79 protein-coding genes, 2 tRNA genes and 1 pseudogene (2 of these 82 cut by a window edge) are annotated in these 115,343 nt (G+C 57.4%); 58 read left to right on the forward strand and 24 right to left on the reverse strand.

Translation table 11 applies throughout. The annotated features are described in order from the left end of the window. Both CFT68_RS01965 and CFT68_RS01970 read right to left on the reverse strand, forming a co-directional pair. Nucleotides 1-1,806: the 5' portion of a gliding motility-associated C-terminal domain-containing protein gene (locus CFT68_RS01965; protein WP_170934672.1), read on the reverse strand. 42 nt of this gene lie to the left of the window's left edge; 1,806 of the gene's 1,848 nt are visible here — the first part of the coding sequence; the start codon lies at nucleotides 1,804-1,806; the stop codon falls past the left edge of the window. Between the two features lie 524 nt (nucleotides 1,807-2,330). After that, entirely contained in the window at nucleotides 2,331-3,509 is a 1,179-nt protein-coding gene (locus tag CFT68_RS01970) for a substrate-binding domain-containing protein (protein WP_088841746.1), read from the reverse strand. A gap of 331 nt (nucleotides 3,510-3,840) precedes the next feature. Here CFT68_RS01970 and uxuA point away from each other — a divergent pair, with 331 nt between their 5' ends. The 22 genes from uxuA (at nucleotide 3,841) to CFT68_RS02080 (ending at nucleotide 44,772) form a co-directional block, all read left to right on the forward strand. Beyond that, on the forward strand, nucleotides 3,841-5,088 hold the full coding sequence (gene uxuA, locus CFT68_RS01975; protein WP_088841747.1) for a mannonate dehydratase: 1,248 nt from the start codon (nucleotides 3,841-3,843) through the stop codon (nucleotides 5,086-5,088). A 15-nt stretch (nucleotides 5,089-5,103) separates the two neighbouring features. Next, the gene (locus tag CFT68_RS01980; protein WP_088841748.1) at nucleotides 5,104-7,209 is read left to right on the forward strand and encodes an alpha-glucuronidase family glycosyl hydrolase; all 2,106 of its coding nucleotides are present in this window, start codon (nucleotides 5,104-5,106) and stop codon (nucleotides 7,207-7,209) included. Between the two features lie 36 nt (nucleotides 7,210-7,245). Then, the gene (locus CFT68_RS01985) at nucleotides 7,246-8,052 is read left to right on the forward strand and encodes an SDR family NAD(P)-dependent oxidoreductase (RefSeq protein WP_088841749.1); all 807 of its coding nucleotides are present in this window, start codon (nucleotides 7,246-7,248) and stop codon (nucleotides 8,050-8,052) included. Between the two features lie 75 nt (nucleotides 8,053-8,127). Beyond that, a complete protein-coding gene (locus CFT68_RS01990) occupies nucleotides 8,128-11,226 on the forward strand; it encodes a SusC/RagA family TonB-linked outer membrane protein (protein WP_088841750.1) in 3,099 nt (1,032 codons plus the stop codon). 176 nt (nucleotides 11,227-11,402) lie between these two features. Then, nucleotides 11,403-13,190 (forward strand): RagB/SusD family nutrient uptake outer membrane protein, encoded by a 1,788-nt coding sequence (locus CFT68_RS01995; RefSeq protein WP_394340103.1) that lies wholly within the window; start codon nucleotides 11,403-11,405, stop codon nucleotides 13,188-13,190. 347 nt (nucleotides 13,191-13,537) lie between these two features. Further along, complete coding sequence (locus CFT68_RS02000; protein ID WP_088841752.1) at nucleotides 13,538-15,223, forward strand: glycoside hydrolase family 43 protein; 1,686 nt, start codon at nucleotides 13,538-13,540, stop codon at nucleotides 15,221-15,223. Between the two features lie 53 nt (nucleotides 15,224-15,276). Further along, complete coding sequence (locus tag CFT68_RS02005; protein WP_212590356.1) at nucleotides 15,277-17,178, forward strand: glycoside hydrolase family 97 protein; 1,902 nt, start codon at nucleotides 15,277-15,279, stop codon at nucleotides 17,176-17,178. 86 nt (nucleotides 17,179-17,264) lie between these two features. Further along, complete coding sequence (locus CFT68_RS02010; RefSeq protein ID WP_245815249.1) at nucleotides 17,265-18,572, forward strand: glycosyl hydrolase family 8; 1,308 nt, start codon at nucleotides 17,265-17,267, stop codon at nucleotides 18,570-18,572. Between the two features lie 41 nt (nucleotides 18,573-18,613). After that, complete coding sequence (locus tag CFT68_RS02015) at nucleotides 18,614-20,194, forward strand: glycoside hydrolase family 43 protein (RefSeq protein ID WP_088841754.1); 1,581 nt, start codon at nucleotides 18,614-18,616, stop codon at nucleotides 20,192-20,194. 66 nt (nucleotides 20,195-20,260) lie between these two features. Then, entirely contained in the window at nucleotides 20,261-21,607 is a 1,347-nt protein-coding gene (locus CFT68_RS02020) for a family 43 glycosylhydrolase (protein WP_088841755.1), read from the forward strand. A gap of 79 nt (nucleotides 21,608-21,686) precedes the next feature. After that, complete coding sequence (locus tag CFT68_RS02025) at nucleotides 21,687-23,615, forward strand: alpha/beta hydrolase-fold protein (protein WP_088841756.1); 1,929 nt, start codon at nucleotides 21,687-21,689, stop codon at nucleotides 23,613-23,615. A 233-nt stretch (nucleotides 23,616-23,848) separates the two neighbouring features. Then, on the forward strand, nucleotides 23,849-26,338 hold the full coding sequence (locus CFT68_RS02030) for a glycoside hydrolase family 95 protein (RefSeq protein WP_088841757.1): 2,490 nt from the start codon (nucleotides 23,849-23,851) through the stop codon (nucleotides 26,336-26,338). A 51-nt stretch (nucleotides 26,339-26,389) separates the two neighbouring features. After that, a complete protein-coding gene (locus CFT68_RS02035) occupies nucleotides 26,390-27,346 on the forward strand; it encodes a glycoside hydrolase family 43 protein (RefSeq protein ID WP_088841758.1) in 957 nt (318 codons plus the stop codon). Between the two features lie 138 nt (nucleotides 27,347-27,484). Continuing rightward, nucleotides 27,485-29,551: an alpha-glucuronidase gene (locus CFT68_RS02040; protein ID WP_088841759.1), complete on the forward strand. Its 2,067-nt coding sequence runs from the start codon at nucleotides 27,485-27,487 to the stop codon at nucleotides 29,549-29,551. A gap of 271 nt (nucleotides 29,552-29,822) precedes the next feature. Beyond that, a complete protein-coding gene (locus CFT68_RS02045; protein WP_088841760.1) occupies nucleotides 29,823-31,811 on the forward strand; it encodes a sialate O-acetylesterase in 1,989 nt (662 codons plus the stop codon). Nucleotides 31,812-31,892: 81 nt separating this feature from the next. Next, nucleotides 31,893-33,032 carry an endo-1,4-beta-xylanase gene (locus CFT68_RS02050; RefSeq protein WP_088841761.1) on the forward strand — a complete coding sequence of 380 codons (1,140 nt, stop codon included), beginning with the start codon at nucleotides 31,893-31,895 and terminating at the stop codon, nucleotides 33,030-33,032. Between the two features lie 506 nt (nucleotides 33,033-33,538). After that, nucleotides 33,539-35,062, forward strand: a complete 1,524-nt coding sequence (locus tag CFT68_RS02055; RefSeq protein WP_088841762.1) for a xylulokinase — start codon at nucleotides 33,539-33,541, stop codon at nucleotides 35,060-35,062. Next, nucleotides 35,040-36,371, forward strand: coding sequence for a xylose isomerase (gene xylA, locus CFT68_RS02060; RefSeq protein WP_088841763.1), 1,332 nt, complete (start codon nucleotides 35,040-35,042; stop codon nucleotides 36,369-36,371). Before CFT68_RS02055 ends, xylA begins: the two co-directional genes overlap by 23 nt. Nucleotides 36,372-36,605: 234 nt before the next feature. Then, nucleotides 36,606-38,204 (forward strand): alpha-N-arabinofuranosidase, encoded by a 1,599-nt coding sequence (locus CFT68_RS02065; protein WP_088841764.1) that lies wholly within the window; start codon nucleotides 36,606-36,608, stop codon nucleotides 38,202-38,204. A gap of 247 nt (nucleotides 38,205-38,451) precedes the next feature. Continuing rightward, nucleotides 38,452-39,525 carry an endo-1,4-beta-xylanase gene (locus CFT68_RS02070; protein ID WP_245815250.1) on the forward strand — a complete coding sequence of 358 codons (1,074 nt, stop codon included), beginning with the start codon at nucleotides 38,452-38,454 and terminating at the stop codon, nucleotides 39,523-39,525. 102 nt (nucleotides 39,526-39,627) lie between these two features. Further along, complete coding sequence (locus CFT68_RS02075) at nucleotides 39,628-42,282, forward strand: glycosyl hydrolase 115 family protein (protein ID WP_088841766.1); 2,655 nt, start codon at nucleotides 39,628-39,630, stop codon at nucleotides 42,280-42,282. 123 nt (nucleotides 42,283-42,405) lie between these two features. Then, nucleotides 42,406-44,772 (forward strand): glycoside hydrolase family 127 protein, encoded by a 2,367-nt coding sequence (locus CFT68_RS02080; protein ID WP_088841767.1) that lies wholly within the window; start codon nucleotides 42,406-42,408, stop codon nucleotides 44,770-44,772. A 195-nt stretch (nucleotides 44,773-44,967) separates the two neighbouring features. On the opposite strand, the gene CFT68_RS02085 is transcribed toward CFT68_RS02080, so the two are convergent. Next, the gene (locus CFT68_RS02085; protein ID WP_088841768.1) at nucleotides 44,968-47,781 is read right to left on the reverse strand and encodes a bifunctional transaldolase/phosoglucose isomerase; all 2,814 of its coding nucleotides are present in this window, start codon (nucleotides 47,779-47,781) and stop codon (nucleotides 44,968-44,970) included. A 437-nt stretch (nucleotides 47,782-48,218) separates the two neighbouring features. Here CFT68_RS02085 and CFT68_RS02090 point away from each other — a divergent pair, with 437 nt between their 5' ends. Continuing rightward, entirely contained in the window at nucleotides 48,219-48,911 is a 693-nt protein-coding gene (locus CFT68_RS02090; RefSeq protein ID WP_170934673.1) for a 3'-5' exonuclease, read from the forward strand. Further along, nucleotides 48,904-50,805 (forward strand): DUF294 nucleotidyltransferase-like domain-containing protein, encoded by a 1,902-nt coding sequence (locus CFT68_RS02095; protein WP_088841770.1) that lies wholly within the window; start codon nucleotides 48,904-48,906, stop codon nucleotides 50,803-50,805. Before CFT68_RS02090 ends, CFT68_RS02095 begins: the two co-directional genes overlap by 8 nt. 76 nt (nucleotides 50,806-50,881) lie before the next feature. Here the strand turns inward: CFT68_RS02095 and CFT68_RS02100 are convergent, their stop codons facing one another. The 4 genes from CFT68_RS02100 to CFT68_RS02115 all read right to left on the reverse strand — a co-directional run bounded on the left by CFT68_RS02100 (nucleotide 50,882) and on the right by CFT68_RS02115 (nucleotide 54,472). After that, a complete protein-coding gene (locus CFT68_RS02100; RefSeq protein ID WP_088841771.1) occupies nucleotides 50,882-51,391 on the reverse strand; it encodes a DUF5004 domain-containing protein in 510 nt (169 codons plus the stop codon). A 307-nt stretch (nucleotides 51,392-51,698) separates the two neighbouring features. Then, nucleotides 51,699-52,523, reverse strand: a complete 825-nt coding sequence (gene mutM, locus CFT68_RS02105) for a DNA-formamidopyrimidine glycosylase (protein ID WP_088841772.1) — start codon at nucleotides 52,521-52,523, stop codon at nucleotides 51,699-51,701. A 41-nt stretch (nucleotides 52,524-52,564) separates the two neighbouring features. Further along, entirely contained in the window at nucleotides 52,565-53,473 is a 909-nt protein-coding gene (locus CFT68_RS02110) for a PhzF family phenazine biosynthesis protein (RefSeq protein WP_088841773.1), read from the reverse strand. A 114-nt stretch (nucleotides 53,474-53,587) separates the two neighbouring features. Next, complete coding sequence (locus CFT68_RS02115) at nucleotides 53,588-54,472, reverse strand: M48 family metalloprotease (protein ID WP_141106400.1); 885 nt, start codon at nucleotides 54,470-54,472, stop codon at nucleotides 53,588-53,590. Nucleotides 54,473-55,059: 587 nt separating this feature from the next. Between CFT68_RS02115 and CFT68_RS02120 the strand changes: the two genes are divergently transcribed. Further along, nucleotides 55,060-55,527: a MaoC family dehydratase gene (locus CFT68_RS02120; protein WP_088841775.1), complete on the forward strand. Its 468-nt coding sequence runs from the start codon at nucleotides 55,060-55,062 to the stop codon at nucleotides 55,525-55,527. Between the two features lie 104 nt (nucleotides 55,528-55,631). Here CFT68_RS02120 and CFT68_RS02125 read toward each other — a convergent pair whose 3' ends face one another. From CFT68_RS02125 to CFT68_RS02135, 3 genes are all read right to left on the reverse strand, one after another. After that, nucleotides 55,632-57,431 carry an ABC transporter ATP-binding protein gene (locus tag CFT68_RS02125; protein ID WP_088841776.1) on the reverse strand — a complete coding sequence of 600 codons (1,800 nt, stop codon included), beginning with the start codon at nucleotides 57,429-57,431 and terminating at the stop codon, nucleotides 55,632-55,634. Between the two features lie 91 nt (nucleotides 57,432-57,522). After that, a complete protein-coding gene (locus CFT68_RS02130) occupies nucleotides 57,523-59,217 on the reverse strand; it encodes an MFS transporter (RefSeq protein WP_088841777.1) in 1,695 nt (564 codons plus the stop codon). Between the two features lie 203 nt (nucleotides 59,218-59,420). Then, nucleotides 59,421-61,586, reverse strand: a complete 2,166-nt coding sequence (locus tag CFT68_RS02135; RefSeq protein WP_141106401.1) for a hypothetical protein — start codon at nucleotides 61,584-61,586, stop codon at nucleotides 59,421-59,423. A gap of 581 nt (nucleotides 61,587-62,167) precedes the next feature. On the opposite strand from CFT68_RS02135, the gene CFT68_RS02140 reads away from it, so the two are divergent. The 9 genes and pseudogenes from CFT68_RS02140 to CFT68_RS02165 all read left to right on the forward strand — a co-directional run bounded on the left by CFT68_RS02140 (nucleotide 62,168) and on the right by CFT68_RS02165 (nucleotide 68,112). Further along, nucleotides 62,168-62,647 (forward strand): cupin domain-containing protein, encoded by a 480-nt coding sequence (locus CFT68_RS02140; protein ID WP_245815251.1) that lies wholly within the window; start codon nucleotides 62,168-62,170, stop codon nucleotides 62,645-62,647. A 37-nt stretch (nucleotides 62,648-62,684) separates the two neighbouring features. Next, nucleotides 62,685-62,816 carry a hypothetical protein gene (locus CFT68_RS22240; protein ID WP_262490703.1) on the forward strand — a complete coding sequence of 44 codons (132 nt, stop codon included), beginning with the start codon at nucleotides 62,685-62,687 and terminating at the stop codon, nucleotides 62,814-62,816. 70 nt (nucleotides 62,817-62,886) lie between these two features. Further along, entirely contained in the window at nucleotides 62,887-63,879 is a 993-nt protein-coding gene (locus CFT68_RS02145) for an aldo/keto reductase (protein ID WP_088841780.1), read from the forward strand. A gap of 210 nt (nucleotides 63,880-64,089) precedes the next feature. Then, nucleotides 64,090-64,662 (forward strand): sugar O-acetyltransferase, encoded by a 573-nt coding sequence (locus CFT68_RS02150; protein WP_088841781.1) that lies wholly within the window; start codon nucleotides 64,090-64,092, stop codon nucleotides 64,660-64,662. 48 nt (nucleotides 64,663-64,710) lie between these two features. After that, nucleotides 64,711-65,196 carry a (R)-mandelonitrile lyase gene (locus tag CFT68_RS02155; RefSeq protein ID WP_088841782.1) on the forward strand — a complete coding sequence of 162 codons (486 nt, stop codon included), beginning with the start codon at nucleotides 64,711-64,713 and terminating at the stop codon, nucleotides 65,194-65,196. A 199-nt stretch (nucleotides 65,197-65,395) separates the two neighbouring features. Continuing rightward, a pseudogene (locus CFT68_RS22025) lies at nucleotides 65,396-66,055 on the forward strand (carboxylesterase family protein); the annotation flags it as partial. 218 nt (nucleotides 66,056-66,273) lie between these two features. Then, nucleotides 66,274-66,558, forward strand: coding sequence for a carboxylesterase family protein (locus tag CFT68_RS22030; protein WP_245815252.1), 285 nt, complete (start codon nucleotides 66,274-66,276; stop codon nucleotides 66,556-66,558). Between the two features lie 2 nt (nucleotides 66,559-66,560). Beyond that, nucleotides 66,561-67,004, forward strand: coding sequence for a carboxylesterase family protein (locus tag CFT68_RS22035; protein ID WP_245815253.1), 444 nt, complete (start codon nucleotides 66,561-66,563; stop codon nucleotides 67,002-67,004). Between the two features lie 130 nt (nucleotides 67,005-67,134). Then, a complete protein-coding gene (locus CFT68_RS02165) occupies nucleotides 67,135-68,112 on the forward strand; it encodes a helix-turn-helix domain-containing protein (RefSeq protein ID WP_088841783.1) in 978 nt (325 codons plus the stop codon). Between the two features lie 94 nt (nucleotides 68,113-68,206). On the opposite strand, the gene CFT68_RS02170 is transcribed toward CFT68_RS02165, so the two are convergent. Both CFT68_RS02170 and CFT68_RS02175 read right to left on the reverse strand, forming a co-directional pair. Continuing rightward, entirely contained in the window at nucleotides 68,207-68,572 is a 366-nt protein-coding gene (locus CFT68_RS02170) for a DUF4260 domain-containing protein (protein WP_088841784.1), read from the reverse strand. Between the two features lie 124 nt (nucleotides 68,573-68,696). Next, a complete protein-coding gene (locus tag CFT68_RS02175; RefSeq protein ID WP_088841785.1) occupies nucleotides 68,697-69,293 on the reverse strand; it encodes a Crp/Fnr family transcriptional regulator in 597 nt (198 codons plus the stop codon). Between the two features lie 332 nt (nucleotides 69,294-69,625). Here CFT68_RS02175 and CFT68_RS02180 point away from each other — a divergent pair, with 332 nt between their 5' ends. The 5 genes from CFT68_RS02180 to CFT68_RS02200 all read left to right on the forward strand — a co-directional run bounded on the left by CFT68_RS02180 (nucleotide 69,626) and on the right by CFT68_RS02200 (nucleotide 75,561). Continuing rightward, nucleotides 69,626-70,255 (forward strand): (2Fe-2S)-binding protein, encoded by a 630-nt coding sequence (locus CFT68_RS02180; protein ID WP_088841786.1) that lies wholly within the window; start codon nucleotides 69,626-69,628, stop codon nucleotides 70,253-70,255. A gap of 110 nt (nucleotides 70,256-70,365) precedes the next feature. Continuing rightward, on the forward strand, nucleotides 70,366-71,352 hold the full coding sequence (locus CFT68_RS02185; protein WP_088841787.1) for an FAD binding domain-containing protein: 987 nt from the start codon (nucleotides 70,366-70,368) through the stop codon (nucleotides 71,350-71,352). 80 nt (nucleotides 71,353-71,432) lie between these two features. After that, nucleotides 71,433-73,784 (forward strand): xanthine dehydrogenase family protein molybdopterin-binding subunit, encoded by a 2,352-nt coding sequence (locus CFT68_RS02190; RefSeq protein WP_088841788.1) that lies wholly within the window; start codon nucleotides 71,433-71,435, stop codon nucleotides 73,782-73,784. A gap of 262 nt (nucleotides 73,785-74,046) precedes the next feature. Then, entirely contained in the window at nucleotides 74,047-75,087 is a 1,041-nt protein-coding gene (locus CFT68_RS02195; RefSeq protein ID WP_088841789.1) for an NAD(P)-dependent alcohol dehydrogenase, read from the forward strand. Nucleotides 75,088-75,105: 18 nt separating this feature from the next. After that, a complete protein-coding gene (locus tag CFT68_RS02200) occupies nucleotides 75,106-75,561 on the forward strand; it encodes a cyclophilin-like fold protein (RefSeq protein ID WP_088841790.1) in 456 nt (151 codons plus the stop codon). 509 nt (nucleotides 75,562-76,070) lie between these two features. Here the strand turns inward: CFT68_RS02200 and CFT68_RS02205 are convergent. Beyond that, nucleotides 76,071-76,142: transfer RNA gene (locus CFT68_RS02205), tRNA-Glu, on the reverse strand. 329 nt (nucleotides 76,143-76,471) lie between these two features. Here CFT68_RS02205 and CFT68_RS02210 point away from each other — a divergent pair. Further along, a complete protein-coding gene (locus tag CFT68_RS02210) occupies nucleotides 76,472-78,253 on the forward strand; it encodes a glycoside hydrolase family 15 protein (protein ID WP_088841791.1) in 1,782 nt (593 codons plus the stop codon). Nucleotides 78,254-78,333: 80 nt separating this feature from the next. On the opposite strand, the gene CFT68_RS02215 is transcribed toward CFT68_RS02210, so the two are convergent. From CFT68_RS02215 to CFT68_RS02225, 3 genes are all read right to left on the reverse strand, one after another. Beyond that, nucleotides 78,334-80,508 carry a bifunctional alpha,alpha-trehalose-phosphate synthase (UDP-forming)/trehalose-phosphatase gene (locus CFT68_RS02215; protein ID WP_088841792.1) on the reverse strand — a complete coding sequence of 725 codons (2,175 nt, stop codon included), beginning with the start codon at nucleotides 80,506-80,508 and terminating at the stop codon, nucleotides 78,334-78,336. Between the two features lie 199 nt (nucleotides 80,509-80,707). Next, complete coding sequence (locus CFT68_RS02220; protein WP_088841793.1) at nucleotides 80,708-82,057, reverse strand: dicarboxylate/amino acid:cation symporter; 1,350 nt, start codon at nucleotides 82,055-82,057, stop codon at nucleotides 80,708-80,710. Between the two features lie 291 nt (nucleotides 82,058-82,348). After that, nucleotides 82,349-82,420, reverse strand: a tRNA-Glu gene (locus tag CFT68_RS02225). 252 nt (nucleotides 82,421-82,672) lie between these two features. Between CFT68_RS02225 and gap the strand changes: the two genes are divergently transcribed. From gap to CFT68_RS02245, 4 genes are all read left to right on the forward strand, one after another. Continuing rightward, on the forward strand, nucleotides 82,673-83,680 hold the full coding sequence (gene gap, locus CFT68_RS02230) for a type I glyceraldehyde-3-phosphate dehydrogenase (RefSeq protein ID WP_088841794.1): 1,008 nt from the start codon (nucleotides 82,673-82,675) through the stop codon (nucleotides 83,678-83,680). Between the two features lie 168 nt (nucleotides 83,681-83,848). Then, on the forward strand, nucleotides 83,849-84,715 hold the full coding sequence (locus CFT68_RS02235; RefSeq protein WP_170934674.1) for a diacylglycerol/lipid kinase family protein: 867 nt from the start codon (nucleotides 83,849-83,851) through the stop codon (nucleotides 84,713-84,715). Nucleotides 84,716-84,815: 100 nt separating this feature from the next. Next, nucleotides 84,816-85,160 carry a translation initiation factor gene (locus tag CFT68_RS02240; protein WP_088841796.1) on the forward strand — a complete coding sequence of 115 codons (345 nt, stop codon included), beginning with the start codon at nucleotides 84,816-84,818 and terminating at the stop codon, nucleotides 85,158-85,160. A gap of 89 nt (nucleotides 85,161-85,249) precedes the next feature. Further along, nucleotides 85,250-85,663 carry a DUF1622 domain-containing protein gene (locus CFT68_RS02245; RefSeq protein WP_088841797.1) on the forward strand — a complete coding sequence of 138 codons (414 nt, stop codon included), beginning with the start codon at nucleotides 85,250-85,252 and terminating at the stop codon, nucleotides 85,661-85,663. Nucleotides 85,664-85,686: 23 nt separating this feature from the next. Here the strand turns inward: CFT68_RS02245 and kdsB are convergent, their stop codons facing one another. Next, entirely contained in the window at nucleotides 85,687-86,445 is a 759-nt protein-coding gene (gene kdsB, locus CFT68_RS02250; protein ID WP_088841798.1) for a 3-deoxy-manno-octulosonate cytidylyltransferase, read from the reverse strand. Between the two features lie 260 nt (nucleotides 86,446-86,705). On the opposite strand from kdsB, the gene CFT68_RS02255 reads away from it, so the two are divergent. The 4 genes from CFT68_RS02255 to rlmF all read left to right on the forward strand — a co-directional run bounded on the left by CFT68_RS02255 (nucleotide 86,706) and on the right by rlmF (nucleotide 92,316). Next, the gene (locus tag CFT68_RS02255; protein ID WP_088841799.1) at nucleotides 86,706-87,737 is read left to right on the forward strand and encodes a LysM peptidoglycan-binding domain-containing protein; all 1,032 of its coding nucleotides are present in this window, start codon (nucleotides 86,706-86,708) and stop codon (nucleotides 87,735-87,737) included. A gap of 115 nt (nucleotides 87,738-87,852) precedes the next feature. Continuing rightward, nucleotides 87,853-88,611, forward strand: a complete 759-nt coding sequence (locus tag CFT68_RS02260) for a TIGR02757 family protein (RefSeq protein ID WP_088841800.1) — start codon at nucleotides 87,853-87,855, stop codon at nucleotides 88,609-88,611. A gap of 183 nt (nucleotides 88,612-88,794) precedes the next feature. Next, entirely contained in the window at nucleotides 88,795-91,212 is a 2,418-nt protein-coding gene (locus CFT68_RS02265) for an endonuclease MutS2 (RefSeq protein ID WP_088841801.1), read from the forward strand. A 165-nt stretch (nucleotides 91,213-91,377) separates the two neighbouring features. Beyond that, nucleotides 91,378-92,316 (forward strand): 23S rRNA (adenine(1618)-N(6))-methyltransferase RlmF, encoded by a 939-nt coding sequence (rlmF, locus tag CFT68_RS02270; RefSeq protein ID WP_088841802.1) that lies wholly within the window; start codon nucleotides 91,378-91,380, stop codon nucleotides 92,314-92,316. Nucleotides 92,317-92,421: 105 nt separating this feature from the next. Here rlmF and murB read toward each other — a convergent pair whose 3' ends face one another. The 4 genes from murB to CFT68_RS02290 form a co-directional block, all read right to left on the reverse strand. Further along, nucleotides 92,422-93,450 carry a UDP-N-acetylmuramate dehydrogenase gene (gene murB, locus CFT68_RS02275; protein WP_088841803.1) on the reverse strand — a complete coding sequence of 343 codons (1,029 nt, stop codon included), beginning with the start codon at nucleotides 93,448-93,450 and terminating at the stop codon, nucleotides 92,422-92,424. Between the two features lie 208 nt (nucleotides 93,451-93,658). Then, nucleotides 93,659-95,059: a sugar MFS transporter gene (locus tag CFT68_RS02280; RefSeq protein WP_088841804.1), complete on the reverse strand. Its 1,401-nt coding sequence runs from the start codon at nucleotides 95,057-95,059 to the stop codon at nucleotides 93,659-93,661. Nucleotides 95,060-95,224: 165 nt separating this feature from the next. Beyond that, nucleotides 95,225-95,884 carry an aquaporin gene (locus tag CFT68_RS02285; protein WP_088841805.1) on the reverse strand — a complete coding sequence of 220 codons (660 nt, stop codon included), beginning with the start codon at nucleotides 95,882-95,884 and terminating at the stop codon, nucleotides 95,225-95,227. A gap of 78 nt (nucleotides 95,885-95,962) precedes the next feature. Continuing rightward, a complete protein-coding gene (locus CFT68_RS02290) occupies nucleotides 95,963-96,985 on the reverse strand; it encodes a hypothetical protein (protein ID WP_088841806.1) in 1,023 nt (340 codons plus the stop codon). A 171-nt stretch (nucleotides 96,986-97,156) separates the two neighbouring features. Between CFT68_RS02290 and CFT68_RS02295 the strand changes: the two genes are divergently transcribed. Beyond that, nucleotides 97,157-98,344 (forward strand): THUMP domain-containing class I SAM-dependent RNA methyltransferase, encoded by a 1,188-nt coding sequence (locus CFT68_RS02295; RefSeq protein WP_088841807.1) that lies wholly within the window; start codon nucleotides 97,157-97,159, stop codon nucleotides 98,342-98,344. A gap of 301 nt (nucleotides 98,345-98,645) precedes the next feature. After that, nucleotides 98,646-100,529 (forward strand): glycoside hydrolase family 13 protein, encoded by a 1,884-nt coding sequence (locus CFT68_RS02300; RefSeq protein ID WP_088841808.1) that lies wholly within the window; start codon nucleotides 98,646-98,648, stop codon nucleotides 100,527-100,529. A gap of 185 nt (nucleotides 100,530-100,714) precedes the next feature. Here the strand turns inward: CFT68_RS02300 and CFT68_RS02305 are convergent, their stop codons facing one another. Continuing rightward, entirely contained in the window at nucleotides 100,715-101,059 is a 345-nt protein-coding gene (locus CFT68_RS02305) for a four-helix bundle copper-binding protein (RefSeq protein ID WP_088841809.1), read from the reverse strand. A gap of 153 nt (nucleotides 101,060-101,212) precedes the next feature. On the opposite strand from CFT68_RS02305, the gene recQ reads away from it, so the two are divergent. From recQ to CFT68_RS02320, 3 genes are all read left to right on the forward strand, one after another. Then, complete coding sequence (recQ, locus tag CFT68_RS02310) at nucleotides 101,213-103,495, forward strand: DNA helicase RecQ (RefSeq protein WP_088841810.1); 2,283 nt, start codon at nucleotides 101,213-101,215, stop codon at nucleotides 103,493-103,495. 372 nt (nucleotides 103,496-103,867) lie between these two features. Continuing rightward, entirely contained in the window at nucleotides 103,868-104,677 is an 810-nt protein-coding gene (locus CFT68_RS02315) for a helix-turn-helix domain-containing protein (RefSeq protein WP_088841811.1), read from the forward strand. A 244-nt stretch (nucleotides 104,678-104,921) separates the two neighbouring features. Then, nucleotides 104,922-105,641 (forward strand): pirin family protein, encoded by a 720-nt coding sequence (locus CFT68_RS02320; protein ID WP_088841812.1) that lies wholly within the window; start codon nucleotides 104,922-104,924, stop codon nucleotides 105,639-105,641. 86 nt (nucleotides 105,642-105,727) lie between these two features. Here CFT68_RS02320 and CFT68_RS02325 read toward each other — a convergent pair whose 3' ends face one another. Further along, on the reverse strand, nucleotides 105,728-107,578 hold the full coding sequence (locus tag CFT68_RS02325; RefSeq protein WP_088841813.1) for a M2 family metallopeptidase: 1,851 nt from the start codon (nucleotides 107,576-107,578) through the stop codon (nucleotides 105,728-105,730). A gap of 102 nt (nucleotides 107,579-107,680) precedes the next feature. Here CFT68_RS02325 and CFT68_RS02330 point away from each other — a divergent pair, with 102 nt between their 5' ends. Further along, complete coding sequence (locus CFT68_RS02330) at nucleotides 107,681-108,481, forward strand: sterol desaturase family protein (protein ID WP_088841814.1); 801 nt, start codon at nucleotides 107,681-107,683, stop codon at nucleotides 108,479-108,481. On the opposite strand, the gene CFT68_RS02335 is transcribed toward CFT68_RS02330, so the two are convergent. After that, nucleotides 108,478-109,422 carry a M90 family metallopeptidase gene (locus CFT68_RS02335; protein WP_088841815.1) on the reverse strand — a complete coding sequence of 315 codons (945 nt, stop codon included), beginning with the start codon at nucleotides 109,420-109,422 and terminating at the stop codon, nucleotides 108,478-108,480. The genes CFT68_RS02330 and CFT68_RS02335 overlap by 4 nt on opposite strands. Before the next feature lie 234 nt (nucleotides 109,423-109,656). Here CFT68_RS02335 and CFT68_RS02340 point away from each other — a divergent pair, with 234 nt between their 5' ends. The 4 genes from CFT68_RS02340 to CFT68_RS02355 form a co-directional block, all read left to right on the forward strand. Then, the gene (locus CFT68_RS02340) at nucleotides 109,657-110,268 is read left to right on the forward strand and encodes an RNA polymerase sigma-70 factor (protein ID WP_088841816.1); all 612 of its coding nucleotides are present in this window, start codon (nucleotides 109,657-109,659) and stop codon (nucleotides 110,266-110,268) included. A 140-nt stretch (nucleotides 110,269-110,408) separates the two neighbouring features. Further along, complete coding sequence (locus CFT68_RS02345) at nucleotides 110,409-111,461, forward strand: FecR family protein (protein ID WP_088841817.1); 1,053 nt, start codon at nucleotides 110,409-110,411, stop codon at nucleotides 111,459-111,461. Nucleotides 111,462-111,637: 176 nt separating this feature from the next. Next, on the forward strand, nucleotides 111,638-114,910 hold the full coding sequence (locus tag CFT68_RS02350) for a SusC/RagA family TonB-linked outer membrane protein (RefSeq protein ID WP_088841818.1): 3,273 nt from the start codon (nucleotides 111,638-111,640) through the stop codon (nucleotides 114,908-114,910). Between the two features lie 12 nt (nucleotides 114,911-114,922). After that, on the forward strand, nucleotides 114,923-115,343 hold the beginning of the coding sequence (locus tag CFT68_RS02355) for a RagB/SusD family nutrient uptake outer membrane protein (RefSeq protein WP_088841819.1). It continues 1,121 nt past the right edge of the window; the window shows 421 of its 1,542 coding nt (coding positions 1-421); its start codon is at nucleotides 114,923-114,925; the stop codon falls past the right edge of the window.

Genomic DNA, 115,343 nt, shown 5'->3' on the forward strand with positions numbered 1-115,343 from the left:
AGTGAAGGTGATGAGGTAGTAGTACACGCCGGCGCTGCCTGAGCCGTTCCAGCGGAAGGTGCGGGCCGGGGAATGAAATACCTCATTGCCCCAGCGGGAGAAGATCTTGATGCCCCCAAAGCGCCCATCGCACAGGTCGGGCGGGAGCTGAGTTAACTCAAAAGCGTCGTTTTTGCCGTCGCCATTCGGTGTGATGATGTTGGGGGGGAGAAAGTTCGTGGTATCGGGGGCCGGCACCACCATAAATTGCACCGTTCGGGTCTGAGGTTTGGGCGTGCATCGCACCGTTTCCTGTAACTGGAAGGTCACCGTCAGGTTATCCTGCAGTTGGGCCGCCTCGCAGGAAGCCAGCCAGGTGAACGTGCCATTGGCGCGCCCCGTGCCGTTCTGGGCTGTAAAGCGCATACCCGCCGCGGCCAGATCAAACCGCTGGCCTACAGCCGTCATCGTCAATGGGTTTCCATCGGCATCGGTGCCGGTCAGGTCGGCGGTATAGGTTGCCCCAACAGGAATCCGCACAATAATAGGGGTGGTAGCTGGAGTGGCTTCAGATGGAAAAGTGGAGGTGAGGACGGGCGGCGTGTTGGCCGGCGGTATGGCCGTAAAAGCCACCCGTATCGTGTCCTTTTTAGGCAGACTACAGCCGTTATCCGCCACAATCACATCCAGTAGATAAACCTTGCCCTGCGTGTCCTGGCACTCCGGAAAGCATAGCGTGGCCGATAGCGTATCGGGGGCGCCGGGCGCATGTACCGTGCCGGTAGTGGTGGTGGTAAACGTAGGAGCCAGGCCCGAGAAGTTAACCGGTAGCGTGGTGAGCGTAAGGCGGGAGCCGGCATCAGGGTCAGTGAAGCGCATGGTTATGCACCGGTTGCCGCCCGGTATCAGGCGCAGCGTATCGAGCTTGGGCTGATAGGCACGGCCTCCCACCTGGTTGAACACCTGCAAACTGGGTTTCGTATTGCGAGGGCAGTCTAGCGTGTACAACTGAAAGTCGCGGCGCGTTTCGCCTATTTTTACTTTGTTCCGATACTCAGTGCAGCGCACGCCAAACACGAACAGGCCTAGCTGCGAAGGCCTCACCATCAGGCGGCCGGTGCGCGCATCAATGGTAAGGGTGGGGGCGCCCGGAATCTGGTTGGTTGTACTGAGGCCCGGCTTCCAGTTGATGAGTCGGTAAGGAGCCGGCGATGCCTGGAACGGTGCAGGATCAAAGTCGGAAGCGGAGCCGTTCAGGGGCGTTACCAGGTCGTAGGCCAGGGAGTCGCCATCCGCGTCCTGGCCGCTGAAGTCGTAGTAGAACATTTCGCCCTTGCAGGCATAGTCGCCCAGAGGCGGAAAAATGCGCGGGGTAGAATCGATGAAGCGCTGCCGGTTGCGCACTACGGCCGGGAACTCCAGGTAGAAGGTTTGCGCGGCCGCTCCCGGGCTAACTATGTTGCTGATGCCATTATTGCGGCAGCAGCGCTCAATGGCGGCATAGTAGCCGGCAGTGCTGGTATAGAGGTCGGCATCCAGAATAATTTCGCGGCTGTACACCAGCTTGCGGGTGCTCAGAGAAGCGCTAGTGCAGGCCGGGTTGGTGTACTGTACAAACGTGTTGCCAACCAGTGGCAACGACACGTTCTGCATCCGCCGATTGTTCACCTTGTCGAAGATGCTGGCCGTCAGCTGCTGATCCAGGGCGCCCGGATTGCCATTGATGGCGTCGAAGTACAGATTTAAGGTTAAGGTGTAGGTGCTGCCGCTACGATATTGCAGCTCCATCTCGCCCCCTACAATATGGGTAGCGAAAGCTGCAGGCATCCCCCAGCACAAACCTGCCAGTACAAGTACCAGATGTAGCCCAGCACGCCGTAGAAATAGAGGTATATACGTATCCATAAGCGCGACGCCACCGAAGGCACTAAGTAAAAGTTCTGTAGGCCACCTCCCAGCTAATCAGGTAATTGCCCGCGAAGTGGCAGAATATACAGAGGCTATAGCACACAGGCAAGTTTCTGCCGGTTTAGCGCATCATCAGGCTCACGATGAAGAATAGGCCGGGGCGCCCTCAGCAACGTTCAGCTTTCCCTATTCCTGCTGAAATAAGTGTAGGCTTAAGATGAAGAATAGGCCTAGCCGCCTCAAGTGGCAAGTGTATGATTGGGCTTGCCACCAGAGGCAGGCGGCATCACGAAAGTGAGTTATCACTTATATAGTATAAACTCATGATACACAGGCTGCGGCAGCGAAGGGGATGGCCACTACTCTGGCTTTAAGAAAACTTCCCTAGGTGGCCTAGAGTCGGGAGAACCCACAGTGGCTCTCCCAGCCAGAAATCATATCAGCTATATCTCCAGCTTGAAGAAGTTGCCTTTGCCCAGCAACGACGACTGCCGAATAACCAGGTCGCCGGTGATGACGAAGGTGCGGGGCTGGAAATTCTCCTTCTGACCCACTTGCTCCAGGAACAACCGGGCAGCCTGCTGCCCGATGCGGTAGGGGTGGAGGTTCACGGTGGTTAGGCCGGGCTCAATCATGGAGGCCATAAACTCGTCGCCGAAGCCTACTACGGCTATATCGTCGGGCACACGGATGCCGCGCTTCTTAAGTGCCACCAGCAAATCGAAGGCGTTGGTGTAGTTGATGGCAAAAATAGCATCGGGCGGCTCCGGCAGGGCCAGCCACGCATCTAGGGCCGCTACTGCCGCCTCCGGCCGGAAGTTAATGTGCGTTTCGTACTCGGGCCGGAGTGGCAGATGGTGCCGTTTCATGGCGTTCTGGTAGCCTGCCAACCGGTTGCGGCTGATCAGCAACGACTCGGGGCCAGCCAGAATAGCAATGCGTTGGGCACCCTGCTCTATCAGGTGTTCCGTGAGGTTAAAGGCCCCGTTCCAGTCGTCTAGAATCACCTTGGCGCTGTCCACCTCGTTGCTCACCCGATCAAAATGAATGACAGGCACGCCGCGGCAGGCGTCTGGCTTTACATGGTCGAAGTTCTCGGTTTCGCGGGAGTGGCAAATCAGCAGGCCATCTACGCGGCTGGCAATAAGCGCCTGTACATTGCTGACTTCTATATCATAGGATTCCTTGGATTGGCAGATCATTACGCGGTAGCCGGCCTCGCCCACCACCTGCTGAATACCACTGACAGCCGTAGCGAAAAAAGGCCGCTCAATGTCTGGAATGACCACCCCAATGGTTTTTGTTTCGCTGCTCTTCAGGCTCTGTGCCAGTAGGTTAGGCTGATAATCGAGCTGACGCGCTACGTCTAGAATGGCCTGGCGCGTGTTGGCGTTGATATCAGAATGCCCGTTGAGTGCCCGCGAAACGGTAGAGGGTGCCACGCCCAGCACTTTGGCCACGTCGCTGATGGTAGTTTGGCGCCGCTTGGTTTCCGGAATCTGCAGGGTCTTATCATCGGTGAAATGATAATTGCAGGCTTTGCACAGGTAGCGTTGCCGCCCCCGGATGAACCCGGCTCGCATTACGGCATCGGCCGAATAGCACTTTGTGCACTTCATCATATCGAAATAGAATTATTCCAGAGGCGAAACAAGAAACCTGCAAAGCCAAGGCATGGGCTCTGTTTTATTATTTGAAGGTAATCTACAAAAAAAATATTTTAGGATGAGGTTTGGAAATTACCTATCGGAACCGTTTTCGGTAACGTTTTCGGTATTTTTATTTAGAAATCAGCGCGTTAGGAGGGTTTTTGAAATGCATGTGGATTCAATTCTTGCTCTATATTCGAAAGCGAGTTCTCACTCACCCCTACTAGACCACAGGCAGTGGCCTACCACACCGGAAGGAAGAGGAGGCACGTAATGATTGGATTTTTCTAACAAAAATACTGGCATGCAGCATACCATGCGTTGGTTCGGGCCTCAAGACCCGGTTTCTTTAATGACTCTGCGGCAAGCCGGGTGCACCGGCGTCGTTACGGCGCTGCACCAGTTGCCCGTAGGCCAGGTGTGGCCCGTGGAAGAAATCCGAGCTCGACAGCAACTGATTGAAGCCGGTAACGACCAGTATTCGCCGTTGCAGTGGGCGGTAGTAGAAAGCCTGCCAGTGCACGAGGCTATCAAGAAAGGGCTGCCCGCACGCACTCAGTATATAGAGGCCTATAAGGAGTCGTTACGCAATCTGGCGGCCTGCGGCATCCGCACGGTGTGCTACAACTTCATGCCCATGCTGGATTGGTCGCGCACCAGTCTTAACTACGAGATGCCTGACGGTTCGCGGGCTCTGCGCTTTGTGTGGCAGGACTTCGCTGTGTTCGACTTATACATTCTCAAGCGCCCCGGCGCCGAAAACGATTACGAGCCCGAAGTTGCCGCCGCCGCCCAGGAGCAGCTGGCCGCTATGTCGCCCGAAGACGTAGCCACGCTGACCAACACGGTGCTGTTAGGCCTGCCCGGCTCTGAGGAAGCCTTTGAGCTGGCGGGCTTCCAAAGCTTACTAGATGAATACGCCAACATCTCGCCCGATACGCTGCGCGAAAACCTGTACTTCTTCCTGCGGGAGGTGGGCCCGGTGGCTGAGGAAGTAGGCATCGGCCTCTGCATTCACCCCGATGACCCACCGTTTCCGCTGCTTGGCCTGCCCCGCGTGGTGAGCACCGAAGCGGACCTGCTAGGCCTGATACAGGCCTACGACTCGCCCGCCAATGGCATCACCTTCTGCACTGGCTCCCTGGGCGTGCGGCCCGATAACGATCTGCCCGGTATCGTGCGGCGCCTGGGGCACCGCATTCATTTCGTGCACCTGCGCGCCACCAAGCGCGAGGACAACCCCCGCAACTTCCATGAGGCTGACCACCTCACCGGCGACGTGGACATGTACGCCGTGGTGCGTGAGTTGGTGCGCGAGGAAATCCGCCGCAGTCAGGAGAACAGCATCAGTTTCCAGCTGCCCATGCGCCCCGACCACGGCCACCAGATGCTCGACGACCTCGAAAAACGCACCTACCCCGGCTACTCGGCCATCGGGCGACTGCGGGGCTTGGCCGAGTTGCGCGGCTTGGAACTGGGTATCCGCCGCAGCCTTGAGGAGCAGGCTTCCGCTGATCTGACGACCTCCACTGCTCACCATTTCGCTCAATAAGTTCTTCTGCTTCGCATGTCTTTCCGCTCGCTATTCTTCTTCGTACTGTTCTGCACCCTGGCGCATCGCGGCCTTGCTGATGATGGCTACCGGCTGTGGCTGAAGTACGACCAGGTGCGCGATGCCGGGCAGCGGAAAGCGTATCAGAAACAGGCTAATTTCATTGCTGTGCCTAGTGGTTCGCCTGTACTCCAGGCCGCCGGGCGGGAGCTGCAGAACGGCCTACAGGGCCTGCTAGGCCAGTCGGTGCCGATGGTGGGAGAGGGGAAAGGCAGTAAAGGAGGCATTGTGCTGTCGGTAGCAGCCAACCCCGAGCTAGGCCAGGAAGGCTACCGCGTGAGCACGCAAGGCGGCAATGTAGTTGTGATGGGCGCTACAGATAAAGGTGTGCTGTACGGCGCATTTGCACTGCTGCGCCACCTGCAAACCGGACAGTCCATTTCAGCTGTCAATCTCAACAGCAAGCCGCGAATTGAGTACCGCTTTCTCAACCACTGGGACAACCCCAATGGTACCGTGGAGCGTGGCTACGCGGGCTCCTCTATCTGGAAGTGGCAGGAACTGCCCGAAGTGATTGATCCGCGCTACCAGGATTATGCCCGCGCCAATGCCTCTATCGGTATTAATGGCGTGGTATTCAACAACGTAAACGCCAGTGCCCGCTTTCTGACAGCTGAATATCTGCAGAAGGTAGCGGCCCTAGCCAACGTGATGCGACCTTATGGGATTAGGGTGTATATGTCGGTGCTGTGGGCGGCACCCAAGGTGATTGGAGGGCTGCAAACCTCTGATCCCTTGGACCCCCAGGTGCGCCGCTGGTGGACCGCTAAAACCGACGAGATATACAAAGTCATTCCAGACTTCGGCGGCTTTCTGGTGAAGGCCAACTCCGAAGGCGAGCCCGGCCCCCAGGACTACGGCCGCAACCACGCCGACGGCGCCAATATGTTGGCCGAAGCCCTAGGCCAGCACGATGGTATTGTGATATGGCGCGCCTTCGTGTACAAAGCCAACTCCAACGGCGACCGGTTCAAGGAGGCCTTCCAGGAGTTTCAGCCCCTAGATGGCAAGTTTGCCAAGAAGGTGCTAGTGCAGGTGAAAAACGGCCCCATCGACTTTCAGGCCCGCGAGCCATTTCACCCGCTGTTCGGGGCCATGCCCAAAACGCCATTGGTGCTAGAAGTGCAGCTCACGCAGGAGTACCTTGGGTTTGCTACGCACCTCGTGTACCTGGCGCCGCTTATAAAAGAGTGCCTGGAGGCTGACACCTACGCAAAAGGTCCCGGTTCAACAGTGGCTAAAGTAGTAGATGGCACAATCGATAATCATGCTATCAGCGGCATTGCAGGCGTGGCCAACATCGGCTCCGACCGCAACTGGACCGGCCACCCCGTAAGCCAGGCCAACTGGTACTCCTACGGCCGTCTGGCTTGGGACCATACGCTCACCTCGCAGGCGCTGGCCGAAGAGTGGACGAAAATGACGCTGACTCAGGAGCCAAAAGCAGTAAGCACTATCACAGACCTGCTCACAAAATCGCGCGACATTTATGTGCGCTATACCACGCCGCTAGGCCTGCACCACATCATGGGCCAGAGCATCCACTACGGCCCCGAGCCCTGGCTGGAAAAAAGCGCCCGTCCCGACTGGACCTCCATCTACTACCACAAAGCCGACGCCGTAGGTCTGGGCTTTAACCGAACCGCTACTGGTAGCAACGCGCTAGGCCTGTATGCGCCGCAAGTACAGAAGCAGTGGGGTGACCCCGCCACTTGCCCGCCCAATTACCTCCTGTGGTTCCACCACGTGCCTTGGACCCAAACGCTCAGCACCGGCCAAACCCTCTGGAACGAACTGACGACCCGCTACTACACCGGCGCCGACTCGGTGCTCTGGATGCAGCAGCAATGGGCCCAGGTGCAGCCCGCCCTAGATGCTGAGCTGCACGCCGATGTAGCCTCCCGCCTACGCATTCAGTACCGCGAGGCCCTGTGGTGGCGCGATGCCTGTGTGCTCTACTTCCAGCAGTACGCCAAGCAGCCGCTGCCGCCCACGCTCACGCCGCCCTCACGCCCGCTGGCTGAAATCAAACAGCTGGTCGATATCTACCAGCTCCGCTAATCCCTGTCAACGCTGTTGACGACAATCTCTTTTCGAATGGAAAACCTGAACCCCGTTCTCTCTACTCTTACGCACGCCAGCGGCCAGCCAAACCCGTTTTCGCTGGAAGGTCGCCTAGCCCTTATTACCGGCGGCGGCACCGGCATCGGCCTGGAAATAGCGCGTTGCATGGCAGTGGCTGGCGCAACCGTCATTATTACGGGCCGCCGCGAGAGTGTGCTGCAGGAGGCAGTGGCAGAACTCGGCCCCTCGGCCCATTACCTCACCAACGATGTCTGCGACCTGGCTTCACTTGATGGCCTGGTAGATCATATTGAAGCTACCTATGGCGAACTGGATATTGTGGTGAACAACGCCGGCATAAACATGAAAAAGCCTGCGCTGGAAGTAACCGATGAAGATTTCAGCCGCATCATTCACACCAACCTCAACTCAGTGTTTGCACTCACCCGGGCCTGTGCCAAACGCATGGTGCCCCGCAAGCGCGGTGTAATTCTGATGATTTCCTCCATGGCCGCCTACTACGGCATTGACCGGGTAGTGGCCTACGCGGCTTCCAAATCGGCAGTGGAGGGCATGGTGAAGGTGCTGGCCTCCGAATTCTCCAAAGACAATGTGCGCGTGAATGCCATTGCTCCCGGCTTCATCGAAACAGAGATGAGCCGCACCGCCATGAACTCCGACCCCGACCGCCGCGACCGGGCCATGCGCCGCACGCCCATGGGCAAGTTCGGCCAGCCCGAGGATATTGGCCACGCCGCCGTGTTCCTCGCTTCTGATGCGGCGCGCTACATCACCGGGGCTTCCCTACCCGTGGATGGCGGCAACTCCATCGGCTTCTAATACTTCTCGCTTTACACATCCACTTCCCACACCGGATACTTGCAGTTAATCCCACACTTAAACATCCCACATTCCATGCACTTCCCTTTACGCAAGACGGCTTTGGGCCTAAGCTGGCCGCTACTGGCCGCAACCGGGCTCTCCATGGCTGGCGGTCTGCTGGCCCCCTCTGCGGTGCAGGCCCAGGCCACCGCACAATCAGTTTCCGGCCGCGTTGTTGGCACGGATGGTGCCGGGCTGCCCGGCGTAAACGTGGTCGTGAAAGGCTCTACCACGGGTACTGTAACAAATGACGAAGGTCAGTTTACAGTGGCGGCTCCGGCTGGCTCTACCCTGGTGTTCTCATTCATAGGGTTTACTCCAAAGGAAGTTGCCGTTGGCAACCAGTCAACGCTTAATGTAACGTTGGGTGAAGATGCCAAGGCCTTGGATGAGGTAGTGGTAGTAGGCTACGGTGTACAGCGAGCAGAAGCGGTGACTGGTTCAGTTGCTTCTATCGGGGGGGAGGCCTTGCGTGAAGTACCGTCTGCTAACATCTCACAGGCCTTGCAAGGCCGTTTGCCAGGCGTGCAGTTTTCGCAATCATCCTCCCAGCCAGGCGCCAGCACGCAAATCCGGATACGCGGCACCCGTTCACTTTCTGCCAGTAATGATCCATTGGTAGTTTTGGACGGTATTCCTTTCCCCGGATCAATTGGTGATATTAACCCCAACGACATTCAGAGTGTAGACATACTGAAAGATGCGTCTGCAACAGCTATTTACGGGTCGCGTGGAGCGAATGGAGTTGTCCTGATAACCACTAAAAAGGGTAAAGCAGGTCAAAAACCGCAAATAACGTATGATGGGTTTGTTGGCGCAAAAACACTTTTCGCCAAATACCCCATGATGGACGGGCCTGAATTTGTTGCGCTACGCAAAGCGGCGGGTATATATACCAATGCTTTAGATGAAGCCGATGATGTGAATACCGATTGGCAGGACTTGTTGTACAGAACCGGTATCCAATCAAACCACAACTTAGGTGTTTCCGGCGGTACTGAAAACGGGCGTTATAATTTCAACGCGGGTTACTATCAGGAAGAAGGCGTAATTCCTACCCAGCAGTACACCCGTTATTCTATTCGCGGTACCCTTGACCAAGGAGTTGGTAAGTATATCCGATTAGGGTTTACCACAAACAACACCTACAGCTTGTCCGAGGGGTCTAATGTAGGCATATATGGTATCCTGAATTCATCACCAATTGCTAATCCTTACAATCCGGATGGTACTCTGAAAAGGACCATCAGAATGCCCTTGGATGAGCAGTGGGTGTATACCAGAAAGATTGTAGAAGACTTGAGCGACCGGTGGTTAAGTGAAACCAAAGCGCTGGCCACGTACAACACCATATTCGCGGAAGCTAAAATTCCTGGTGTTGAGGGCTTAAAGTATCGAGTTAACCTGGGCGTAAACTATCGGCAGAGCCAAGGTGGTTCTTACACAGGGCAGGGTATTACCGCTGTTAACCCCACTACACCATCAACGGCATCTGTTAGCAATCAGGTTACTACAGACTGGACAGTTGAAAACATATTGTCCTATGATCGCACGTTTGCTGAGAAGCATAACATAAATGCTATAGCCCTATACTCTGCCTCCCAAAACAATTTCAACCAGTCTCGGATTGCAGCCCGGGATATCCCTTCAGACGCCTTCCAGTACTATAACCTGGGTTTGGCCGCAGGCGAAATCACCGTATCTCCTGGTGACCAACAGTACCGGAAATATGGTCTGCTGTCCTACATGGGACGCGTAATGTACTCCTATGATGACCGGTATTTGTTATCCGCTACTGTTCGCTCAGATGGTGCCTCAGTACTGGCCGAAGGACATAAGTGGAATACGTACCCTGCTGTGTCGGTAGGCTGGAATATAGCCAAAGAGTCCTTTATGCAGGATATCACGGCTATAAACATGCTGAAACTGCGAGCTGGCTATGGTATAACGTCAAACCAGTCTATTGCCCCATATGCTACGCTAGGCCGCTTAACTACCCGGCCTTACAACTTCGGCCCTACCAATTACCAGACGGGTCTATTCGTAAGCCAATTGCCAAACCCTCTCTTGGGTTGGGAGTACTCCAAAACTTATAACTACGGGTTGGACTTCGCTGTCCTGAAAAACCGTCTTTCTGGTACTATTGAGTATTACGTCACCAACACCGAGGATATTCTGCTTGGTTTGCCATTGCCTCCTACTTCTGGCGTGGATAGCTATACTGCCAATATTGGAGCTACTCAAAACAAAGGGGTAGAGCTTTCCTTAAATGGAGTGATATTGGAAAATGTCAACGGCTGGACTTGGGAGGCTGGGTTCAACCTATATGCTAACCGTAACAAGATTACGTCACTGGCCGGTGAACAGCAGAGAGATGAAGGAAACTGGTGGTTTGTTGGCAAGCCTATCAACGTAATATATGATTACGAAAAAATAGGCTTGTGGCAAGAAGAAGACCCCTACAGGAATATTTTTGAGCCAGGTGGAAATGCGGGTATGATCAAGGTGAAATACACCGGCGATTATAATGCAGATGGTACCCCTACCAGAGCCATTGGCCCACAAGACCGTCAGATTCTGGACGTAAACCCGAACTTTCTTGGCGGTTTCAATACCCGGGTGGCCTATAAAGGATTTGATTTAAGTGCCGTTGGTGCCTTCCAAAACGGCGGTATCGTTAACAGCACCCTGTATGGCTCATCGGGCTATCTTAACCTGATGAACGGTCGTCGGGGTAATGTGAAAGTAGATTACTGGACTCCCGAGAATACGGACGCCAAGTACCCCAAACCAGGTGGTCTCACGAGCGGCGACAACCCAAAGTATGGCAGCACGCTGGGGTATTTTGATGCCTCTTACCTGAAGGTGCGTACCATTTCGCTGGGCTATAACTTTGAGAGCAACGCGTGGCTGAAAAACGCCGGAGTTAGCCGACTACGGCTGTACGCGACAGCCCAGAACCCCTTTGTATTCTTTTCTCCTTACAAAAAAGAGTCGGGAATGGACCCCGAAACCAACTCGTACGCCGACCAGAACGTGGCAGTCGCTAATGGTCCGGCCCGTCTGTTGACAATAGGCACTAATGCACCTGCAACCCGGACCTACCTATTGGGTCTGAACCTTACCTTCTAAGAAAGAGAACAATGAAAACCTTTAACATAAAATTCTGTATTGGGGCGGCCATAATCTCTATGTCCGCAGTTGGGTGCTCGGATATCTTGGATGAAGATCCTAGGAGTATCTATACGCCTGGTTTCTTTCAGACAGAAAGAGGCGTAAATGGAGGATTGACCTCCATGTACTCTCACTTGCGCTATATCTTCGGTGACGCTTACTTCTATAACACCACCCTCACGGGAACAGACGAAGTAACCTACGGTAGAGATGCTGACGAGAACTTCCTAGCCATGGACTTCTCAGGCAGAGCGGCTCTTAATTCCAATAACAGCCGGGCCGATAGATTGTGGACAGCTGCTTTTCCTAATATCAACACAGCTAGTGGTGTTATCAAGAATGCTACTGCAGTAGGAACCATTTCCCCAGCCCTTGTTGCCGAAGCAAGATTTTTCCGCGCCTTCGATTACTTCATGCTGGTCCAAACCTTTGGCGGGGTACCACTAGATTTGGGTGCGGGAGAACTGGAGTTCAATACCAATGCTATTAGAACCTCGGTCCGTAATACGGTACCTGAAGTTTATACCAAAGCGGTTTTTCCTGATCTGCTGCAAGCCATTACTGATTTGCCAGCGACTCCACGGGTAATAGGGGGCGCAACTAAAACGCTTGCCCGCCTTTATCTGGCGAAAGCCTACCTAACCTATGCCTGGTGGCTTGAAAACCCCAACAATATTCCAACCTATCCAGCAGCTCAGCGAGTAGATCCTGCAGGTAAGAACGCCCAGTATTATTATCAGCAGGCGTATGATGTAGCCATCGCCGGTATTGAGAACCCAGGGCCCTTCCGTTTGCAGCCAACGTACTATGATGTACACTTGGCAACAAATGACCGCAATGCCGAGATGATGCTGTACGCTGACCATACGGAGAGCAGCGAGCTTTATAATGGAGGTAGTCTTACCTTTGGTAGTGGTGGTGCCCCTGACAACTTTGCCGGTTGGATGATGACCTGGAACTATACCAACATCAGAAGCGCCACTAATCCGAATGGAACGGGTGCTGTATCTTCTGTGCAGCGGGAAGCAGTTCAGCAGTTAGGCCGCCCCTGGAACCGTATGGCCCCTACCATTAATGCCCTTGAGAACACCTTTGCTGACAAGACAAATGACTCTCGCTACGATGGTACCTTCACCACAGTTTATCGTGGTAACTGGCCTAAAGGAGGAGTAGCTGCAGCAACCTTGTATAATGCCAACAATCTACCGGTGACCCCAGGTCAGCCAATCCTGACTTTCTTGAACGAAGAACCGACTACGGCTATTACGTATCCTAGCGGAGCAGGGACAAGTAACATTGGAGCCGGAACGCAGCCCGGCAGAGCAGATTACGTGGTTTCGCTGCGTGGTGTTAGCCGCATTGTTTATCCCGGCCTTTGGAAGCTTGGCCCTTACCGTACCGACAATGGTACTGGCCTAGGACAGCCTAACGCCGGCAGCACCCGTCCGTTTAACATTGCCAAATTCTCCGAACTGTACTTTGTAGCGGCAGAAGCAGTTGTAAAAGGAGCAACTCCTAAAGCTGGTCAAGGTGCCAGAGAATTAATTAACGTTATTCGCGCTCGGGCTGGTAAGTGGCGGTTTGACAATAACGGAAACGTGGCCAAACCGCAGGATAACAGTACTGCTATGGTTGAGGCTACTCCGGCTACTATAGACATCAACTACATTCTGGCAGAACGTTCGCGCGAATACTATGGTGAAGGCTACCGCTGGTATGATTTGGTTCGTACCCAGAAATGGACAGAGCTGGCTTCTACCTACCGTATCGGGGGAACCAACTACGGAGATCATACGCCTCTAACAGTTACGCGCACCATTCAGCCGTATCACTACCTGCGTCCTATTCCGCAGGTTCAACTTGACCGTCTGGATGTGTCCGCAGATGTAAAAGCTTCTTATCAAAACCCAGGCTATAACTAGCCTAATGAAAAAAGGAGTAAAAAGATCGGCTGCTCATGTTGAGCAACCGATCTTTTTACTCCTTTTTCTTTATTGCAGTATCCACCTAAATGGTCATGTTAACGCTGCTAGGTTACGGCTTTGCAAGCCATTTGAGCATGTGAATAAATGCCTGCTCTCCTTTGTAGTGCCAAAACTATGAACCTCTTCTAGTAGCATAGGGAGCTACAGCTCAAATGTAGCTAAGAGGCATCATCCCCCGACTTTCACTAGCTGTTGTCTGCTTCGCAAAGGTCTAGATGTGGGTAGTACGCTGCTGGATTAACTTGGGCATTAGCTCAGGTATCCGTGAATCTTCACCAAACAGTATGAAACGAACGAAACTAAAAGCACTACTCGTTGCCACCATGGCTTTGTCGCTGCAAAGCCATGGCCTATTTGCACAATCGATTGAGTTAGTTAATCCCATTCTAACAGGTTTCTATCCGGACCCAAGTATTACCAAAGTCGGCAAGGATTACTATCTGGTTAATTCTACGTTCTCTTACTTCCCTGGTATTCCGGTGATGCATAGCAAAGACCTGAAAAACTGGAAGCAGATTGGCAACGTCATTGACCGTCCCTCGCAAATGACGTTTATGGGCGACCGGATGACGCGTGGATTATTTGCACCAGCCATTGAGTACCACAACGGCAACTACTACGTCACCTGCACTCAGATTGACCACAAAGGCAACTTTGTAGTAACGGCCAAAAACCCCGCCGGCCCTTGGAGCGACCCAACTTTTCTGCCGGAGGTGCGGGGTATCGACCCCTCCCTGTATTTCGAGGGCGACAAGGCCTACGTGATCTATAACAGCGACCCGCCCGAGAATAAGCCTCTCTACGACGGGCACCGGTCCATCAAGATAATCGAGCTGAATCCGCAGACGCTGCAAACCGTAGGCGAGGCCAAGATTGTGGTGAATGGCGGCGTAGACCTGAGCAAAAAGCCTGTCTGGATTGAAGGGCCGCACCTGATGAAGCGCGGCGACTGGTATTACCTGTACGCGGCAGAAGGAGGGACCTCCGTCAACCACACCGAGGTGGTATTCCGCAGCAAGGCGGCGCTAGGCCCCTTTGTGCCTTACGATAAGAACCCCATTCTCTCGCAGCGTGAGCTGCCTAAGGACCGCAAAGACCCCATCACCTCGGCGGGGCACGCGCAGTTTGTGGAGGGCCCCGATGGCAAGACCTACGCCATTTTCTTGGCCGTGCGGCCTTATGAAGGCAATTTCTACAACACGGGCCGCGAGACGTTTATCGTGCCGGTGGTGTGGAAAGACGAGTGGCCTGTAATGGACCCTGGGCCAAATGGCGTGCAGTATAGCTATAAAGCCAACTTCCCCGAAGTGAAGCAACCTGGCGCCCGCCCCCAGAGTGGCAACTTCAGCTACACGCTCACCTTCGAGAAGCAACTCGACCCCGCGCTACTGTTTATGCGCACGGTTGATAGCACCAATTTCTCGCTGAGTAAGGCCAAGGGCCTCACCCTGAAACTGAAGCCCGAAACAGTGGCCGAAACTGGCAACCCAGCCTTCATCGGCAAGCGGCAACAGCACATGTATGGCAGCACCGAAACCGAGCTGACCTTTGCGGCCAAGGCGGCCAACGAAACGGCAGGCCTAGTGGCGTTCCAAGACGAAAAGCACTTCTATTATCTCTGCAAATCGGTCGAGAATGGCAAGCCCGTCGTGCAACTGCTCAAGAGCACGACCGACACCAAGAACACCGAGCTACTGGCCAAAGCACCGCTGAAAGCAGCGGCCGGCAAGGTGCAGCTGCGCATCAACGCTGACGGCGACACTTACAGCTTCCGGTTTTCGGAGGATGGCAAAAACTACACGCTGCTGAAAGATAAAGTGGACGCGCGCTTCCTGAGCACGCAGGTGGCGGGCGGCTTCATCGGCTGCTTGTACGGCATGTATGGCACCTCCGCCGGCCAGCCGACCACCAACACGGCCTCCTTCAAGTGGCTGAAATACGAAGGGCACGACCCCGTGTACAAGAAATAATCTGCCGTCTGCTACGCTTGCTTTCTATGCGCTTTTACTTGTTTTTGAGTCTATTGGCCCTTCCATTCGCGGCAGCACAGGCCGCTAGGCCTATCCAGATCACTAGTCCCGACGGTGCCGTGCTGGTGACGGTAGATGTAACGCCTCAGGGGCAGCCTACTTACGCCGTGCGCTACCGCCAGGCCGAGCTGTTACGCCCCTCGCACCTAGGCCTCCGCCTCGCCAGCGCCGACCTCACGCAAGGCCTCAAACTGACGAAAGCCGACAAGCAAACTATCGTAGCTGACGACTACCAGCTCGCCACCGACAAGCGCGCCAACTGCCACTACCGGGCCAACCGGCGCGTGTTGCACTTTACCGGAGCAGCTGGGGCGCCGCAGCTCAGCGTGGTATTTCAGGTATCGAACGATGGGGTGGCGTTTCAGTATTTGGTGGAAGGCACGAGCCAGGAGGTGCAACGCATCACGGCCGAGAGCACCACGTTTCATTTGCCCGCCGGCGCCAAAGGGTGGCTGCACCCGCACGCCAAGGCTCAGACTGGCTTCGCCAACACGCAGCCCTCATATGAGGAAAACTACCAGCGTGGCATTGCAGCCGGCACGCCTTCTACTATTGGGCAGGGGTGGTCGTTTCCGGCCTTGTTTCAAACCGCTGGTCATTGGGTGTTGCTGACGGAGGCCGGTATGGGCCGCAATTACGCTGGCACCCACCTGGCCCACGAGTCGCCCGATGCCGAGTACGCCGTGGCCTTCCCGCAGCTGCCCGAAAAAACGACACCCGACGCGGCCTTGCTGCCCGAAAGCCGCCTGCCGTGGCGCACGCCTTGGCGCGTGGTAGTAGTGGGTAATTCGTTGGCACCTATTGTGGAATCGACGCTGACGACGGACCTGAGCGCGCCCGCCCAAACGGCCGCGTTGCCTTATGCACCTGGCAATTCGTCGTGGTCGTGGGTGCTGATGGGGGACCAGAACACCACCTACGATGTACAGCGCCGCTTCATCGACTACGCCGCCAACATGGGGTGGCGCTACTGCCTAGTGGACGCCCTCTGGGACAAGCAAATCGGCTACGACAAAACCCAGGAGCTGGCCCAGTATGCCCGCTCCAAGAACGTAGGCCTATTGGTGTGGTACAACTCGAACGGTCACTGGAACGAGGCCCCGCAAACGCCCACCAACGTGCTGTTTGAGCCCGAAAGTAGGCGCCGGGAGTTTGCCCGCATTAAGCAAATGGGCGTAGCTGGCGTGAAAATCGACTTCTTCGGCGGCGACGGACAGTCGTTCATGAACTACTATCAGGACTTGCTCGTCGATGCTGCTCAGGCGGGTCTGCTGGTCAACTTTCACGGCGCCACTATCCCGAGGGGTTGGAACCGCACCTATCCCAACCTGATGACGATGGAAGCGGTGAAAGGATTTGAGTTCCTGACCTTCGACCAGCGTAACACCGACCAGGAGGCCACGCACTGCGCCACGCTGCCCTTCACCCGCAACGCCGTGGGGCCGATGGACTTCACGCCCATGGCCTTCTCCGAAATCCGGGGCAAACAGCGCCGCACGTCCAATGCGTTTGAGCTGGCGTTGTCGGTGCTGTTTCAGTCCGGCATTCAGCACTACGCCGAGGTGCCGGAGGGCATGGCCGCGCAACCAGCCTACGTGCAGGACTTCGTGAAGAAACTACCCCCGCGCTGGGCCGACGTGAAGCTGCTCGATGGCTTCCCCGGCGAGTACGCGGTGCTGGCCCGCCAAGCGCCCGGCGGCGGGTGGTACGTGGCCGGCATCAACGCTACTGACGCGCCCAAAACCATTCAAGTTGATCTGGGAAAGCTAGGCCTCAAAAGTGGTACGCTCATTACTGATGGGGACACCAACCGCAGCTTCAGCACACAGGCTGTGGCGGGCAACACCGTCAGCGTAACGCTGCCCGCACGGGGCGGCTTCGTGGTGCAACCCTAGCTCCTCGTTCGCCAATGCTTCCTACCCATCTACCAAACGGGCAGCCCAAGCGAAGCTCCACACCGCCGCCCATTTGCCTAGACTCTATGAAAACAAGTTCCTCTTTTCTTCACCGCAGCCGGGCTGGGTTGCTAGCGCTAGGCCTGTTGTACGCTGGCCTAGGCCTAGGTAGCGCGGCCGCTCAGCGCGCCCCAAAGCCGGCTCCCGCCATGCGGAAAGGGGCTTTTTACACGGGCAAGTACCCTAGCCTGCTGCGGGAGGCCGGCTACAATCAGGCCGCCATCGACCAGAAAGTAACCCAGGCCTACCACGATGTATTCGAGGGGCCCAACAAGGTGTACTTCGAAGTGGGTGATTCAATGGCCTACGTGTCGGACGTGAAAAACCACGATGCCCGGACCGAAGGCATGTCGTATGGGATGATGGTAGCCGTACAGCTCGACAAAAAGCAGGTGTTTGACCGCCTTTGGCGCTGGTCGAAGAAGTATTTGCAACACCAAAGCGGCCCGCTGGAAGGCTATTTTGCCTGGAGCATCAACACCGCCACGATGAAGCGCAACTCGGAGGGCCCTGCCTCCGATGGAGAGCTGTACTTCGTTACGAGCCTGCTGTTTGCCTCCAACCGCTGGGGCAATGCTACCGGCATCAATTACTACCAAGAGGCTCGCCGCATTCTGGATGCTTCCTGGAAAAAAGACGGCACCGGTGGCGTGTACAACCTGATCAACACCCAGCAAAAGCAGATATCCTTTGTGCCGGTGGGGGATATGTATACCTGGACCGACCCCTCGTACCATGTGCCGGCTTTTATGGAGGTATGGGCCGCCTACGCTAAAGACGGACACGAGCAGTTTTACCGGGCCTGCGCCGATACGTCGCGGGCGTTTCTGCACCGAGCATGTGCCGCGCCCACCGGCCTCAACTACGACTACACCGAGTTCAGCGGCAAGCCCCACGCGACCAAGTGGGCACCGCCCGCCTTCCGCTACGATTCGTGGCGGGTGCCTATGAACATTGCCATGGACTATGTGTGGTTTGGCAAGGACAAGGCCTGGCAGGAGCAATACGCGCGTCGCTTTCAGGGATTCCTGCGTGGCAAGGGGCTGAACACGTTCGAAGACCAGTTCAATGTGGACGGCTCACGGCCCGACTTCATCTTGCCCGCCGGCGACGTCAAGAAGTTGCGGCACTCCCTAGGCCTAGTGGCTACCAGCGCGTCGGCCTCGCTCATGCACCAAGACCGGGACTTAGCCTTCGTGCATGCGATCTGGAACGCCAAGCTAGCGCCTTATGAGGATGGCTATTTCGACCCCTATTACGACGGCCTCTTATACCTGTTTAGCCTAATGCATTTGAGCGGCAAGTATCAGGCTATCAAGCCTGCACAGCACTAATTCTACGCTTGCTCAATACTCCCTCGCCCATACCTTGCCCGATGAAGCACAGTATTTTACTCGCCGGCCTTCTTCTAGCATCTGCCATTGCTTCGCCGCTTCGTGCGCAGGTGAAGCAGGCGCAAAACCCCATCATTTACGCCGACGTGCCGGACCTCTCGATGATACGGGCGGGGCAGACATACTACATGAGCAGCACCACCATGCACATGAGCCCCGGCGTGCCCATCATGAAGTCGAAGGACTTGGTGAACTGGCAGCTGGTGGGCTATGCCTCCGATACGCTGGGTGGCCAGGACGAGCTGACCCTGAATAACGGCAAAAGCACCTACGGCCGGGGCTCCTGGGCGAGCAGCCTACGGTTCAATAAGGGCACGTACTACCTTTCGACTTTCGCCCAGACCACCGGCAAAACCTACGTGTATTCCACCCAGAATATCGAGAAAGGCCCCTGGAAAGTGTCGTCATTCAAACCCAGCTACCACGACCATTCCCTGTTTTTTGACGACGATGGGCGCGTGTATCTGGTGTACGGTGCCGGCAAGCTGCGCCTGATAGAACTCACGGCCGACGCTTCTGGCGTAAAGCCCGGCGCTACGGAGCAGGTGCTCATTGAAAACGCCAGTGCCCCGGCCGGCCCCAACCTAGGCCTGCCCGCCGAAGGCTCGCAGCTGTTCAAAATCAAGGGCAAGTATTACCTCTTCAACATCACCTGGCCTAAAGGCGGCATGCGTACCGTGGTGGTGCACCGGGCCGATAAGCTAACGGGCCCCTACGAAGGTCGGGTGGCGCTGCAAGACCTGGGCGTGGCGCAAGGCGGCCTCATTGATACGCCCGATGGCCGCTGGTTTTCCTATTTGTTCCGCGATTATGGCGCCGTAGGCCGCATTCCGTACCTGGTACCCGTGACCTGGGCCGATGGGTGGCCCGTGCTAGGCAGTCCGGCCGGTAAGGTGCCACAAACGCTGCCTCTGCCTCCCAGCAAGGGCCTGATTCCGAGCTTGCTTGCCTCAGATGACTTTAGCCGGCGCAAGGGCGAGCCGGCGCTGCCGCTGGTATGGCAGTGGAATCACAACCCCGAAAACTCCCTCTGGTCGCTGACGGACCGCCCCGGCTACCTGCGCCTCAAAACCGGCCGCGCCGACACCACCTTCCTGCTGGCTCGCAATACCCTCACCCAGCGCACCATCGGGCCAACCTGCGCTGGCTCTACGGCCCTGGATGTGTCGCACCTGAAGGATGGGGATTTTGCTGGCCTAGCCCTGTTGCAAAAGCGGTATGGCCTAGTGGGCGTAGATAGTCGCAACGGCGTGAAATCCATTGTGATGGTAAGCGCCGAAACGGAAAAGCCCGTGGAGCTGCAGCGCCTGCCCTTGGCCCAGAATACCGTCTATTTCAAGGCGGAGTGTGATTTTACGGAGCGCAAGGACGTGGCCACTTTCTACTACAGCCTCGATGGCAAAGCGTGGAAAGCCATTGGCACTCCACTCAAGATGGCCTACACGCTGCCCCACTTCATGGGCTACCGGTTCGGGTTGTTCAACTATGCCACCAAGAGCGGCGGGGGCTACGCCGATTTCGATTATCTCCGGGTGGCCGACACTCTTTCTGGGGCTAAATAAGTGCGTGCCTGATCAAGCATGATGCCCTTTTGCCTCCTCAAACCTATTCGAAATTCCTACCCACTCATGCTCAAACAAAGACTATCCTATATCCTAGTGGTGCTGGGCTGCCTGATGGGCGGCGCGGCCGAGGCGCAAAACCCGTTTATTACCAATCAGTTCACTGCCGACCCAACGGCGCGCGCGTTCAACGGGCGGGTGTACGTGTATCCGTCGCATGACATACCTGCCGCTCCGGGGCGGGGGCGGGCGGGCTGGTTTGTGATGGAGGACTACCACGTGTTTTCCTCCGCCAACCTCACCGATTGGACCGACCACGGCGTCATCGTCACGCAAAACAAGGTACCCTGGGTGAAGCCCGACAGCTATAGCATGTGGGCGCCCGACTGCATTGAGCGCAACGGCAAGTACTACTTCTATTTCCCCACCACCCCGAAGGACACCACCAACGGGAAAGGCTTCACAATTGGGGTGGCCGTAGCCGATAGGCCCACCGGCCCCTTCGTGCCGCAGCCGCTGCCCATCAAGGGCGTGCACGGCATCGACCCCAACGTGCTGATTGACAAAGACGGGCAGGCCTACCTCTACTGGTCGCAGGACAATATTTACGGGGCCAAGCTGAAGGAAAACATGCTGGAGCTGGCCGCTGAGCCCGTTACGCTGGGTGAGCTGCCCACCAAGGGCCTAAAAGAAGGACCGTATGTTTTTGAGCGCAAAGGCACGTATTACCTCACGTATCCGCACGTAGCCAACAAGACGGAGCGCCTGGAATACGCCACCAGCAAGAGCCCCCTGGGCCCATTCACCGTGAAGGGTGTGCTCATGGACGAGTCGCCGACGGGTTGCTGGACCAACCACCACTCCCTGCTGGAGCTTAACAACCAGTGGTACCTGTTCTACCACCACAACGACCTGTCGCCCAACTTCGACAAAAACCGGTCGGTTCGCATTGATAGCTTGTTTTTTGAGCCCGACGGTTCCATCCGAAAAGTGGTGCCCACCCTGCGCGGCGTAGGCCTGTCCAGCGCCAAACAGAAGATACAGCTGGACCGCTATAGCCGCCTAAGCGCGAGTGGCACGTCCATCGCCTTCCTGGATACCGCCAACAAGTTTCAGGGCTGGAAAACGGTATTCGCCAACAAGCAAGGGTGGGTGCAATACAACGGCGTGGCGTTCGGCAAGCAACCTCTCAAAACGGTCACGCTCCGGGCAACTGCGGCGGCCGGTGCCACGGTGCTTATTCGGCTGGATGGCGCCACTGGGCCAGTGCTAGGCCAGGTATCGGTGCCGAAGGGAGGGAAGTGGCAGGAGGTGAAAGCCCCGCTGTCGGCCTTCCGGCCCGGCACCCACTCGCTGTTCGTTGCCTCCAAAACAGATTCGCCCGTGGAGATTGATTGGGTGAGGTTTGAGTGATACACGAAGAATGGCTTAAGCTGGCAATTCGCACGATTTTCCCACCGGCCACCTGGCCTAGCAGGCCAACTCCTGAACTATGAGAAATCTATTCCCTATCGTGTTGAGTATTGCGCTGCTGAGCGTAAACAGTGCTGGTGCCCAAAAAATGCTGATGGAAGCGCCCAAGGGCTTCGACCAGCCTACCGCTGGTATTGCCACGGGCCGAATCGACAGCATCAGCTACGCTTCCAAAACCGTGGGTACGGTGCGCAAGGCGCTGGTGTACACGCCGCCGGGCTATTCCAAACAGAAAAAGTACCCGGTTCTCTACCTGCTGCACGGCATCGGGGGCGACGAAAAGGAGTGGCTCAAGGGCGGGCGTCCGCAGGTGATTCTGGACAATCTCTACGCGGCGGGCAAGCTTAAGCCCATGCTAGTGGTGATGCCCAACGGCCGCGCCATGCCCGACGACCGGCCCATCGGCAATATCTACGGTCCCGACAAGGTGGCTGCTTTCGCCAACTTCGAAAAAGACCTGCTCACCGACCTCATCCCGTTCATTGAAAAGAAATACCGGGTGCTCACCAACCGCGAGAACCGGGCCATTGCCGGCCTCTCGATGGGTGGGGGGCAGTCGTTGAACTTTGGCCTGGGCAACCTAGATAAATTTGCCTGGGTCGGCGGCTTTTCCTCGGCCCCCAATACCAAGCAGCCCGAGCAGCTGGTGCCTGACCCAGCCAAAGCCACAAAGCAGCTGAAGCTCCTCTGGATTTCGTGCGGCGACCAGGACGGTTTGCTTTCCATCAGCCAGCGCACCCACGACTACCTCTACGAGCACCGCGTGCCGCACGTGTACTATCTGGAAGCGGGCGGGCACGATTTCAAGGTCTGGAAAAACGGGCTGTACATGTTCTCACAGCAGTTGTTCAAGCCCGTGGATGTGGCGGCACTGCCTACCTACACCGTGCTGGGCGCGCCGGCGGCCACCAACGTGCGCAACGCCAAATACCCCCAGATTCTGCCCGATAACCGCGCCGTATTTCGCCTGAAAGCTCCCGGCGTGCAGCAGGCGCAACTAGACCTGGGCCGCAAATACGACATGGTGAAAGACAGCAGCGGCACCTGGACCGTAACCACCGACACCTTGAGCCAGGGCCTGCACTACTACTCCCTAGTACTCGATGGCCTGCCCATTGCCGACCCCGCCAGCGACACCTTCTACGGTATGGGGCGCATGGCCAGTGGCATTGAAATGCCCGGCCGGGGTACCAGCTTCTACGCCCTGCGCGACGTGCCCCACGGCGAGGTGCGAGAGCGGCGTTTCTTCTCCAAAGTCACCAATTCTTGGAGGCGGTTTTTCGTGTACACACCGGCCGGCTACGACGCCAACACCGCGGCTAAGTACCCGGTTCTGTACCTTCTACACGGCGGCGGCGAGGACGAAACTGGCTGGGCCAAGCAAGGCAAAACCAACGTAATCTTGGATAACCTGATTGCCGACAAAAAAGCCAAACCCATGCTCGTGGTGATGCTGGATGGCAATATGGGTGGCCCCGGTGGCCTAGCGGGTTTCGGTGAGCAAACGCTGAAGCGGTTTGAAGATGAGCTAAAGCAAACTGTGCTGCCAGTGGTGGAAAGCAACTACCGCGTTGCGCCAGGAGCGCAGAATCGGGCGCTGGCGGGCCTATCAATGGGTGGCCTACAGACGCTCTACGCCGGCATGAAGAACACCGATATGTTCTCTTATCTGGGCGTGTTTAGCTCGGGCTTCTTTGCGAACAACGCCACGTTATCGGATCCGCAATATGCCTTCATGAAGGCCAATGCCGGCACCATCAATACCAACCTGAAACAGCTGTGGCTCTCCATGGGCGGCCCCGAAGATATTGCCCACGCCAACAACAAAGTGATGCGCGCTAAGATGGACGAGCTAGGCATCAAGTACGTGTACAGCGAGTACCCCGGCGGCCACACCTGGCCCGTCTGGCGCCATGATTTGTACCTGTTTGCCCAGAAGCTGTTCTAGGCCACTGTTGATTAATGATGAATAAAAGGCCGTCCTGTTTGAACGGTCATGCTGAGCATGTGGCGCATCAAGCCAGGGTGCGCAGCCTCAGTCGAAGCATCTCTACCTCTGACTAATTACTGGCCTAGGTCTCTAGCAACGAAGCAGTAGAGATGTTTCGACTGCGCGGACGCCAGATCAAGCATGACGTTCCTATAAATCCCTGAATATCTAAACGCCCATTTCTCCCACCGATGAGGAACCTTCACTGGCCAGTCCAGGCCTGTTTGCTGCTGCTTTGCTGGGTAACTGGCCTAGGGGGTGTGGCGGCTAAGCCGAAGCCTACCCCCCTGCGGCTGTGGTATGATAAGCCGGCCGCTAATTGGAATGAGGCCTTGCCGCTCGGCAATGGTCGCCTGGGGGCTATGGTGTTTGGTGCGCCGCAGCGCGAACGGCTCCAGCTGAATGAGGAAACCATCTGGGCCGGCGGCCCCAACAACAACGTGAAGGCCGATGCGCTGCCCGTGGTGCGGCAGCTCCGGGAGCAGCTCCTGGCAGGGCAGCTAGTAGAAGCGCAGGCCCTGGCGCAAGCCAAAATGCAGCCCGCCGGCAACAGCGGCATGCCCTACCAGATGGCCTCAAACGTGTACCTCGACTTTCCGGGCCACGACAACGCCACCCACTACCAGCGCGACCTGGACATCAGTCGGGCCGTGGCCTCGGTGAGCTACGAGGTGGGCGGCGTGATGTACCGCCGCGACATGTTCAGCTCCCTGCCCGACCAGGTAGTGGTGGTGCAGCTCACGGCCAGCAAGCCGGGCCAGATCAGCTGCCAGCTGAGCGAGGAAAGCCTGATGCAGTACACCTGCCACGTCGAAAAAGACCAGCTGGTGCTGGATGGGCGCGGCAGTGAGCACGAAGGCCAGGAAGGCAAAATTCGCTTTCAGACGCGCATACAGACAGTGGCCGATGGCGGCACCGTGCAAACCACCGACGCGGGCATCAGAATTGAGCGCGCCAACAGCGCCACGCTGTATATTTCCATCGGCACCAATTTCAACAACTACCACGACGTAAGCGGCGACCCAAACGCGCGGGCCACGGCCTACCTCGCCGCTGCTGTGCGTAAGCCCTACAAGCAGGCCCTGGCCGACCACGTAGTGGCCTATCAGCGCTACTTCAACCGCGTGACGCTGAACCTAGGCGTGACGCCCGCCGCGCAGCTGCCTACCCCCGAACGAATTGCTGGCTTTGCGCAGGGCCACGACCCGGCGCTTGCGGCCTTGTATTTTCAGTACGGCCGTTACCTGCTTATCAGCTCGTCGCAGCCGGGTGGGCAGCCGGCCAACCTGCAAGGAATCTGGAACGACCAGCTCAGGGGCCCCTGGGACAGCAAGTACACGGTGAACATCAACACCGAAATGAACTACTGGCCGGCTGAGGTCACCAACCTGACGGAGCTGCACGAGCCCCTGTTCAGCATGATAAAGGACCTGAGTGTGACCGGGCAGCAAAGTGCCCGACAGATGTACGGCGCCCGCGGCTGGGCCCTGCACCACAACACCGATATCTGGCGCATCACGGGGCAAGTCGACCCGCCGCAGTACGGCCTCTGGCCCATGGGCGGCGTCTGGCTCTCGCAGCACCTCTGGGACCATTACCAGTTCACTGGCGACCTGGCTTTTCTGCGCGAATATTACCCCGTGCTTAAGGGCGCGGCAACTTACTTAGTCGATGCTTTGCAGGAAGAGCCCACCCGCCACTGGCTGGTAGTAGCGCCCTCGGTATCGCCTGAAAACAACTACCAACTTCAGGGCAAGCAGATTGCGTTGGTGGCCGGCACTACCATGGACAACCAGCTGGTGTTCGACCTGTTCTCCAAAACTATCCGGGCCGCCGAGCTGCTCCAGCTTGATCAACCCTTTGCTGATAGCCTGCGCCGACTGCGTGAGCGGCTGCCCCCCATGCAAATTGGCCAGTATGGGCAGGTGCAGGAGTGGCTGCAGGACGTAGACAACCCCCAGGATCAGCACCGCCACATTTCCCACCTCTATGGGCTATATCCCAGCGGGCAGATTTCGCCCTACCGCACGCCCGCGCTGTTCGAGGCCGCCCGCACCACCCTCACCCAGCGCGGCGACGCATCTACGGGCTGGTCGATGGGGTGGAAGGTAAACTTCTGGGCGCGCATGCAAGATGGCAACCATGCCTACAAATTACTTACGGAGCAGTTGCGGCTGCGCTCCGGCGCGGGCGGCAACTCGGGCGAGGGGGGAGGTACCTACCCCAACCTGCTCGATGCGCACCCTCCGTTCCAAATTGACGGCAACTTCGGCTGCACCGCCGGTCTGGCCGAGCTGTTCGTGCAGAGCCACGACGGCACGCTCGACCTGCTGCCCGCCCTGCCCGACGCCTGGCCCAGGGGCGAAGTAACTGGCCTAGTGGCTCGCGGCGGCTACGTGGTAGACCTGGCCTGGGACAAGGGCCAGATTACCCGCGTGCGCATCACCTCGAAGCTAGGGGGCAACTGCCGCGTGCGGGTGCATAGCCCCGTAGCCACTTCGGGCGGGCTAAAACTGCGGGAAGCGCAGGGCGAAAACCCCAACCCATTCTACCAGACGCTGCCGGTTAAGCCTCCGCTGATTTCTAGTAAAGCCACGCCTGGGCAGCCCACGCTGGTGCCGTCTTTCGTGTATGATTTTCCCACCGAAGCAGGCAAGTCCTATTCCCTAAAAGCCCGCTAACCCTCAGAGTCTTATCGGCTCGTCTCTCCCTGGTCCTTCCATCCCAGTCCTATGAAAAAATCCTTGCTCGCCGCTCTGCTGACTATCGGTGTTTACCTGCCTTCGCAGGCGCAGAATCCGATTATCAAAGACGTATTTACGGCCGATCCGGCGCCGCTGGTGTACCGCGACACGCTGTTTTTGTATACCAGCCACGACACGGCCTCGGTGCAGGAAACTAACTACAAAATGCCCGACTGGCGCATCTACTCCACCACCGACATGGTGCACTGGAAGGACTACGGTAAGCGTCTCTCGCCCCGGACCTTTGCTTGGGCCACCGGCGACGCCTACGCGGCGCAGTGCGTGTACCACAACGGCAAGTTCTACTGGTTTGTATCCACGTTCCATAAGAAGGACGACAACAGCCAAGGCGGTGCGGCCATTGGTGTGGCCGTATCGGATAGGCCTACGGGGCCGTTTAAGGATGCTATTGGCAAGGCGCTCATCGTAAATGAGATGACCAAAGACAAGCCCCACGCCTGGGACGACATCGACCCTACGGTTTTCGTCGACGACGACAAGCAGGTGTACATGTACTGGGGCAACTTAAGCTGCCGGTGGGTGAAGCTCAAGGATAACATGACCGAGCTGGCTGGCCCCATCAACGTGATTACGCCCAAAAACTACATCGAAGGCCCCTGGGTGTACAAACGCAAAAAGCTGTATTACCTCGTGTACGCCAGTGCCGGCACCAAGCCCGAAATGATTGAGTACTGCACGGCTCCCAGCGCCACCGGCCCCTGGACCTACCGCGGCATCATCCAGGAAAATGTGCCCAACAGCTTTACCACCCACCCCGGCATCATCGACTACAAGGGTAAGAGCTACTTCCTCTACCACAATGGTTCCTTGCCGACCGGTGGCAGCTACCGCCGCTCCATTTGCGTGGATGAGCTGCACTATAACAAGGATGGCTCCATCCAGAAAATAGTGCAGACAACTGCGGGAGTTGCGTCGGTGAAGTAACGCGTGGAGCGTACGTGCTAGGCCAGTTCCGTGGCTAACGGCCGTGAGAGCAGCCAGTGGCCTAGACCCGCCGGATTCAGCTGCGGAGGTAAAATCGGCCTGCAGAGCTGGTAGAAATTAAACGACGAAAGCATCCAGATGAAACGAATTATTTTCAGTGTTCTACTACTGAGCGCGAGCCTTTTGGCCAAGGCCGAGGATGGCCACCAGCTATGGTTACGCTCACATCAGGCTGCGCCGGTTAAGGTGGTGACGACTGCCAAAAACTCGGCAGTTTTGGCAACGGCCCGGCAGGAATTGCAGCAAGGCTGGCAAGGCAATCCAGGCGCTACCGTAACGCTGACGCTTAGAAAGGATAAAGCCATTAAATACGACGGTTACCGCATCAGTCCCACTGGCGTGCAGGCCAGTACGGAGGCAGGGCTGCTATACGGTGTGTTTGAGCTGTTGCGGCGCCAGCAAACGGGCCAAACTGCGCAAGCTGACCTTTCCAACCCGTCGTACGAGTACCGCCTGCTCAACCACTGGGATAACCCCGATGGCTCCGTGGAGCGCGGCTACGCGGGGCAGTCCATCTTCTGGCGCAAAGACAGCTCGTTCGTAACCACCAACCGCGACAAAGTCCGGTGGCGGGAGTACGCCCGCGCCAACGCTTCGGTGGGTATCAACGGCGCTGTTATCAATAATGTGAATGCCTCGCCGAAAATCTTGTCGGCGGAGTATCTGGCCCGCGTGAAAGCCGTGGCTGATGAGCTGCGGCCGTATGGTGTGAAAACCTACTTGGCAGTGAAGTTTTCGTCGCCAGCCTTGTTGGGTGGCCTAAAGACCTCCGACCCGCTGGACCCCGCCGTGGTGAAATGGTGGCAAAGCAAGGCCAAGGAGATTTACCGGCAGATTCCGGATTTCGGCGGCTTCTTGGTGAAAGCCAGCAGTGAAGGGCAGCCCGGCCCGCAGGACTACGGCCGCACCCACGCCGATGGCGCCAACATGCTAGCCGATGCCCTCAAGCCCTACCACGGCCTGGTGATGTGGCGGGCCTTCGTGTACAGCCCCACGGATAAGGACCGCGCCAAACAGGCCTACAATGAGTTTGTGCCGCTCGATGGCAAATTTCGCGACAACGTGATTGTGCAGGTGAAAAATGGGCCCGTCGATTTTCAGCCCCGTGAGCCATTCAGCCCGCTGTTCGGGGCCATGAAAAAGACCTCCGTGATGCCGGAGTTTCAGATAACGCAGGAGTACCTGGGCCACTCCACCGACCTCGCTTTCCTCTCGACCATGTGGGAAGAGTGCCTGCAAAGCGACACCTACCAGGCCGGCCCTGGCAGCACGGTGGCCCGCTGCACCGATGGCAGCGTGTACCCGCAAAAGCACACGGCCATGGCCGGCGTTGCCAACACTGGCCTAGACCGGAACTGGACGGGCCATGATTTCGCCCAGGCCAACTGGTACGCCTTTGGTCGGCTGGCCTGGAATAACCAGATGAAAAGCGCCCAGATTGCCGATGAGTGGCTGAAACTGACGTTTGCCGGAGCTACTGGCTCAGCGGCCAGCGCCACCACAGACTCTAACTGGAATACCAACTTTCTAGCGCCGGTAAAGCAGATGATGCTGGATAGCCGGGAGGCCGTCTTGAACTATTCCATGCCCCTAGGCCTGCACCACATTATGTCGGCTACGCGCGGGCATTATGGCCCCGGCCCGTGGTGGGCGCCACCCAAAATGCGCGCCGACTGGACACCCGGCTACTACCACCAGGCCAGTGAGAACGGGGTGGGCTTCGACCGCACTAAAGCGGGGAGTGATGCGGTGAGCCAGTACCACGAGCCGCTGGCCTCGCAGCTAAATAACCCCAATACCTGCCCCGATGAGTACCTGCTATGGTTCAATCACTTGCCTTGGGATTTCAAAATGAAATCGGGCAATACGTTGTGGAATGAGCTGTGCGCGCACTACGATAAAGGGGTGCAGCAGGCGCGGCAGTTTCAGCGTATCTGGGACCAGACCCAGCCCTACGTAGACGCCGAGCGGTTTGCAGCGGTACAGAACAAGCTCCGGAGCCAGAGTGGCAACGCCGTGCAGTGGAAAGATGCCTGTTTGCTGTATTTCCAACAGTTCAGCCATATGCCCATTCCTGCCACCGTCGAGCCCCCCATGCACACGCTTGAGGCAGTTATTGCCGATGATATGCGGCCCCAACGGTAACCTGGCGTCCTTGGGCCGGCAAGCAGGGTAGGAGCAGACTCACACGTCTCAGGTTAGCTGCAATACAAAAGCGACCCATACTCGAGCACATCCTGGCCTAGTAGTACCACCTTGAAGCGTACTCCGTCCCGCGACCCAGCACAACGCTAGTAGCCCGATAGCAGATTGTAGGGCATGATGCTTGAAAGAAGCACTGCTAGGCCAGTTGCATCTCCTTCCTAAACGAGTCCCACTCACAACATCAAACTTTAGTAGTACAACCTGTAGTCATATGACTCATTCTCCTCTCACTGGCTCTATCTCATCTTGGTCCTCAGCCTTGGGCCGCCGCAGCCTAGTGCTGGCTGCACTCAGCAGCTTTCTACTCACTCCCGCCCACACTCACGCACAAGTACGCCTGCCGAAGCTGGTGAGCGACGGCATGGTGTTGCAGCGCGACACGAAAGTGAACATCTGGGGCTGGGCCAAGCCCGGCGAGAAAATCGCCCTGAAGTTCAACGGCAAAAGCTACCAGACGGCCGCCGGTACCGACGGCAAATGGCAAATCGGCTTGCCTTCCCTGAAAGCCGGCGGTCCGTACCAGTTGGATATTACGGCCAGCAACCACATCACCCTGAAGGATGTGTATGTGGGCGACGTGTGGCTCTGCTCGGGGCAGTCGAACATGGAGACGCCCATGAGCCGGGTGCGCGACAAGTACCCGCAGGAAGTAGCCCAGGCCAACAACCCCCGCATCCGGCAGTTCACGGTGCCCCTGACCTACGCCTTCACGGGGCCCAAGGCCGATCTGACGGGCGGCAACTGGGTACCTGCCGATGCACAGAATATCCTGCAGTTTTCGGCCGTAGCCTACTTCTTCGCCAAGGAAATCAGCGCCAAGTACCAGGTGCCGGTAGGCATTATCAAGGATGCCGTGGGTGGCTCGCCCGCGGAGGCCTGGCTGAGCGCCGATGCCCTGAAGAAGTTTCCTGCCTACGAGGAGCAAGGCGCCAAATACCGCGACAGTGCCCTGGTGGCCGGAATCAGGCAGCGCGAAGGTGCTGCCGTGGCCGGTTGGTATAAGCGCCTGCACCAAACCGACCAGGGCGAACAGCCGGGCCAACCGAAGTGGTCGGCCGCTACATACGATGCCACCGGCTGGGCCAGCATGAACGTGCCGGGCTACTGGGCTAACCAAACCCCGCTAGGCCAGGTGAATGGCGTTGTATGGTTTCGGAAGGAGATAGACGTGCCCACCAACATGGTAGGCCAGTCGGGCCGCCTGGAGCTGGGCACCTTGATTGACGCTGACTCTACCTACATCAACGGCCAACTGGTGGGCACTACCGGCTACCAGTATCCGCCCCGCAAGTACGATTTCAAGCCCGGCGTGCTGAAGGCCGGCAAAAACGTGATAGTGGTGCGTCTCATCAGCAACGGGGGCCGCGGGGGCTTTACTATGGATAAAACCTACCAGCTTAAGGCAGGCGGGCAAACCATTGACTTGCGCGGCCCTTGGCAGTATAAGCTGGGCGCTACTATGTCGCCTACACCGGGTACCACCACCTTCCAGTACCAGCCCGGCGGACTGTATAATGGCATGATTGCGCCCGTGCTGCCCTACGCCGTAAAAGGCGTGCTCTGGTACCAGGGCGAGTCGAACGCCGGCCACCCGGAGGATTACCAGGCCCTGCTTTCCTCCCTGATTACCGACTGGCGGCAGCAGCTGCAGCGCCCCAATCTGCCATTCGTATACGCGCAGTTGCCCAACTTTATGGCCGTAAGGAAGGAGCCCAGCGAGAGTGGATGGGCCGCCCTGCGTGATGCGCAGCGCCGCACGCTGACTGTCCCCAATACGGGTATGGCAGTGCTCCTCGATGTGGGCGAGTGGAACGATATTCATCCCTTGGATAAGCAGACGGTAGGCCACCGCCTCGCGCTGGCAGCACAATCAGTGGCCTACGGAGAGAAAAAGATCGTGGCGATGGGGCCCCTGTACCAGTCGATGCAGGTGAATGGTAACAAAGTCACCCTTTCTTTTACCAACACCGGTAGCGGGCTGGTAGCGAAGGGCGGCGACAAGTTGCAGTACTTCGCCATTGCTGGCGCCGACAAGAAGTACGTGTGGGCCAACGCCAAAATTGAAGGCAACAAGGTGGTCGTCTGGAGCGACCAGGTGCCGCAGCCCGTATCCGTGCGCTACGCCTGGGCCGACAACCCAGAGGGCACTAAGCTCTACAACAAGGAAGGATTACCAGCCTCCACCTTCCAAACCAACTAAGCTAGGCCAGTCTCATCTCCTTCATGCGTCCTTTTAGGGTGAAGAAGGAAAGAACCCACGCCCTTTGTAATCCCTAGATCTATGAAAACAAGAAACATTCTGCTTACTAGTGCCTTGGCTGGGGTTGCTCTGGGGTTTGTGCAAAAGGCGCAGCCCACGTTGAAAGACACGTTTAAGAAGGATTTCTACGTGGGCGCGGCACTTAACTACCGCCAAACCAACGGCCAAGATGCCAAAGCCACGGCCCTCATTAAGCAGCAATTCAACACGATAAGTCCCGAGAACCTACTCAAGTGGGGGCCGGTGCACCCACAACCCACTACCTATAACTTCAAGCCCGCCGATGAGTACGTAGCCTTCGGGCAGCAGAACAAGATGTTCATCATTGGGCATACGCTCATGTGGCACCAACAAACGCCGAAGTGGGTGTTTGAGGATGAAGCCGGCAAACCGGTAAGCCGGGAGGTGCTGCTGAAGCGTCTGGAAGAACACATCAATACTGTAGTAGGGCGCTACAAAGGAAAGATTGGCGGTTGGGATGTGCTAAACGAAGCCATTGATGACCAGCAAGGGGACCTACGCAAAACCAAGTGGCTGGAAATTCTCGGCGAAGACTTTGCTGCCCAAGCCTTCGAGTATGCCCACAAAGCCGACCCCAAAGCCGAACTCTACTACAACGACTACAGCCTATACCGCCCGGAAAAGCGGGAGGGGGTGATTAAGCTGGTGAAAGGCATACAGGCAAAAGGCATCAAGGTAACGGCTATCGGGATGCAGGGACATTATGGGCTGAGACGGCCCAGTATTGAGCAGATTGAAGCAAGCATTGTGGCCTTTTCAAAACTGGGGGTGCATGTAAACTTTACCGAGTTGGATATTGATGTGCTGCCCAACCCCAGCCGCCGGCAGGGTGCTGATATCTCCGAAAACTACGCCGCCGCCACACAATACAACCCGTACCAAGCAGGCCTGCCCGACTCGGTGCAGCTGCAACTATCCAAACGGTATGCTGACCTGTTCGCCCTGTTTCATAAACACCGCGACGTCATTGACCGCATCACGCTATGGGGCGTTACAGATGCAGATTCCTGGCTGAATGACTGGCCTATTAGAGGGCGCACCAGCTACCCACTGCTGTTCGACCGTAACTATGCGTCTAAGCCGGCCTTCCGGACGGTGGTGCAAGTAGCCCAGAAGAACAAGTGGTTGCGTCTGAAATAAGGCCGAACACGACTTCATGGGTCAGTTCTAACGTAAGCCTTTGGGTATTCTCGCTTCAGCTCGCTAGGCCAGTAAGGCTTTGTGTACGCAGTGTCAGAGCACCCAATCAGCTGCAGACGGGAGAAATACACTGGCCTAGAGGAACAAGTTGGGTTAAATAAATAGTATTATTAGATATGAAACGCGAGTCGCCATGAAGGAGGTTCGCGTTTTATGCGTTTGACTATTTGAAGATATTCTACGAAAATAAAATTGAGCTATGCTACCTATCGAAACCGTTTCCGATAACGGTTTCGATAGTTTTATTTAGATTTTAGCGTTTTAAAGCCTTTTTTATCCGGCGTTCCGTAAAGTTTGTTGCTGTATATTCGGTTATCAAATGAGGCGCAAGCAGGGGGTGAGTGGTTACACACCACATGCATGGTTTGCTTATGCTTTGTATGGTAAATATGAATTTACCATTAATTCGGCTTGCAGGCCACTTCTTCTGCTTCTCAGCTCCACCCATGAAATACCTACTCGGGTTTGATATCGGCAGTTCCTCCGTTAAGGTGGCGTTGCTCAACGCAGAAACCGGCAAATGCTTGGCCAGCGTGACGTCGCCCAAAAAGGAGATGGAAATTACCGTGGCGGCTCCCGATTGGGCAGAACAGCGCCCCGAGCGGTGGTGGCAAGAAGCCATCAATGCTACCCAGGAGCTCAAGCATAACTACGGCTTTGATGCTTCTCAGGTAGCCGGCATCGGTATCACCTATCAAATGCACGGCCTCGTGCTGCTCGATAAGCAAGGCAAAGTGCTGCGTCCCGCCATTATCTGGTGCGACAGTCGCGCCGTGGAGCTGGGCAACCAGGCCTTTGCCGAGCTAGGAGAGGAGCACTGCCTCAGCAATTACCTGAACTCGCCCGGCAACTTTACTGCTTCCAAGCTGAAGTGGGTGAAGGAAAACGAGCCGTCTATCTACGCCCAAATCCACAAGATTCAGCTGCCCGGCGACTTCATCGCCTACCAGATGACGGGCCAGATGCAAACCACGGTCTCGGGCCTGTCGGAAGGCGTGTTCTGGAACTTCCGGGAGCAAGCCGTTGCGCAGGATCTTCTGGACTATTATGGCATCGGCCACGACCTGCTGCCCGAAATAGTAGAAACCTTCTCGGAGCAGGGCCGCCTGACGCCAGAAGCGGCCCAGGAGCTAGGCCTGCATGCCGGTACACCCATCAGCTACCGCGCCGGCGACCAGCCCAATAATGCCTTCTCGCTGAACGTACTGCATGCCGGCGAAATAGCCGCCACGGCCGGGACCAGCGGCGTGGTGTACGGCATCAGCGAAACGCCCACGGCCGACCCACGCTCCCGCGTGAATGCCTTTGTGCACGTAAACAGCACACCAGAGCAGCCTAAGAACGGCGTACTGATGTGCATGAATGGCACTGGCATTCTGAATAGCTGGCTGCGCAAAGTAGTAGGCGAAATCCCCTACGACGAAATGAACGAGCTGGCCGCCCAGGCGCCAGTAGGAGCGGAGGGCCTCGTGTTCCTGCCCTTCGGCAACGGGGCTGAGCGTATTCTGGAAAACCGGCCTACCAACGCCGAATTGCGCGGACTGAACTTCAACGTGCACAGCCGCAGCCACGTGTTGCGCGCCGCGCAGGAAGGTATCGTCTTCGCCCTCAATTACGGCATCGACATTATGCGCCAAGCAGGTGTGCAGGTGCGCAAGGTGCGGGCCGGCAACGCCAACATGTTCCTGAGCCCCGTGTTCCGAGAGGCGTTTGTGAACTGCGCTGGGGTAGAGCTGGAGCTCTATAACACCGATGCGGCCCAGGGCGCGGCCCGTGGGGCTGGCGTAGGAGCCGGTGTGTATGCCAGCACCGACGACGCCTTCATAGGCCTAGAGCGCATCCTGACCCAGATGCCTACGCCCGAGCTGCAGGAGCAGTACCAGGTGGCCTACGCCCGCTGGCAAGAAAATTTGAATTCGATTCTACCACAACAAATCACCCAACAGCATGTCCACCAACACGCTTTCTAAAACGGAGTTCTTCACCGGCATCGATACCATTAAGTTTGAGGGCCGCGAGTCGGATAACCCGCTGGCCTTTAAGTGGTACGACGAGAATCGCATGGTAGCGGGCAAAACCATGAAGGAGCACCTGCGCTTTGCGGTGTCCTACTGGCATACCTTCACCGGCACCGGCGGCGACCCGTTCGGGCCCGGCACCAAGCAGTTTGCCTGGGATGCCCACCACGAAATTGTGGGCCGCGCCAAGGATAAGATGGACGCTGCCTTCGAGTTCTTCACCAAGCTCGGTACACCCTATTATTGCTTTCATGATATTGATCTGGTAGACGAAGGCTCCTCTTTGCAGGAGTATGAGCGCAACCTCCAGACGATAGTGGCCTACGCCAAGGAGCACCAGCTGGCCAGCGGCGTGAAGCTGCTGTGGGGCACGGCCAACGTATTCTCGAACCCGCGCTACATGAACGGCGCCAGCACCAACCCCGATTTTCAGGTAGTAGCGCACGCCGGCACGCAGGTCCTGAACGCCATTGACGCGACTATTGCGCTCGGCGGCGAGAACTACGTGTTCTGGGGTGGTCGCGAGGGCTACATGACTCTGCTCAATACCGACATGAAGCGTGAGCAGGCGCATATGGGTCGTTTCCTAACCATGGCCCGCGACTACGCTCGCAAGCAGGGCTTCACCGGCAAGTTCTTCATTGAGCCCAAGCCCGCTGAGCCCACCAAGCACCAGTACGACTTCGATGCTGCCACGGTAATCGGTTTCCTGAAGGAGCACGGCCTGGAGAACGACTTCATGCTGAACCTAGAGGTAAACCACGCCACGCTGGCCGGCCACACCTTCCAGCACGAGCTGCAGGTAGCTGCCGATGCTGGCATGCTGGGCTCGATGGACGCCAACCGCGGCGACTACCAGAACGGCTGGGATACCGACCAGTTCCCCAACAACCTGAACGAGCTGACCGAGTCAATGCTCATCATTCTGGAGCACGGCGGCTTCAAGCACGGCGGCATCAACTTCGACGCCAAAACCCGCCGCAATTCGACGGATCTGGAGGACATCTTCATCGCCCACATCAGCGGCATGGACACCTTCGCTCGCGCCCTGGTAGTAGCCAACGACATCCTGGAGAAGTCGCCCTACCGCAAGTTCCGCACGGAGCGCTACGCCTCGTTCGATTCGGGGGAGGGACAGGCCTACGAGAAGGGCCAGCTGACGCTGGAAGACCTGCGCACCATTGCCCATAAATCGGGTGAGCCAACGCCCCGCAGCGGCAAGCAGGAGTGGCTGGAAAGCATCATCAATCAGTACATCTAAGCAATAAAAAACGAAACCGGCCGGCTACTCAGGGGAAAGGGAATTGGGGGGCTGGCCGGGGCCGTTTTATGCGTCTGTAATCGAGTCGGGTAAGAACGTCATGCTGAGCGCAGTCGAAGCATCTCGCGTGCTGAGGTTGGGTTAGTAACTCAATGATGCGAGCGAGATGCTTCGACTGCGCTCAGCATGACGTTCTTTTTACGCCTAAACAGTTTCAGTCCATCAAATCCACCCATGACCTTCTTCTCCGTTCCATTTCCTCGCGCCACCAAAAAAACTGCCTTGCGCCATGCTGCCCTAACCATAGGCCTAGGCCTGGGACTGGCTTACGGGGCCGCAGCCCAAACCGTGCAAATGACCGTGCAGCCCGGCGACCCGAAAGTGCAGGTCAGCAAGCACATCTACGGGCATTTTGCCGAGCACCTGGGGCGGTGCATCTACGATGGATTTTGGGTGGATGAGAAGCTGAATGTGCCCAAACAGGGCCGCATTCGGATGGACATTGTGGAGGCGTTGCGCAAGATTAAGGTGCCCAATCTGCGCTGGCCCGGCGGCTGTTTTGCCGATACTTACCACTGGCACGATGGCGTAGGGCCCACGGCCCAGCGCCCCAAAATGCTCAACATGTGGTGGGGCAATAATCTAGAGGACAACTCCTTCGGGACGCATGAGTTTCTGGAGCTGTGCAAGCTGCTCGGTACCGAACCTTACCTGGCGGCCAACGTGGGCAGCGGCACGGTGCAGGAAATGGCCGGCTGGATGGAGTATCTCAACTCCAACAGCGACACGCCTCTGGTAATGGAGCGCCGCAAAAACGGCCACCCGGAGCCGTATGGCGTTTCGTGGTGGGGCATTGGCAACGAAAGTTGGGGCTGCGGCGGCAACATGACGGCCGACTACTACACCGACGTGTACAAGCGCTACGCTACTTTCGCGCACAACTACCCCAGCTCGCCGCCGCTCAAAAAAATCGTGAGCGGTGCCAACGGCGACGACGCCAACTGGACGGAAACGTGCATGAAGAAAATCCCGCTGAACATGATGTGGGGCCTGACCTTGCACCAGTACACGCTGCCCACTGGCAGCTGGACGGGCAGCAAGGGCAAGGCCACCGGCTTCAATGAGCAGGAGTACTTCAACACGATGCGCAACTGCCTACGAATGGAGGCCATCGTGACGAAGCACGCGGCCATCATGGACAAATACGACCCCGAAAAGAAGGTAGCCTTGCTGGTGGACGAGTGGGGTGTCTGGACCGATGTGGAACCCGGCACCAACCCCGGCTTTTTGTATCAGCAGAACTCCCTGCGTGATGCCCTTGTAGCCGGCACCACGCTCAATATTTTCAACAACCACGCCGACCGGGTGCGCGGGGCCAACCTGGCCCAGGCCATCAACGTGCTGCAGGCACTCATCCTCACGGATAAGGAAAAGATGCTGCTTACGCCCACTTATCACGTCTTTGACCTCTACCAGGTGCATCAGGATGCGCAGCTGCTGCCGCTGCAATTCACCAGCCCGGAGTACGTGATGGGCAACGAGAAAATCCCGGCGCTCAATGCTTCCGCCTCCAAAGACAAGAATGGCGTGGTGCATATTTCCCTAGTGAACCTCGATACCAAGAAGAGCCAGAAGCTGGAAACTACGCTGGCTGGTGTGAACTGGAAATCCGTTTCGGGCCGCATTCTGACTTCGCCGAAAGTCAACGACTACAACACCTTCGATAAGCCCAACACCGTGAAGCTGGCCAGCTTCAGCGGCGCCAAACAGCGCGGTGATAAACTGGCCGTGGAAGTGCCACCCCAGTCGGTAGTGGTTCTTGAGCTGAAGTAGAAAATGAACAAATGACGAGGTCATGCTGAGGCTCGATTGTAGAGACGCAATAGTTGGAATCTCGACGTTGAACGACTGGCCTAGAACAGCTTCGGGTAAACAATATCAGCAACGAGGAGATGCAAAATTTTGCGTCTCTACGACGTTCTCATTGCAGCGCGCGAGATGCTTCGACTGCGCGGACTCCATATCAAGCATGACGGTCAAATAAGCCCTTTCAACCTCTATGAAAACCACCCTGTTTCCTATGCGCAAACTCTCTCTGGCGGCTCTGCTGGTTGGTGGACTTGGCCTGCTTAGCAGCCAGCGCCCGGCCTCCGAAAAAACGCTGAAAGAGGCCTACAAGAACTACTTCCCGATTGGGGTAGCCGTGGGTGCCCGGCAGCTGAAAGGTGGTGAGGCCGAGCTCATCAAGCAGCAGTTCAACAGCGTGACACCGGAAAACGCCATGAAAATGGGCCCGATTCATCCGGAGGAAAACCGCTACTTCTGGACCGACGCCGACGCCATCGTGGACTTCGCGCAGGCCAACAAGCTACGCGTGCGGGGGCACAACCTGCTCTGGCACGAGCAAACGCCCAAGTGGCTGTTCAAGGATGCCGAGGGCAAGCAGGTGAGCAAGGAAGTATTGCTGAAGCGCCTGCACGACCACATCTTCACCGTAGTGAAACGCTACAAAGGCAAGATATACGCCTGGGACGTGGTGAACGAAGCCATTGCCGACAACCCCCAGGAGTTCCTGCGCAACTCGGAGTGGTACCAAATATGCGGCGAGGATTTCATTGCAAAAGCTTTCGAGTACGCCCACGAAGCCGACCCTAAAGCCCAGCTTTTCTACAATGACTACAACACCGAGCGGCCCGAAAAGCGCGAGCGAATCTATAAGCTGCTCAAGAAGCTGAAAGACGCCAACGTGCCGATTCATGGCGTAGGCCTGCAGGGGCACTGGTCGTTGCAGGAGCCTACGGAGGCGGAGCTGCGCAAGGCCATTGAGCAGTACTCCACACTGGGCCTGAAAGTGCAGATTACGGAGCTGGACGTGTCCATCTACCCCTGGGAAAAGGAGCGCCGCGCCAAGCGCCCCGGCGAGTCGGATGCCTACACGCCGGAGCTGGAGCAGAAGCAGGCGGAGCAGTACAAGATGTTCTTCCGCGTCTTCCGCGACTACAAGAACGTGCTGACCGGCGTCACCTTCTGGAACGTCTCGGACCAGTACAGCTGGCTGGATACGTACCCCGTCGCTGGCCGCAAAAACTACCCCTTGCTCTTCGACCAAAACCTGAAGCCCAAAAAGGCTTTTCAGGAAGTGGTGAAGTTCTAGAACAACAAAACGGTAACCCCCTTCCTCAGATGAGGAGAGAAGTTGCCGTTCTCTGTCTACAGTAAATAACTGCGGCTCATCAGCCTCTGCTTTTCCGTGCTTATGCCCATTCCACATTCCCATCCAACACGCTCAGCCCTGCTTGCTCGCTGGCTGCTGTGTGCCTTGCTGCTACTGGCCTACACTCAAAGCTGGGCCGACACCCCGACTGGCCTAGGCGAGCAGTACGTTTCTGCGAAGAAAGGTAAAGGCAGCTTCGCGCTGGCAGCATCCGGCAAAACTGCGCCGCTGTTTGTCAGTGCTCAGGATTGGGCCGGCGTACAGCGCGCCGCCAAAGATTTGCAGGCTGATATCAACCGCGTTACCAAACTCCAACCGACGTTAACCACTGACCAAGCGCCAAAGGGCAAGGAAGTAGTCCTGATTGGAACGCTTGGCAAAAGCCCGCTCATCGACCAGCTTGTACAGAGTAAAAAGCTCGATGTGTCGGGTATTGCCGGTAAGTGGGAAGTTTCCCTGGTGCAGGTGGTGGAGAAACCCATGCCGGGCATCGACCGGGCGTTGGTAATTGCGGGCAGCGACAAGCGCGGCACCATCTACGGCATTTATGAGGTGTCGCGGCAGATAGGGGTGTCGCCGTGGTACTGGTGGGCCGATGTGCCGGTGAAGGAGCAAAAGTCTTTATACGTAGCCGCGGGCCGCCACACGCAGGGTGAGCCGAAGGTGAAATACCGCGGCATTTTCCTCAACGACGAAGCACCAGCCCTGAGCGGCTGGGCCAAGGGGAAGTTTGGGGGTATCAACTCCAAAATGTACGTGCATGTATTTGAGCTGATTTTGCGCCTGAAGGGCAACTACTTGTGGCCCGCCATGTGGGGCAATGCCTTCAACGACGACGACAAGCAAAGCCCCATACTGGCCGACGAGTACGGCGTAGTCATGGGCACTTCTCACCACGAGCCCATGGTGCGCTCCCAGCAGGAGTGGAAACGCTTCGGCTCGGGCCCCTGGAACTACCAAACCAACCAGAAAACGCTGGAAGACTTCTGGCGTCAGGGTATCGTGAACATGGGCACCAAGGAAAGCATCGTCACCATTGGGATGCGCGGCGACGGCGACGAGCCCATGAGCGAGGAAAGCAACATTTCTCTGCTGGAGCGCATTGTGGCTGATCAGCGCAAGATTTTGGCCGAAGCCACCGGCAAACCCGCTGACCAAACACCGCAGCTCTGGGCCCTTTACAAGGAAGTGCAGGACTACTACGACCGCGGCATGCGCGTACCCGACGATGTAACGCTGCTCCTCTGCGACGACAACTGGGGCAACCTCCGCAAGCTGCCCAAGCCCGGCGAGAAGCCCCGCAGTGGCGGCTACGGTATCTACTACCACTTCGACTACGTGGGTGGCCCCCGCAACTACAAGTGGCTCAACACCAATCCGCTGCCTCGCATCTGGGAGCAAATGCACCTGGCCCACGAGTACGGTGCTAATCAGATCTGGATTGTGAACGTGGGCGATCTGAAGCCCATGGAGCTTCCCATCAGCTTCTTCCTCGATTACGCCTGGAACCCCGACCGCATTAAAGCTACCGACGTAGCGGCCTATACCCAGCGTTGGGCGGCGCAGCAGTTCGGCGAGAAGCATGCTGCCGGCATTGCCGACATCCTGGCCAATTATGCCAAGTACAACGCCCGCCGTAAGCCTGAGCTGCTGGACCAGAAAACCTACAGCCTGGCTACCGGCGAGTGGGCTACCGTAGTGAATGATTACAACCAGCTGCTGAACCGCGCCGAGGCCATCAACCAGGCTATTCCGGCCGCCTCCCGCGACGCTTACTACCAACTGGTGCTGCACCCGGTGCAGGCCTGCGCCAATCTGAATGAGCTCTACTTCACCGTGGCTCTTAACCACGACGCGGCCCAAAAAGGTCAGGCCGACACCAACGGGCTGGCCGAGAAAGCCAAGGCGCTGTATGCCAAGGATGCGGAAATCACGAAACGCTACCATGCCGTGGCGGGCGGCAAGTGGAACCACATGATGGACCAGACCCACATTGGCTACACCTACTGGCAGCAGCCCAACGAGCAAAAGATGCCCGAGGTAAAAACGCTGCCAAACGCCACAGCACCTGCCGTTGCGCCCATCATACCCGCTAGGCCAGTAGCCGTACCTACCGCTGGTGCGGGTTTCCTGGAAAGCAATGGCTACGTAAGCATAGAGGCCGAGCATTACACCAAAGCCGTAACTGGCAGCGCCATCACCTGGCAGAACCTGCCCGACCTGGGCCGTACCCTAGGCGCCGTGACCACCTTCCCGGTGACAGCCGCGGCAGAGGCTACACCCGGTGGCCAGTCTCCTCACCTGCAGTACACCATCACGCTGCAGCAGGCCGGTCCCGTTACGGTGCAGGCCTACTTGGCGCCCACGCTCAATTTCGCGGGCGGGCAGGGCTTGCGCTACGCCGTTTCTATTGACGATGAAGCCCCGCAAATAGTGAACCTGCACACTGGCCTAGTGGCCGATAATGGCAACAGACCCTGGGAAAGGGCGGTGGCCGAAAGCATCCTTATCAAAACCTCGCAGCACACGGTAGCCGCCGCGGGCACGCACACGCTGAAGTTCTGGCGCGTAGACCCCGGCGTGGTGCTGGAAAAACTGGTCGTGAGCCGCGGCACGGTGCCTGCTAGCTACCTTGGTCCGCCCGAAAGCTCTTCCGCGAAGCCAGCTGCGGGGAAAGGCAGCGTAGGCCGCCGGTAGTACATACGCATCTGCAAAAGGCAGCTGCAGCCTAAGTCCTATAAGGAATTGGTTGTAGCTGCCTTTATTACTTAAAATTGAACAGAGCTGGCCTATCAGCCAGAACGAAATAAGTTGATTGTTATGCGAGGTAAAGCATTGCTGTTGAGTGCCTGGCTGGTGCCGGGAATAGTGCTAGGCCAGTCGAAGCCCCTGGAAACCTTCCCGGTGTCGGCGGTGCAGCTGCTGGCTAGCCCTTTCCAAGTGGCCCAGCAAACCGATAAAGCCTATATACTGGCACTGAACCCCGACCGGTTGCTGGCGCCTTATCTGGCCGAAGCGGGTTTGCCCCCGAAGGCGGAGCGCTACGGCAACTGGGAAAATACTGGCCTAGACGGGCACATGGGCGGGCACTACCTCTCTGCCCTGGCCTACATGTACGCCGCCACCGCCGATGCGCAGGTGCAGCAGCGCCTCACCTATATGATCAACCAACTGGAGCAGTGTCAGCAGCAGAACGGCAACGGCTACTTGGGTGGCGTGCCTGGCGGCCGGGCCATGTGGCAGCAGATCAAGGAAGGGCGCATTGATGCCAACAGCTTCGGGCTCAATAAGAAGTGGGTGCCTCTCTACAACCTTCACAAAACCTACGCCGGCCTGCGCGATGCCTACATGATAGGCGGCAACGAAAAGGCCAAAGGCATGCTCATCAAGCTCACCGACTGGTGCCTCGACCTGACGGCTAACCTCTCCGACGAGCAGATTCAGCAGATGCTGCGTAGTGAGCACGGGGGCCTGAACGAGGTGTTTGCTGATGTGGCTCAGCTCACGGGCGATACGAAATACCTGCGCCTGGCCCAGCGCTTTTCCCACCGCGCGGTACTGGAACCCTTGTTGGCTGGGAAAGACATGCTCAACGGCATGCACGCCAACACACAAATACCTAAAGTTATTGGCTTCGAGCGAATTGCTGAAGTTGGCGGTGACCCCGCCTGGGCTAATGCGGCCACGTTCTTCTGGAAAACCGTGGTGGAAAACCGGACGGTATCTATTGGGGGCAACAGCGTGAGTGAGCACTTCAACCCAACGACCAGCTTCGCCTCCATGCTGGAAAGCACCGAGGGGCCGGAAACGTGCAACACCTACAACATGCTCAAGCTCAGCAAGCAGTTGTATCTCACCAGCGGCTCCACGCGTTACCTCGATTTTTACGAGCGCGCCACCTACAATCATATTCTCTCCACGCAGCACCCGGGGCAGGGCGGTTTTGTGTATTTCACGCCCATGCGACCCCGCCACTACCGCGTGTATTCGCAGCCGCAGGAGGGGATGTGGTGCTGCGTGGGTTCTGGGCTAGAAAACCACGGCAAGTACGGCGAACTGGCCTACGCCCACCGCGGGCAGCAGGAACTGCTGGTGAATCTGTTTCTGCCCTCACGCCTCACCTGGCCCGCGCAAGGCCTGACCCTGACGCAGGAAACTACCTTCCCCCGCGAAGAACGCTCCCAGCTGAAGCTCCAATTGAAGAAAGCTCGCCAGTTTGCGCTCAGCATCCGGCAACCCAACTGGCTGCCTACAGGCAAGCTGCAGGTGCTGGTGAACGGTAAGCCCGTAGCCACTAGTGCAGTCTCACCCGGCTACGTAACCGTGCAGCGCAAGTGGCGCTCCGGCGACGTAGTGACTGTGGCGCTGCCAATGGAAACCAAGGCCGAGTACCTGCCCGATCATTCGCCCTGGGTGTCGTTCGTGCACGGGCCGGTGGTGCTGGCCGCCGTAACGGATACGACGGATCTGGTAGGCCTGCACGCCAACGGTCAACGCATGGCCCACGTAGCCAGCGGGCCGCTCTATCCGGTGGAGGAAGCGCCAGTGCTCGTTTCGACGGATAAAAACGTAGCGGCCGGCATCACGCCCGTGCCTGGGCAGCCGCTCACGTTTTCAGCGGCGAAGCTGATTGATTCTGACAAGTACCGCAACATGCGCCTCGTGCCTTTTTCGCAAATTCATGATGCCCGCTACATGGTATACTGGCCCGTGACAACACCCGAAGGCCTGGCCGCGCGCAAGGAGGAAATCCGGCGCCGAGACGAAGAGAAACGGGCTCTGGAAGCCCGCACCGTTGACCAAGTGACGCCCGGCGAGCAACAGCCAGAATCAGATCATGGATTTCAGGGCGAGCAAACCGAGTCGGGTAGCCACCGCAACCGCCACTGGCGCCACGCCAAAGGCTGGTTCAGCTACAACCTACGCAACCCCAACCGCTCCGCCCGCGCGCTCCGCGTGACTTACTCCGGCGGCGACAAAGACCGGCAGTTCACTATTCTGGTAAACGGCATGCCGCTCACGAAAGTAGCCTTGCAAGGCAATCCGCAGGGTGACTTCTACGATGTGGACTATGCCCTGCCCAAAGCCCTGCAACAAGCCAATGCGCCTACCACGCTGGTCGTGAAATTCGAGGCGGCCCCTGGCTCAACGGCCGGAGGAGTGTTCGATGTGCGTCTGCTGAAATAAGCACACACTCTGGTACAGTCAGCAAATCGGAGTGGCCTAGCAATAAGTCTTGGCCTGGGAGCCAAGCTAGGCCAGTCGACCAGATGAGTACCTTAACTGCGCCATGCCTAGCGTGTGAGAAACTGTACAACCAAAAAAAGGGCGGCCACATGCGTGGCCGCCCTTTTTTTAAAGCTGGTTAGCAGTGGCCTAGGCCTATGCAGACAGCTCCTGAATCAGCTTCTGCAGACCTTGCTCGGCATTGTTGCCGAGGTCTACGCGTAGCGTACGACGGTCGTAGTCGCGGAGGGCCTGCAGATCGCCTTGGGCCTGGGCATTCTTCAGGGTGCCGAAGGTGTAGGAGCGGCCGGGGAGGGGCAGGTCGTTGGGGTTTTCTGCCGTCAGCTGCAGGAACAGGCCAGTGTTGGGGCCGCCCTTGTGGTACTGACCCGTGGAGTGCAGGAAGCGCGGGCCGTAGCCGAACGTGGTAGCCACGTGCAGACGCTTCTGCAGCAAGGCACGCAGCTTATCAATCGACTCATTCAGCGCGGGCGACTCCGTCAGGTAGGCTTGGATGGAAACGTAGTCGCCGGGATTCGCCTGGAAGAACTGGCCTAGCAGCTCGGTTGCTGAGCCAGCGGCCGGTACGCCATAGTAGGCCAGTCCATCAGCAGAAAATGCCTTCTCTTCTTCGGGCAGCTGGCCTTTTTCGGCTACTTCCTTCATCAGCTTATCGGTAGCCGTTTTGGCGGCCTGCACGTTGGGCTGATCGAAGGGGTTGATGCCGAATACGGCGCTGGCAGCGGCCGTGGCCACTTCCCAACGGTAGAACTCCGCGCCCAGGTCCAGCGCATCGTGCATCCGGATGCTGATAACCGGATGGCCCGCCTGCTGCAGCGCCTGCAGCTTCTGCTGGTTAGCCTCATCGGCTTCGTTTTCATAGCCCACGTACACGAATACGCGGTCCTGGCCGTAGAGGCTTGCATCGGTCAGCGGCTCGCCGGCTACGGGCAATATGCCTTTGCCCAGCTTGCCGGTGCTTTCCGCAATCAGCTGCTCCAGCCACAGGCCCAGGTCGTGCAACGACTGTGGTACCACGAGGGTCAGCTTGTCGCGGCCCTGCTCGGCGAGTACGCCCAAGGCCACGCCCAGCTCCACGCCGGGGTTTTGCTCAACCGGGCCATAGCCACCGCAGGCACGCATCATCAGGATGGCACGCTGCAGTATTTCGCCTACCGGAATGCCGTAGAGGGCCGCCGGCACCAGCCCGAAGTAGGTGAGGGCCGAGAAACGGCCGCCTACTTCCGTGAAATTCAGGAAGATTTTGCGGTAGCCTTCTTTCGTGGCGGCCTCAATGAACTTGGAGCCGGGGTCAGTAATGGCCACAAAATTCTCGCCGGCTTTGTCGCCTTTGATTTGCTTGAGACGGTCGTAGAAATAGTCGCCGAAAGCCAGGGGCTCGGCCGTGGTGCCCGATTTACTGGCCACGATAAATAGGGTTTCCGCCAGCGGCACGCTTTCTTCAATCTGACGTACGGTACCGGGGTCGGTGGTGTCCAGAATCGAGATGGGCAGGCCCTCAGCGCTGCGCTTAAATGACTTCTGGAACACGATGGGGGCCATGGAGCTGCCGCCCATGCCCATCACTACTACGTGCTTGAAACCGGCGGCGCGCACTTCCTGCACAAACTGCTCGATTTCAGGCACGGCGCTTACCATGGTTTCGGCCACACGGAGCCAGCCCATGAAGCTGCGGATGCTTTGCTGCGCCTCAGCATCCTGAGTCCACAACCCGGCCTCTTTCTGCCAAAAGCCTTCGGTGAAATTCTTCGCCTTGAACTCCTGAATTTTAGCGTCTACCGCAGCCTGATACTGGCCTAGCTGGTAGGTAGCGGGGGCTACGGTTTCAGTAAGAGCCTCCTGGCGCTTCTTCTCCAGAGCAGCCATCAGCTTACCGAAGGGCTCCTTAAATTTCTGGCCGCCTTCCTGCTCCAGCTGGTTGGTCAGCTCTTCCAGATTGATGCCCAGCTCTGGCAGGCGCCGCAGTACGTCGGCGGCTTTGTCGGTGCCTTCTTCCAGACGGACGGCGGGCTTCCCTTTCTCCCGGAAAATGTCCATCGTTTCCACCGGAATCGTGTTTACGGTGTGCGGCCCAATCAGCGACTCCACGTACTTCAAGTCGTCGTACTTGGGGTTTTTGTTGCCGGTGCTGGCCCACAGCAGGCGCTGGGTGCTGGCGTCTTTCTGCTGCAGCTTCTCCCACCGCTCGCCGGCGAATATCTCCTTGTAGATCTGGTAGGCCTGTTTGGCGCTCGATACGGCCACTTCGCCCACGAGGCTTTGGGCCAACTCGCCTTTCTCGCCGCCCTCGGCCGCCAGCTTTTCCAGCATGGGGTCGATCAGCACATCAATGCGCGAGAGGAAGAAGCTGGCTACGGAAGCAATGTTATCAATGGGCAAACCAGCAGCGGCGCGGTCTTCTAGGCCACTCAGGTAAGCCTCGGCTACGGCGCGGTAGCGCTCCAGCCCGAAAATCAGGGTCACGTTGACGTTGATGCCCTCCGAGATGAGGCGACGGATGGCGGGGAGACCTTCCAGTGTGGCGGGCACCTTTATCATCACGTTGGGGCGGTCTACGGCTTTCCAGAAGCGCATGCCTTCCTCAATGGTGCCTTCCGTGTCGTTCACCAGCTCCGGCGATACTTCCAGGCTCACGTAGCCGTCGCCGGAGTTGTCGTTGCTGTCGTAGAGCGGGCGGAATAGGTCGCAGGCCAGCTGCACGTCGGCAATGGCCAGCTCCGTATAGATTTCGTCTACGGATTTGTTCTGCAGGGCTAGTGCGCGGATGGCGGAGTCGTAGTCGTCGGAGCCCCCAATGGCCTTCTCAAAGATGGCTGGGTTTGAGGTGACGCCACGCAGGGAGTCTTCCGAAATAAGCTTTTGCAGCTCGCCGTTTACCAGAATCTTGCGGCGAATGAAGTCGAGCCAAATGCTTTGGTTGAACTGGCGGATGTCTACTAGTGCGTTCATTATGAATGAAATATGTAGGAGCGTAAACTGGAAGATAATAGGGCAGCAGCGGGGTACTAGGCCACTCAGTTGTACAGCTACACCTGCTGAAACCAACTTTTCGGCGGAAAGCTACGAAAGTTAAGGCCACCTACGGAAGCCAAAAAGGAGAACCAGCGTCCCTAGGCCACTCTAGCGGTGCTGATGCGGACAAGAACGGAAATAAAGTAGGTATTTTTGCACAATCGATTGTGCAAAATTGCGCTATTTTGTCGGGTAACCCAACATCCTAAGCAACCAAGTGGTGGCGCAAGACGCTTGATCAAGTGTAAGTATGCCTGAGCAAAAGGCGTGCGTCAGTTGCAGCGTTGTGCATGAAATAGGTTCAGCACCCACACTTACCTTCGTTTAACCCGCGGCCATGGGCCTATGATGCCCCTATCAAAGAACCTTATCTGGTGAGAGAATTTCTGCTGTTTGTAGATACCGAAACAACGGGGCTGCCACTTCGCTGGGATGCGCCCTACGCTGAGGAACGCTACTGGCCACATATTGCCCAGTTGGCCTGGGGAATTTACACGCCTGCCGGTGAACTGATCAAATCGGAAAGCCACTATTTGCGAGTGCCACCCGGTACTATGCAGGACTCTGCCTTGGCCATTCATGGCCTCACCTCCAGCTTTTTACAGGAGCAGGGGGAGGAGCCACACGCCGTATTGGAGCGTCTGCACACCGACCTACTGGCCTACAACCCATTAGTGGTAGGCCACTATTTGCAGCTCGATTTTCATGTAGTGGGCTCAGGGTTTCACCGGGTAGGCCTCTCCAATCCGTTGGAAGAGTTACCTACCTTCTGCACCATGCAGCTCACCCACGGCGTGCCCGCCCCACTGGGTAGGCGTCACCTGCGGCTGGGGGAGCTGTTCGAGAAGCTGTTTCAGCGTCCTATGGAACGCCAGCACGATGCCTGGGCCGATGCGCAGGCCACGGCGCAATGCTTCTTCGAGCTGCAGCGCAGAGGCAACCTCACCGAAAAACTAATTGAGCAGCAGTCGCCCCTGACTGTACCCAAGCCCGGCCGCCGGTGGCCGGTAGGGTGGTTCCTGCTGGTCGCTGCTGTTTCCTTGTTACTTTACCTCATCTATGCATAACCGCCTTGCTTTTCTCCAGACTGTGGAGCCCTTTAGCCTGCTGCCCGCCGAGGTGCTGGAAGGCGTGGTCGATCTGCTTCAGGAAGTGCACTACACCAAAGACACGCTTCTGTATCAGCAGGATGTCTCGAAGCTGCGTGGGCTGGACATCATTGTGGAAGGCGAGTACGAGACGTTTTTCTACGATACCGACCAGAACAAGCGCCTGCCAGAGGCCTACGGGCCCGGCACCTGCTACGGCGGCATGTCGATTCTACTGAATAAAAAACGCTCCCTCCGGACTGTAGTGGCTCACAAAGGCACCAAAGTGCTGGCATTGCCGCGCCGCGATTTTCGGGCACTCTGCCTGGCCTACGAGGCATTTTTTCACTACTTCACTGCCCGCTACGGGCAGCGCATGCTCAATGAGGAGTACGCGCACTTCGTGAAGCCCACGCCGGCGCCGGAGCAGAACTACATTGCCGCCGATCAGCTGTATTCGCGCCGCATTGAGACGCTGGAAGCCCGCGACATCGTTTCCTGCCCTGGCACCACGCCCATTTTTGAAGCCGCCCGGCGCATGGCTGCCGGTAAAGTCAGCTGCCTGTTTGTGACGGATGAAGCGGGCAAAATCATAGGCTATGTCACTGATATCACGCTACGCGACAACGTGGTAGCGCAACAGCTGGATGCCGCTAGGCCAGTAGCGGAGGTCACGGATACGCCCATCGTATCTATCCGCAGCGAGGCGTATGTGTATGAGGCCATTCTGCTCATGTTCCAGACCAAAACGCGCTACCTGCTGGTGGAGCGGGGCGGCGAATACGTGGGTTTCCTGAGCCGCAACAAGCTCCTGAGCGACTTGGCGCAGTCGCCGTTTATGTTCATTCAGGCCGTGAAGCTGGCCCAAAGTACCCGCGAGCTGAAGCGCCGCTGGGGTATGGTGCCGGATATAGTAAACCAGCTGCTGAGCCGGGGCGTGAAGCCCGAAATCGTGAACCAAGTGATTACCACCGTAGCTGACACGATTTCGCTGAAAGTCATTGAAACGGTGCTGGCGGAGTTGGGGCCGGCGCCGGCCAAATTCGTGTTTATGGTGCTGGGAAGCGAAGGCCGCAAAGAGCAAACCTTGGCCACCGATCAGGATAACGCCATCATCTACGAAGACAAGGCCAATGAGCAGCGGGAGCTGGTACGGGCGTACTTCCTGAAGTTCGCCGAGTTGGTTTCCGACCAGCTCAACCACATAGGCCTACACTTCTGCACGGGCGGCTTCATGGCCAAAAACCCCAAATGGACGCACTCTCTCTCGCACTGGAAGCGAAACTACCATCAGTGGATGAGCGAATCGAATGTGGAGACGGTAATGAAGTTCTCTACTTTCTTCGACTGCCGGTACCTCTACGGCGAGGCCAGCATTATGCAAGAGCTGCAGACCTATCTGCACGAGGAACTGCAAGGGCCGCTGGACCGGTTTCTGTTCTTCATGGCCAAAAATGCCCTGCAATACGAGCCGCCGCTCACGTTCTTCCGCAGCTTCCGCACCTTCACGCAAGGCACTCAGCAAGTCTTCGACCTTAAAAAAACCATGACGCCCATTGTGGACCTGGTGCGGGTGTACGCGCTTAAAAACCAGATTTTTCCTACCAATACTGGCGAGCGGCTGGCCCAGCTCCGCGAGCGGGGCGTGTTCACGGCCAAAGAATACGAAGAGCTGCTGCAGGCCTACTACTACCTGATGGGCATGCGCCTGAAAAAGCAAGCCCGCCAGATCAGTGACGACCATACCGAGCCGACCAACTACCTCGACCCCAAGCAGCTAACCCAAGTAGAGCAGGTTACTCTAAAGGAAATCTTCAAAGTTATTGGCGACTTCCAGTTGAAGATCAAAGTGAGTTTCACTAAGGCACTCTAGGCCAGTTCGCACCAATACAAAGCGCCCGACCACATGGTGGCCGGGCGCTTTGTATTGGTGCGAACTAGGTGAAAAACTAGTGCGAGAATACCGAAGTAAAAGTAGTAGCTGGAGCACCTTCCGCCTGCTGGATCAGCTTCACACGCAGAGTAGTGGCGGTCAGTTCTTCCACAGCGAAGTGGCGAGTTACGTTAGGCTGTGCAATAGTCAGCGAGTCGCCACCGGCGCTCAGCTTCCAGGAGCCGGCAATTTGCTGAGGGGCTTCGGGGAAAGGCTTCACGGCAGCCTCATCCAGCACGAAAGAACCATCGGCTTTGAAGACATGCTGGTTGTCGCGCTGGGCGGGTTTCATGCGGGGCAACAGGTCTACGGCTGGAGCAGCGGTAGCACCGGGTGTTGCGGTAGCCAGCGTTAGGCTGGTTAGGTGCCAGGGGCTGGCGGTCAATAATTCTGGCTGCGATTTGGCGGCGGTTGCAGCGGCTGCCACTTCCTGGGCGGGGTCCTTAATTTCCTCAATCTCTTTCTCACAGGAGGCCAACACTAGGGTGGCAGCCACCATGCTCAGGAATATGGGCAGTTTCTTCATGAAAGGGGTTTTGGTGTTTGTGCAACAATAGGTTTTAGGTCGTGGAACTTCTGCGGCAAATGCCTACTCGTTTACGTCCAACTTCACTTTTCCACGGCTACCGAGGTCTGCCGTTGTCACAAAGCTAAGGGATTATAAAGTATGGTAGATCAGGGGGTTGTAAAAAAAGTATGAATTTTACCACCTCATGTAGAATTCATGCTAAAAACGAAGCATTTTCTTGATAATGTGTTGATTAAATCTCAAAAAAATAAAAATGCCGTTCCTTTTTAAGAACGGCATTAAGTATGCTGATTTTGTATTATTACTATATACTATTTTCAGGCTGACAAACTGGGCATGTATATGTAGCTCGACCGCCAACGTAACTTTTTGCTATTGCAGTGGTGGTGTGGCGTGGGCAATACAAGTGCTGATCGGAGCCGGGTGCCGCGGAATCGTCCCATTCGCGTGCATGAATCAGAAAGCCGGCCGGAAAATGTCGGTACATAGCTTCGTGTCGGATAGCCGTACTGAGAACCAGTTGGATAGCTGTCTGCAGCGCCTGAAATTCTTGGTCGGATAAACTGTTGGCTAAGCGTTCCGGATGAATATAGGCTTGAAATAGTACCTCATCTACTATCCAATTACCCAAGCCCGCCGTGATGCTCTGGTCAAGCAACAACGGCTTAATAAGGGATTTGCGGTGGCCTAGCTTCTGCTTAAGCTGCTCAGTAGTAATTTCTAAAGCATCGGGCCCTAGCTTCTTCGCCTTTTGATAGGCGGCCACACTTTCTGCCAGCCGAATGCGGCCAAACTTTCTGGGGTCAATAAAGGCAATGCGCAGCCCAGAGTCGAGATGCAGGGCCACGCGGGTAAAGCGAGGTGCGTCGGGTTCGTCGCGGTAGGCCCCCACGTCACCCGTCATCCCGAAGTGCAACACGAGAATCTGGCCGGTATCCAGCTCCAGAAAGCAGTTCTTGCCCAAGCGAGTGGTAGCTACGATGGAGTGGCCTAGCAGAGCATTCCGCAAGACATCTTCCTCAGTTGCCAACACATGGGTGTCTTTCACTTCAAAGGCCACAATGGTCTGGCCCACCACCAACTCATCAAGGAAGCGGCGGTAGGTTTCTACTTCGGGTAATTCTGGCATGTAGGAATAACTAAGAGGTATAGGGGCGGGCCGATAGTGGCCTAGGAAGGCAACGAAAGCCGCCCTTCCACCACCACTACCCCAGTGCCGCCAATTTGTACGGCCTCCATGGCGGTAGGCGGCCCCAGCACGCTGACCTGCACCGTGCCTGGGCGGCCCAGCCAGTGGCCCTGTTCAGCTACAAAGTTTGGCCCCGATAAGTGCCCATAGTGCCACAGGTAGGCCGCCATTCCGCCCGTTGCGGAACCGGTTACGGGATCTTCGGCTATATCGGGAGGAGTGCAGAAGTGGCGGGCAAATGTCTGGCCGGCGGGGGTGGCGCCTTCTAGGCAGAACAAATGGGGGCTAAAGAAATCGGAGGAGCTGCGGTAGGCATCCAGGGCGGCAGGGTTGGGGAGGAAGGCGCGGCGGAGCGTGGCGGCATCGCGCAGCAAAACCATTAGCTGGGGCGTTCCGGTGCTAACGGTCTGGACCAGAGAGCCCGGCAGCACATCATCGGGCGTGAGGCCAAACAGCGGGAGAACCACCGCCGGATCATGCACCTGCCCAAACACTGGCTGGCGTTGCGTCATAATCACCTGCGCTAGGCCACCCGGCGCGGCGGGCGGCAGCACATCAATGCGGATAGGACCGTATAGCAACTCCAGGTGCAGAGTAAGGGGCTGCTCAGCAGGCATTGCAAGCCGACCGGCATGTAGCAAGGCTGTAATAGTGGCAATAGTGGGGTGGCCAGCTAACGGAATTTCTTCGGCGGGCGTAAAGTAGCGAACCGCGAATTCTGCGGTAGTGGAGCGGCGTACAAACGCTGTTTCCGACTGATTGAACTCGCGGGCCAGCCGCTGCATCTGCTCATCGGTCAGGTCGTCGGCATCCAAGACCACGGCACAGGGGTTGCCGCCCAGCGCCACATCCGTGAAAGCGTCAACCAGCAAAAAAGGAAAAGAAGCCATAATAAGGAGCTTGGTAGGAGCCGCGAAGGTACACCACACACTCTGCTAGGCCACTTAAACACAAAAGGCCTGCTTCCTTTGCGGAGCAGACCTTTTAGCAAGCGTAATTTCAGACTAGGAAGGGTCGGAGAGCATGGCTACCTGCCGGCCAGTATTATCGAAGATGCCCCCGTTCTTACTGATGTAGAGTCGGTTTTGCTGCGAGTCTATCAGGACGTAGGGGAAGCTGAGGCTTTCGGAGCGGGTAAGGCGGCCAACTACTTGGGCCGTGCGCTCGGATGGGTCTACCCGAACTACATTGAGGCGGTTGGTGAGGTAGAATGGCACATCGGGGCTATTGCGGAAAGTGATTTTGCCCAGAATGCTCACGGGCGCAGCCGAAGTAGCCACCGTGCGTACCGGAGCCGTAGCGCGGTTTACGAGAACCGCCGGCGTAGCCGAAGGAGCGGCAGTACGCGTGCTGGCTACAATCTGCTGATTAGCCCGCTGCCAGCCCTCCCCGATGGAAGTCAGACGAGTGCTGCGACCGGGATGCGTAGGGGAGGCCTCATCATCAGACACGATGGCCATAGCAGCCTGCGCCTGGGCCATACTTGCGCCCATCTTCCGCAGTACAAAGCCCGAAAACTCATCGGCTTCCAGCTCATCGGTGGGGTTGGAGCCACCGGGCTTTAGGGTATGGCCGTTAAGGTGATGCCCCATTTCGTGGGCCAGAATGCTGATGCCAGCCCAGTCGGTGCGGCCGGCGCGGTTTACGGCGCCCACAAACTGCGGATTATATAGAAGGTAACGCTTGCCGCCATACACCACAGCAGCGGCATTCTGCACCTGCGAAGTAGCCTGCAGCTCAAAACGAGGTTTGAGACCAACCACATCCGTTATTTCGCGCAGCACGTCGCGCTGGCCAGAACCGGAAGATTGTGCGGAAATTGTACCAACGGTCGGCCACAGAACCATCAGCAAGCCCGCAAGGGAGCGGTATAAACGGAGTCGTTTCATGAAAAAATCCAGTTGGGTGTTAGTCTTGGTATGACAATTATCCTGCCGAAAAACTCTATAGTTACTAGAGATATCCTGGCCCATAAAAGGTTGCTTTTAATGGGCGGAATTTGCCTTGTGACCTGTCAGAAGTTCTCTTGCAGCTTGCAGTGCAAAAGAAGGGCCAGGGTATTGGCTCTGCTTGAGTTGCATATAAAAAACACAATTTGCCAGAAGCCAGTTCCCTGCCAAGCAAGCGCAACAGATAAGCCGTGCTGGCAACGTCTGTCTGCTTTCAGTATCAGGTGAGGCTCCTTCCACTTTCCAACGAGTAAAGCGCGCTGAAAGTATTCGGCCACACAGAGAGTGGCCTAGGACTTGGGAAGGATATTTCAACGGGCAACGTTCAGGGCTTTTTTTATCTTGTTGCCTCATTCCCTGCCTTCGTTCATATGCACGTCAGTACTGCTGCTAGGCGCTACTTACAGTGGTGCCAATTTGGCCTCCGTAAGCCCGTAGGCCGTATAGTAGCATCTGTAGGCCACTCCTTGCGCTCTTAACTCACCTCTGATTACGCTGCCCAATAAGGACAGCAGCTACCTAACTACATGAGTAACATTGTCATCCGTAGCCTCGCCGAACTTCAGCAACATGAAGGACAAGAACTGGGCGTCTCTGAGTATTACACCATCACCCAGGAGCAAATAAACAAGTTTGCCGACGCCACTCTGGACCACCAGTGGATTCATCTGGATGCTGAGCGCGCCAAAACAGAAACTCCCTTTCAGTCTACTATTGCGCACGGCTACCTCACGGTGTCGTTGCTACCGTATCTGTGGTCGCAGATTGTGACGATTGAAAACCTGAAAATGCAGGTGAACTACGAAATTGAACGCTTGCGTTTCAATCAGGCTGTTCTGGTGAACAATGCGGTTCGGTTGCGGGCCAAGTTGCTTTCTGTGAAAGATTTGCGCGGCATAGCCAAAGCCAGCATCGAGGTGGCTTTAGAAATTCAGGACGGCAAAAAGCCCGCTTACACGGGCGTTGTTACGTTCCTGTATCACTTCAATAGCTAGGACAGTACACCAATTAAAAAAAGGCGTCCTGCGGACGAATAAAGAATGGGCGACTGATATTGGCCCCGATTCTTTATTCGCCCGCAGGACGCCTTTTGATTGAATTAGGCCTTGGCTAGCGCTTTCGCGGGCGCTATTTCGGCTTGGGGCCGCTCGCCGATCTGCTGCCGCCACATGGCGTAGTAAAGTCCTTTTTTGGTCAGTAGTTCCTCGTGGCGGCCTTGCTCCGCAATGTGTCCTCGCTCCAACACATAAATGCGGTCGGCGTGCAGGATGGTACTGAGGCGGTGCGCAATAAGAATGGTCATGTGCTGGCGCGAGCCTGATAGCTCCCGCACCGTTTTGCCAATTTCTTCCTCCGTAAGTGAATCGAGGGCCGAAGTAGCCTCATCAAACACCAGCAAGGTGGGCTTGCGGAGCAGGGCGCGGGCAATGCTGAGGCGCTGCTTCTCACCACCCGAAACTTTCACGCCCCCTTCACCAATCACGGTGTCGAGGCCTAGCGGTGCGCGGGCCAGCAGCGTATCGGCGGCGGCCTGGCGCAGGGCCAGCAAGCATTCCTCATCAGTAGCCTGAGGCGCCACGAAGCGAAGGTTTTCCCGGATGGTTCCGGCAAAAAGCTGCGTATCCTGGGTCACGAAGCCTATTTGCTCGCGCAGCTCATCCAGATCAATATCGGCGCCGGGTATGCCATTGTACAGGATCTGACCCGCGAGGGGCGGATAGAGGCCTACGAGCAGCTTTACCAACGTGGTCTTGCCAGAACCCGATGGGCCTACAAAGGCAATTGTTTCGCCGAGCTTTGTGGTGAAGGAAATATTGGACAGGGCCGCGCCATTGGCGGTAAGATGCTTGAAGGTGACGTGCTCAAACGCTAAGTTGTCGATGTGCGCGACGGACTTAGGCTGGGCCGGTTTCACGTCTTTGGGCGTGTCGAGAATCTGCTGGAAGTTGCCAAGCGAAATCTCTGTTTCGCGGTAAATGCCAATGATGGCGCCCAGCTCCTGCAGCGGCCCGAAAATGGAGAACGAGTAGATGAAGAACGAGAAGAACTCACCCAAGCTGATGTGATTCTGCACTCGCAGGTACAAAAGCAGCAGAATAATGACGTTGCGAAGCAAGTTCACAAACGTGCCCTGCACAAACGAGAGGGAACGGAGGTAGCGCACCTTGCGCAGCTCCAGCTTCAGGATTTTATCGGTGATGCCGTTCAGGCGTTGGGTTTCCTGTTGGGCTAGGCCTAGGCTTTTGATCAGCTCAATATTGCGCAGGCTTTCGGTAGTGGAGCCGGCCAAGGCTGTGGTTTCGGCCACAATGGTTTTCTGAATAACCTTGATGCGCTTGCTCAAAAAGAAGCTCAGAATGCCCAGCAGCGGAATGGTAAGGAAGTAGCCAACCGCAATAGGCCAGTACACCGTAATGGCGTACCACATCACGAACGTGATGCCCACCACTGCCGTAAATATCACGTTTACAAAGCTCTGAATCAGCTTCTCTACATCGGTCCGCACCTTCTGGAGCTTGCCCAGCGTTTCGCCGGAGCGTTGGTCTTCAAATACCTGATAAGGCAGGTCCAGGGAATGGCGTAGGCCATCGGAGTACATTTTAGCCCCGAGCCGCTGGGTGATAACGTTGACGTAGTAATCCTGGAAGTTCTTGGCAATGCGCGACACCATGGCCACGCCCAGCATCATGCCGATATAGGGGGCTGCCTCCCGGAAAAAAGGCCAGAACGGCACCAGATGTAGCCCACTGGCACCGCCATCTTTCGGGACAAAATGATCGACCAGCCGCCGGAACAGGTAAGGGTCGAGCAGGGAAAATATCTGGTTGATGGCGGCCAGTAGCAACGCCAGAATTAGCAGGCCCCAATAGTTGCGGAGGTAGCCGTAGAGCAATTTCATAAGTGCAGAAGAGGGGAGAGAGTCAGGTGAAAAGCGCTGCGAGAGGAGAAAGGTTTAAGACCGATCAAACAGCGTCATGAAATTACCACTATTACGCCGTAGCCTCGCCGGCGGTGCTGGCCACGAGCCGGGTGCTGCCGGGTACCATCACGGGCTCCGTCGGGACGGGGGCATCATGCAGGGCTAGCAGGTGTGAAACTAGGGGCGGTTCCGGGCCCTGGTGTAGCTGTCGGGCCTGGGTTTTCAGCAGTTCTTCATCCTGACTTACGCCGCGTTCGTGCTGCTGCGCATGCTCTTCCCACGATTCTACCATGAAGTACTCCACGAGCCGCGTAGGATCGGCCAAGTCTACATACGTGCCCACCCGGATGGCACCCTCGCGGCGACGGATGCGGGCCAGTTGATCCATTATTGCCATAAAGGCCGGCCTGTCCTGAGGGGCCACGCGGTAGATGGTTGTGATGATAACTGGACCTTCTGAGGGCACAGGCGCCAGGGCCAGCACGGGCTCATTGCGTGGCCTAGCAGGCGTAAAATCGAGATTTTCGCCTGTGCGCAGAGAGAAACGAAACACGAGCAATGTGCTGAGCAGCAGCCACCCGGTCGCGCCAGCCAGCGCCGGTGCCACGCCCACCCGTTCGGCTACCGTGCCCCATACCACGCTGCCCAACGCCATGCCGCCTTGTATGGTAAGCAGGTACAGGCTGATGGTGCGTGCCTGCACCCAGCGCGGCACCACCGTTTGTACGCCCACGCTAAAGGAGTTCAATACCAGCATCCAGGCCAGGCCTACCAGCGTGAGCAGCGCATACAGGAGCCAGTGGTTATTGGCGTAGGCCAGCCCGGCTAGGCCACTGGCAAACGCCACGGTGGCCAGCGTTACGCGCATATCAATGGTGAGTCGGCGGTTGAGTCGGGGAAGAATCACGGCACCTATCACGGCCCCAATGCCCATGCAGGAAAGCAGCATGGAGTAAAACGACGTGGGCTCCTGCAGGCGCTGCGTCACGACGGCCGGCATCAGGGCAAACAGCGCGCTGGCCCCAAACGTGAAACTCACGCCGCGCACCAGAATGTGCTGCACCGGAGGGGCAAACCGCGCGTACCGGATGCCGCCCCGAATTGCGGCAATAATACGCTCACCAGCTAAAGGCGAAGTAGTCTGGGGCGCCCGCTTCCAGCTCCAGACCATGTACATAGTCGCCACAAACGATATACCGTTGAGCAGAAAAGCCGCTCCCGACGAAAAGTAGCCAATCACGAGGCCACCCAGCGCCGGCCCGAAAGCGCGGGCCAGGTTAAAGCTGACACTATTGAGCGCAATGGCCTGGGGCAGTTCGGCGCGGGGTACCAGCTCGGGCGTTACGGTTTGCCACACGGGGTTATTGAGCGCGCCGCCCAGGCCTAGCATAAACGTGAGCAGCAGCAGCAGCCACGGCGTAGTGAGGCCTAGGAGCGTTACGGTGGCCAGTACGAGGGCCGTGCCCGCCATCCAGGTTTGGGTGAGCAGCAGCATTTTGCGCCGGTCTACCAAATCGGCGAGGGCACCGGCGGGCAGACTCAGCAGAAACACGGGCAGCGCCGAAGCTGTCTGTAGCAAGGCCACCAGCGCGGGCGAAGGCGTCAGCTGCGTCATCAGCCCCACGGCGCCCACGTTCTGCATCCACGTGCCTATGTTTGAGACGAAGGAGGCAATCCAGAGCATCCGGAAAAACGGAATGCGCAGCGGGGTGAAAGGGGAGGTACTGGCGGGAGGCGGAGAGGGTGCAGTAACGGGCACGGACATACAAGCGTGAAGCGAATCACAAAGAGGCCTAGGCCACTCCGTGTTATATATGGATGCCAATACTTACGCAGCAGGGCTAAAACTGATAAGCACCTCTGGCTAAAAGACTCCGAAAGTGGCCTAGGCCACTACTTAATGAAAACGCTCGAACCGTTACGGCCCGAGCGCTTTTTAAAAAGTAGAGTAAAGTGTGAGGTACCGAGTTATAATCGGATGCCAATACCTGGCCCCAGCATAAAGAACATTTTTTGCTTATTCAACAGGAAGCCACCGCCTAGATACAGCGGAAAAGTAAACTTCGCATCACTGCGAGTCGGGTATACGGAGCCTAACACTACAATGCCTAGCTCCCGAGATACACTGGCATCTTGGCTTAGGTTGAAAGCGTTGAAAGCAACGAATCCAGCGCCTACTTTGTAGGGGCGCAACTTGTTGATTTTATTTGGGTTATAAAAACTAAACTGTGCAAGCGTCGCTAAACTGATACCATTAAACGAGTTATAGCCTTTTACATCACTATTAATCTGCTTGGTAAGTAGGCCTGCCGGAAAGCTAATGTCAATATCGAACTTCACGCGCCGCTGGAGTACTAGCTCTAGTTGCTGCGTGAAGCCCGGCTCCTGGTACTGAGCCTGGGTATGTCTGACAGTGATAAGAATTTTACTCCAATCGTCGAGGTCGTAGGTTTTGCGGTATCCCAGCAAGTTGTTCAGGCTGATGTTGCCCACCTGGCACTGCTTGTCCTGATAGAAGGCGCCGCGCACGGAGTTACCATCGGGGCACACTACAATATTATCGACAGTGCGCATTTCAATCAGCTCACCTTTTGCGTTCTGGGTGCGGATGTCGAAGGTTAGGTACTGCTTGCCGTACAGCTGCTGCTCCGAGTCGATGGCGCCTGCGTTGAAGCTGAACACCACGTCGCGGATGGTTTTGTCGTAGAGCACCGGGCCGTTCAGGCGCGTGACTGGCCTAGGCGCTTCACCGAAGGTGACAGCCACAAAATCAAGCGGATGCGGGCGCTGAAACTCCCGCACGGGCAACGACTGGCCCGTTGGTTGGCCGGCATTGAAGATGGTGATGCGCTTCTTGTCAATCGTGATAGGTACCTGCACGCGGTACACCACCGAGGCATCGGTCCGGATGCTGGAATCGGATGGAATTATCCGCACATCCTCGAAATGGAACCGCCCTCTCGACAGCGACTCGCCTTCCAGGCGCACATCTACCGTCTCGCCGGGGTTTACGTTGGTGTTCGTGCTCCAGTCGCCGCCACGGTGGCGCACGCTCACGGTGTTGATGCTGATTTTGGGCGAGATATTGAAGTTGGTGATGTACTTGGCCTGGTCGTTCTCCTTGATATAGAGGTAGCTATCGGTCTGGCGGTGCGTGTTGTACACGCGCAGCCAGCAAAGCACCCGGTCGTTCGTCAGGTACTGGCGCGTGAACAGCTCCGCCACCAGTCCGCCACCCGCTTCTTCCTGGTCTTCAATCCGGTAGGTTTTCTTCAGATCGAACGTCCGGCCGTTGTCCAGAATCAGCTCTACGCCCTTGCGCCGGGAGGCGTCATCGAGCGTAATTTCCTTTTTATCGACACTGAGAAAGCGCAAACGCGAGGCCTTAACCGTAAATTCCTGCCGAATAGGCGGCAGCGCAAAGCTTACCCGGCGGTTGTTGTCGATGAGGAAAGCGCGCTCGGTTTGGGCGCGCATCGTGAGCAGGCGCGTACCGAGGGCGTTGGGCAGCACATGCAGGCGGAGTGCTCCATTTTCCTGATCGAGGCGGTAGTCGATATCCTGCCCCTTTGTCCATTCTGAGGAAAGCCGGATGTTTTTGGGGTAGTTGCTGGTGAGGGTAAATACCTTTTCTTCCCCAATAAAGAGCTCCGTATCGGTGGGCTTAAACTCCAGCGTGGTGCGCGTAACGGGCAGCAGATTTACGGTTTGCGTCAGGGCCGGGTGGCCTACGGAGTCGGAAGGCTGTCGGAAGGTGAGGCGCAGGTAGCGAGTAGCACCTAGGTCTTTAAACCGTAGCTTGGCCCGGTAGTACTGCCCGCCCTCAATGGCCGTCAGGGAATCGAGCAGGGAAAAATCGGCGGAGCGCACCAGCCGCAAAGGAGCATTGGGCTTCACCTGCTGCGGATACACCAGCAGCTCGGCCGTTTCGTCATCCTGCCGATAGTAGAAGTACAGGTTCGGCTCGTTTTGTACCAGCACCGTGTTGCGGCTTAACTGGTAGCGCATGGTATCCGTGCGCAGGCTCAGGTCGCGGATGAGTGGCGTATTCTGGGCAGTAGCGGTGAAAGCGCAAAGAAGCAGCAGACTTGTGGCTAGCGCACACAAGCTGCGAAACCGGAATAGGTGCAGCACAGCAAACAAAGGAAATAGGACCTCCGAACCCCACGAAGGTCCGGCAAAGGTACAGCCCTGACACAGCCATCCGAATACTTGTGTATGGTTTTTCCTACTGGGTTTGTATTTGCCGGTCCTGTCCTTACTGGATTCGGCTGCCGCAGTATAGGCCAGGTTGTACCGTTGGATCAGTCCAGCCTTTTGTAACCTGACCAACACCATCAATTGCGACAGGGCCAGTATTGTGAGCTTTACCGCCCCTGATTATTTGAAATTCTTACTAGTCCCTTTGATTGTCGTTACCTGACCCCAGTGGAGTTCCAGGACCTTTGTAAGGTGGTTGGCAAGGCCGCGGCAAAGGGTTGGGATACTGACTACTCTAGCTTTCGATAGTCAGTGCCCACAGCACGCCGTAGTTCACTGCAGCAGCAACCCGCACCGACTAGAAGGTGGCCTAGCAGCATGCCAGGAGGATGTGCCTACCTAGGAACTCATCAACCGGATGAGAGACGATAAGCAAGGCTAAAAATCCCACTCAGTGTAATAGAAAGCAGCTGATTCTGAGCAGGGCGCTAGGGCCGCTCGAACAGCCTGGTGGGTTGAACATCATATCAGCATACGCCAGTTACCTCACGCACTTCCACTATAACCCCGATCTGATTCTTATGAGCAACTCAACCAACACCCCCCAGGCCCCGGCCGGCACCAAACGCGGCGCGGCCGACTACTTCAACGGCACTGCCTGGGTAACCATGCTGGCTGGTGATAACCCCACCGACTGCACTGTGGCCGATGTAACGTTCGAGCCCGGCACGCGCAACAACTGGCACGCGCACCCTGCCGGGCAGATTCTGGTAGTGACGGCCGGCCGCGGCTATTACCAGGAAAAAGACCGGCCGGCGCAACTGCTTCGGGCCGGCGACACGGTAAGCATTGCGCCCGGCGTAGTGCACTGGCACGGAGCCACCGCCGACAGCCTGTTCACTCATTTGGCCATCAACCCCAACATCAAGCAAGGCGTGGCCGATTGGCTGGAACCCGTTACCGACGAGCAATACCTGGCCGCCCACAACTCGTAGGCGCCTCCTAACCCACTTTCAATACAAGTATGTCCAAGTGTTTGACTTTGAGCTGAGCGCCCAAGACCTGGTGGCCATTGCCACGCTCGACACCAAGGCCAGCGTTTTTTTCGACCACCGCGACCCCGCCATAGTAAAATGGATGAGCGAGGTAACGTTCGACCTCTAGTCTCTCACCCCGAAAGGCCTGCCGCGGGCAGCGGCGCGCCCCTACTTATAACCCTTTACGAATCACTATTATGCAACAACGTGCATTAGGAACCAGTGGCCTACAGGTATCAGCTCTCGGCCTGGGCTGCATGGGCATGAGCTTCGGCTACGGCCCAGTCGCCGACCAACAGGAAATGGTGCACCTGATTCGGGCCGCCGTCGAGCAAGGCGTAACCTTCTTCGATACGGCGGAGGTGTACGGCCCCTGGACCAATGAGGAACTGGTAGGCGAAGCCCTGCAGCCCGTGCGCGACCAGGTGGTAATTGCCACCAAGTTTGGCTTCGACATCGACCAGCAAACCGGCCAGAACCGCGGCCTGAACAGCCGACCCGCACACATCCGGCAGGTGGTGGAAAACTCACTGCGGCGCCTGCGCACCGACTGCATCGACCTGCTCTACCAGCACCGCGTAGACCCTGCTGTGCCTATGGAGGAGGTAGCTGGGGCGGTAAAGGACCTCATTGCGGAAGGCAAGGTGAAGCATTTTGGCCTGAGTGAGGCCGGCGTGGAGGCTATCCGGCGCGCCCACGCCGTGCAGCCAGTGGCGGCTCTGCAGAGCGAGTATTCGCTGTGGTGGCGCGAGCCGGAGCAGGAAATTATCCCCACGCTCGAAGAGTTAGGCATTGGCTTCGTGCCATTCAGCCCGCTGGGCAAGGGCTTTTTGACAGGTAAGATTGACGAGAATACCCAGTTTGATAAGTCCGACTTCCGCAATTCCGTGCCGCGCTTCTCACCCGAAGCCCGTAAGGCCAACCAGGCCTTGGTAGACCTGCTGGGGCGCCTGGCGCAGGACAAGCAGGCCACGCCCGCCCAGATTGCCTTGGCTTGGCTGCTGGCCCAAAAGCCCTGGATTGCCCCCATCCCCGGCACCACCAAGCGTCATCGTCTGGAAGAGAACCTCGGCGCGGCGGCCCTACACTTGTCGGCCGACGACCTACGAGAAATTGAGCAGGCTGCCGCGCGTATCCATGTGCAAGGCGCCCGCTACTCCGAAGCGCAGCAAAAGATGATAAACCGGTAACCGGTGGCGTATCCGGCATGTGCCGTGGCACATGGCCAGCAGCGGCCGACAACGAGCATAAGCTGCCCGAGGTGCTGGCTGAAGTGCTCCTAGTCCACTCAGGTAAGCCTAGTGAAATCGCCAGCGCCTTTGCCACTTAGCAGCTAGCAACGCCAGCTGCTAAGTGGCAGGAAATCCTTTTTAGAAGTCAATCTGCTCCATTTTAAAGCTATGGAACCCCAACCCCGAAGCATCTTCGAGCGGGAGCTGGCCGGCGAGGTCATTTCCCTCGACGATCCTGACTACCCCCAGATTTACTCCGTCATCCGCAAGGCCATCCGCATTACCTCGGAGCTGAACGCCATGCGCATAGACGACAACGAGCAGGTGAACCGCGTGTTCAGCGAGCTGATTAATCAGCCCGTCGACGACACCTTTTTCCTGATTCCGCCCTTCTACACCGACTTCGGCCACAACATCCGGATTGGCCGGAACGTGTTTGTGAACCACGCCTGCACCTTCATGGACCGGGGCGGTATCACGCTGGAAGACAACGTGCTGATAGGGCCCAAGGTGAACCTCATCACCTCCAACCACCCCACTGAGCCGGGGCAGCGCCGCAGCACCATCTCTAGGCCTATCGTGGTGAAACAGGGCGCTTGGCTGGGCGCCAACGTGACGGTGATGCCCGGTATCACCATCGGTGAAAACGCTATTGTGGGAGCCGGGGCCGTGGTGACTAAAGATGTGGCGGCCAACACCATTGTGGCGGGCGTGCCGGCGCGGGTGGTCAAGCACCTCTAGCCGCTGGCTGCCGCCAACAGCCATTCCTCATTCTTAAAGCACTCAGCTATGAAACGTATTACCTTAACTGCTGCCCTGGCCCTTGGTATCGGCCTGACCAGCTTCGCCCAAACCACATCCATTACGCCCGCCGCCGGGCCGTTGAGCGGCCCTTTCCCGAAGGGAGAGCGGGGGCCGGCAGCTTGGTTTACTGGCGTGGTATACGTGCACACGCTGGTGAAAAACGATGACACCTTTAACTGCGCGAGCAGCAACGTCACGTTTACGCCGGGCGCCCGCTCGCACTGGCATAAGCACGCCGCCGGTCAGATTCTGCTGGTGACAGATGGCTTGGGCTATTATCAGGAGAAGGGCCAACCCATCCGGCGGCTGCACAAGGGCGACGTGGTGCAGGCTCAGCCGGGCGTGGAGCACTGGCACGGGGCCTCGCCCAAACAGAGTATGACACATATCTCGCTCAACGTGAACACCGAGAAGGGCCTTGTGGACTGGGGCCGGGCCGTAACCGACCAGGAGTACAACAGCTTCAAGTAAGAGCCTGCCACAAGTCCGAACGGCACAACCCACGTGTCTAACTTATAAAAAAACGGCGCGGGTCCGTGGGCGCCTCCAGGCCGATAGCTGCGCACTACATTATATCTTATCTATCACTCGACCAAGTGCATCCCGTTGGCTAATGCAAGGGCCTTGGTCTTTCACTGTGTTCCGTATGAAAGTATTCTTTCTGCTCCTGATGGCCGGCGTGGGGGCTTGGTTGCCCGCCCGGGCTCAACAACCCAAACCCACCTCGGCCCCGCAGATCACTACGGCGGCAGGCGTGCTCGAAGGCGTCACGGAAGCGAGTGGCATCCGCTCGTTTAAAGGCGTTCCCTTTGCCCAGCCCCCGGTCGGGACGTTGCGCTGGAAAGAGCCCCAACCGCTCCCCCGTTGGTCCGGTGTGCGCAAAGCCCAGAAGTTCGGCCCCAAGCCCATGCAACTGCCGGTCTTTGGCGACATGAACTCCCGCTCCCAGGGCATGAGCGAGGATTGCCTGTACCTGAACGTGTGGACGCCCGCCAAGTCGGCTAAAGAACAACTGCCGGTGCTCGTGTATTTCTACGGCGGGGCCTGGGTGGCCGGGGATGGCTCCGAACCCCGCTACGACGGCGAAAGCATGGCTCGCAAGGGCATCGTGAGCGTGACGGTAAATTACCGCCTGGGCGCCTTCGGCTTCCTGGCCCATCCGGCCCTCACCCAAGCGTCGGGGCATAACGCGTCGGGCAACTACGCCTTTCTGGACCAGACCGCGGCTTTGCGCTGGGTGCAGCAGCACATTGCAGCCTTTGGCGGCGACCCCCAAAAGGTGACCATAGCAGGCGAATCGGCGGGCTCGTGCTCGGTGAGTGCCCTCATGGCCTCGCCGCTTTCCCGGAACCTGTTTGCGCAGGCCATCGGCGAAAGCGGCTCGTTGATTGGCTTAGGTGACGCGCCCCCATCTCCCTGGCCGAAGCCGAACAGGACGGCCGCAAGTTTGCCGAAGCGCTGGGCGCCACTTCCCTGGCGGCTTTGCAGGCCCTGCCCGCCGAGCAGCTGCTCTAGTCGACGGCCAAACCCACCATCCGCTGGACCACCGTGGTTGACGGCTACTTTCTCCCTAAATCCCCCGAAGCTATTTTCACCGCCGGTGAGCAGGCGAAAGTTCCCCTGCTGGTGGGCTGGAATTCGCAGGAAATGGGCTACCAGGCCCTGTTGGGTAACCAGAAGCCCACCGTGGCCGCCTATACTCAAGCGGTGCAAAAGCGGTACGGGGCCAGGGCCCCGGAGGTGCTCAAGCTGTACGCGGCCACCACCGACGAATCGGTCGAGCAGGTGGCCACCGACCTGGCTAGCGACGGGTTTCTGGGGTTCTGTACCTGAAAATGGGCCGACCTGCACCGCCAGACCGGGGGCGGCAAGCCCGTGTTCCGCTTCTTCTACAGCCGCCCCCGGCCCACCATGCGGCCGGAAGTAGGGGCGGCACGGCCGGGCTGGCTGGGGGCATCGTGAAGAACACCAACCCGGCGGCGCCCAAGGCCCCGCTCGCCCGCGGGGCGGTGCATTCGGCCGAGATTGAATATGCCCTGGGCAATCTGGTCACCAACAAGATTTTCGCCTTGACCCCCGACGATTACAAGGTGTCGGAAACGATGCAGGCCTACTTCGCTAATTTCGTCAAGACCGGTACTCCCAACCCCCCCGGCCTGCCGAACTGGGCGCCCATCAACCGGGTTGTTCCCGCCCCGGTGATGCACCTGGATGTAAACACCCGGCTGGAACCGGAGCAGCACCGGGACCGGTACCTGCTGCTAGACCAAATCTTCTAGGCCAAATCGCCAACAAGCAACCGATTTGGCTACCTGAGGTAGCCAGGTATTATCCCGTGCCGAAGTTCAGAAATCGGGTTCCTGGGCAAGCAGCCCGCCGCCACCATTCTTAGTCCAACATCTTCACGCTATGGCTGAAACAAACCCCCAACTTCCTGCGTCTTTTAAAGATACCCAGGAGCGCCGCCAGCTGGCCAAGGCGCTCAGCAATCCGATGACCGAAACGCGCCCCTTTACCGCGCCTTCCCTTTACCACATCGGCGAAGACGTGGAGGTGCTCACCATGCACGAGGCGCGGTGCGGGCTGGGCAACTTCAACCGCCGCGACATGTTCAAGGTGGTGCTGGTGCTGGAGGGAACCAACGAGCTGCACTACGCCACCCGCAGCTTTGTCGTCAACGGACCGGCGCTGGTGTTCACCAACCGGCTGATTCCCTACGCGTGGGAAGTGCACGAGGGCTTTAATGAGCAGCAAGGATTCCTGAGCTGCTTCTCTGAGTCGTTTCTGCACTCGGCCATGCGCAGCGTGAGTTTGAAAGACACGGTGCTCTACAAAGTAGAGGGCAACCCCGTCTATTTCCTTAACGAAGAGCAGGCCCGCTACTTCACCGACGCGTTTACGCGGATGCGGCGCGACCTGGAGTCGGGGTACGCCCACAAGGACGATTTGCTGCGCAACCAGCTTTCCATCATTATTCACGAAGCGGCGCTGCTGGAACCGGCCACCCCCCAGCACGCGCCCGTCAACGCGGCCGAGCGCATCACCGCGCTATTTCTGAATTTGTTGGAGGTGCAGTTTCCCATCACGGCGCAACTGCGCGAGCCGGTACTGAAATCGGCCAGCGACTACGCCGAGCGCATGGCCGTGCACGTCAACCACCTCAATGCCATGGTGAAGGAGGTCACGGGCAAGTCCACCACCACGCACATCAACGAGCGGCTGGTAATGGAAGCCAAGCTACTGCTCGCCCACACCGACTGGAGCGTGGGTGAAATTGCCTACAGCCTGGGCTTTGGCTACCCCACGTACTTCAACAACTTCTTCAAGAAGCACACCAGCACCACGCCGCTCACTTTCCGAAAGGCACATGTAGCTGCTACCGCTTAGGACGACTAAGGGAGCCCAAAAGAGATGCAAGATGGCAGGGATACGTCTTGCCGGTGCAGGCGCCCTAGGCCTAGCGCAGCTATCTGGCAGGCTCCTAGGCCAGCGGCTGCCGCACGCCCACGCGGCCCAGATGAGTGTCATGAAAACCCGTATTGAGCTTCAGGCCATAGCCGAGCAGCCGGTCGAAGGCGCTATGAAAAAGTAGCACCGTGCCCGCCAGCAGCAGCAGGGGCAGGCCTAGCCACCAACCCGCTAGGCCTACCGCTATAGCCACTCCCTTGTGGTGGGCAACATTGTACGCCGCCGCCCCCACGCGCGGGCCGGCCAGGTAGCCGAGCATGCTCAGGTCGGGCAGCAGAAAGGTAGCGGGCAGCACCCACCACGCATACGGCAGGGTAGCAAAGCAGGCCAAGGCTAAGAGGGCTTGAGCTAGTTCTTCAGTTTTCAGGAGATTTTTCATGGCAGTAATGAGCGAAAGAATGGTACACTTGAATGGATCAAATTTCCGCTGCCGCCGCCGCCTCCAACGATAACAAAAGCTAAGAAATGAATGGCTTTCGCTAGTTCTGGCTTCTGGATCTGGGTTACGCCTTCGCGTCTGGTTTTCGGGCTACCCGCGCCCGGATGCGGCTCAGCGAGACGGGCGTGACGCCTAAGTAATTGGCCACCAGATGCTGCGGGATGCATTCCAGAATCTTGGTTTTGCCGCTGCTCAGCAGAGCGCGGTAACGCTCTTCGGGTGAGAGCATCAACTGCTCAACCAGTCGGGCATCGGTCCCGAGCAAGTGATACTCGGCCACCAGGCGCCCGAACCGCTCGTACACCGGCCGCTCCTCGTATAGCTGGCGCAGCACGGCATAGTCAAAGACAAGCAATTCAGCATCAGTGAGGGCCTGAATACTGAGCTGGCTGGGCTGGCCGGTCAGGCAGCCGGGGTAATCGCCGAGCAGGTGGTTTTCAAAGAAAAAGTAGGTGGTGCGCTCTTCGCCGTCGGGGCGGGGGTAGTAGAGGCGGCAGGAGCCCTGCAGCAGAATGGCCAACTCGTGCCGACGCTCGCCGGCTTGCACGAAATGTTCCCCCCGAGCTAAGTGCAGCGGGCGCAGGGCCTGGGCCAGCGGTTGCCAGTCGGCATCCGTCAGGGAGGGAATAAACCGGTGCAGGTAGGCGCGAAGCGGGTGCATAGTGGCGAAGAATTAGAAGTAATCAACTGCTAAACTAGGCGGTCATCCGGCAGCAAGTAAAATCCTATTGCGGTAGCTAAACGCTAACGAAGCAAGGCAACCAGTCAAGCAGAACGGACGGGGGAGTAGGCACTCTTTGAAAAGTGTACTTATCCGTTTGAAAGCTATACAAAAGAGTGAACAAGGGCTTGGTATCTTTACTTACAATTCCTGTAAGTTCATTTGCCGCAGGAGCGACAGGTAGTAGGTGCCAGGACCGTAGCCTAACCATTCGGGCAACTTCGCAGCTCCTCGCCTAAAGGCGTACTCTTTTGCCACTTAGTTATTTCCCTATGCAGTCCGATCTATTTCCCGATGCTCAGCCCCCAACACCGGGGCCGGCCGACAGCTCCCGCCGCTCGTTCGTGAAGCAGGCCGGTGGCATTCTAGGCCTAGCCTTAGCTCCGCCGCTGGTAAGCCAGGCTGAGCGCCTGAAGGCCTTCTCCAAAGTGATTCAGGGGGCTACCGACGTGACGCTGCGCGTAAACGGGCAGGCCCGCAGCCTGCGCATCGAGCCGCGTACCACGTTACTTGACGCCTTGCGCGAGTACCTGGATTTGACCGGGACCAAAAAGGGTTGCGACCATGGCCAGTGCGGCGCCTGCACCGTGCACGTAGATGGCAAGCGCATCAACAGCTGTCTCACGCTGGCCGTGATGACGCAGGGTAAGGAAATCACCACCATTGAGGGCCTAGCCAAAGGGGAGGAACTGCACCCTATGCAGGCTGCTTTCATCAAGCACGATGGCTTCCAGTGCGGCTACTGCACGCCCGGCCAGATTATGAGCGGCGTGGCCTGCGTGCAGGAAGGCCACGCCACTTCTGACCCCCAGGCCCGCGAGTGGATGAGCGGCAACCTCTGCCGTTGCGGGGCCTATCCCAACATTCTGGCTGCCGTGCGCGAGGTAGCTGGCAAAGGCTAAGCAGGAAGTTGTGAACTGTGAAGTTGTGAATTCCTAAGGGGTTCCGGCGCACTAAAAGGCCACTTTACTTTCACAAACTCACCACTTCACTATTTCACTCTTAACTAAGGATGAACAACTTTAGCTACACTCAGGCTGCCACGGCCAAGGAGGCCAGTCGCCTGCGCAAAGACGAGCCGACGGCCGCTTATATTGCCGGCGGCACCACGCTGCTGGACTTGATGAAGGCCAATCTGGAAGAGCACGCGCAGCTCATCGACATCAACCCACTGCCCTTCAAGGGCATTGAGCAAACCTCGGATGGACTGCGTATTGGGGCCATGGAGGGCATGAATGATGTGGGTGAGCATGCCTTGGTCAAGGAGCTGTTTCCAGCGGTGTCGGAGTCGCTCTTGCTGGCAGCCTCGCCGCAACTGCGCAACATGGCCAGCATCGGCGGCAACCTCTTGCAGCGCACTCGCTGTGGTTACTTCCGCGACGCGGCGTTTCCGTGCAACAAGCGCGTACCCGGCTCGGGCTGCCCTGCCCTGGAAGGCGACAACCACAACCTCGCCATTCTGGGCGTGAGCAATAGCTGCATCGCCACCGCCTATCCGGGCGACTTATCAGTGGCGCTGGCTGCTTTTGATGCCGTGCTGACGCTGGAAAACCAGAAGGGCAAGCAACGCCAAGTGTCTATCACCGATTTCTATTTGTTGCCGGGCACTACTCCACAGAAGGAAACTGTGCTGGAACCCGGTGAGCTGATTGTAGCCCTCACAATTCCAACTGCAACCCATGCCCGGCGCTCCACCTATTTGAAAGTGCGTGAGCGGAGCAGCTACGCCTACGCTCTGGCCTCGGCGGCTGTAGGCCTAGACGTGCAAGGCGGCACCATTCGGACGGCGCGTGTGGCGCTGGGCGGAGTGGGCGCGCAGCCCTGGCGCAGCCGCGAAGCGGAAAAAGCGCTGGTAGGCCAGTCGGCCACGGAGGCTACGTTTCGGGCGGCCGCGGCGGCCGCGTTGCAGGGTGCTCAGCCGCGGGAGCACAGCCGTTATAAAGTAGAGCTAGCTCAGAATACGCTGGTGCGTGCCCTGCAGCAGGTAGCGGGCATGTAGCGGTCGGCTATTGCCCTTGGTCGGATAAAGAATACTATACCCACGCTAGCAGCTAGCTGCTGGTAGCCAACAGCTTATCAATGAACAGCGAACCAGCTTTCTTCGAAACTAATCCTCAGGCGGCTACCGTTGGTCAGCCGCTGAGCCGCGTGGATGGCCGGGCCAAAGTGACCGGTCAGGCCAAATACTCAGCCGAGTACAACCACTTGGCCGGTATGGTGCACGCCGTACTCAAAACTAGTGACGTAGCGAAAGGGCGCATCACAAGCATAGACACTAGTGCGGCCCAGCGCGAGCCAGGGGTGCTGGCCATTCTTACCCACCAAAACCTGCCCAAGCCGGCTGTAACGGCCGACACCAAGGAAGGTAAAGAGGCCATTGGACCTTCGGTGCAGATGACATTTCTGCCCCTCACCACCGACCAAGTTTACTATGCGGCGCAGCCCGTGGCAATTGTGGTGGCCGACACGCTTGAACATGCTCAGCACGCCGCCGCTAAGCTGCGGGTAACCATAGTCCCGGAAACCCCCATTGCCTCCTACCAAGACCCGCAAGCGAAGAAATTTAACCCCTCCAAGGATCCCAACGGTGCGGCTGAGGGTACCACCCGGCGCGGCAATGCTCTAGAGGCCTTTCGTAAGGCTCCGGTGCAGCTAACGGGCACTTATACCCACGCCACCAACCACCACAATCCCATGGAGCCCGGCGCGACCATCGCCCACTGGGAAGCCGCCGACCGCATAACCGTCTACGATACGGCACAAGGGGTAGCGTGGCAACAACGGGCTCTGAGTGCCTTCCTCGGTTTGCCGCAGGACCAGGTACGGGTTATAAACAAGTATCTGGGTGGCGGTTTCGGTGGTAAGGGACCAATCTGGCCTCACACGGTACTCGCGGCCCTGACTGCCAAGGCTGTAGGCCGGCCCGTGAAGCTAGTGCTCACCCGCCCGCAGATGTTTACCGGCATGGGCCACCGCGAAGACCAGGAACAGACGCTTCGCCTGGGGGCTACCAAAGAAGGCAAGCTGCTGGCTCTTCTGCACGAGAAAACCTCTACTACCTCGCCCTGGGATGAGTACGCCGAAACCAACGCCAAAATAGTGGGCATGCTCTACCAGTGTCCTGCTTTCGAGGCCACCACCCAGCTGGCGCGGGCCAACGTCATGACCTCAAGCTGGATGCGTGCGCCCGGTGAAGCGCCGGGTTCCTTTGCTATCGAGTGCGCCATGGATGACTTAGCTGCCCAACTCGGCTTGGACCCCATCGACGTTCGGCTGCGCAACTACGCCGAGAAGGACCCCAGTACCGGCAAGCCCTGGAGCAGCAAGAGCTTAAAACAATGCTACGCCCGTGGTGCCGAGCTATTTGGCTGGAGCAAGCGTAATCCTAAAAACGGCCTGACTCGCAACGGGAAATACTTGGTGGGCTGGGGCATGGCCACCGCCTCTTACCCGGTGCACAGCGCCCAAGGCAATGCCCGGGTGCGTCTCTACGCCGATGGCCACGCCGTGGTGCAGGTGGGCGCTACCGACCTGGGTACGGGTACCTACACGATCATCACCCAAGTGGCCGCCGACGCCCTGGGTCTTGCGCCAGAGAAGGTGCGCTTCGAGCTTGGCGATACAGTACTGCCGACCACCATCATTTCCGGGGGGTCGATGGCCGCGGGTACCGTGTCGTCGTCGGTATATGTGGCGGCGCAAGACGTGTGGCAGAAGCTCACTAAGCTGGCCTTGATGGACGCTAAGTCGCCGCTGTACCGGGCCAAGCCTGCCGACGTGGAAGTGGTGAAAGGCCGTCTTCAACTGAAATCAAATGCGCAGAAAGGCGAAAGCTTTGCCGACTTGATGAAGCGCGCCGGTATAGCCGACGTAGAGGGCAGTGGGCAGGGCCGCTACGGCGCGGGCTATGAGTCGGCGCAGGCCGCTCTCAACGCTAAGTCCGACGATGCCGGCAAGGATGACGCGGGGCAGCATTCCATGCACTCGTTCGGGGCACACTTCTGCGAGGTCCAAGTTGACCCCGAGCTAGGTACCGTGCACGTGACCAAGTGGGTAAGCGTAGTGGCGGGCGGCCGTATTCTGAACCCAAAAACGGCTCGCTCCCAAATCATCGGCGGGAGCATCATGGGCATTGGGGCGGCGCTAATGGAGGGAACGGTGCGGGATGAAAAGCTCGCCCGCTACACCAACGCCAACTTGGCCGACTACCACATTCTCGTCAACGCCGATATCCCGGAAATGACGGTGGAATTCATCGACGAGCACGACCCCTACATCAACGCCATGGGCGTGAAAGGCATCGGTGAAATTTCCATAGTGGGTACGACCGCCGCAGTCGGCAACGCTATTTTCCACGCTACCGGTCGGCGCCTGCGCAGCCTACCCATTACCCCGGATAAGATACTGGAAGCCATGCGGCAGCCGGTCTAACAGCACGGTTTCTCCGGCTAAAAAGACGGTCATGCTGAGCGCATTCAAAGCAACTGGCCTAGGCCACTGCAACGTAAGCACGCGAGATGCTTCGACCAGCGGACACCAGATGAAGCAGGACGGTAGCTGCATTCGTCACAGTACGAGAGTAGCGCACCTTTGAAAAGCATACTTATCCCGTTGAATGCTGTAAGACTGGCCGCGTAGCCCGGCAATAGCTTTGTATTGTCAAATTATAGCGCAACGTTTTACCCTTAACCTCATGATTCAAACGAAAGCCTACGCGGCCCAAAGCCCAACTGCCGACCTTGCTCCCTGGAGCCTGGAGCGGCGCGACGTTGGCTCCCACGACGTGCAGATTGACATTCACTTCTGTGGTGTGTGCCACTCCGACCTGCACCAAATCAGGAACGAATGGTTTCCCGGTATTTTTCCCATGGTACCTGGCCACGAAATAGTGGGCCGAATCAGTCAGGTAGGCAGCCACGTTAACAAATTCAAGGTCGGCGACTTGGCCGGTGTGGGCTGCATGGTCGACTCCTGCCAAGTTTGCGCTAACTGCAAGGATGGCCTAGAGCAGTACTGCCTGGAGGGTAACACCCAAACCTACAATAACCTAGGTCGGGATGGGGTGCCCACTTACGGCGGCTACTCTACTACCATTGTGGTACGCGAGGAGTTTGTGGTGAGCGTGTCCGACAAGCTCAACCTAGCCGCTGTGGCTCCACTGCTCTGCGCCGGTATTACCACCTATTCGCCCCTTCGCTACTGGAAAGTGGGCAAGGGACACAAGCTGGCCGTGGTGGGCTTGGGTGGCCTAGGCCACATGGGCGTAAAATTCGGCGTGGCCTTTGGGGCCGACGTGACCGTGCTGAGCACCTCGCCTGAAAAGGAGCAGGATGCTAAATCCTTGGGGGCGCATCATTTCGTCGTGACCAAAGATGAGGCGCAACTCAAGGCCGTGCAGGGCTCGTTCGACTTCATCCTGGATACCGTGGCCGCCGACCATGATATTCCCCTGTATCTGTCATTGCTCAAAACCAGCGGCACGCACATCCTGGTAGGGGCGCCCCCCAAACCGATGGAAATCCCGGCCTTCGCCCTCATTCCGGGCCGCAAGAGTGTAGCGGGTTCCACCATCGGCGGCATTGCCGAAACGCAGGAAATGCTGGATTTCTGCGCTGAGCACAACATCGTGTCCGACATTGAGCTAATTGATATCCAGGACATCAACCAGGCCTACGAGCGTATGGTGAAAGGCGACGTGCGTTACCGGTTTGTCATCGACACGGCCACTATTTAGCCGGTACGCTTCCTGCTTATGAAACAGCTGCGCCTGCTGCTAGTGCTGCTCATATTTTCTATGGGTAGTGCGGCGTGTAAGAGCAATACCCCTAGGCCGGATATTTCCACTTTACCTACCATGAGCAACCGTCTGCGCCTCCGAGTTGGGTCAGAAACGTTTACCGCCACCTTGCTGGATAACCCCACCGTTGCGGCCTTCGTGGCCCAACTGCCCTTGACCGTCTCGATGGTGGAGCTGAATGGCAACGAGAAATACTACGACTTACCCCACGCTTTGCCCACTGACGCCGCCAACCCCGGTACTATTCAGGCAGGCGACCTGCTGCTTTACGGCTCGAACACTCTGGTACTGTTCTACGAAACATTTTCTACCTCGTACCGCTACACCCGCATGGGGCGGGTTGACAACCCAGCCGGCCTGGCCGCTGCTCTGGGTCGTGGCAACGTGAGCGTAACGTTTGAGCTGCAATAGCCAAGCAAAGAGTGTTGACTAAATTCTAACGAGTAGTCACCGTCCTGTCCACTCTAACTACCATAACCGGCTCCGGGTGTACCAGCGCGTGTTTCACGCGTTGGCACAGACGAGCTTTATCGGCCTTAAGTGGCCTACATACCTCGGCCGCCGGCTAACGTGGTTCAACTACGTGCCGACTCCCAGTTGCAGGGCAGGGTGAGCCACTTGGATGCTGGTAGCTTTAATTTCCTGGAACTGCATGTGGGCGAAACGTCCTGCTTTATCCATCCCCATCGGGTAGATAGTGCGCGTGCTCAGGTAGGTAGGGCAGAGGGCGTTAACGCGCTTTCACCACTATCATTAAGGAGTTGTGCCCCGCTGGCTGGGATGTTCAAATTCTATCTAGGGTGGTGTACAACGCTATTCAGGCAAGCCCGAAGCCTCCTTTGGCAATCCTATGTAAGGCCTTGCCAGCGCCGGTGGAAAACAAAAAGGCCTTCTGCGGGGAGCAGAAGGCCTTTAGTGTGTAGTCCGTAGGGGAATCGAACCCCTGTTGGTAGAATGAAAATCTACTGTCCTAACCCCTAGACGAACGGACCAGTTACCAGCGGAGTGTTTTCCGTTTTGGTGGTGCAAAGATACAAGCCCGCTCTTTTGGCGCAATACCTGTGTCCGAAAAATTTCAATAAATACAGCTAACTGCTGCAGAATCAGGCGGATTTATTTGTGAAGGCTCGCGCCATACGGCTGTGCAGGTAGCTGCTGCTGCCAGAAGTACAGGCGCAGGCAGGCCGCCGGGGTATGCACCGGTGCCAGGATAATTCGGGGTGAAAGAGGCCTGTAGAGCAACCTCGACGGCTACAATAAGGTACTAGCTACTTCAGAACTCTTCGCAGCTGCCACCGGGCGGCTCCAATTCCATCTCCTGATGACAAAGCATACCTACGACCTGGGCTTGATTGGAAACTGTGCCTTTCTGGGCCTGATTGGGAAAGATACCGCCGTGCGCTGGCTGTGCTGGCCGCGTTTCGACAGCAGCTTCGTGTTCGGCAGCCTGCTCGATTCGCAGAAAGGCGGCGAGTACCGTATCAGCCCCGCCACGGGCCCTTTCGAGTCGGAGCAGTACTACCTGCCCAATACCAACGTGCTGTGCACCGAAATTACGGCCGAGGACGGCAGCTACCGCGTCACGGACTTTGCGCCGCGCTTCCCGCAGTATGAGCGCTACTACAAGCCGCTGATGTTTATCCGTAAGGTGGAGCCGATTTCGGGTACGCCCCGCATTAAAGTAGCCTGCCAGCCCGTAGGCCAGTACGGCGAGCTAAAACTGAGCCGACGCCGCAGTTCCAACCACATTGCGTTCCTGGGGCTGGAAGAAGAAATCCGCCTCACCACGAATATTCCGCTGACGTACGTGCTTGATGAGGAAGATTTCGTGCTCAACGAAACCAAGTACCTCGTCCTGACCTACGGCGCCCCACTGGAAGCTCCTTTGGAAAGCACTGCCGAGCGGTTCCTGCTGGCTACCATTGATTACTGGCGCAAGTGGGTGAAAAGCACCAGCATCAGCAGCTTCCACCAGGGGCAGGTAATCCGGTCGGCGCTGGCCCTCAAGATTCACCAGTACGAGGATACAGGCGCCATTATCGCGGCCAGTACTACCTCCTTGCCGGAGGCGCCGGGCAGCACCCGCAACTGGGACTACCGCTATTGCTGGATGCGCGACACGTATTATATCCTCACGGCCTTCAATAACATTGGGCACTTTGAGGAAATGGAGCGCTATTTCCACTACATCGCCAACATTTCCAGCAAGATCAAAGGCAAATACCAGCCGTTGTACGGCATCAGCGGCGCTTCGGAACTGGTGGAGCAGGAACTGGACTTGGAGGGCTACCTCGGCAACAAGCCCGTGCGCATCGGTAATGATGCCTACACCCACATCCAGAACGACGTGTATGGGCAGGTGCTGGTGGCGCTGCTGCCGCTTTACGTGGATTGCCGCTTCCTCGACCCGGCACATACGAACCCCGAAAAGCTCGTTTATGAGGCCCTGCACCTGATTGAAGCTACCATGGACCAGCCCGATGCGGGACTGTGGGAGTTCCGCAATCTGGCCCAGTACCATTGCTATACCTACCTGTTCCATTGGGCAGGCAGCCACGCCGCGCGCCAGGTGGCACACTCCCTCGGCAACACGGAAATGGAGGCCTTGGCCACGCGCCTGATGGAAGAAGCCCGCACCCGCATCGAGAAGTGCTTCAGCCCCGAGCGACAGGCCTACACCAACGCCATCGGCTCGCCTCACTTGGATGCCAGCACCATGCAGCTCATCCTGATGGGTTACCTAGATCCGGCTTCGGAAGTGGCCAAAACCCACTTGGAAGCGTTGGAAAAGGAGCTGAAGACACCCGAAGGCCTGTTCTACCGCTACCGCCACGCCGACGACTTCGGAACACCAGAAACCACTTTCCTGATTTGCTCTTTCTGGTATGTAGAAGCTCTGGCCTGCGTCGGCCGCGTAGAGGAAGCCATTGTGGAGTTCGAGAAGCTCATTACCTATACCAACCACCTAGGTTTGCTCTCGGAGGATGTGGATGCCAAAACCGGCTCGCAGTGGGGCAACTTCCCACAGGCCTACAGCCACGTAGGCCTAGTGAATGCGGCCTACCGCATCGCCAAAAAGCTCGACAAGCCGAACTTCGTGTAAGGGACTAGACCCATAAAAAAGCCCGGCCCGTTAAGCAATTGCTCAATGGGCCGGGCTTTTTTATGGCTAGCAGGTATCGGTTATATCAGGCTGCGCAGCAACACCCGAACATCGGTGGTGGAGTGTACATGGTACTGCGCTTTGGAGCGCGAATCAGTGCCAACCTTTACGGTGTATGCCTCTGGCGGCATAGCCCCAAACGTGTCCTCGTCCGTCCGGTCATCACCGATGGCCAATATGAAATCGGGGGTGTATTGGCTTACCCAACGGGCTGCCGCAGAACCCTTATGAATGCCCGCAGTCTTGATTTCCAGTACTTTATTGCCTTCCAGGACTTGTAAGTCAGTATTGGAAGTCAGGAAAGTAAGGTGGCTCAGCAATTCCCGCGTCCGGACGGCAGCCAGCTCGCTGTCGGCACGGCGGTAGTGCCACACCAGCGAGTAGTCCTTGTCCTCAATAAAGGAGCCGGCCGTACGAGCCACGTAGGTTTCCAGAATGGGTCGTATTTCCTCTTTCCAATCGTTGCGAAGCACCTGAAACAAGTGCCAGTCTTCACCGGCAGAGCGCAGCCACACGCCGTGTTCGGCAATGAAATCCAGCGGCAGGTGGCCTAGCCAGTTCTGCAAAGTCGTGCGGTCTCGGCCACTGATTATGACCACCCGATTTTTAGGGTTTGCTGTGAGGGCCTGCAACAGAAACAGCAACTCTGCATCGGGTTTGGCCCGCTGAGGCATGGGGTTGAAGGGCGCAAGCGTGCCGTCGTAATCCAGCAGGAGCAGGCGTTGTTCGGCGGCTTCGTAGCGCTCATGCAGCTGGGCCATAACAGTGGTTCCCAGAGTCTCGGTAGCCAGGGTAAGCTGCTTGATCTTGCTGTAGGCCAGTCGGTCCATGAACAGCTTGGTCCAGGCAAATACGTTGTACTGGCGCACCAATGCCTGCATGGAAATCATGCGTTGGGTCTGTTCTTCCTCCGGCATCACGAGGGCATCGTGCATGGCTTCGGCCAGTTGCCCGGTATCGGTGGGGTTGATGATAATGGCATCGGAGAGCTCCCGGGCCGCACCGGCCCGTTCACTCAGAATCAACACGCCGCGCTTGTCAATCTTGCTGGCAATGAATTCTTTGGCTACCAGGTTCATGCCGTCGCGCATGGGCGTTACGAGGGCTACTTCGGCTAGGCGGTAAAGCGCTACCAACTCTTCTAGCGGGAAGGAGCGGTAGAAATAGTGGATGGGGTTCCAGCTGATGGTGCGGTATTGCGCATTGATGCGGCCTACGAGTTCATCAATTTCCTCTTTCAGCGAAGCGTACTGCGCCACTTGGTCGCGGGAGGGCACCACCAGCATCACCAGGCTCACCTGCTCGCGCCACTCGGGGTAGCGCTGCAGCAGCAGTTCAAATGCCCTTAGGCGCTGAGCAATACCTTTGGTATAGTCGAGCCGATCAATGGAGAGGATAACTCGCGCATCGCGCAGCGCTTCCCGGTATTCTGCTTCGTGGTTTTTGGCCGTCTCCGAAGCCGCAGTCTGCTCATAACGGTCGTAGTCAATGCCCATCGGGAAGGCATCAACGAGCACCGTACGGGTCGGGGTTTCAATCTGTCCGTTCTGATTGGCGATGCCCAGAATCTGCGATACGGCGCTCAGGAAGTGGCGCATATACCCATAGGTATGAAACCCGATCAAGTCGGCGCCCAGCATCCCGCGCAGCAGCTCCGCCCGCCAGGGCAGCACCCGAATCAGCTCATACGAGGGGAAGGGGATATGCAGAAAGAAGCCAATGGTGCACTCGGGGCGCGCTTTGCGCAGCATTTCGGGCAACAGGAGCAGCTGGTAGTCGTGCACCCAAATGGTATCATCTGGGCCGGCCATGGCCAGCACTGCCTGGCAGAATTTCTCGTTCACGGCCACATAGGCCTCCCAGTGCTCCTGCTCGTAGGTGGCAAACTGGGCAAAATAGTGGAACGTAGGCCACAAGGTGCTATTGCTGAAGCCTTCGTAGAAATCCCGTATTTCGGCTTCGGTGAGGAAAACCGGCGCCATACTGTCGGCGCGCAGCTGCTCCGAGATGTAGGCCTCTTCCTCCTCACTTTCCACGAACAGCCCCGGCCATCCTACCCACACATTGCCGTCTTCCCGGTAGATGGAGCCCAGGCCCGTTGCCAGCCCGCCTTCACTGGGCTGAAAGGTGAGGCTTTCTTCGGTACGCAGGACTTTTGTAGGGAGACGGTTAGAAACTATAATAGTTCGGGACATGCCTTTGGTTAATGGTAAACCTTAAGGCTTACGTGATAAAAGGCCCCGGGGTCACTAGTTTTTCTTCTTGTTTCTGTTAATAAAGGCAAGGTAAGCGGCTGAAAAATGTCCCGAAGTCTCAGCTAGTGGCCTAGGAAACCCCAGCAAATCAGGTGGCCTACATAGCCGAATACGCCGAGCGGTGAGCCAGCTAGTATGGCTATTCAGAATCAATAGATGCCGGGGCGGGGCGCTCCACGCGAGGCAGCATGGCGGCAGGCTCAGGCTGCAGTTCTTCGGGCACTGAACGCCCTTGCAGCGCCAACTGATGGCGGTTTTCATCAAACTCGCCCTCGCTTTTGGCAATAACCAGCGTAGCAATGCCATTGCCGATGACGTTGGTAATGGCCCGGGCCTCACTCATAAACCGATCAACGCCTAGCAGCAAGGCTACGCTTTCCACCGGAATAACCTTGGTGGCGGCCAAGGTAGAGGCCAGCACAATAAAACCCGAACCCGTAACGCCTGCAGCTCCCTTACTGGTCACGACCAGAATAGCAATGAGGGTCAACTGCTGGGTGAGAGAAAGCGGGATATTGAAGGCCTGAGCCAGAAATATGACGGCAATGGAGAGGTAAATGGAGGTGCCGTCGAGGTTAAACGAGTAGCCCGTCGGAATTACCAGGCCCGCCACCGAGCGGGAGCAGCCGTAGCGCTCCATCTTATCAATCATGCGGGGCAGCGCCGACTCGGAGGAAGAAGTACCCAGCACCAGCAGAATCTCTTCCTTAATAAAGGTGAGATATGGCCACAGGCGCAGATTGTAATAGCGCAAAATCAGGTTCAGGACTCCGAAAATGAACAGGAACATGGTGGCATACACTACCAGCATCAGCTTACCCAGCGGCAGCAGCGTGGCTAGGCCATATTTACCAATGGTGAAGGCCATCCCGCCAAATGCCCCGATGGGAGCCAGCTTCATCACCATGGCCAGCACGCCAAACATGGCGTGCGAGAGCCGGTCGAAGGTTCGCATCAGCGGCTGCCCGTGTGCACCCATATGGTTTACAGAAAGCCCAAACAGCACCGAAAACAGCAGCACCTGCAGAATGTCGCCTTCGGCAAAGGCGCCGATTACATTGTCGGGCACGATATGCGTGAAAAACTCTACCCAATTCATGTCGCCGGCCTGGGAGGTGTACTTAGCTGCCTCGGCGGTTTGCTTGCTGTCCTGTAACACGGCCTGAGCGGTGGCCTGCACGCCTGCGCCTGGCTGCGTAAGGTTGGCAACCAGCACCCCGATGCCTAAAGCCAGCGTCGTCACGATTTCGAAGTATAGCAGCGCCTTGCCGCCCACGCGGCCCACCTTCTTCAGGCTGCCCATGCCCGCAATGCCCAGCACCACCGTCAGGAAAATGATGGGGGCAATCAGCATCTTGATGAGGCTGATAAAGGTATCGGCCAGTGGTTTAAGGGCAGCACCGAATGCCGGAAACAGGGCTCCAACCAACACGCCAAGCGCAATAGCCGTGAGCACCTGAACCGTCAGGTTGGAATACAATCGTTTCATATACTTCTTATGTAGCACGTGTGTGGACGGCCGCAGCCCAACTCTCAGCCCAAGGTAGCGCGCCCGGTAGAATAGCGGAGCTAGGAGAGTCCGTTTTCTGCCGAAGCATACGCGAAAAGTACGAACCCATTTTGAGCCTGATATGCAGTTCTGGATCAGAAAGCAGTCGGGAGAAGTAGGTATCAGCTAACCCTGATGATGAAACTGAAGTGGCCTAGACCCTGTGGCCGAGAAGGTAGGGAAAGCCGGAAAACAAAAAAGCCTTCTGCGGGGCGCAGAAGGCTTTGAGTGTAGTCCGTAGGGGAATCGAACCCCTGTTGGTAGAATGAAAATCTACTGTCCTAACCCCTAGACGAACGGACCAGTTACCAGCGGAGTGTTTTCCGTTTTGGTGGTGCAAAGATACAGCCCGACCGATTCAGCGCAAGGGGCCGGGGCAAGAAAAGTGTGAGGAAGAGAAAAACAGGCTGATTTTCAGCTGTAAATATTTTCAATCCGTTTCAGATCGGGCTTGTCTTGTATCTGATTTGGCGAAGTACCCAGAGCCCGTTACCTTCGCCACGCGTTTTCACCCGGCCCCTCGGGACCGACAACCTTCCCATTTCCCCAACAACTATGGCTAAAATCAAAGTTGCCATCAATGGCTTCGGCCGGATTGGTCGCCTGACGTTCAAGGCGCTGCTGCAGCGCGAGAACGTTGAGGTAGTAGCAATCAACGACCTGACGGATAACAAAACCCTGGCGCACTTGCTCAAGTTTGACTCGGTACACGGCCGCTTCGATGGCACCGTATCGTACGATGAGGAGAGCCTGACCGTAAACGGCCAGCGCATTCATGCCTTGGCTGAGCGTGACCCCAAATTGTTGCCCTGGGGCGATATGGGTGTTGACGTAGTGCTGGAATCAACCGGCCGCTTCGTTGACGAGGCTGGCGCAGGTCAGCACATCACTGCTGGCGCTAAGAAAGTGGTGATTTCGGCTCCTGCTACCGGCAACATCCCGACGGTAGTACTGGGCGTGAACGAAGACATCCTGACCGGTGAGGAAACTATCCTCTCTAACGCTTCGTGCACCACCAACTGCCTAGCCCCCATGGCTAAGGTGTTGGATGATGCTTTCGGCATCGAGAAAGGCTACATCACCACGGTGCACGCTTACACCTCCGACCAGAACCTGCAGGACGCGCCCCACAAAGACTTGCGTCGTGCCCGCGCTGCTGCGTACAGCATCATTCCTACCAGCACCGGTGCTGCCAAAGCTGTAGGCCTGGTGTTGCCCCAGCTGAAAGGTAAACTGGACGGTATCGCCATGCGCGTTCCTATTCCAGATGGCTCTACCACGGACCTGACCGTGATTCTGAAGCGTGAGGTGACCAAGGAAGAAATCAACGCCGCTGTGAAGGCTGCCGCTGAAGGCCCCCTGAAAGGCATCCTGGAGTACAGCACCGATCCGCTGGTGAGCATCGACATCGTGGGCAACCCGCATTCGTGCATCTTCGACTCGGAGCTGACCTCGGCCAATGGCTCGCTGGTGAAAGTAGTAGGCTGGTACGACAACGAAACCGGCTACTCTACCCGCACTGCCGACCTCATCCAGAAGCTGGGCGAGAAAATGAACGGCTAAGCTTTCGAGCTTATGTGTACGAAACAGCCTGCCTGAGCAATCAGGCGGGCTGTTTTTATATGGGCCGTTTGCGTTACTAGTGCCAAACTTGATCCGGCTGACTGAACGAGTGGCCTAGGTTGCCTCTATATTTACTCACCATTTCGCCATTTCTCTACCTCATCTTCCGTGCGCATCTGTTTCATTCTGAATCCGACTTCTGGCACCAACCGCACACAGGATGTGCCAGCGCTGCTGACGCGCTACGCTACGGCCGCCGGTGCCGACTTCGAGATTCAGCTCACGCAGTATGCGGGCCACGCTGAACAGCTGGCCCGGCAAGCGGCCCACCAGGGCTTCCGGGTGGTGGTGGCCGTGGGCGGCGATGGTACGGTGAATGAGGTAGCGCGCGGCCTGTTGGGCACCAGTGCCGCGCTGGGTATTGTGCCGCGCGGCTCTGGCAATGGCCTGGCGCGCCACCTGCACATCCCGCTCGATCTGCCGGGCGCCGTAAAGCGCGTGTGTCAGCCTACGTTCCAGCGCATCGATGTAGGCCACATCAATGAGCGGCCGTTCTTCTGCACAGCCGGCTTAGGCTTTGATGCGCACGTGAGCAAGATGTTTGCCCGGGCGGGCACGCGGGGGCTAAGTACCTATGTGAAAGTGGCGTTGCGCGAATACCGCCGCTACCAGGCCGTCCCGATTCTGGTGGAATTGAACGATCAGCAGATTGAAACCAACTGCTACGTGCTGGCCTTCGCCAATGCCGCCCAATACGGAAACAACGCCTACATCGCGCCCCGCGCCGATATCCAGGATGGCCTTTTAGACTTGTGCTTGATAGACGGGCTTTCGTTCCCAAGAGCGGTGCGCGTAGGCCTGGGCCTAGCGCTCGGTACGCTGCCTACTTCCGGTGGGGCCGTATACCATACCAGCTGCCACATTCGAGTACACGCCGCTAGGCCACTCGGGTTTCACGTTGATGGCGACTACGTGACAGATGGGACCGATTTTGAAGTAAAACTAGACCCGCTGGCTTTGGAAGTGGCCGTATAACTAAAGGTGAAATTGTGAAAAGTGAAATGGGTAGCCAACTGGCCGCATTTCCGATGATGAATTCACAATTTCGCGCTTTACAATTTCTCAACTTGACTCTATGAAAGCCGATAAGAACCGCCGCGAAGGTGTGGTGTATTCCACTAACCCCGATTTTGAGTACCAGCAAAACGGCGACGAGGAAACCGTTACGCTGCCGCCCCAGCAGCAAAACCTGCGCGTGCAGTTGGATAAGAAATCCAGAGGCGGCAAGCAGGTAACGCTCATTACCGGCTTCGTAGGCCAGGATGCCGATTTGCAGACGCTGGGCAAGCTCCTGAAAACCAAATGCGGAGTTGGCGGCAACGCCAAAGACGGCGAAATCTTGATTCAGGGAGACTTCCGCGACAAGGTAATGGCCGTGCTGATCGAGCAGAAATACAAAGTCAAGAAGATCGGCGGCTAGGCCACTGCGTGGCAGAAGTCTGGCCCAAAGTTGTCTGCCGCCGCATCATGCCACTTTGCCTAGGCCAGTATCTCTAACTAAGAAGCTATATGGAGAAAGAAACCATCCATTCTTTGGCGGAAGAAGGGGTAAAGAATGCGGTTCTGTGGCTGAAGCTCGGCATCGAAACGATTGGCGGGGCCATAATTGCGCTGGGCGTTCTGGCAGCGGGCCGCTTATTCTTGCAAGCACTCCTGGCCCGCCGTACCGCCGACTTTACGGCAATCCGGCTGACGCTGGCCCGATACCTGGCGCTGGCGTTGGAGTTTCAACTGGGGGCCGATATTCTTTCTACGGCCGTTGCGCCCAGTTGGGAGCAGATAGGCAAGCTGGGCGCCATTGCCGTCATCCGGACGGCCCTTAACTTCTTCCTGTCCAAGGAAATGAAGGATGAGCGCACCAGTGCCGCTGAGAAACATGTTGCCGCTCAGGCGGAGCAAATTCCTTCGCCAGCTCGTTCATAAACGCCTATGCGCACCGAACTGGCCTACTGCGCTTCTCGCTGCTTTGCCAGATGATCTAGCGCACGGCTCACGTCTTCGGGCGTATCAATACCAATGGTTTCCAGCTCCGTTTCGGCGGTAAGGATGCGGTAGCCGTGCTCCAGCCACCGCAGCTGCTCTAGGCTTTCAGCTATTTCCAAGGGAGAAGGTGAAAGCTGCGTGATTTTGGCCAGAACATCGGGGCGGTAGCCGTAGAGGCCAATGTGGCGCAGGTAGCGGTGGTTCTGCAGCCAGTTCTCCTGCGGATGTTGGCGCTGGTAGGGCAGGGGATGGCGGCTGAAATACAGCGCGTGCCGGGTAGTGTCGAGCACCACTTTCGGCAAATGCGGGCTGAAAAGTTCTTCGTGCGTGAGAACCGGCTTCACCAAAGTAGCCAGCTGCGGAGGCTGCGGCCGTGCAAAGAGCTGCACAAGCGCATTAATCTGGCTAGGGTGAATGAACGGCTCATCGCCTTGAATATTAATGATGCAGTCTGCAGACGTGTTTAGTTGCTGGTAGGCATCCCAGACTCGGTCAGTGCCACTGGGGTGGTCGGGGGAGGTCAGCACGGCTTCTCCACCGAAACCAAGCACATGCTGCAGAATCCGCTCATCATCGGTAGCTACCACCACCCGGCTCAAGACCGATTGCTGGGCTTGCCCTATCACCCGCTGAATCATGGATTGGCCACCTAGGTCAACCAGTGGTTTGCCGGGCAGGCGAGTGGAGGTATAACGGGCGGGAATGATACCAATAGCAATCATGGGCGGGGAGGAGCAAGAGGGAACGGAAATGGAGCCGCAAAAAAGGCGAAAAATACCGACAGCAGCTTTGCCGTTGTAGCCGTGGCTGTCAACTTCCGCCCGTACTTCGCCAGTTCTCAAAATTGACCAATAAAAAGCCGTAGCCATCCTACAAAGCCATCGGCTACTTGTCAGGAATGCGTAACTTTCGGCAGTATTTATGCAGTTAGCAGCTTTCTTTTCCTGCTGTGTTGTTCTGCTGCCTCCAGTGCCCCGTTTCTATGTCTCGAATTTCGTTGCTGTCTGCCGCGTTTGTTTTTTCAGGTTTCTCCGCCTTGGCCGGCCCTCGTTTGGTAGCGCCACCTGATTCCATTGGAGTAGAATACCGCAACAATAAAGTCCTAATCAAGCACCGCGTAGCGCCCGGCGAAACGCTCTACGGCCTGTCGCGCCGCTACAAAGTGCCCGTTGATGAGATTGTCGAGTTCAACCCCACGGTAAAAGGCGCCCTCGTAACGGGCCAGGTAGTGCTGGTACCGCGCAACCGAGTGGTCATGACCGCGCCCGCCACTCCGGCGGCTTCCGCCGTTTCGGCCGCTGCGCGTTCTTTGCCCACCGATGCCCGTGGCAACCACGTGTACAAAGTTGAAGCTGGCCAGACGCTGTTTTCCATTGCGCGCCGCTTCACTGTTACTCCGGCCGAACTGGCGCGCCTCAATGGGTTTGCCCCCAACTACAATGTTCGCACTGGTCAAACCGTAATTATCGCGGCTGGCACTGCTGCTGCTGCCCGCCCGGCGGCACCGGTAGCAGCGGCCCCACGTCCTGCGCCTGCTCCCGTTACTCGCCCAGAGAAAAACGAAGAAGCAGAACGGACGGCCCGCGAAACCCGGGAGCGGGACGCTCGCGCCCGCGCTAAAGACTCTGCCGCCGCCCCAGTGGCCCAAGCTGCCCCGGCTCCGCAGCCAGCTGTGTTGCCCAAAGAGGAGCCTGCTAAAGAAGCGGAAGAAAAGGAGCGCCCACCCGCACGGGCGAATGAGATTGTGCGCCGCGTGTCGGAGAGTGGCCTAGCCATGGCTATTTCCACGGATGCCTCCGATAAGTATCTGGCTCTGCACAAAACCGCGCCGGTGGGTACTATTATGGAGGTGCGCAACATTATGAACGGCATGTCGGTGTATGTGCGCGTTATCGGCAAGCTGCCCGATACTGGCGAAAACTCCAATGTGCTGGTGCGCCTCTCCAAGCGCGCCGTGCAGCGCCTCGCCACGCCCGACCAGCGCTTCCGGGTAGAAACCAGCTACGTACCGTAGCGGCGAAACACTGAGTTGGTGAGTTTGACGTTCGACTGGCCTAGACCACGCAAGTGACGCCACGTAGGCCACTAGAACGTCAACTCACCAGTTCACCATTTCGCTATTTCACCTGATGAACCACGCGCAAGTCCGGGCCCTGCTCGACGACCGGTATGCTCATTATGATCAGCCGGCGTTCGTTTTGGCTGACCCCATCAGCATTCCGCATCGCTTCACCCAGCGTCAGGATATTGAGATAAGCGGCCTGTTTGCGGCACTACTGGCCTGGGGCCGCCGCCCCACCATTATCAGCAAGTGCCAGGAATTGATGCGCCGCATGGATGATGCGCCGTATCAGTTTATTACGCAGCATCAGGACAACGATCTGAAAGGCCTGCTGGGCTTCTGTCACCGCACTTTCTGCGACACGGATCTGCTCTACTTCGTGCATTGGCTACGCTGGTTTTACAGCGAGCATGAGACGCTAGAGGATGCGTTTCTTATAGGAAATACCCAAAAAGAACGACTCGAAAACTTCCACAACCTGTTCTTTAGCCTCGAAGACGCGCCTCAGCGTACCCGCAAGCACGTAGCTACCCCAGCCCGGGGCTCGGCCTGCAAGCGCATGAACATGTACCTGCGCTGGATGGTGCGCCCCGATAAGCATGGCGTAGATTTAGGGCTCTGGACGCGCCTCTCGCCCGCCGAGCTCATCTGCCCCTGTGATGTGCACGTGGAGCGTGTAGCGCGCCGTCTAGGCCTGTTGGAGCGCAAGCAAGTGGACTGGCTGGCCGCCGAAGATCTCACCGCCCACCTGCGCAGCTTCGACCCCTCTGACCCCGTGAAGTACGATTTTGCGCTGTTTGGGCTGGGCGTGGAAGGGGAGATGTAGTTTCAAATTTTATGAAGGAGTAAAGTTGTCTGGAAAGGCCAGCTAGGCCACCTGTCACTCCTTAAAAATCTAATTTGTGCCGGCTGCTTCAGAAAGCCCATGTTACATTTCGTTTAATGAATCTTTCTGCCGCTCCCGACTGTTTATCTTCGCATTCCCATTTGATTATCAAGACTACCTGATTTGATTCTTCCTCAGAATTTTGAGCAAAAAATAGGCTTCACGCAACTACGTGAAATGCTGGACGGGCTGTGCCTCAGTGCGCTAGGCCGCCAGTTTGTAGCCAAAATGACCTTTCAGACCAAGCACGACCAGCTCCATAAGCTGCTGCTCCAAACGGATGAATTCCGTCAGCTGCTTAGCAGCGGTGCTGATTTTCCCAGCTCCCACTACCACGATGTGCACCACCATTTGGTGCGCGCAAATATTCCCGGCTCTTACTTAGATGTGGCGGCTTTCTTCGCTATCAAGATGAGCCTGCGCACTATTCGGGAGGCGCTGACTTTCTTTACCCACGCCGAGGAAACGTTGTACCCTACACTTCGCCTGCTGGGCATTGGCGTGCAGGTTGACCGTAATCTACTCGCCGCCCTGGATAAGGTGGTGGACGAGGAAGGGCAGGTGCGCGATAACGCCTCACCGCTGCTAGGCCAGTTGCGCCAGGAACTGATCAACCGTCAGGGCCTATTGCGCAAGCAGATTGCGGGTATTCTGCGCCACGCTCGCCAGGAAGGCTGGGTGCCAGAAGGTGCCGAGCCTACCATTCGGGGCGGGCGGTTGGTGCTGCCGGTAATTGCGGAGCACAAGCGCCGCGTGAAAGGCCTGATTCATGATGAGTCGGCGACGGGGCAGACGGTGTTTATTGAGCCGGAAGCCGTGTTCGAGCTGAACAACGACATCAAGGACCTCGAAAACGCCTACCAGCGTGAGCTTATCCGCATCCTGACCCAGCTCACGGCTCAGTTGCGCCCACACATTCCGGACCTGCGCAAAGCGTACCAGTACTTAGGCCTGTTGGATTTCATTCGGGCAAAGGGCCGGTTGGCGCAACGCTTGGAGGCTTCCTTGCCGGAGCTGCACCCGCGCCCCCTGATTCGGTGGAACCAAGTGCGTCATCCGCTGCTGTATCTTACCTTTCTAGGCCACTCCAAAGACGACCCGCGCGAAGTGGTGCCGCTGGATATCGAGCTGACGTCCGAACAGCGCCTGCTGCTGATTTCGGGGCCTAATGCCGGTGGTAAATCCGTGAGTATGAAGACGGTAGGCCTGGTGCAGTACATGCTGCAGTGTGGCCTCCTGATTCCGGCCGGCGACGGTTCGGAAGCGGGCGTGTTCGAGGATATTTTCCTGGACATCGGCGACGAGCAAAGCCTGGAAAACGACCTGAGTACGTACTCTTCGCACTTGCTGAGTATGAAGCAGTTCGTGACCCTGGCCAACAAGCGTAGCCTCGTCCTGATCGACGAATTTGGTACGGGCACCGAGCCCAGCCTGGGCGGCGCCATTGCCGAAGCCGTGCTGGAGCAACTCAACCGCGCCCGCGCATTCGGTGTCATCACCACGCACTATACCAACCTGAAGAACTACGCCGAGCGCACCGAGGGCATTGTAAACGGCGCCATGCGCTACGACCCCGATCAGCTGCAGCCGCTGTACCGCCTGGAAATTGGCAAGCCGGGTTCTTCCTTTGCTATCGAAATTGCCCGTAAAATCGGGTTGCCGAAGCAGATTGTGGAGCGAGCTACCCAGCTTGTCGGCAAAGACAAAATCCGGTACGACCGGCTGCTGGAAGGCCTCGAAAAGGAAAAAACGGAGCTGGAGCAGCGTACCGCTGAAGCCGCCAAGGCCGAGAAGCGTCTGAAAAAAGCCGCTCAGGAGTACCAGGACCTCAAGAAATATCTCGACGATACCACGCTGGAGGTGCTGCGCGATGCCAAGGCCAAGGCCAAAATGCTGCTCCGCGATACCAACCAGCAGATTGAGGCCACCATTCAGGAGATCAGGCTAGGCCAGGCGGAGAAGGAGCGCACCAAGGAGGCGCGTGGTAAGCTGGATACGTTCGTGCGCGAAAAGCTCCAGATTGAGCCCCCCAAAGCCCGCGCCACCCGCGAGCTGGCCGACGTAAACACCCTCAAACCCGGCGACAAAGTGGCGCTAATTGGGCAGGAAGGGCACGGCGAAATCATGAGCGTGAAAGGTAAAACCGCAGAGGTTTCCTTCGGCGGCATGAAGACGCTGGTGAAGATAGGCCAGTTGGAAAAGCTCACACGCTCCGAAATTCGGGAGCGAGAGAAAGATGCTGCCCGCCGGGCTCCGGCTCAGTACTCGGGCTTCGATACCACCGGCAAAATGTCGAGCTTCAGCCCCACGCTAGACTTGCGCGGCGAGCGGGCTGAGGATGCGCTCAACAAGATCATGGCCTACGTAGATGATGCCGTGATGCTAGGCGTGCCGGAAATCAAAATCCTGCACGGCCGCGGTAATGGCGTGCTGCGCCAGGTAGTGCGCGACTACCTGCACCGCATCCGGGCCGTTGCCAGCGTAGCCGACGAGCACGCCGACCGTGGCGGCGACGGCGCTACTATTGCCGTGCTGAAGTAAGAATTGAGTGGCCTAAGCCACTACGTCACCAAAAGGGAACGTCATGCTGAGCTTGCCGAAGCATCTCTACCGCTGGCTAATCAACTAGCCTAGAAAGCGGTAGAGATGCTTCGGCAAGCTCAGCATGACGTTCTTACATAAAAACGCTTCATACCTTCTCATCATATGCACCCCCGCAACCCCCACAACGCCCGCTACGATTTTCCGCAGCTTCTGAGCACCAGCCCGGAGCTGGCCGCTTTTGTAGTGCCCAACCCCAGCGGCGACAGCAGCATCGACTTCGCTAATCCCGCTGCCGTGAAGGCCCTGAATCGGGCGTTGCTGAAGCAATTCTACGGCGTGGCCGCCTGGGACGTGCCCGCCGGCTACCTCTGCCCACCCATTCCGGGCCGCGCCGACTATCTGCACTATGCCGCCGATCTGCTGGCTGCCGACCACGGCGGCGTGGTGCCGCGTGATAAAGCTGTACACGTTCTGGACGTGGGCGTGGGCGCGAACTGCGTGTATCCTATCGTCGGTACGCATGAGTACGGGTGGCGTTTCTTAGGTTCGGAGATAGATCCGGTGGCTCTGAAATCGTCTAGAACGATGGTGGCGGCCAATCCTTCCCTGACTGGCCGGGTAGATATTCGTTTGCAAACCCACGCGGCCTACGTGTTCGATGGGATTGTGAAGCCTCGGGAAGAGTTCGATCTGGTGATGTGCAATCCGCCGTTCCACGCCTCAGCTGCTGATGCGGCGGCGGGCAGCCGGCGCAAAGGGCGCAACTTGGGCTACGCTAAGTCGCCGGAGCCGGTGCTGAACTTCGGGGGCCAGAACACGGAGTTGTGGTGTGAAGGGGGCGAGGAAGGCTTTTTGCGCCGTTTTGTAGAGCAAAGCGTACCACTGGCGCATCGGGTGCTATGGTTCTCCATCCTCATTTCTAAGAAAGAAACTCTGCGCAGCGCGTACTACTTTCTGCAAAAGGCTGGGGTAGAAGAATCCTCTATCCGGACCATTGAAATGACACAAGGCCAGAAAACCAGCCGCATCGTAGCCTGGACCTTTCAGGACGAGGAACAGCGGAAGGCCTGGGCTCTGCGCCGCTGGAAGCCAGTGGTCTAGGCCAGTCTAGATGATAAAAAAGGCGTGTGACTCTGAGTAATGCGAAACATATTGCTCGCTATACTCAGAGTCACACGCCTTTTTTACTGGCCTACAGCCTTGGGGCTAGTGAATATTCACCTCGGGGTGCAGCTCGATTCCGAACTTCTCCCGCACCGAGGCAATGATTTCCTGAGCCAGGTCGCGGATGTCGCCGCCTTGGGCGCCACCGTGGTTCACTAGTACCAGCGCCTGCTTGTCGTGTACGCCATGGGCGCCACGGCGCTGGCCTTTCCAGCCACATTGCTCAATGAGCCAAGCGGCGGGCACCTTCACGCCGCCGGGTACCGGGTAGCCGGGCAGGTCGGGGTACTGGCTTTTGAGGGCATCGTACTTCTGCTGCGAGACTTCGGGGTTTTTGAAGAAAGAGCCGGCATTGCCAATTTGGGCGGGGTCGGGGAGCTTGCTGCGGCGGATGTGCATCACGGCCTCGCTTACGTCGCGCGGCGTGGGCTCACCGCCAATACCAAGATCCTCGAGCGTGGTCTGGATGGCGCCATAAGTAACGTTGAGGCGGGCCTGACGGTGCAGGCGCAGCACCACGCTCGTGACGATATACTGGTTTTTCAGGGGGCCTTTGAACACACTTTCGCGGTAGCCGAAGCCGCACTCAGCGGCCGAGAATGTGCGTGTATGCCCGCTAGCCACCTCCAGGGCTTCCAGATGGTCATATGTGTCCTTCAATTCCGAGCCGTAGGCCCCGATATTCTGGAGCGGAGCCGCCCCCACGGTGCCCGGAATCAGAGAAAGGTTTTCGATGCCACTCAGGTCCTGATCTAGGGTGTACTGCACCAGCCCGTGCCACGACTCGCCGGCGCCAGCGCGTACCAGGGCCGTTTCTTCATCTTGGCTGATGATTTCCAGCCCCCGGATTTCATTCTTCAATACTACGCCATCAAAATCCTGCGTGAAAAGCAAGTTGGAGCCACCGCCCAGCACCAGTTTTTCCGTTTGCTGCACTTCCGGCAGCGCCAGCAACGCCCGCAGCTCTTCCACGGAGCTGAAGCGGGCGAAAAGCCGGGCCTTTACGTCCAGACCGAACGTGTTGTAGGCGCGAAGAGAAACTTGGTGTTCAAGAACAGGAGCCGAAGCCATAAGGAAGTGGTGAGAGGATTTTGGGCAAAGGTAGCCGTTTCAGGCTGGTTGCCATTGGGGTCCGATGACCGGGTTTCCACAAAAAAGCCCGTCATCCAGATAAAGAAAGGACCTTATCAGGCCCGCACGACTGGCCTAGGGCCCTGTGCTGGCCTGATAAGGTCCTTCACTTCACCCCGAAAGGCAGGCTGAATTGAACCAGAAAAGCTTAGCGTACGCGGTACCCACGCAGGGCGTAGAAGAAGAGGTAAGCGTAGCACAGTGCTGGCAGAATGAAAGCCACCCGTAGGCCACCTCCGTTGGTGGCAATCCAGCCCATGAGAGGCGGAACGATGGCCCCACCCACAATGGCCATAATCAGGTAAGACGAGCCTTGCTTGGTGAACTGGCCCAGGCCTTTGATGGCCATGGGGAAGATAACGGGCCACATGATGGCGTTGCAGAGGCCGCAGAGGACGATCATCCAGAGGGCCGCCTCACCACTGGAAAGCATGGAGGCTACTACCAGCGCTACACCGGCTGCGCACACTCCCACCAGCATCTTCCGGTCGTTGAAGCGCTGCAGGAGCGGAATGCCCACGATGCGGCCGACCATCACGCCAAACCAATAGGAGGCCACGAGTACGGCACCCACGGCTTTGGTGAATCCCGCTGTGGTGTCAATGGGGGCTGGCGACTTGCCAAACAGCACCGAGGCGAAGTTGGTAACAACATTCAGGCCGCGTACTAACTGCTGCGTGAAGCCGCTGAGCTGCGTGATGCCCTGCGACTCGCCGTAACGAATGAGGAAAGAGCCTAGGCCAACCTCTACGCCCACGTACAGGAATATGGCCCCGATGCCGAGCACGAGGTGCGGAAAGTCGAGGGCGGAGCGGCGGTTGGCGGTAGCGGGCAGCGCGTCGGCTGCGTCGCCGGCGGGCAGGCTTTCAATTTCGGGCAGGCGCAGCAGGAAGAAGATGCCGGCCAGCGCCACCAGGAAACCCGCTAGGCCTAGGTAAAGCGGCTTGATGAGGGTGGCTTCTTCGGTGAGGCGCTGCTGCAGGGGCAGCGTAGCCAAGCGTGCTTTCAGGACCTCGGAAGTTCCGAACAGAATGGCCCCACCTATCAGCGGCGAAATAGTGCCGCCCAGGCCGTTGGCTACGCCCACAATACTTACCCGGCTGGCCGCACGGTTGGCAGGCCCTAGCACTGATACGTAGGGGTTGGCGGCTACTTGCAAGAGCGTGATACCGGCACCTAATAGGCCTAGCGCCGTCAGGAACAGGCCGAAGGTGCGAGAGTTGGCGGCAGGCACAAACATCACGGCGCCGGCGGCCATCACCAAGAGGCCTAGCACAATGCCGCGCTGGTAGCCTAGCCGTTTCAGGACATAGCCGGCCGGCAGCGACATCAGGAAATACGCCCCGAAAAACGCTGACTGCACCAACGACGACTGCAAATCGGTGAGCTGGCAGATGTCCTTGAGGTAGGGCATCAGCACGTCGTTGAAATTCGTGACGGCACCGAACAGGAAGAACAGGCTCGTCATGGCTGCCATGGGGAGCAGGTAGCTGCTGGCCGTGGCGCTGGAAGCTGTGGTGGGAGAGGAGGAAGTAATAGGAGCAGCCATGCGAGGCGAGGTAGGGAGAAAATAAGAGGCTTAAAGATAGAAAGACGCCGCACAACGCCCGCTACCACCAGGCGGGGCCGGAAGCTAACCGGAGTAAGTGGCCTAGCAGCGGTAGAAAGCCAAATGCCCGGCAACAACATCTTTGCAACAGAGGAGAGGTGTGCGCTAGGCCACCTCAGCAGGAGCGGAGCCCTTAAGGTAGCGCCAGGTGAAAACGGCCCCAATGGCCCCGGCGGTGGGCGCCACCACATACAGCCAAACATGTTCCAGATGGCCCGAAACCAAGGCAGGAGCAAGGGAGCGGACGGGGTTCATGGAAGCACCGCAGATGGGACCGGCAAACATGGCTTCCAGCAGCACTACGCCCCCAATGGCCAAGCCCGCGAACATGCCTTGCTCCTTGGAGCCGTGCGCCACGTTCATCACCACCAGCATCTGAAAATAGGTCAGGATAAACTCCAGCACGAAGGACTGCATCTCTGAGCCTTTGGGCATGGTGGCGCCCAGCAACACATTAGCCGGAAACAGAAACCGCAGGGTAGCGCTGGCCAGCACGGCGCCCACCACCTGGCTAATGATGTAGGGTAGCACCTCCCGCGCCGGAAACTTGCGCGCTACCGCAAACGCAATAGAAACCGCCGGGTTGAAATGAGCGCCTGAGATGTTGCCCAAGGCGTAAATCATGGAAGTGACAACTAGCCCGAACGTAATGGCAATGCCCACATGCGTAACGGTGCCGCCCGTTTCCTGATTGATAATGATTGCCCCGGTCCCGCAAAAGATGATGGCAAAGGTGCCGAGAACCTCGGCCAGATATTTAGGCATGATGACGGGCAAGATAGAGCCGAAAAACACGGAAGCACCTGCGCTTGGAGGCGTTGCTAGGCCACTGAATGCTCTGGCCTAGAGCGGAAACTGTTCCCGAAGCCGCTGGTAGCCAGGGTGGTCATCGAGGCTGGTGAGGCTCTCAAACATACTGATGAACGTGCGCACCAGCTCGGGGTCGGCCGTTTGCATAGCGCGAGTTTCGGCCACCCGGTCGAGATTATACTGGCCTAGGAACACCACCAGGGCCCGGAACGGCTCTTTGGCCTCGGCATTGAAGCGCAGAAACAACTGTAGCGGCAGCACTGGCAGATGCTGGTGCGGCGCCAGGCCCGCTGCCTGCTGCTCAGAGTGTTCCGAGAAAGTCATAAACGTTTCCTGAATCTGGCGGAGGGTGGCCAGGTGCTCTTCCCGATGCTCTTTCCAGTGTTCTTCCGTTACGGGCACATTGGGGTGGAACTGCTGCCACACGCCCTCCACGAAATAGTGCAGGTGTCCGTGCTTGTCGAAGGTGGGCGGAACCGCGGCCGTAGCATCCTCAACAGCAAGGGTGGCTAGGTAGAACTCTCGGGCATCGCGGGCACGCTCCAACAGCAAATCGTGAATGCGGTTGGTGAGGGCTCGCATTTCCCGCTGGTTGAGCGGGGGCTGATGATGTCGGGCATAGAAAGTGCCAATGGCGGCCGAGTCCGTCATCACGGCCAGAAACTCACTGTCCTTTGCTTCGGCCAGAAACTCGGCTATTTCCCCCATAATCGGCTGAAAGCCTTTGTACAGCTCCCGGGTGGCGTCACTGATAGTGACTACGGCAGTCTTGATCTGCTCTTCTACTGCACTGCTGCTTTCCACCAGCTGGCGGGTTTCGTGCACCAGCTCCTGCATCTGAGCCATGGCTTCATCGGTCTTACGGGAGGCGTCATCTGCCGACTTCCAGCTCTGAAACGCCACGAAGAAGGCTAGAAAGGAAGCCACGCTTCCAATGATGGAGTAGTGGCCACCCAGGGCGTCGTAGGCCGTCAGCCCGACCACAATCAGCCCCAGAAACAAGATCAAATAAAACAGAGAGCTTTTATTGGGGTCGAAGAGGAAGGAGGGGCGCATGGCAGGAGCGGGGAGGTGGAAGGGCAGACGCTGGCTTGGCTAGGGGAGGCCCGTTGCCGTGTCAACCAATGTCCGGATTCAGCAGCAAGATGCAAAGTTGCGGCCTACTACCGTTTCACGCGCTACTTTCCCGACCTTTGCCGCTTCACTTTGCAACTTCACCCGCTTCCCATGGCCGATAACCGCCGATCCGCTTCCTTTTACATGACCGCCACCACCCAATTTGGGTTGGAAGAAGTGCTGGCCGAAGAACTTCGCCAGCTTGGAGCGAAGATTGAGAAGGTTGGACAGCGCGCCATTGAGTTTACGGGCAATACCCAGCTGCTTTACGAAGCCTGCCTGTGGTGCCGCACGGCCATGCGCATCCTGAAGCCCTTCGCCGATTTCTATGCCCGCGACGAAAAAGCGCTGTATCGCGAGGTCGGCCGCATCGATTGGAGCAAGTACATCCGGCAGGACCAGACGTTTGCCATCACGGCCGTCGTGAACAAGTCCTCGTTTGAGCATTCCCTCTTTGTGGCTCAGCTCACCAAGGATGCCATTGTGGATCAGTTCCGCAACCGCACCGGCGAGAGGCCTAGCGTGGATGTGAAGAACCCCGACATTCGTCTGCACCTGCACATGATTGAAAATGAGGTGATCCTGAGTTTGGATGCCTCCGGCGAATCATTGCACAAGCGTGGGTATCGTCAGCAAACCAACGTGGCTCCCCTCAATGAGGCCCTGGCTGCCGGCCTGTTGCTGCTCACAGGCTGGGACGGCAAGAAGCCACTCATAGACCCTATGTGCGGCTCCGGCACCCTACTCACCGAAGCAGCCCTAATTGCCCAGCGCATTGCGCCCGGCCTCTACCACCAAGGCAAGTTTGGCTTCGAGAACTGGGCCGATTTTGACTCCGCCTTGTGGGAATCGGTGCAGATGGATGCGCGTCAGATGCGCCTAGAGGAACCCCAGGCCTACATTGCCGGCTCCGATTTGTCGCGCGAGTTCATTGAGCTAGCCCGCGAAAACGTGGCCGCTGCTGATCTGGAAGACTTCATTCGGCTGGGCGTGCGCGATGTGAAGGAAGCCAAAGCCCCCGCCAAAGAAGAGCCCGGCATCGTCATCATGAATCCGCCCTACGGCGAGCGAATTGGCGACGAGCTGGAGATGGACGCCTTATACAAAACCATCGGCGACACACTAAAATCCGGATTTCAGGGGTATGATGCCTACATTTTCACTGGCAATTTGGAAGCGGCCAAGCGCATCGGCCTGAAAACTTCTCGTCGCATTCCCCTCTATAATGGCCCCATCGACTGCCGCCTGCTCAAATATGAGCTATATCAGGGCACGCGCAAAGTGAGCAAGCCGCAGTAAAGTGGCCTAGCCGCAATACCCAGAACATCCTTCTCTCCATCCCATCATCCTGAGTAAAGCGAAGAATCTTTTCACGTGAACACGTGGCCCTAGGCCAGTTGTGTAAACAAGGGAAGGTACTTCGCTCTTCTCAGGATGACCTGTTTAGGAATAGGATAGAATCTGGCACCCATGACCTCTCCATCAGATGTAGGAAGCACTGATGCAGGGTAGTACTCCGATTTTTTCCGCTAGGCCACTAACTTACCAGTGCCTGCTAGGCCACTGGCTTCCTGCTCTCCCCAATTCCCACGTTTCTGTCATGAAGAATACAGTTGTTTGCCTGCTACTAGCGGCCTCGGTGCTACCGCTGGGGGGTACGGCACAGTCTATTACGCGCCTGAATCCCACCAATTGGTGGGTAGGCATGAAAAACACCAATGTGCAAGTGCTGGTATACGGTCCCAGCGCCGGAACCCTGGCGTACACAATCAACTATCCGGGGGTAAAGCTGGTGAAGGCCAACACGGTAGAAAACCCGAACTATGCCTTTCTGGACCTGGCCATTGCGTCCACGGCCAAGCCCGGCACCGTGAAGATTGTGGGCAAAAAAGGCGCCCAAACTATTACCCAGAACTGGGAGCTAAAGGCCCGCGACAACGCACCGAAAGGGCAGGGCGTCACGTCCGCCGACTTCATCTATTTGGCTATGCCCGACCGGTTTGCCAACGGTGACCCCAGCAACGACAAGTTCGCGGACCTGGCCGACCCCAATGCCGACCGCAGCAACCCCTTTTATCGCCACGGCGGCGACTTGCAGGGAGCCGCTCAGCATATCGGCTACCTCAAAGACCTTGGGGTAACGGCGGTGTGGTTTACGCCCGTGCTGGAAAACAACCAGCCCCTCACCAATGAAGGCGGCAACATGCGCTCGGCGTATCATGGCTATGGCTTCACGGATCATTATGTGATAGACAAGCGCCTGGGCGGCAATGAGGCCTACAAGGCCTACGTACAGCAAGCCCACACTGCCGGTCTGAAAGTGGTGCAGGATGCCGTGTATAACCACATTGGCATCAACCATTGGTTTGTGAAGGATGCCCCCATGAAGAGCTGGCTGCACCAGTGGCCTACGTACACCAACACCTCGTACCGCCAGCAGCCCATCACGGACCCGTATGCGTCTCAAATCGATAAAAAGGTAACGCTTGATGGCTGGTTTGTGCCTTTCCTACCCGATCTGAACCAGAGCAACCCTTACGTGGCCAACTTCCTGATTCAGCACGCCATCTGGACGGTGGAAACGTTTGGCGTTGATGCCTGGCGCATCGATACTTACATGTACAACGACCAGCCCTTCATGAACCGCTGCAACGCGGCGCTGCTCAAGGAGTACCCCAAGATTCACATCTTCGGAGAGTCGTCGGTGAACAACGTGGTAGATCAGGCCTACTACGTGAAGAACAACATCAACTTTCCCTTCAAATCTAACCAGCCCGGTGGCCTGGATTTTACGCTGGAGGGCGCCATGATGGCCGGGCTAAAGGAAGTAGGCACCCCGGCCGCCACCGGCTGGGACAACGGCGTGCAGCGCGTCTATCAGATGTTGGCCCAAGATGCCGTGTATCAGGAGCCCGGTAAACTGGTTACGTTCCTCGACAACCACGACCACAACCGCTTCCTGTCGGAAGTAGGGGAAGATTTCGACAAATACAAGATAGGTCTCACGTGGCTGCTGACCACGCGCGGCATCCCATCCATGTACTACGGCACCGAAATCCTGATGAAGAACTTCAAGGACCCTTCTGATGCCGAAGTGCGCCGCGACTTTCCCGGCGGCTGGCCCGACGATAAGGAGAATAAATTCACATCGGGTGGCCGCTCAGCCAAAGAAAATGAAGCCTTCAACTACGTGCGTACCCTAGCTTCCTACCGCCGTACGCACCCTGTGCTGCACTCCGGCAAACTGATGCAGTACCTGCCGGAAAATGGCCTCTATGCGTATTTCCGCTACAACGCATCGGGCACTGTGCTTGTGGCCACTAACTCCACCGATAAGCCCGCAAGCTTGCCCACAGCCCGCTTCTCGGAGCGTATGAGCGGCTTCACAAAAGCCCGCAACGTGCTCACCAATGAAACCCTCAACGACCTGAAGACCCTGCAACTGCCCGCCAAAACGGCGGTAGTGCTGGAGTTAATGAAGTAGGAGTGGCCTAGGCCACTTTCTGCTTTTCTCGGAACATCTCTTACGCGCATGGCCTCCTGCTGCCGGAGAACCTACCACACCAGTACGAGGCCCTAGGCCACTCGTATTTGTGTGATAAGCGTCCCTAAGCAACAGGAGGCCATGTTTATGTTGTTTATGTAAAGCTCGCGGGAACTGTGCTTGCGCTACCCCAGATACTGCCGGCATGCTTCGGCGCAGGCCTTGCAGGCGGCGGCACACTGCTGGCAATGGGTATCGTTGTGCTTGGCGCACTCATTGGCGCATTTGGTACACACCTCAACACACTCCTTCATCAGGTGCTTGGCGTGCTCCGAGCCGCGGGCCACAAGGCGGGCCACGAGGGCACAGACGTCGGCGCAGTCTCGGTCGAGGCGGATGCAGTTTGCCATCATACCCACGTGTTCTTCGCCCAGGCAGCCGCTGATGCAGTTTTCGCAGGCAGCTACGCAGCGGTTCAGGGCGTCAAGTACGGTTTGATTTTGGGTGGCGGAAGCAGGGGAGTTTGTCATAGTAGCTGGCGTTATGTGGAATATGTTACCTCTTTCTACGGGCACGCGGCTCTAACAGCCGAGCATGATTCTGCCCAGGAAGTGCACGATTCCCGCCCCCGATTGGTTACTTTCCTGCTTTCACCCAGCCACGTTTAGGCGTATATTTACCCCATGTTATTTGCTGCCGAACCTCTCGCCCCCACCCTGGAATCTGCCCGTCGTGTCTTAAAGCAATACTACGGCTACGACTCATTCCGGCCGATGCAGGAGGACATTATCGGCAACATTATGGGTGGGCTCGATACGGTGGTGCTGATGCCTACAGGCGGCGGTAAATCGGTGTGCTTTCAGGTGCCGGCCGTAGTGCAGGAGGGCGTATGCGTGGTGGTTTCGCCCCTTATTGCCCTGATGAAAGACCAGGTGGAGGCCCTGAAAGCCAACGGTATTTCGGCCGCTTACATTAACAGCAGCGTAGGCCAGAGCGAGCAGAACAACATTGCTGCCGACTGCCTCAATGGCTACCTGAAGCTGCTCTACGTATCACCGGAAAAGCTGCTTTCCGAAGGCTTCCTTAATTTTCTGAAGCGCATGCGCATCAGCATGTTTGCTATTGATGAGGCACACTGTATTTCGTCGTGGGGGCATGATTTCCGACCCGAGTACACGCAGCTTCGGGTGCTACGCGAGCAGTTTCCGCAGGTGCCCATTATTGCCCTTACGGCCACCGCCGACCGCCTCACCCAGCGCGACATACAGCAGCAGTTGCGCCTGAACAACCCGCGGGTATTTCTGTCGTCGTTCGATAGGCCTAACCTGAACCTGATTGTACGGCCGGGCCAAGACCGCGTAGGTGGTATTCTGGAGTTTATTGAGCGCCACCAGGGCGAGTCGGGCATCATCTATTGCCTCTCGCGCAAGCAGTGCGAAACCCTGGCCCAGAAGATTCAGGCCAAAGGCATCAAGGCTGGTTTCTACCACGCTGGCATGACGCCCAACCAGCGCGGTGCCGTGCAGGAAGCTTTCCTGAAAGATGACTTGCAGGTGATTGTAGCCACCATCGCCTTCGGCATGGGCATCGATAAGAGCAATGTGCGCTGGGTTATTCACTACAACCTGCCCAAAAACATTGAGGGCTACTACCAGGAAATAGGCCGCGCCGGCCGCGACGGTTCTCCCGCCACGGCGCTGCTGTTCTATTCCTTCGGCGACGTAATGAGCCTGCGCGATATGCTCACGAAGGAAAATCCCAACCTCACGCAGTTGAACCTCACCAAGCTGGAGCGCATGCAGCAGTTTGCGGAGGCTGCCTCGTGCCGCCGCAAAATCCTGCTCAACTACTTCGGCGAAACCTTGCCCCACGACTGTGGCAACTGTGACATCTGCCGCAACCCGCCCACTACCTTCGATGGGACGGAAATAGCGCAGAAAGCGCTTTCAGCGGTGGTGCGCGGGCGTGAGCGGCTCAGCATCAGCCTGCTGATTGATGTGCTGCGCGGCATGCGCAACCAGGCCGTACTCAGCGGCGGCTTCGACCAGATCAAGACCTACGGGGCCGGCCGCGACCTGCCGTATCTGGACTGGTACAGCTACATCCATCAGATGCTCAATGATGGCCTCATCTATATTGCCTACGAAGAGGGTTACTCACTGAAAATTACGGAGTTGGGGAGGGGAGTGCTGCAAGGGCAGCGGACTGTGCCCATGAAGAAATTTCAGCCTGCTGAGAAGGCCGAAAAAGCACTCCGTGGTCGAAAGGCCGCTGCTTCAAGCAAAGCCGCTCCGGTATCGCGCGAGGCACAGTTGTTCGAGGCCCTGCGCACCTTGCGCAAGCGCATTGCCGACGAGCAGGGCGTGCCGCCCTACGTTATCTTCACCGACTCCACGCTGCAGGAAATGGCCGAGGAGCGCCCCGTAAACCGCGTGGCGATGCTGGGTATTTCGGGGGTGGGTATGAAGAAGTTCGAGAACTACGGCGAAGCCTTCATTCGGGAAGTGCTGGCCCATGGCGGCAACCCCGCCGCCCAAGTGGAGTTCGACGGAGATATGTCGAGCGGCCTCGACCCGGGCGATTTCAGTAAGGCGCCACGCGCGACCCGGAAAAGAGAAGCCAAAGAGCCCAAAGAGGCTAAGGAAGCCTCCAATGAGGTGAATGGCACGATGGAAACTACGCATCAGCTCCACCGCATGGGCCTCAGTGTAGAAGCTATTGCCCAGCGCCGCGACCTGGCCATTTCCACCGTGCAAACCCACCTGACCAACTGCTACGCGAAAGGGCTGGAGTTGCGCATCGAGGAATTCCTGTCCTCCGGCGACATAGCTGAAATACAGACTGCCCAGGCCCAGCTCGGCAGCAGCCCCATGCTCCGCGACCTGTTCGACCATCTGCGCGAGAAATACGACTACTTCAAGCTGCGTCTGGCCCTGATGTACATCAAGAAGCTGCGCGGAGAGTAGAGGTGAAGTGGTGAACTTTTGAAATAGTGAGCTTGACGCTCTAACTGGTCTACACCACTATAGACTAGGCCAGTTGTGTCATTGCGAGGAGGCACGACGAAGCAATCTTTCCTTCCCAATGCGCGACCTATTGATTTAGCATCAAGCCCTTGCTTCCCACTATGGAGGTGAGGGCTTTTCATTCCTTCACCAGATGTACTGCCCGCGACAAGGAAGGATTGCTTCGTCCTTCGTCCTCGCAATGACAGAAACCAGCCAAATATTTTTAGTAAAAACTTCAGCTAATTGAATTAGTATTCGCGTAGAAGAGTTCATATCTTCGTGAGCCGGTAAATCTTTACCGATGAAGCCCTTCCCCCGGCTCCCTGCGCTATGATCAACACTAATCTTAAATTCTGGCGGCGCGAACTGGCCCTTACCCAGGCGCAAATGGCCGATAAGCTCGGTATCAAACGTTCTTTGGTAGGTGCTTATGAAGAAGGCCGTGCAGAACCTAAACTGGCTACGCTAGTGAATATGGCGCGCCTCTTCAATATTACGCTAGACGCACTGGTTACCACCGACTTTAGTAAAAAGAAGAACGCCAAAGCCGCCCTGCAGCTCCAGGCCCAAACGGCTGCCACTACCGATGCAGGCGTGAGCCGCCCCGGTGGCAACCTGCGTATTCTGGCGCTAACCGTTGACCGGGACCAGAACGAAAACATTGAGCTGGTACCTCAGAAAGCGGCAGCCGGCTACCTGAATGGTTACGCCGACCCGGAGTATTTAGAGGAGTTGCCTAAATTCCGTCTGCCCATGCTGGGTACCGGTGGCACTTACCGCGCCTTCGAAATCTCCGGCGACTCCATGCTGCCCATTGCCAGCGGTACCGTTATCGTAGGCCGCTACGTAGATGATTGGCAGAATATCAAGGATGGGACGCCGTGCATTGTAGTAAGCAGCAAAGAAGGTATTGTGTTCAAGCGCGTCTTCAACCGCCTGAAAGACAACGCTATGCTGGCCCTGCACTCCGATAACCCGCTGTACTCACCCTATCAGATTGATGTGGAAGATGTAGTGGAAATCTGGGAAGCGAAAGCCTATATCAGCAGCACGTTCCCCATTGCCGACCTTTCCCTGAATCGTTTGGCCAGCATCGTGCTGGATCTGCAGCAGCAGGTGTCTACCATGAAGAAAGTATAGTCTGGAAGATGGCCTAGGCCATTTTTCCTGACCGGCAGCCCCGATACCAAAACAGTGGTATCGGGGCTGTTGCGTTTTAATCGGTTCTGGCTAACGAAACAAGCCAAGTCTTGAGGAATGGCGTGAGAGAAGGCATGTAGGCTAGGCGCAACTGAAATTATGCTTACTAACCCACGTTCATTGATCCTAACTTACCTGCCCTGCTACGCGTAAGTTGACTGCAACAATCCAACCCTCTCTTCCTATGCTAAAGCTCATTCCTGCCACCGACCGCCACCACGCCGCCCCGGTGCAGTGGCTCAATAGCTATTTCCTGTTCAGCTTCGCCGATTACTACGACGCAGACAATGTCCATTTCGGACCGTTGCGTGTGTTTAATGACGATACCATTCAGGGCAACTCGGGCTTTCCGCAGCACCCACACTCCGAAATGGAAATCGTGACGCTGGTGCTGGAAGGCGAGTTGGAGCACGAAGACACGATGGGCAACAAAGCCACCATCAAGAAAGGCGAAGTGCAGCGCATGACCGCCGGCACTGGCCTAGCACATGGCGAAAAGAACGACACCGACAAAGCGGCTCATATTTATCAGCTTTGGTTTCTGCCGAACCAGAAAGGCCTGTCGCCAAGCTACGAACAGAAAGACGTTGACTTTCTCGACAAGAAAAACGAGCTGATTCCACTGGTTTCGGGGCAAAAGGTGCTGGAAGATGTGGTGTTTATGAACTCAAATACCACCATCTACTGGTGTAATCTGAGCAACGACAAAACAGTCACCTTCAAGACTTTCCCCATTCGGAATACCTTCATCTATGTAAAGGAAGGCACGCTCTTCGTGAACGGCGTTGATATCGGACCCAACGACCAGCTGCGTTCTACGGACGAGCACGTCTTGGAAATCAGGGCCACCAGAGACGCGCAGTTCATCCTGATAGATCTGCCAGGCAGCGAGGTCAATTACTAAACTCACGTCATCCGGAAACAGAAAAGCCGAGCAGTTGCTCGGCTTTTCTGTTTCTAAAACAACGCTAAAAAGGTGCTTTAGGCCACCTACATGGTGTATTTGCGGCCTTTGTTCTGCTGCTTCAGGTAGGCCATCAGCGGCTCGAAGTACTCCACCATAGCGCGAGCTGAAAGGTCTTCGCCGGTTTTCTCCTTCAGCACAGTGCGCCAGTCTTTGCTGGAGCCGGGGCGCATGATATCGGCCAGGAACTGGCCTACCTCCTTATTGCCGTAGTAGTTGGTGGCGTGCGGATCCTGCTTCAGAATTTTCTTGGCAATGTGGTCGTGGAGCTGGAACAGAATCACGTACGACAGGGCGTAGTCGTAGTACTGCGCGGGGTCGTCGTTGATGTGGGTTTTGGTGGCGGGGTCGAGGTACTGCTCGCCGCGCGTGGTGGGCGGCACAATGCCCTGGTACTGCTTCGCCAAGGCCCACCATTTGGCGTTGAGCTGGTCGGCGGGCAGCTTATCGGCATAGAAGCTGTTTTCCCACTCGCTCATCACACCCGAGGCAAACGGGATGAAGACCGCGTAGTTCAGCGCCTCCTTCAGCAGGGTTTGGGTCTGGTCGGTTTTCGCGTTGGGGTCGATGAGGCCTAGGCCAGCCAGGAAAGGCTTTTGCGTAGCAGCCAGGCCCATGAGGGAGCCCATGGCTTCGTGGTAGCCGCGGTTAGCACCTTGGCGCAACAGCGGCGGCACATCGGGGTTGGCGTAGGTGAGGTAGTAGTAGATGTGGCCTAGCTCGTGGTGGGTCGTTTCGTACCACTCGGTGTTGCCTTCCACGCTCATCAGGCTACGCACATCTTGGTTAAGGTCCATGTGCCAGGCCGAGGCGTGGTTGTTCTTTTTGTAAGTTGCGCCCTTAGGCAAAGGATAGAGGCTGCTTTTCTCGTAGAAAGAAGCCGGTAGCGCCTGGAAGCCGAGGCTTTGGTAGAAGCGCTCTGCCTGCTTTACCTGCCACTCGGCGCCTTTTTTCGCCAGTACGGGGTCAATGTTCAGGCCTTTCACGTCGACCATGGCACTCCAGTCCTGGCCCCAACGGTTGGGCAGCCAGGAGGCGGGGAGGTAGTCGGGCACCTGCTTCACGTTGTATTTCTTCGCCAGTTCGTAGCGGGCGTAGGTGTGCAGCTCGCGGTAGAGCGGGCGCAGCTCCTCGTTGATTTTGCGCACCAGCGTCATCATCTCCTCCCGGTTCATGCCATAGTCACTGGCCTGGTAGGAGAAGTAATCGGGGTAGCCGAGGGCCTGCACGGTTTGGTTGCGCAGGTCGCGCAGGTTCAGCAGGCCATCCTTCAGGGTAGGACCGATGGCCTTGCTGGCTTCCCAGATCTGCTGGCGCTTCAGCGGGTTCTTTTCTTTGCGCAGCAGCTCATCCAGGTCGTTGGTCGTGACGGATTTGCCGTTGTACTTATAGTCGAAGCCATAGAGCTTTTCAGTCTGCTGAGTTTCGGCTTTGATGCGGGCTTTTACCACATCGGCAATGGTCTGGGGCGAGTTGGCGGCGTTGTAGAGAGCCGTCTGCAGCTGCTTCACCTGCAACTCCGTCAGGTCCTGTTTGTGCTCCAGTAGCTCCCGCAGGCGCTGGATGTTAGCCGCCGAGCCCGTGAAAGCCGCCATGCGCTCATTGGCACGGGCCGTAGCGCCCGAGTTAGCCGTGTCGCCGGCCACAATGTGCGTGTTGGAGCGCCATTCCGCCTCTGATGATTGGGCATACAGGCGCTGGTATTCCGTGGAGTATTCTTTCAGGAACGTTTCGGCCTGCTCCTGCCAGTTGGGCGCGGCCGGCTGAGCGGCGGGCGCCGTGGTATCAGGAGTAGTGGAAGCAGTGGGCGTTTTGGCCGTAGGGGCGCAGGCCGTGAGCACGGCCGCCGTAAGGGTGGGGAGGAAGTACTTTTTCATACAACAGATGATGCGGGAAATAGGGACGTTGCTACAAGCGAAGGTACATATCCGGCCGGTTTGCGCCACGAACTAATGGCGTTTCGCCGTAGTTTCGCTGGTATGCAAGCCGCACTTATCACGCCTACACAGGCTGGGCTGGTCTACGCCGCCGATTTACTTATTATGCTGCTCCGTTACGGGTTGTTTGCGGGAGTAGCCTACGCCGTTTTCTGGCGCTGGAAGAAAGCCCGCTGGCAGCATCGCCGCATTCAACCCCGCTTCCCTGATCAGCACCACATTTATACCGAAATCCGTTATTCGGTGCTTACCTGCCTGATCTTCGCAGCGGTTGGCCTGGGCATATTTGTGGCCCGACAGCACGGCTTTACCCGCATTTATATGAGTGTAGGCCAGTACGGATGGCTCTATCTGGTGGGCAGTACAGTGCTGGCTATTTTGGCCCACGACACGTATTTCTACTGGACGCACCGGTTCATGCACTTGCCCGGGGTGTACCAGCGCGTGCACCGCATACATCATTTGTCCACCAATCCGTCGCCGTGGGCGGCCTTCGCTTTTCACCCGCTTGAGGCCGTGGTAGAGGCTGGCATCTTTCCGTTGTTGGTGTTTGTGCTGCCCTTGCACCCCATTGCCATAGTCACCTTCCTGACCTATATGATGGGCATGAATGTGCTAGGCCACCTCGGCTACGAGCCATATCCGGCCCGGTTCCTGCGCACCCGTTTCGGGCGCCTGCACAACACCAGCACCCACCACAACATGCATCATCAGTTCGTGAAAGGTAATTATGGACTGTATTTCAACTGGTGGGACCAGCTCATGGGCACCAACCATGCGAAGTATCAGGAGCGGTTCGAGAAGGTGGCCATCATTCAGCGCCAGCAGAAAGAGGTGGCCTAGGCCACCTCTTTCTGCTGCAACAAATGACAGTCTTTGTACTTCTTGCCGCTGCCGCAGGGGCAAGGGTCGTTGCGGCCAAACTTGCGGCGGCTGCGCAGGCTTCTGATCCATTCGCGCGGGTCTACGGCCAGGCGCAGGAAGCGCTTTTTGGGGTTCTGGCGCAAGGCGCGGCTCAGCAAAGCATACAGCTCAGGGTGGTGCTCCTGCAGCTTCTCGGGCTTCTCAAAGAAATATTCTGTCACGACGGCAAAGAACTCGGCCTCGTTGGTGCCGGCGTAACTGTTGATTTCGGAGTCGCCGGCCCTGATGGCCGCAATTTCGCGCTGCATCACGGCTTCCCATTCGGGGCGCAACTCAGCAGGCAGGGCAATGGCCGGCACGCCATCAATTACGCCATCGGCCTCATCCAATAAGTGCGCAAACTCATGAATACCCACGTTCTGCTTGTCGAGGGCGTCTTTAAAGCCCTGCTCCAGAGAAGCTTTTGACAGGCGCATATAGTGCGAGGTCTGGAAGCCCTGCACACTGCCCAGCAACGTACCTTCCAGGCCTACATACTCTTTGTTCGGATCGCGTTGCTGGGTCCAGGCATCGGGCACTACCAGCACCTCGCTCAGGTTGCCATACTCCCAATCGGGAAAGCCAAACACGGGAATAACGGCCGACGCGGCTACCAGCACGCAAGTGGTGTCATCAATTTCAGTTTCAATACCCGTCACGCGTTTCTGGGCCAGAAATACCTGCACCCGCTTTTCAAACCGCTGCTTGTCGCCAGGAGTGAGGGAGAGGTAGAAGGCCACGCGCTCCGTCAGAATCTGGCGCCAGGCCACTGGGAATTCAGCGGCTTCAGCGGCCTGTTTCACCCGTTTCTCGCGGGTGGCGTAGCGGTAAAAGAAGAAAATAACAACGGCAACGAGTACCGCAAAAACTGCATAAGCCATGGCCGCATCAACGGCTAGGCCACTCTTTGGGTTGTAGGCTGGGCCTAAGGTGATACAACACGGCGCCGTATGCAGCCGGCTCTCAATCGAACTAACACGTATGCTCAGCAGCGGTTTAGATAATGGCCGCCATCGTTGCGGTTTTTCTGCCGAAGTTTGTCGGCCCAAACAATTTCAGGGCCTGATCCCGTAAAACTTATTGCAGATTCCCGAATTGTTATAAGTTTAATACTCATGCCGGCTTTTTCTTCCCCTGCTTCCAAACAGTTGCGGCTATACGCCTCCTGGGAAGACGCGGCCTTAGTACAAGCCCTGCAGCTAGGAGATACTCTGGCTTTTTCCGAAATATACCAGCGCTATTGGTTTCAGCTGCTGGAAGTGGCCTACCGAAAACTCGGCTCGCGTGAAGTGGCCGAGGAAGTGGTGCAGGACCTGTTTACGGGGCTGTGGCACAAACGCCAGGCCCAGCGCATCGAGCATCTGCAGCGCTACCTGTTCATGGCCGTTCGCTACCGCATCATCGACCATGTTAAGGCCCGCATGACACACACGGGCTATGTAGAATACAGCAAATCTCACCTCACCTTGCTCGACCGCAGCACCGAGGAAGCGGTAGACGCCGGAGACTTGTCGGTGGCACTGCTGGCGAGCCTGTTGCGGCTACCGGAACACACCCGCGAGGTGTTTCGGTTGAGCCGACTGGAGCATCAGACGGTTCCGGAAATAGCGCAGCGCCTCAATCTGTCGCGCAAAACAGTGGAATATCATCTGACCAGGGCCCTCAAATCATTGCGCATCAGTCTGCGCGACTATTTAGTGCTGCTCTTAGTGTACTTCTGGGGATAAATTCTTCAGGCCGTTTTAAGTCTGTCCGTCAGTTTGTTAGCCTGGGCTTGTGAGAAGCGCCAGGCTTTTTTGTGAAAATTATTTATTGCCTGACTAGGGAGTAGCCCGAGTTGTTCGACTAGTAAGTAAGCCCTTACCCTATGGCTGTACTAGATATGAACCAAGAGGAATTACGTGACTTATTACAACGGTATCAGGAAGGAGTATGCACGCCCGAAGAAAAGCGGGTGGTGGAAGATTGGTACGATGTGCTAGGCCACGAGCGGGAGCTTGCCATAGGGAAAGAGGAAAAAGAAGTGATACAGGCAGCGCTCTGGGAGCGGATTGCCCGCGATACATTCGAGGCCCAGGACATGAGCCCACCGGCCTCCGTATGGCGGACGCCCATCCGGTGGGCCGCCGCCGCGGCTATAGCGGCAGGCCTAGGCCTAGGAGCCCAGCAGTGGCTCTCCGCTACGCATACGGCCCCGGAACTGGCCACCGCAAATAGGCCTACGCTAGACCCCGATGCCCCACAGTGGATGGTATATGCCAACCATACCGGCAAAGCGCAGCGCATCACACTTCCTGACAGCAGCCATGTGTTGGTTTCTGCGGAAGGGGAGCTGAAATACCCGGGTCAGTTCCAGGCTGAACGGCGCATCGTGCACCTGAAAGGGGAAGCCTTCTTTGAGGTAACGCATGATGCCACGCGGCCTTTCCTGGTGTATACCAACAAGGTAGTAACCACCGTACTGGGTACCAGTTTTGTGGTGAAAGCCCCCGTAGGCCAGCAGGCGGTGGTGGTGCAGGTGCGTACCGGCAAAGTGCGCGTGACCCCTCGGGCCGAAACCGAGGCCACGGAAGCGCAGGTACCGGGCAGTATTGTGGTGTTGCCGAACCAGCAGGCGGTGTACACGCCCGCCCAGCACCAGCTGCAGCGGGAATTGGTGGCCCAGCCGGCCTTGCTGGCGCCTCAGCCTTTCGTATTTGATGACCGGCCCGTGGCGGAGGTTCTGGCAGCACTGGAGGTGGCCTACGGGGTGCCCATTGTGTATGACGCACCTAGCCTGGCGGGCTGCACCGTGAACCTCTCGCTCCGCAATGAGTCGTTGTACGGCAAGCTCGATGTGCTGTGTAAGATGCTGGATGCCAGCTATGAGCAGAAAAACGCGCAGATCGTCTTCCACAGCAAAGGTTGCCAAAGCAAGTAACTACCATCTTAAAAATAAGTCTTCTACCAACCCCCAGCCTATGCCCACCTAACTACTTTCTAACCTGAGCCCGACATGCAGGCAGTTTCCCCCGGCCATCCTACACCGCTGCTGCCTCAGTGCCCTCGCGAAAACCAATTCCCGGTAGTGAAACGTCACTAAATCCCACCTTTCGCATGAATCTTCCCCTACACTTCCCACATTCCTTCCAGAACTTTAAACGGGTGGCGCTCCTGCAGCCGCTGTGCATTACAATGCTCAGCAGCATAGCCGCCGCCCAGCCGTTGGCCGCTCAGCCTGCCCTAGAGCAGCCTATCACGTTGCGCGCCCAAGATGAGACCATGCACGCCGTGCTGGCCAAAATTGAAACCCAGGCCGATGTGCGCTTCCAGTACAGCCGTCAGCTGATTGGGGCCAGCCGCCGCGTCTCTATTGAGGCAGAAGGTCAGCCCCTGGATGAAGTGCTGCACAAGCTCCTCGATCCGCTGCACATCAACTACGAGCCCGTGGCCGATGGCATTATCCTGAAGCCCGCCGCCGTAGCCGACATCACCGTAACCGGCCGCGTGCTGGATGAGAAAGGAGCAGGCCTACCCGGCGTGAACGTGGTGGTAAAAGGCTCTACCACCGGCACGCAAACCGATCTGGAAGGGCGCTACACCCTCACGGCCCCCGACAATGCCACGCTGGTCTTCACTTTTATTGGCTACACCTCGCAGGAAGTAGCCGTGGGTGGCCGCACCTCCGTGGATGTCAACCTGGTGCCCGACTCGCAGGCGCTGAGTGAGGTAGTAGTGGTGGGGTATGGCACCCAGCGCAAGCAGGATGTAACCGGCGCCGTAGCGCGCATTCAGGCCGAAGAAATTGTAAACCAGCCCGTCCAGACGCCCACCCAGGCCCTGCAGGGCAAAACGGCGGGCGTGCAGATTACTACCGATGGCACGCCCAACGCCCAACCCACCGTCCGCATCCGGGGTACGGGTACGCTGCTGGCCGGCGCCAACCCGCTGTATGTGGTAGACGGCGTGCAGACCACCGACATCCGTAACCTGAGCAACTCCGATATCGAGACGATTGACGTGTTGAAGGATGCCTCGGCCGCCGCTATTTACGGGGTGCGAGGAGCCAACGGCGTTATCATTGTAACCACCAAAAAAGGCAAGCAGGGCAAGCCTGTATTGAGCTACAACACCACGGTAGGCTTCAAGGAAGCCGCGCATTTGGTGAAAATGGCCGACGCAGGTCAGTACGCCGACTACCTGCGCAGTACTTCGCCCAACGTGACCATTCCGGACTATTCCGGCAGCACCGACTGGTACGACCAACTTCTGCGTCGGGCCATGTACCAGAATCATAACTTGGCGGTATCGGGTGCGAATGAGAGCGTACGGTACTACTTCAGCGGCAACCTGCTGCAGGACGATGGCCTAGCCATCAATAACAAGTTCTCCCGCCTCACGGTGCGCTCCAACACCGACTTCACCATCTCGCCGAAGTTCAGCATCAACTCTCAGGCTTCCTTCAGCCGTGCCAACACGCGCGACGTAAATTTTGGGGCAGCCTTTGAGAATTCGTACCGCGCGGCGCCGATTATTGTGGCCAAAGAGGGCGGGCGCTATGGCAACACCTCGGCCTTCGGCAACGTGGGTAACCCACTTCTCAACATTGAGAAGAACAACAACCGCTCCTACGAAAACCGCCTGCAGGGCAACGTAGGCCTGAACTTCCTTCCGGTTGAAGGGCTAACTTTGCGCTCAGCCATCAACGTAGACCTGAACTTCACTAACCGCCGGATCTACGATTACCAGTACCTCAACGACGAGGCAACCTTCCTGACGGCCGGCGGCAACCAGCGCAATCCGCAGAGCACGCTCAATGTTGACCAACGGACCCGTTCTCGCTACCTCTGGGAAAACACGGCCACCTATCAGAAGGTCTTTGCTGAAAAGCATAACCTGACGTTGCTGGCTGGTACCGTGATGGAAGAGGGCAACGTCAGCTCCATTTCCGGCAGCCGCCGCAATGTACCCGAAGACCCCAACCAGTGGTATTTGAACACCGGCGACCCGAACACCAGTGTAAACGGTGCGCCGGAACTGGGCAAGGACCGCCGTCTATCGTTCCTGGGCCGCATCAACTACGCGTTTGCGGATAAGTACCTGCTCACGACGAACCTGCGCTACGATGGTACTTCCAAGTTCAACTCCAGCCAGCGCTGGGGGCTGTTCCCGTCGCTAGGCCTAGGCTGGGTCCTGACGGAGGAGGGCTTCCTGAAAGACCAGACTGTACTCAACTTCCTGAAGCTGCGCGCCAGCTACGGCCAGCTGGGCAACGACCAGATCGACCCCGCCTCGTACATCACGACGGCCGATGTGAACATTCCGTACGTGTTTAACACCCAGCCGGTGCTGGGGGCTGTAATTCGGGAGATTAAGGACCGTGACGTGCGCTGGGAAGTGACGACGGAGTACGACGCCGCCGTGGAGTTTGCTACCCTCGAAAACCACTTGAGCGGTGAACTGACCTACTACCGCAAAACGACGACCGACGCCCTGATTCCGGTGAACATTCCGGCCTTGTTCGGTGACCCCAACAACCAGTACATCACCAATGCCGCCGACATCAGCAACCGTGGTGTGGAAGCGGCCCTGACCTGGCGCAACCAGGTAGGGGAGAACTTCTCCTACAACTTTGGGGTGAATGCGACTTTCAATAAGAACCGCATTGAAAACCTAAACGGCGGCCAGGCCCTGTTCGGCGGCCCCCGTGAGGTAACGCGCTCCGATAATGGTGTGGCAGCAGGCAGCTTCTATGTCCTCAAAGCCATTGGCGTGTTCCAGAGTCAGGCGGAAATTGACGCCTACCCAAAATACACCTTCCTGACACCTCGCACTGGCGACCTGAAGTACGCGGATGCCAATGGCGACGGCGTAATTGACCCCAAAGACAGAGTATACGCCGGTTCCTATCAGCCGCCCATGTATTTCGGTATCAATGGCGGGCTGAACTTCCGGGGAGTGGATTTCTCGTTTGTGTTCTCGGGCAACGTCAACAACGATGTGTACAACCGGAAGAAACAGGCCACAGACGCTGTAACGGATAACATTGAAGAGGACTTCGCCAATAACCGCTGGACGACATCCAACCCTTCTCAGACGGACCCCTACGCTATTCGGAGCAACACGCCCAACTCTACGTACTTCATTGAGTCAGGCTCCTATATCCGCCTGAACAACCTGGTGCTGGGCTATACCATTCCGGCAGAACTGACGAAGCGGGCGCATATTTCCTCGCTGCGGGTGTTTGCTACGGGCCAGAATGTGTTCACCATCACCAAGTACTCGGGCTTTACGCCGGAGCTGCCGGGTGGGCCCTTGGATGCCGGTATCGAAGCCACCACGTACCCCACCAGCCGCACGCTTGCGCTGGGCCTCAATGTTAATTTCTAAGCTCGTCGCCTCATGAAAGCCATAACAACTATCATTTCCCGGCGCGTGTATCTGGCGGCGCTTGGGCTAGCCCTCACGGCAGGCGCCGTGGGCTGTAAAGATTTCCTGGAAGTAGCCCCCCAAGGCCAGCTGACTGAGGACCAGATTCGTACGGACCCCGCAGCCGCGCAAAAGCTGGTGGATGGCGTGTACAACGCCATGTACCTGGGCGGTTTCGGGCCCGATATCCACGGCCTGCAGTACATCATCCTGACGGATATTGCCTCCGACGACTCCGATAAAGGCAGCACGCCCCAGGACTATTCGGCGGCGGCTGAAGTTGATAACTTCACCCTGAACTCTACCAACAGCGTTGTTAACAATGCCTGGAAGGGCTATTTCCAGGGAATCAACCGGGCCAATCAGGCGCTGGACAAGGTTCCGCTGAGCCCGG

The sequence above is a fragment of the Hymenobacter gelipurpurascens genome (assembly GCF_900187375.1).
Classification (GTDB): domain Bacteria; phylum Bacteroidota; class Bacteroidia; order Cytophagales; family Hymenobacteraceae; genus Hymenobacter; species Hymenobacter gelipurpurascens.

Bases quoted from the DNA above. Each gene is read 5' to 3' on its own strand.
- CFT68_RS01970 (WP_088841746.1), bottom strand. From the start codon at position 3,509: ATGATGAAGTGCACAAAGTGCTATTCGGCCGATGCCGTAATGCGAGCC.
- uxuA (WP_088841747.1), top strand. From the start codon at position 3,841: ATGCAGCATACCATGCGTTGGTTCGGGCCTCAAGACCCGGTTTCTTTA.
- CFT68_RS01980 (WP_088841748.1), top strand. From the start codon at position 5,104: ATGTCTTTCCGCTCGCTATTCTTCTTCGTACTGTTCTGCACCCTGGCG.
- CFT68_RS01985 (WP_088841749.1), top strand. From the start codon at position 7,246: ATGGAAAACCTGAACCCCGTTCTCTCTACTCTTACGCACGCCAGCGGC.
- CFT68_RS01990 (WP_088841750.1), top strand. From the start codon at position 8,128: ATGCACTTCCCTTTACGCAAGACGGCTTTGGGCCTAAGCTGGCCGCTA.
- CFT68_RS02000 (WP_088841752.1), top strand. From the start codon at position 13,538: ATGAAACGAACGAAACTAAAAGCACTACTCGTTGCCACCATGGCTTTG.
- CFT68_RS02010 (WP_245815249.1), top strand. From the start codon at position 17,265: ATGAAAACAAGTTCCTCTTTTCTTCACCGCAGCCGGGCTGGGTTGCTA.
- CFT68_RS02015 (WP_088841754.1), top strand. From the start codon at position 18,614: ATGAAGCACAGTATTTTACTCGCCGGCCTTCTTCTAGCATCTGCCATT.
- CFT68_RS02020 (WP_088841755.1), top strand. From the start codon at position 20,261: ATGCTCAAACAAAGACTATCCTATATCCTAGTGGTGCTGGGCTGCCTG.
- CFT68_RS02025 (WP_088841756.1), top strand. From the start codon at position 21,687: ATGAGAAATCTATTCCCTATCGTGTTGAGTATTGCGCTGCTGAGCGTA.
- CFT68_RS02030 (WP_088841757.1), top strand. From the start codon at position 23,849: ATGAGGAACCTTCACTGGCCAGTCCAGGCCTGTTTGCTGCTGCTTTGC.
- CFT68_RS02035 (WP_088841758.1), top strand. From the start codon at position 26,390: ATGAAAAAATCCTTGCTCGCCGCTCTGCTGACTATCGGTGTTTACCTG.
- CFT68_RS02040 (WP_088841759.1), top strand. From the start codon at position 27,485: ATGAAACGAATTATTTTCAGTGTTCTACTACTGAGCGCGAGCCTTTTG.
- CFT68_RS02045 (WP_088841760.1), top strand. From the start codon at position 29,823: ATGACTCATTCTCCTCTCACTGGCTCTATCTCATCTTGGTCCTCAGCC.
- CFT68_RS02050 (WP_088841761.1), top strand. From the start codon at position 31,893: ATGAAAACAAGAAACATTCTGCTTACTAGTGCCTTGGCTGGGGTTGCT.
- CFT68_RS02055 (WP_088841762.1), top strand. From the start codon at position 33,539: ATGAAATACCTACTCGGGTTTGATATCGGCAGTTCCTCCGTTAAGGTG.
- xylA (WP_088841763.1), top strand. From the start codon at position 35,040: ATGTCCACCAACACGCTTTCTAAAACGGAGTTCTTCACCGGCATCGAT.
- CFT68_RS02065 (WP_088841764.1), top strand. From the start codon at position 36,606: ATGACCTTCTTCTCCGTTCCATTTCCTCGCGCCACCAAAAAAACTGCC.
- CFT68_RS02070 (WP_245815250.1), top strand. From the start codon at position 38,452: ATGCGCAAACTCTCTCTGGCGGCTCTGCTGGTTGGTGGACTTGGCCTG.
- CFT68_RS02075 (WP_088841766.1), top strand. From the start codon at position 39,628: ATGCCCATTCCACATTCCCATCCAACACGCTCAGCCCTGCTTGCTCGC.
- CFT68_RS02080 (WP_088841767.1), top strand. From the start codon at position 42,406: ATGCGAGGTAAAGCATTGCTGTTGAGTGCCTGGCTGGTGCCGGGAATA.
- CFT68_RS02085 (WP_088841768.1), bottom strand. From the start codon at position 47,781: ATGAACGCACTAGTAGACATCCGCCAGTTCAACCAAAGCATTTGGCTC.
- CFT68_RS02095 (WP_088841770.1), top strand. From the start codon at position 48,904: ATGCATAACCGCCTTGCTTTTCTCCAGACTGTGGAGCCCTTTAGCCTG.
- CFT68_RS02100 (WP_088841771.1), bottom strand. From the start codon at position 51,391: ATGAAGAAACTGCCCATATTCCTGAGCATGGTGGCTGCCACCCTAGTG.
- mutM (WP_088841772.1), bottom strand. From the start codon at position 52,523: ATGCCAGAATTACCCGAAGTAGAAACCTACCGCCGCTTCCTTGATGAG.
- CFT68_RS02110 (WP_088841773.1), bottom strand. From the start codon at position 53,473: ATGGCTTCTTTTCCTTTTTTGCTGGTTGACGCTTTCACGGATGTGGCG.
- CFT68_RS02115 (WP_141106400.1), bottom strand. From the start codon at position 54,472: ATGAAACGACTCCGTTTATACCGCTCCCTTGCGGGCTTGCTGATGGTT.
- CFT68_RS02120 (WP_088841775.1), top strand. From the start codon at position 55,060: ATGAGTAACATTGTCATCCGTAGCCTCGCCGAACTTCAGCAACATGAA.
- CFT68_RS02125 (WP_088841776.1), bottom strand. From the start codon at position 57,431: ATGAAATTGCTCTACGGCTACCTCCGCAACTATTGGGGCCTGCTAATT.
- CFT68_RS02130 (WP_088841777.1), bottom strand. From the start codon at position 59,217: ATGTCCGTGCCCGTTACTGCACCCTCTCCGCCTCCCGCCAGTACCTCC.
- CFT68_RS02145 (WP_088841780.1), top strand. From the start codon at position 62,887: ATGCAACAACGTGCATTAGGAACCAGTGGCCTACAGGTATCAGCTCTC.
- CFT68_RS02150 (WP_088841781.1), top strand. From the start codon at position 64,090: ATGGAACCCCAACCCCGAAGCATCTTCGAGCGGGAGCTGGCCGGCGAG.
- CFT68_RS02155 (WP_088841782.1), top strand. From the start codon at position 64,711: ATGAAACGTATTACCTTAACTGCTGCCCTGGCCCTTGGTATCGGCCTG.
- CFT68_RS22035 (WP_245815253.1), top strand. From the start codon at position 66,561: ATGGGCCGACCTGCACCGCCAGACCGGGGGCGGCAAGCCCGTGTTCCG.
- CFT68_RS02165 (WP_088841783.1), top strand. From the start codon at position 67,135: ATGGCTGAAACAAACCCCCAACTTCCTGCGTCTTTTAAAGATACCCAG.
- CFT68_RS02170 (WP_088841784.1), bottom strand. From the start codon at position 68,572: ATGAAAAATCTCCTGAAAACTGAAGAACTAGCTCAAGCCCTCTTAGCC.
- CFT68_RS02175 (WP_088841785.1), bottom strand. From the start codon at position 69,293: ATGCACCCGCTTCGCGCCTACCTGCACCGGTTTATTCCCTCCCTGACG.
- CFT68_RS02180 (WP_088841786.1), top strand. From the start codon at position 69,626: ATGCAGTCCGATCTATTTCCCGATGCTCAGCCCCCAACACCGGGGCCG.
- CFT68_RS02185 (WP_088841787.1), top strand. From the start codon at position 70,366: ATGAACAACTTTAGCTACACTCAGGCTGCCACGGCCAAGGAGGCCAGT.
- CFT68_RS02190 (WP_088841788.1), top strand. From the start codon at position 71,433: ATGAACAGCGAACCAGCTTTCTTCGAAACTAATCCTCAGGCGGCTACC.
- CFT68_RS02195 (WP_088841789.1), top strand. From the start codon at position 74,047: ATGATTCAAACGAAAGCCTACGCGGCCCAAAGCCCAACTGCCGACCTT.
- CFT68_RS02200 (WP_088841790.1), top strand. From the start codon at position 75,106: ATGAAACAGCTGCGCCTGCTGCTAGTGCTGCTCATATTTTCTATGGGT.
- CFT68_RS02210 (WP_088841791.1), top strand. From the start codon at position 76,472: ATGACAAAGCATACCTACGACCTGGGCTTGATTGGAAACTGTGCCTTT.
- CFT68_RS02215 (WP_088841792.1), bottom strand. From the start codon at position 80,508: ATGTCCCGAACTATTATAGTTTCTAACCGTCTCCCTACAAAAGTCCTG.
- CFT68_RS02220 (WP_088841793.1), bottom strand. From the start codon at position 82,057: ATGAAACGATTGTATTCCAACCTGACGGTTCAGGTGCTCACGGCTATT.
- gap (WP_088841794.1), top strand. From the start codon at position 82,673: ATGGCTAAAATCAAAGTTGCCATCAATGGCTTCGGCCGGATTGGTCGC.
- CFT68_RS02240 (WP_088841796.1), top strand. From the start codon at position 84,816: ATGAAAGCCGATAAGAACCGCCGCGAAGGTGTGGTGTATTCCACTAAC.
- CFT68_RS02245 (WP_088841797.1), top strand. From the start codon at position 85,250: ATGGAGAAAGAAACCATCCATTCTTTGGCGGAAGAAGGGGTAAAGAAT.
- kdsB (WP_088841798.1), bottom strand. From the start codon at position 86,445: ATGATTGCTATTGGTATCATTCCCGCCCGTTATACCTCCACTCGCCTG.
- CFT68_RS02255 (WP_088841799.1), top strand. From the start codon at position 86,706: ATGTCTCGAATTTCGTTGCTGTCTGCCGCGTTTGTTTTTTCAGGTTTC.
- CFT68_RS02260 (WP_088841800.1), top strand. From the start codon at position 87,853: ATGAACCACGCGCAAGTCCGGGCCCTGCTCGACGACCGGTATGCTCAT.
- rlmF (WP_088841802.1), top strand. From the start codon at position 91,378: ATGCACCCCCGCAACCCCCACAACGCCCGCTACGATTTTCCGCAGCTT.
- murB (WP_088841803.1), bottom strand. From the start codon at position 93,450: ATGGCTTCGGCTCCTGTTCTTGAACACCAAGTTTCTCTTCGCGCCTAC.
- CFT68_RS02280 (WP_088841804.1), bottom strand. From the start codon at position 95,059: ATGGCTGCTCCTATTACTTCCTCCTCTCCCACCACAGCTTCCAGCGCC.
- CFT68_RS02285 (WP_088841805.1), bottom strand. From the start codon at position 95,884: ATGCCTAAATATCTGGCCGAGGTTCTCGGCACCTTTGCCATCATCTTT.
- CFT68_RS02290 (WP_088841806.1), bottom strand. From the start codon at position 96,985: ATGCGCCCCTCCTTCCTCTTCGACCCCAATAAAAGCTCTCTGTTTTAT.
- CFT68_RS02295 (WP_088841807.1), top strand. From the start codon at position 97,157: ATGGCCGATAACCGCCGATCCGCTTCCTTTTACATGACCGCCACCACC.
- CFT68_RS02300 (WP_088841808.1), top strand. From the start codon at position 98,646: ATGAAGAATACAGTTGTTTGCCTGCTACTAGCGGCCTCGGTGCTACCG.
- CFT68_RS02305 (WP_088841809.1), bottom strand. From the start codon at position 101,059: ATGACAAACTCCCCTGCTTCCGCCACCCAAAATCAAACCGTACTTGAC.
- recQ (WP_088841810.1), top strand. From the start codon at position 101,213: ATGTTATTTGCTGCCGAACCTCTCGCCCCCACCCTGGAATCTGCCCGT.
- CFT68_RS02315 (WP_088841811.1), top strand. From the start codon at position 103,868: ATGATCAACACTAATCTTAAATTCTGGCGGCGCGAACTGGCCCTTACC.
- CFT68_RS02320 (WP_088841812.1), top strand. From the start codon at position 104,922: ATGCTAAAGCTCATTCCTGCCACCGACCGCCACCACGCCGCCCCGGTG.
- CFT68_RS02325 (WP_088841813.1), bottom strand. From the start codon at position 107,578: ATGAAAAAGTACTTCCTCCCCACCCTTACGGCGGCCGTGCTCACGGCC.
- CFT68_RS02330 (WP_088841814.1), top strand. From the start codon at position 107,681: ATGCAAGCCGCACTTATCACGCCTACACAGGCTGGGCTGGTCTACGCC.
- CFT68_RS02335 (WP_088841815.1), bottom strand. From the start codon at position 109,422: ATGGCTTATGCAGTTTTTGCGGTACTCGTTGCCGTTGTTATTTTCTTC.
- CFT68_RS02340 (WP_088841816.1), top strand. From the start codon at position 109,657: ATGCCGGCTTTTTCTTCCCCTGCTTCCAAACAGTTGCGGCTATACGCC.
- CFT68_RS02345 (WP_088841817.1), top strand. From the start codon at position 110,409: ATGGCTGTACTAGATATGAACCAAGAGGAATTACGTGACTTATTACAA.
- CFT68_RS02350 (WP_088841818.1), top strand. From the start codon at position 111,638: ATGAATCTTCCCCTACACTTCCCACATTCCTTCCAGAACTTTAAACGG.